Origin of the sequence: Desulfovibrio sp. JC010 (genome assembly GCF_010470675.1) — a bacterium.
Classification (GTDB): Bacteria; Desulfobacterota; Desulfovibrionia; order Desulfovibrionales; family Desulfovibrionaceae; genus Maridesulfovibrio.
The window spans coordinates 115,344-228,527 of record NZ_VOIQ01000008.1; the positions used below are offsets into that span (position 1 = coordinate 115,344).

The window sequence follows — 113,184 nt, forward strand, 5'->3', positions numbered from 1 at the left end:
GGTCACGTTTTTCTGAGCCAGCTTTTCATCAAGGGCGGCCAGCTTGCCCTCAGCACGGACCAGCTCGATTTCCTTGTTCTGCACAGTGGCCACGCCCGCAGAATCATAGCCGCGGTATTCAAGCCGTCTCAAACCTTCAACTATAAGAGGTACAGCAGGACGGTGCCCGGCGTATCCGATAATTCCACACATATATAAAACTCCAGATTAATTGGATGCGCTTCGCGCTATTTGATGAAAATATTTTGCCTCCGGCGGCTCTTCGAGGACCCTGCCGGGGGCCTTAAACCCTTTGAAAAGGGTTTAAGAATCCCAAACTTTTTTATTAGGCTTCGCCGCCTTGAATGGAATACCTATCTTTAATTTAACAAAATATTATTTGCTGATTTTATCCTGAAAATCGGCCCATTGTTCCATGAGCGCGCGCAGTGCTTTACCGCGATGAGAACGTGCGTTCTTGGTTTCGCGGGTCATTTCTGCGGCCACGCAGTCCAGTTCAGGATCAAAGAACAGGGGGTCGTAGCCGAAGCCCTGCTTTCCGGTGAGTTCAAAGGCAATGCGCCCTTCCCATTCACCACGGCTCTGGATGCGGATGTTGTCCGGGGTGGCAGCAACCATAACACAGACAAAACGGGCTGTGCGCTCTGCTTCGGGTACACCGTCCAGCTCTTTTAGCAGCAGGGCATTATTCTTTTCGGGAGTAGCGTCCTCACCGCTGTAGCGGGCGGAATATACACCGGGCCGTCCGCCCAGCGCATCTACTTCAAGACCGGAATCATCGGCCACAGCCACCAGTCCGGTCAGATTGGCCACGGTCTGGGCCTTGATGATGGCATTTTCAAGAAAGGTTTCACCCGGTTCGGGGATTTCACCGATTTCAGGAAACTGATCCAGACCTTTTACTTCCAGCCCCATATCTTTAAGAAGCTCATCAAACTCAGCAATTTTGCCTTTGTTGCTAGTGGCAAGAACAACAGTCTTCAAAACATTCTCCCGTGAAATATTCACTACGATTTTAAAAGCTTACCGACTTAAACTAATAGGGATTCCAAAGGGGCTTAGCTCCTTTGGCCGCCGGAGGCGAAGTCAAATTATCCAAACGCGCGAAGCGCATCAAAATTTTGCTTTGAATCTAATACGCTGTAGAGCCTGTTTAGGCAACCGGAGCTTTACGCAGCAGCAGGGCCACGCTGGTACCTTTACCGGGCCTGCTGGCAAGCTCAACTTCCCCGCCGAATTCTTCCATGATTTTCTTGACCATGGGCAGGCCTAGTCCGTTGCCGTTAACCTTGCCGGAAAAGAATGGATCAAAGGCATGGGTCCGTATTTCATCGGAAATTCCCGGTCCGCTGTCGCGAACCTCCAGCCAGACATGATTCTCGCTGATTCCGCTGGAAATCTTAAGCCTGCCGCCTTCGGGCATGGCTTCCATGGAATTCCTGACCAGATTAATCAAACATTGCCGGATCTGCTCCACCCCGCCGATACCGAGAGGATGGCTGGGATCAAGGTCCATTTCCACCTCAATTTCCTGCAGCTGACAACCAAGGGAAAGAAGCTGCATGGCATCGGCCGCCACACGGTTGACGTCGATATTGTTTTTCTGCACATCCCGTGAACGCACAAAACTGAGGATGCTCTTGAGCAACCTGTCCAGCCGCTGGGCTTCTTCAAGAATGATCTGAATCTTCTCCCGCCCTGAAGAATCAATGGACTCGTCCTTGATCAGCACCTTGGCAAAACCGCCCATGGCCATTAGCGGATTGCGGATTTCGTGAGCAATATAGGCGGAAAGCTCACCCACGGTGGCCATACGTTCGGATTGCTGGAGACGCTGCTCAATCATGGTCCGCTCGGTTATATTCCGGCAGATGACCACCAGTTGGATAACCTTGTCCTTTCCTTCTTCGGTGATGGGGTAGACGTAAAGGCGGTAAAAATGAATCTTGCCCAGATCATCTGTCTCGGAAAACATCAGTTCATTATTTTCACGGGACATGGACGGCACATCGATAAATCCGTCTTTCAACGGGCAAAGGGAGCGCAATGATTCGTAATAATCAAGGGCATTCTTCCCATGCAGTTCGCTGATGCTTTCCCCGGCACGAGCCGCGGAATGACTGTTGCAATCAAGGATCAAGCCGTCGGAACCGATAATCATTATATCCTCGGGAAACTGGTCGACTACGGATTTGAACAGGGCCTGCGTCTGCATGAGATTGGCCTTGCAGGCAATCCATAAACGGTCAGTGGCATGCAGCCTCAAGAAAAAACGTGCGGCGGGAAGCTCTACAAGGGTTACTTCCGGCGGCAATGCTGCACGCAGATGCGCGACCATATCCGCTTCGCCGGAAAGTTCAAAAAACATAGTTATGGAAGGATGGGCGGCGAGCATGGATTCCACATCCTCATAAAGAGGAAAATCATGGCCGTCCTGCAGGGCATTGCCGGACTCATCAATAAGAACCCCGGCCTCAAGGATTATGCCCGCAGCATCACGGCTGCTCTCGTGCAGCAGCAAAGAAAGCGCAGAGAGCGCAAAGGATCTCCCAACTATCCCGATGCAGTCTTTTTTTATATCGATAAAATCTTCAAGCATTTCTGCTCCGTCCCGCCCCTTGGTTCTGGAAGCGTTTTCAGGATAAACTATTTTCCTGTAAATGGGTAACAAAGAAACGGGTCATTTACTGCTTTGCTCTTCAGCTGGAATGGGTTAACCATTGCCGCACAAGGCAATCCTGACCTATAAAAACAAGTATCCGTAAACTTCATTGCCAACGGAATTATTAATATGAACAAAACCAGAATTTATACCATCAGCCTCGGCTGCCCGAAAAACAGGGTCGATACCGAAGTTATGCTCGGCGCATTCGGCGACAACATGGTTGCTGCGCCAACAGCCGAGGAATCCGACCTCATCCTGATCAACACCTGCGGCTTTATCGGGCCTGCGACCGAAGAATCAGTGGACACCATCCTTGAAGCGGCTGACGCTATCAAGGACTTAACCCCACGCCCGGTGCTGGCCGTGGCCGGATGTCTGGTCAGCCGCTACGGCAAACTCACCGAACAGATGCCGGAAGTAGACCTTTGGCTTTCCACCCGCGAACTGGACCAGTGGCCCGCGCTGGTCGCCAACGCTCTAGCAAGTGAGCTCCCGCTTGTACAGCAGCGAGCAATCAGCACAGGTCCAGCCTACGCATATTTAAAGATCAGTGAAGGATGCTCCCATTCCTGTAGATTCTGCACCATTCCCTCCATCCGCGGCCCCCATGTGAGCCGGGAACTGAATGGTCTGGTGGATGAAGCCCGCTACATCCTTGATCAGGGAGTGCCGGAACTGGTTGTTGTGGGACAGGATACCACGGCCTACGGCTCTGACCTTGACGATAAGGAAACAAACCTGCGTGCACTGATTGAAAAACTGCTTCCGCTCAAAGGGCTGGAATGGCTGCGGCTCATGTATCTTTACCCCGCAGGGCTGACCGATTCCATGCTTTCATTTATCGCGCAGGCCGGGAAACCGCTGCTGCCCTATTTTGATATCCCCGTCCAGCACGCGCACCCGGATGTTCTTTCATCCATGGGCCGTCCCTTTGCCCGCGACCCGCGCAAGGTGATTGACCGTGTACGCAAACATATTCCTGACGCGGTGCTGCGCACCAGCATCATCGTAGGCTATCCCGGTGAAACCGAAGAACATTTCAACACGCTGATGGATTTTGTTAAGGAAACCCGCTTCCAGAACCTCGGTGTTTTCGCCTACCAGCCCGAAGACGGCACCCCTGCCGGGGAAATGGAACAGCTGCCGGAAGAACTGCGCGAAGAACGCAGACAGCAACTCATGGAAGTCCAGTCTGAAATCAGCCGCGAAATCCTCGAAGAAAAGGTCGGGGAAACAATTCAGGTACTGGTGGAAGAACCCAACGATGAATGGCCGGGCCTGTTCAATGGCCGGGTCTGGTTTCAGGCTCCGGAAGTGGACGGCATCACTTATGTAAGCGCACCGGAAGACGGCAAGGAGCTGAAACCGGGCATGCTGGTGCAAGCCGAGATTGATAATGTCACGGATTATGATCTGGTGACGCTGGTTAAATAACAAAATCCCCCTGATGCAGCAGCTTCAGGGGGATTTTGTTTCTGACCAAAATTTTTTTTACATATCGACGATTTCAACTTCGCGGTTAACAAGCTCAGGCTGCCCCTCATAGGCGGCAAACACCTTGGCTCCTTCATTAACGTATCGTTTGATTTCACTGGCAAGCTTACCCCGCTTGCAAAAAATATTTTCCGGAGAGTAGGACATGCCGTTTTTGCTTTTAAGCTGCATGGAAAACTTAAGCCCCGCTTGCGGGGTCATCACTTTAGGGCCACGGTCAGACTCCTGCCCGACCACAGTAAGCACCGCTTTTTTCAGCACGTCCCTGTTTTCCCAAAAACTTCTGTTCAGCGTAATTATCTCGCCATTTGTTAATTCCAGCTTTGCCGGGGAGATTCCCTTGGAGAATTTGTATGAAGAAGACAGGACTGCACGTGTGGGCCTCGACTTGATCGAGTGTATTGCATAGGTCCCCAGCGCGGCAAAAACAGTAAGTCCGATGATCAAAAATACAATTTTTCTCAGCTTGCGATTCACGAATCAAAACCTGTCCAGATTAATGAAAATTAATACAAATCAACATTTCCAAAGACAGGCTTATATCCAAAACAACAACGCCGATCAAGATTGTTCGTATTATAAATTTCAACTACCCGTCATTACAACGAACAATCTTCGCATCAGCCTGTTCTTTACGCTCGTATTCTGCGGAAGCCTCCACAGCATCGGCCCATGAATCATAACGTCCAAAACGCACGCAATACCACTTGCGGTTATTAGCCGAGGGGACCTCGACCACATAAGCTTCATAACCCTGCCCGGTCAGACGTTTGCGAACCTTAACAGCTGAATTCTGCTTGCGATTGGAGCTGACCTGCACCGCATAATTAACCGGCTTCAGACCGGCACTGATTTTAGGGGAAGGTTTAGTCCGTTTCTTGGCAACTGCAAGAGAAGGCTTATGCATATTTCCTTTTTCGCGCACATCAAAAAACTGCCAGGCCAGCGGACCGTCAAGGGGGCGGGAATAAATCAGATACTGTCCTTCGCCGTCAGCCATGAAGTTAAAAATGTCGTCCTCTTCCACTTTCATGGAAGAAACGACATTCCCATTGCTGCGGTCGATAACCTGCAAACGCACAGCCGGATAAACCCCGCCTTCTTCCATGGCAAAAGAGATGGTGGAATTGACGGCGAAAACAGCCATTCCCTGCTGCTTCTTAGACTTAGTAACAACGTTCAAGCCTTTGTAGGAAGGTGATTCCGTGCGTACGGGCAGGGGCAGAGATATGACCGGGTCGCCGTAAAAGACCAGACCGTAAAGAGGAGCGAGTTTTTCACCCTCAAGCAGGTTCTGTGCAAACTGGGCGCGGGCTTCGATAAGCGCGTCGCCGATACGGTGCTTGCCGCTGAAATAAGCCTTGTGAAATTCCATAAGCAAACGGGGAGTGCCGCTGGAATCGACCCGGAAAACCCGTCCATCGTCCAGTTCAGCACTGATGTTACCGGAGTTGTTACACCCGGTCATCACCGCCAGACCGCCACCGGGAGAAAGCACCACTGCTTCAGCCGGGGTGGGCATGGTTGAGTCGGCCGCCGCCACTTCACAGGAAGGATTGAGCACCACGGGCAGGCCGGGTTTGTATTCAAGACCCATAATTTCCGAAACCGGGACAACACCGTTTCCGGCCCGGAATCCACCGGGTTCAGCTTCAAGAGCCAGCCATTGCACGGAAACATCATCCTCCGCCAGCGACTGCTGCAGACGTTGCGGAGTGGTCCCGCCGGCTGCGCCGAGGTAACGGATGGCTTCAGGTCCGGCTATGCCTTCCTGCTGTAGGTTGAAAAACAGCAATTCCGAATCAGCAAGAACCTGTCCGGAAAACCCCTCCCCGCCGATAAAAGATACCGGCCATGCCGGACGGAATTCCCGGTCCCCGTACCAGCGTTCATATTTGGCGGCCACATCTTCGGCCTCCGCACAGTCACGGGCCGGAATCCTGCCCACGGGCAGTACATTCTCAGGGGCGGAAGCAGAACCGCCGTAGCCGTAATCGGAAACATAGACTTCCGTACTGTTAACAGCACTGAACTGCGCTGCAGGCACAACATCCCGGTTACCGAGAATCAGCACGGACATGAGTCTGCCGTTTTTATTAAGTCGGTCCACCTGTTCGCGGACCCCGGAGACAACTTTATCCACGGATTCAGCAGTGCCGTTACAGGAAGGAACCTTGAGAATTACCGATTTCACGCCTTCAAATTCGCGGTGCAGATAAGAGAAGTAACGGGCGGCACGCATAAAATCAGCCGTGCAGACGATGATGCTCTTCTTCCCTTCAGTATACGGAGCGGAAGATACTTTGATTGGAGTAAGCACAGGTGCGGGAACAGGTTCTTTGCTATTTCCCAGCCCTTTAAGCTTGCACCCCGAAATCAGAACCATGCACGACAAGACCAGCAGAGGAATAAAAATTTTCTTCAGCTTAATCATTTCCGTTCTCCCCGCCTTTGCCGACTTTCTGCTCAATCTCATTCCAAGCCATTTCAACAGTAATATCCGTCATGCATTTATGATGTTTTTCCGGGCAAGTCTTCCCGCCATGCAGCCCGCAGGGCCTGCATTTCAATTTATCCGGACTTTCCAGCACCGTGGACTGCTGCCCGCGCGGAAAAAATCCGAACCTGCGCACCGTAGGACCGAACATGGCAACCACAGGAACCTTTTGAATCCATGCAATATGCATGGGCCCGGAATCATTGGTCAGGTACACATCCAGCTGCCGGATATATGCGGCCAGCTGTTGCAACCCCAGTTTCCCGGCCAGATTGACGACCGCGTCAGCCTGTTCAACTTGCGCCAGAACAGACTCACACAACCCGGTTTCGTCAGGGCCGCCGAAGAGAATTACTTTGAATCCTTCGGCCACACACTTATCGATCACCTCAGCAAAATTACGTTCCGGCCACTTCTTGGTTTCCCACGTGGAGCCGGGATGCACGCCCACCACAGGCCCCTCTCCAAGCTCCTTGAAAAATTCCCGTGCCTCGCCCAGTACTTCTGTGGGAAGTTCAAGCATTACATCCGGGGCCGGGCCGGAAATGCCAAGCGGCTCAGCAAGTGCGAGCAGCCTTTCCACTTCTTCCAGTTCATCAAACCTGCGCTGCACGGTCTGCGAATAGACAAAGCGGTTATACCACGGCGCGTCATAGCCGATGCGGTCTTTAATCCCGGAGGACGTGGCAACCACTGCCGAGCGCATGCTGGTATGCGCGGAAACAAAGAGATCAAACCCCTGTCGCCCGAGCTCCGCACCGAATGTACGGGCCGCGCCCATGCCCTTTTGCGCGCCGCGTTTATCAAAGCCGTGTACTCCGGCCAGTTCCGGCTGGCCCGCGAACAATGCTTCCACGCCCTTGCGCACAATAAGATGGATTTCAGCGTCCGGGAAACGCAAGGCCAAAGCTTTGATCAGGGGCAGGGTCAGTACCGCATCGCCTAGGAAAGCGGTCTGCCATAGGGCTATTTTTTTGTAATTATTTCGCATTAAGAGATATTTGATGCGCTGCGCGCTTTTTATTGAACGTTTGCCTCCGGCGGCCCTTCGGGGACCAAAGAACCCTTTTAAAAAAGGGTTCTCTGGACTCTCCTAAAATTTTTATTAGGGCTTCGCCGCTTTGGGTGGAAAATTGTGCGTGGTTAAAAAAACATCCTTCCGGCTACGGAACTGACAATCAGGATTACCCCCACTGCCACGGTGACCAGCATTTCCGGGTACGGAGTAGTCCAGCGAACCCTTGCTCCAACGCTCTTTTCAAAACGGTAGAACCGAAAAGCAGCACTGCTCAGGATAACCATCCCGGAAATAATAATGAATATGCCGAGAAAATTCATTTCACTCAGCATCCTCTCCGGAGTTCCAGGCAGCATTTTTTCCATATACAGTCTGGCCTTCTCAATCACAAAACCGAAGCCGAACAAGCCCAGCGCGGTCCGGCACCAGGCCAGAAAAGTCCGCTCATTGGCCAGCAATGTTCTCATTCTGGCAAGCTCATTATTGTCCAGCTTTTGATTGTCAGGTCCAGCCATTTGCCAACTCCGGATTTTCTGGTCTACACTTCTTGATCTTGAATATATATGCCTATAATCTGTAATGCGGATGCGGGCAACATTGTTCGCGAACAGGAATAACTTCCGGCCCCTTGCCGAGTTCGGCGGGCCGCATCATAAAGGACCGAAAATGAAATATATCATGTTTGAAGATTTCTCCGGCGACCCGCTGCCCATACTCATTCCCAACCGCATCGGCTATCTTGAATTCAGGGAACAAATCCCCTACACCAACGTACTCTCCGCCGGATACGTACAGCTGCGCCCCACCGGGATCACCTGCCACGGTGAGGCAAAGGAACTTGGTACCGCCGCCCGCCCCGAAGATGCACAGATTATTTCTGAGAAGCTGGAAGCACCGGAATATTAGGGCTGAATTCAATCAGCACAGATTAAAAATGGGCGGTTCCGACAATCAAGTCGGAACCGCCCATTTTTTTAATTCTTCAATAAATAGTACTTAATCGTACTTAACCGCACTGATCTTCATCAGCTTATCCCAGGTGTGGACAGCTTCAATGTGACGCACGGTTCCGGTCTTGCCGCGCATGACCAGAGAAGTGGTTTCCGCGCCGTAGCCGAGGTAACGGACTCCGCGCAGGAAGGTGCCGCCGGAAATACCGGTGGCGGAGAAGAAGATATCATCACTCTTGACCAGATCATTAACGGTCATGATGTTGCGCAGGTCGTAGCCCTGATCTTCAAGAGCACTCTTTTCGGACTCGGACTGGGGATCAAATTTGGCAAACATCTCACCGCCCATGATGCGGATTGCGCAGGCGGAAAGTACACCCTCGGGAGTACCGCCGGTGCCGATCATCACATCAACCGGGCTGCGGGGATCAACAACCATAAGCGCACCGGCAACGTCGCCGTCAGTGTGCAGCTGGATGCGTGCCCCGGCATCACGGATTTCCTGAATCAGGCCATGGTGTCTGGGTTTTTCCAGTACAAATACAACGAGATCATCCACGTCCTTGTTCAGGGCTTTGGCGATCTTGTTAAGGTTGTCCTTGACCGGAGCGTTGATGTCGACCATGTTTCTTGCGGCGGTGGGTACCACCAGCTTCTGCATGTAGTAGCTGGGACCCGGATCAAGCATCATTCCGGTAGGGGCAACACCCACTACAGAGATTGCGTTGGGGCGGCCGTAAGCCAGCAGGTTGGTACCTTCAACCGGGTCAACGGCAACGTCCATACCCGGACCTTCGCCAACGCCAAGCTTCTCGCCGTTGTAGAGCATGGGGGCGTGGTCTTTCTCGCCTTCACCGATAACAACAGTTCCGCTGATTTCAAGACTGTTGAAACTGAGGCGCATGGCATCGACAGCAGCCTGGTCACCGGCGTCTTTTTCACCCCGGCCCAGCCATCTGGCGGAAGCCAGTGCCGCAGCTTCGGTTACCCTAACAAGGTCAAGAGCTAAATTTCTCTGGGGAGCTTCCATTATCTATCTCCAATGAGTGAAGTAAATTTTGTTTAAGTTCCGCGTAACAATGAATATGCCAATTACATAAAAAGGGCAGTCAGTCCAGCTTTCATACACTGTTCCGGCGGTTCTGGGTACTAAAATCAGCCCCCGGCACCGTTCATATAAGATAGAAGTTGATTTTTTGATGATGCAAGCTTATTAAAGAAAACATCTAAACTTTTTTTAGAACAATTGCCTGTACTTTTATTGCTATCAAACTGGGCAGAGAACATTATTAAATATAGCCGACCGGAAAAAATGCGCAAATTTTTCATCCCAAACCTGATCATGGCCCTCTTCCTTGCCGGGCTGCTTGTTTCTGTCATTCCTGCCAGTGCCTTCGGGGCCAGTATCAAGGATGATTTCACCATTGCATGGAAGCAGTTTCACGCTCTTTCCAAAAATAAAAAGAAAGCCCAGTACCGTTCCGAATGGGAAAAGGTGGGCAAGAAATTTCGCAATGTGTTCAAAAGGTCCACCCGCGGCCATTACGCACCCAAATCACTCTACTACCTTGGCCGCACTTATGAAGAGCTGGGCAACCGCAGCGGCATAAAAAAAGATTTCCGCACCGCAGTGGACTACTACGGGCGCATGATCTCAAACTTTCCCTCCCACCAGTGGACTGACGACAGCATCTTTCGCCGGGCGGAAATCCGGCTGCGCAAACTGCATGAAAAAGACCTCGCCTATTCAGATTACCTGACCATTGTCCACCGCTACGCCAAGTCGGACATGTACTCCAAAGCCCGGGCACGGCTGGACTCCATGGACCGCAAGGGAGCCAAGGGCAAATCAAAGCATAAAAAACCTTCCGGCACCATCATCCCGGCCAAGAAGGCTTCCAGCAAAAGCAGCAAACGCTCATCCAGCAAGGCAAAGCTCCTCTCCGTCCGCTACACCAGCAGTGAGACATATACCCGCGTGGTCCTCGACCTCGACGAAGAGGTACGCTACCGCTACCAAATCCTGAATCCGAACCAGAGTGTGAACCGCCCGCACAGGCTGTACATCGACCTTGAAAACACCGTTCTCGGTAACGGAGTGCACAAGGCCACCCATGTTGCCGACGGCATTCTCAAGGATATCCGCTCCGCCCAGCGTGACCCCCGGACCACCCGTGTGGTGCTGGATTTCAACGCCATGCAGGATTACAAGATTTTTCCGCTGGAAAACCCCTTCAGGCTTGTCGTTGACGTTCAGGCCCCTGAAGAAGGAAAAGTGGTTGAGAATAAAAGTCCGGTCCGCCATTCCGCGCCAAAAAGATCAAAATCCAAACCGCAAAAATACACCCCGCCCGCCAACAGCAAAAAAATGGCCGGGGAACTGCTTGAACAGCTGGGCCTGACCTTCAAGACCATCATGCTTGATCCCGGTCACGGCGGTAAGGACCCCGGTGCGGCTGCCAACGGACTCAAGGAAAAAAACATCAACCTGCGTTTTGCCAAGATTCTGGCCGCCAAGCTCAAAAAAGCCGGGTTCACAGTCATGTACACCCGCACCAACGACAAATTTATACCGTTGGAAGAACGTACCGCCATGGCCAACATCAAAAAGGCGGACATGTTCATATCCATCCACTGCAACGCGCACCGCAGTTCCAAGATCAACGGTATTGAAACCTATACCTTGAACCTTGCCCGCAACCGTAACGCGGTCCGTGTAGCAGCCCGGGAAAACGCGGTCTCGGCCAAGAGAATCAGTGACCTGCAGGTTATCCTCACCGACCTGATGCTCAACTCCAAGATGAAGGAAAGCAAGGATCTGGCTAACAATATCCACACCCGCTCCCTGCAGAATATCCGCCGCAAATGGAAAGTTAAAGATCAGGGCGTGCGTGAGGCTCCTTTCTACGTACTCATGGGCGCAAAAATGCCTTCGGTGCTTATCGAACTGGGCTACCTGACCAACCGCACCGAAGCCAAGCGACTCAAGACCGACCGCTATCTTTCTTATATTGCCGACGGCATCGTGAAAGGTGTATTGGAATACAAGAAACAGATTGAAAGGTACGCCAGTTTATAAAGATGCCTTCGGCGACACCTCTGTTATCACGTGTCCGTAAGACTCGAAGCCAAGCTTCTCGCCTAACGGCTACGAGTCCTGCCGGGGGCCTTAAACCCTTTTTGTAAAAAGGGTTTAAGAATCCCAAAAACTTTTATTAGGCTTCGCTCTTAGTTTGCAGGAAAAGTTATGATTAACCTCGATATTCCCGGATTCGGTAAGCTTAAAATCGAACATCTTGTTCTGGATTACAACGGCACCCTTGCCCTTGACGGCAACCTGCTGCCCGGCGTGGGCAAGCTGCTCCTGGAACTTGCTGAAGACGTGAAGATTCACGTACTCACCGCCGACACTCTGGGCCAGTGCGAAAAAGAACTTTCCGGCCTGCCCGTAAAAATCCATATCATCGGCGGCAGCCCGGAAGACCAGTCCAAGCTTGAGTACGTGAACGTCTTGGGTCCTGAAAAATGCGCCTGCATCGGCAACGGCCGCAACGACATGCTCATGCTCAGGCAGGCCGCGCTCGGCATCATTATCTCCGGGGCCGAATGCATGTCCATGAAAGCCGCCCGCTCCGCCGATCTGGTGGCAACGGATATTTCCAGCGCGCTGGGACTGTTTACCCATCCTGTGCGGTTGCTGACGACTTTGCGGAACTAAAGAATGCCTCTGGCGGCTTAAACCCGTTTACTAACCTTCACCGCTTCACATCTAAAATTTGATCAAAAAGCCCGTAATCTTTTCCAAGATTACGGGCTTTTTGATTTTTAATATAAGTTGATTGACCAAACAATTTCTCACTGCTAAGAATTAGCGTCCCAATAAGGTCGGGGATATATACTATAGAAGAATGAGGTCTGTATGACAAAAAGAATATTGAAACTACTGATACTGCTGTTGACGTTTAGCATGCTGCCATCATGTGTTAAATACATCCCCTGCCCTGACCCGCTACCGCTGGATATTCAGAAGCACAGCCGTAAAGTAAATGGTGCAATACGGCATGTCATTGCCGCTTACGCCCCGGAAGAAGCTCAGGTAGGGAATAAGGTTGAGTTCAAATATGAAAACCCGAAAAACTATCGAGATAGGGTTTCTTACGGGATAGTATTCAAAAAGAAATGGGAAAATATTGCCATTAATTCTATTGTAAAGTCCGGAGCATTTGAAAAGTCCTCAGATAATGACCTCATGTTGGAAATTGATATTAAAGAACTATACGCCCCTGAAGTTAACGACTACATACTGTATAATACTGTAAATCATGATGCACATGTCACAGCGCGCTACACAGTTAAATCCGAAAGCAACGGTGAAATAGTTTTAAGTAAGGATTATTCAGCAACTGCAACATGCGATAAGTATGATTCCGGCGCTCTGTGGGAATGTGCTGCCAATCCCAATATTATGGTGGCTCTGGACAGAGCCATCGTAAAAGTGAATAACCAATTCATCAGTGACATGCTCAATGTCAAGGTTCCCGTAACACAGCAAGCTGCATCCACAGATAACAAAGCACGCTTTCTAGCCGGAACCAACGCTATCTCCGCCAAATATTCCAAGCACATAGCTGAAGCAAGGTATTCAAGGTATTACACAGATAATTTTGACCGCTCCCTTGCTCTGTCCGAATTCGATAAAATGCTGACACTTCGGGTGGTCGGCTCCGGACTATACATGGACAAGGCTCCACAAGGACACAAAATTTATGCGGTTATCATGGACAAAGGCTTCCAGGAAGAAACATTGTTCGGAGCCGATCCGTATACTGAGATAACAGTGAAATACACAGTACTTTCTTCAAAGGACAAAAAGGAAAAGGTTGTGTACCGGAAGACCATTACCAAAAGAATTGAAAAAACAATTGGCGACACCGACAATGAAATCCCAAGTTTGCGCCACTGTTTTGGGTTGACTCTGGATGAATTCATGAAAGATTTACACGCACTGGCAAAAGAACAACCGGGAATATAGCTTCCGGTCATTTTGACTGACGACCAGCAGTAAAGCCCGTAATCTCCTAAAAGATTACGGGCTTTTTGAATTCCATATACCGAGCGAACTCACTTATTCGTCTTCGTCCCCGAATAGGTGAACGCCTTCTTATCCATGGTCCAGTAGGTGCCGCGGTCAATGCCGAATGCTTTCCCGCAGGGGCAGTAAACCTTGCCGTCGCGCTCTTCGGCGTTCCAGATCTTTTTGATCCGGTCCTTATGGCAACGGTGCACCTCACCCTGACCAATTTTATAATATTTCCACAGCTTGCGCCTGCAGGACGCACATTTCATAACTAGCATAACTTAAGCAAAACTGAATCCATTCACACCTTTGCCCTGAATATCTTTCAATACCTGAGCAGCCTTGGTCAGGGTTACATCAAGATTGGCACCGGGCACCTTGCTGATGGTGAATGACGCGCTGACCATGAACCTGTCAGTACCGGAAACGATCTCCGTACTGGCTAAGGCGGCCTTGACCGCGCCGAGATCACGCTTCAGCACTTCGAGATCATTGGCAAGGATAAAGAATCCGCAATCGCTGCGTGCGGCAAGCTCCCATCCCAGCGAATGCTGATCCAGAAGCGAAGACGTTTTTTTCAGAGCTGCGAAGCCGCCGTTCCAACCGTACTGGCCGTTGATTTCCAGCATGTTGTCCACATTAAACGCAGCAACTACGGGAGTGCTGCCTTCCGCTTTTGCCTGATCGAAAAGATCGCGGCCTTTATCGAGGAAAAAGCTGAGGTTTGAAAAACCGGTCAGGGGATCACGGCTGTATGCATCTTTGATGGAACGGATACGCTCAAGCTCATTGAGGTTGTTGGTCACCCGCCATGAAAATTCTTCCACCTCAAAGGGCTTCTTAAGAAAGTCATTGGCTCCGCGCTTGAGAAATTTAGCTGTGATAGCCCCGGAATCATGGGCGGAGACACCGAGAATGGCCATCTGGTCCCGGCTGTGGGTCTTGCGCACCTCGCTGACCAGTTCGAATCCGTCCAGATTGGGCATCTCGTAGTCGGTCAGCAGCAATTTAACTTCCGGGTTGGCTTTGATCAGCTCAAGGGCTTCGACCCCGTCTTCTCCGGCCAGCACAGTAAAATTAAGCCGCTCCAAAAGTCTCTGCATAATTTTACGGGCAGTGGAGTTGTCCTCGGCAATAACAACCTTGATTTCGTGATTGGAATGGATTCTGCGGATCAGGTCGACCATTTCCTCAAGATCTTCACGACTGGACTTGTTAAAATAATCCAGCACGTTTTTCTCGATAAAACGGTTACGGATTTCCTCATCAAAGGTGGACGTAAGGACAATACAGGGAATTTTGCGGGAAAGGACGTAATCCACGGCTTCCCCGTCCGGTGCGCCTTTGATGTTCAGGTTCAGGACTGCGATAAAGACATCGTCACCGTTATCAGCGAGCCTGCTTTCAAGCTCATCCATGGAATTAACCACCATGGTATCAAAAGGTGTAATGGATTCTATATGTTCTGTAATAATTCTTGCCTGAGTGTTGCTGTTTTCCACCACAAGCACGGTATTCTTAACTGTCTGTCCGGACATGCCGCCCCCTTGAATTTCATATTAATTAAACTGGACAAGTAAGGGCAAGATACACTTTGAGAAAAGATTAAGGCAAGCCAAATAATTGCGGGTGCGTTATAAAATTTGAACTTACAGACAGAGAATCTCAGTTCTTAATGGGCCGAGTAGTGTACGTCTCTATCACTTCTTCAGCATCAATGGGGTCAGGGGGAAACTCACTGCTGCGGTCTACTGCCTCGTCTTCCTTACGCTTATCTTCCAGATGTTCATCAAGGGCCTGCGTGGCATTATGTGGTTTCTGGCTCTCCTGGTATTCATTCACATTGGCCCCCACAACTGCCACCCCGACAATGGCGGCAGTACCCCAGATACACCCGGAGCAGGGCAGGGTAAAAAGAAGAACAAACAGGATCGCGGGCCGGATTCTCATCAAAACTAGCAACAACTCCAACCGACGGATAAAAACGCCGGGCATAAATTACAGCCATGACGGCTGAACCGTAATTTTCCTTAAGCTGGATACAGGGAGTACACCTCAAACACTTATACCGCAAATCCATTGCGGCTCCATGTATGTGAGTACTGACGGCATAATTATACGCAATCCCCTATTCAACATTAAGACAACTATGTTATATGAAATAACATTTGGCATTATTTTCTTTTTTCGAAATTTATATGTTTTAAAAACATTTTTACACTGCAAAAGACAAGTTAGCACACAAAAAACATACTGACGACCATGCATAATTGGCCTTTTAATAAAAATTTCTGTAAATTCTTATCTAATGTATTTGACAGTTACTACAATCTACCTTATCCATATTTTTTCCAACTACCAATTAGTGAAAAAATAATCCCGAAAGGAGATTTCAAGTGGAAGATTATCTGAAAGAAGCTTTGGAAATAGTCAAAGCACAGGCAAGCGTAAGAACCATGAGCGAAGAAGAGATGACTTCCATGGTCCGCAAACTGTCCGCCGGCATTCAGGCCATTGCTGAAAATGCCCTCCCCGCACAGGAAGAAGCTCCCGCATGTGAGCCCAAGAAGTCCATCAAGGAAAAATCAATTGTCTGCTGCGAATGCGGTAAATCCTTCAAGATCATCACCAAGAAGCACCTTGCTTCCCACGGTCTGACCCCTGATGAATACCGTGAAAAGTACGGCCTCAAGAAAAAGACCCCGCTGGTCTGCAAATCCCTGCAGCGTGAACGCCGTAAAAAAATGAAGGAAATGAAACTCTGGACCAAACGCGGTAAATAGAGTTTTTCCAAAAGCATTTCCGTAAAAAAGCGCGGTAAACCATCCGGTTTACCGCGCTTCTCTTTTATTCTTCTTATGTCTACGACTGTTTCAGCTGATCAACAATCTTACTCAGTTCGCTGGTCATTTCAGCCAGCTCTTCAATGGCTATGGCGGACTGGGCCATGCTTTCCGAAGTTTCGCTTGAGATTCTTGAAACCTCATCCACAGCCTGATTGATCTCTTCCGATGCTGCGGACTGTTCTTCCGCCGCAGTAGCGATAGACTGGACCTGTTCTGCATTCTCCTGTGCATAATTCAGGATATTCTCCAGAACTTCACCGGAACTTGCAGCCAGCTCTGTGCTCTCGTCCACAGTACCGGTGGCAGAATCCATGGACTTAATGCTCTTGCGGGCTGCCGCCTGAATGGAAGAAATGCTTTCGCCTACTTCCTGCGTAGCTCCGATGGTCTTTTCCGCCAGCTTGCGGACCTCATCGGCTACAACAGCAAATCCGCGCCCGGCCTCGCCGGCCCGGGCCGCCTCAATGGCCGCGTTCAAGGCCAGCAGGTTGGTCTGGTCGGCAATGTCGTTGATCACATCCATAATTGCACCGATGCTGTCCGCCTGCTCGCCCAGAGAGGTCAGATCAACCTTCATGGCCTGAGTCTGCTGCTGAACTTTGCCGACGGATTCAATGACCTTGTTAACCAGGTCAGTACCCTTGTCCGCGGCTTCCTGCGTGCTCATGGCGTTTGATGCTGCATCACCGGAATTACGGGCAACCTCCAGAACCGATGCATTCATCTGCTCCATACTGGTTGCGGTCTCGGTCATACGTTCGCGCTGAACTTCGGTGGAATTGTTGATCTCGTCAGCCTGTGCGGCAAGCTCCTCAGTACCGGAAGCAATGCGGTCCACAACACCTTCAATCTGCGATGCAGCCTGCAGAATACCTTCTTTGGTGGCCCGGTCAGCCTGCTCACGGGCTTCCTCGGCCTCGGCCATGGCAGCGCGTGCGCGCTCAGCCTCCTGCTCGGCAAACTCACTTTTTTCCTCAGTATCACGAATCATCTCTTTGAGCTTACCGACCATGGTCCGCAAGGCTTCAGCCAAAACGCCGACCTCGTCATTCTGCTGCACATCAAGAGTCTTATCCAGATTCCCGTCAGCAACAGCTGCCGCGAATTCAACACCCTTGCCCAGAGGCTTAAAGATAAGTGCGGAAGCGAGGAAATTCAGCATCAGCGCAGCAAGGATAAGCGCGACAACAGCTACAACTGCGTTCTGCTGCAGGTTGGATGTGGAATCCGCATTGATCACATCCAGCTCTTCATAGGTCCAGACCTTCCAGTTCAGCCCGTCAATAATATAAAGGCTGCCTTCGTAAGTCTTTCCATTAAGAGAAAATTCCATTCTTCCGTTGGAAGTCTGGTCGCTGAATTTTTCCAGATCAGGGATACTCTCCCACAGGCTTTTACCGATAAGTTCCTTGTCCCGGTTAGCCATGATGTAGCCGTCGCTGCGGGTCAGAAAAATATTCTGGTGATCCAGCACATTGTTGGCAAATTTGGTGATATCAGTCAGGCCGAGATTAATGCACAGGGTTGCCAGTATCCTGCCGTCTTTCATGATAGGGACACCGGCCGCCATGACAATTGCGCCGATAGAAGAGGTATAAGGAGTGGTGATAATTCTTTTTTCACCGCCGAACAGACGTTTGTACCACTCTCTTTTTTTGGCTTTTTCTTTAAAATTAGGAATAATCCCTGCCCGCCCGGCAGTATAGGTGCTGCCGTCTGCAAAGCAGAAATAAGCCTCACCGGCTCCGGCCTGCTCTTTGAGTTGCTTTGCCAGATTAATCCGGTAAGCAAACAACTCTTCATCAGTCATCTCCGGAGCACCGTTGAACATTCGCGCGGCCAGCTCAAGAGCATTAAAATAAATATCTGTTTTTTCAGCTACAGCCTTACCCACTGCCCGGGAGACAGTATCAAGCTTATCAAGCTCGGCTTTATGAGACGAAGAACTGAAGCTCTGGTAGGAAATTCCGGTCATCACAATGACAACGACCGCAAAAAACGCGAAGACACTGAAAACAATCTTATTCTTGGCACTTATAGACACAATCTCTCCTTGTCTCCATCAGATTTAACGCACGGGAAAAGACCATTAGCATAGTCTTTTTTACGCTAAACCGTAACATATTCTGCACCATTCTCAAAACAATAACCTTAATCAGCCTTCACGCTGGGTATTTCCTATATAAAATCTCTTGAAAACAAAAGAAGAAATTTCAACCATTATCAAGCGTTACTCAAAAGACACCTAAAGCCATCCCATCGAAACAATAACCCAAGGAGTAATGCTGTCCCTTTTCACAAGAACAATTCTGTTTTATAGAAGTACTCGAAGCTGCTGTAATAAACCTGATCCGTGTAGATAGACTCCTATGAACAGAAGAATATTCCTGAAATCCATACTCGCCCTATCCGCCGGAACGGGGCTGTGCGCAATTCCGGACTTTACCCAAGCGCAGGAAATTGCCCGCACAGTGGAAGAAAGCGACCTCAAGGATTATCTGCACCGCATGGAAAATTTCGACACGCCCCAGCCCGGCGACATCATCCTGAATAAAAAAGAACGGACTCTGCTCAAATCATCCCTGAACAGGCTGCGCCGGGTGCAACGCACTGTGGGATTCGGTAATTTCTGCGTACTCAGCTTTGACCACGCCCTCAAATTCGGACGCAATTATTCTTCCATCGGCAGATTCACTAAGCAGGAAATTGAATTTCTCGACAAACTTTTTCATTTCGATGCCCATGAATACGGCTTTTACGGAGAAAAACCGGTAGAGAAACTCACCGCATCAATATCCCGAAAAGATTTGATAAAAATCCCGCGTACCGGAAATTTCCTTTACCGGGGTGAACCGCACAAAAAATATATTGAAATTCGCAAGGAGCTGGGCCGCAAAGTCTACCTCACTTCCGGGGTGCGCGGAGTCGCCAAGCAATTCATCCTCTTTCTCACCAAGGCCGAAGCCAATGCAGGCAACCTTTCGCTGGCCTCCCGTTCACTGGCTCCTCCGGGCTACTCCTACCACGGAGTCGGCGACTTTGACGTGGGCGAAAAAGGGCTTGGAGCCGCCAACTTCAGTGCCCTTTTTGCGGAAACCCGCACCTGCACCAAGCTGCGCGAGCACGGCTATCTGCAACTGCGCTACCCGGAAAACAACCTGCTCGGGGTACGCTTTGAGCCATGGCATATTAAGGTCTGATGGGAGAGTAATCGGCATCTAGCTAAAGAGATTTGCTTTTTTCGCCGATAGAATCAGTGCGGTATGGCTTACGCGTTTACTTTGTCCCCAAAAATGGATAATTGTATTTTAATTGATGGGTCACATGAACGATAACTGAGACGGGTTTAATCAGCATGAGTAAAATTCTGCAACAGGATGAGGTTGATGCTCTATTAAGGGGCCTTTCCGGTGGAGAGGTTGAAGCGGAGCAGGACATACCGGATGATGATTCCGGTGTTGTCTCTTTTGACCTTGCCAACCAGGACCGCATTATCCGCGGTCGTATGCCTGTTCTGGAAATCGTCAACGACCGTTTCGCGCGTCTGGCAACCAACAACCTCGCCAACACCATGCGCAAAAGGGTGGACATCAACCCCATCTCCATCGACATGTCCAAATTCGGGGATTTCATGCGCTCCCTGCCCGTGCCCACTTCTCTTTCAATTTTCAAGATGGACCCGTTGCGCGGTAACGCCATCCTCGTTGTTGACTCACGTCTGGTCTTCGCGCTGGTGGAAAGCTTTTTCGGCGGTTCCGGCTCCCAGCCCAAGGTTGAGGGTCGTGACTTCACCCCCATTGAGCAGGCCATTGTAGACCGGGTGGTAAAAATCGCCCTTTCCAACCTCGAAGATTCATGGCGCCCGGTACACGAGGTCCACCTCGAACTGGTCCGCTCCGAGGTCAACCCGCAGTTCGCGGCCATTGTACCGCCTTCTGACGTTGTCGTGGTCATTACCTTCGAAGTTGAACTGGAAAACGCCATCGGTTCGCTTATCGTCTGTCTGCCTTACTCCACTCTGGAACCGATCCGCTCCAAGCTGCACGCCTCCTTCCAGTCCGAACGTCTGGAAATCGACCACGTCTGGGTCAGCCGTTTTAAAGAAAGACTTCTGGAAACCCCGGTAGACCTGCTGGTCCGTCTCGGTAAAGCCAAAATTACCGGACGCCAGCTGCTTAACCTTGAAGAAGGCGATCTGCTCCTGCTCGATACAGACGAAGAAGACATGCTTGAATGCGAAGTGGGCGGAGTCCTCAAATATCTCGGCTCCCCCGGAAGGGTAAAAGCCAACCGCGCCTTCCAGATCGCCCACGCCATTGAACCGAAGATGACGTAAACTTGACTCGCGCCGTGCGCCTGCCTACAATCTGTTGGTTAACCTGACAATATTTTTTATCTGAAATTAAAGGCGCCAATGAATCAAATCACCGGACTGGTACTTACATACAACGGCGAAAGACTGCTTGACGAATGTCTGCAGAGCCTTTCCTTCTGCGATGAAATCCTGCTCATTGACTCCGGATCTACGGACTCTACCCGTGAAATAGGCAGTAAGCACAACGCACGCATCGTCCACAACGACTGGAACGGGGCCATTGAACAGCACAAATTCGCGCTGACCCAGATCACAACCCCGTGGGTGGTGACCATTGATCAGGACGAAATCATTTCCCCTGAACTACAGAAATCCATCATTGAAAAACTGCGCAATCCTGACGACGTGGACGGTTACTATTGTCCGCGCCGCTCATGGTATCTGGACCGCTTCATCATGCACAGCGGCTGGTATCCGGACAAACTCTTCCGCATCTACAAAAGGGACGGCATAACCATCGGCGGCATCAGGCCTCACGAAGAACTGCGTCCGAAAAACAAAGCCGGGGAAGTGCGCGGTGATATCATCCATTACCCTTACGAAAACTTTTTCCAGCATCTGGATAAGATCAACAGCTATACTCAGGATGCTGCGGAAGACCTTTATTCCCGGGGCAGGCGCAGCTCACTGGGATCGGCACTGGGTCACGGATTTGGCAAATTTTTCAAACAGTATATACTCAAGGCCGGGTTCCGTGACGGACGGGCCGGATTCATCGTCGCCCTGCACGGTTTTTTCTACACTTTCCAAAAATACATCCGGCTGGTCGAACTGGAAATGAAGGACAAAAAATGATCAAAGAAGACAAACCGCAAATTATCGACCTGCCCAAGGTCCACGACAACCGGGGCAACCTTACTTTTATAGAAAACAGCCGCCATATTCCTTTTGATATCAAAAGAGTGTATTATCTATACGACGTTCCCGGCGGAGAATCCCGTGGCGGGCATGCCCACAAGCAACTCAGGCAGTACATTATCGCTGCTTCCGGCAGCTTTGACGTAGTACTTGATGACGGTAAAAACAAAACCAGATTCACCCTGAACCGCTCCTACTACGGGCTTTACGTACCGACCATGACCTGGCGTGAGCTTGAAAACTTCTCCTCCGGATCCGTTTGTCTGGTGCTGGCTTCGGAATATTACGATCCGAGTGACTATTACTACACCTATGAAGATTTCATAAAGGCGGTGAAAGAAAATGAAGCAGATTAAATTTCTCGACGTAGGCTGGACTTACCAGGCACTGGCCCCGAAAATGGATGCCGCTGCAAAACGTGTTCTTGAATCAGGCTGGTTTATCCACGGTGATGAAGTAGAAGCTTTTGAAAAGGAATTCGCCCTCTACACCGGAGCAAAACACTGCATCGGCTGCGGAAACGGACTGGAAGCCATTGAGCTGGTCCTGCGCGCCGCCGGAGTCGGTCCCGGTGATGACGTGCTGGTACCTTCCAACACCTTTATCGCCACCTGGCTGGCAGTTACCCGCACCGGAGCCAACATCGTCCCGGTGGAGCCGGTGGAAGCAACCTACAATATGGACCCGTCCAAGCTTGAAGCAGCACTGACCCCGGCCGCCAAAGCCATCATTCCGGTACATCTCTACGGCCAGCCCGCGGACATGGACCCGATTATGGCTTTTGCTGAAAAGCACGACCTGTTTGTGGTAACAGACGCAGCACAGGCCCACGGAGCGGTCTACAAAGGGCGTATGTCCGGTACACTGGGCCATGCAGCGGCTTTCAGCTTCTACCCCGGCAAGAACCTCGGCGCGTTCGGCGACGGCGGAGCCGTGACCACCATGGACGATAAAATTGCCGACCGGGTGCGCAAGCTGGCCAACTACGGCTCAACTGAAAAGTACGTCCACAAGTGCAAGGGTTTCAACAGCAGGCTTGATGAAATGCAGGCCGCTTTCCTGCGCGTTAAGCTCGACAAACTGGACAACTGGAACTGGACCCGCAAGACCGTTGCCTCCATCTACCTTGAAGGACTCAAGGAGACCCCGCTGGTGCTTCCGGTCATCGGTGATGAAATCCAGTCCGTCTGGCATCTCTTTGTAGTGCGCTGCAAGGACCGCGACGGCTTGATCAAACATCTTGCAGAAAACAAAATTGAAGCTTCCATCCATTATCCCATCCCCCCGCACAAGCAGGGCGCGTACAAGGAAATGGAGAACCTCTCCCTGCCCATCAGTGAAGCCATCCACAGCGAAGTGCTCTCCCTGCCCATGGGACCGCACATGACCGAAGAAGATGCGCAGAGAGTTGTGGAAGTTGTGAAAGGATTTTTTAAATAAAGAATGCCTCCGGCGGCCCTTCGGGGACCAAAGAAACTTTTTGAAAAAAGTTTCTCTGGACTCTTCAAAAACTTTTATTAAGGCTTCGCCGACTAGCGTAAAAAAACTGTCTAAAATAAAAACGGACCTGAATTTTCAGGTCCGTTTTTTTGTTTAAAGCTTAGTCACGAACAACATTCGTATGGGATGTCCGGGTTTGTTGATCATCTCGCTCTGGATGACCCTGTAGGTGTGGTAGTCGAGGGAAGTGCAGAACTCGCGCACGGCAACGTCTTCTTCGTCCCCTCCGGGATGCCCGGCATAAATGGCGATACAGAGCATGCCGCCCTTGGCGAGGAGTTCGAGAGACGCCTTGATGGCGGTCAGCGTTGTTTCGGACTTGGTGATGACCGTCTTGTCGCTGCCCGGCAGGAAACCGAGATTAAACATGACCGCATTGACCCGGCCATGGAATTCCGCCGGGATAAGTTCGAGCATCTTTTCATGCCCGGCATGGAAGATGGTCCAGTTCTGCGGAAGACATTCTTCATTAAGGCGTTCTTCTGTCTGCTTAACAGCCTGTTCCTGAATATCGAATCCGAAGACTTGTCCAGCGGCCCCGGCCTTCTCAGAAAGAAAAACGGTATCGTAGCCGTTACCTACTGTAGCATCAATCCCGATACAGCCGGGCTCAAGCACTTCACAAAGCACCGATTTAGCAAAAGAAAGGATGTTATTGGAAATCATGCTACGCCAAATCCCTATTAAAAGTTTTTGGGATTCTTAAGACCTTTTTTCAAAAAGGTCTTAAGCCGCCGGAGGCGAAATCTTTTCATCAAAAGCGCAATAGCGCATCAGAACTTAAGATACTTATTAAGCTGCCCGGATTTGGAAAACTGACGCTCTGTTGTGCCGAAAGTGGTTGTCCCGCTGATGGTATAAGAGGAGTTTGGAAGTCTGTTCCAATCCAGAGTGGCACTGCCCTTGGCAGTTACCGGAATAGGCTGTCCGCAGCTGAATGAGTTAAGCTGGAACTGCTTTCCGGCCAGCACGGCGTTTACATTGACATCCTCAGCAATCATTCCACCGGGGATTTCAACGGCATCGGAACGGACCACGAGACTGCCTGTACGTGGCGGTTTGCCCCATTCAGGAAAGCCTACATCTGAAGTAATACGCACCTTGCCGCCCAGACCGTCCATCTGGACCAGCTTGGCCAGATCAACCCCGCCCCCAAGGGTCAGGGATTTGGTCTGGAACAGCCGCGCTGTCAGGGTAGGCCCGGTCTTGACCCGCACTTCAACCAGCGGAGACAGACCGAGCGATACACCAAGCTGGGGAACTGTTACGGTCAGTCCTTTATTTGTTGTCACCAGAACATTGGTCACTTCAAAAGACATCGGTCCGGCACTGATAAAATCGCCCCACTGGATGGTGGCTTTGGAAATCTTCGAATCAGCCAGCTTGAAAGCCTGTGACCAGGCCACTTCCCAGGGCATGAACAGAAAAGCACCGAGAATCAGCCCGGCCAGAAACAGAAAAAAACTGCCGAGTGCTTTTTTGAAAGAAAATTTAAAGGAAATATTTGGAATAAACTTCATCCGGCTGACCTACCTGACAAGAATGATCTGCACATCAGCCAACTCAGGGGAGTCCAGCCTGTGGTTGATATTGAAATTTGTAACTTTCAAAGCCCCGCGTACATTGAAATCACGCAGCAGAGCCACAAGTTCCGGCAGGTTAAGGGATTCGAGCAACACCTGCACCCCCTCTCCGGAGTTGGCCCCGGCCTGCAGAGGACGCAGAGAAGTCAGTCTTCCGTCCAGACCGAGATCACGAATGACCTGCTGGGCAGCAGTCATGGGTTCACGGTCCACCAGCGCACCACGCGAGGATTCACCGGCCTTGAGCTGCTCCACCAGCGGAACCACCTTGGCGTACTTCTGTTTGCTGGAAAACATGACCCGCTCGGCTTTGGACTGGGAGTCCGCAAGTCCGGACCAGATCATAAAAATGATCAACGCCCAGCCTGCAACCAATCCCGCAAAAAAAAGCTTCTGTCTATCTGCAGGCCAGTCCTGCCATATGTAAAATCTTTCCAGATCCATTAGCTTACCTGAGGTTAGCGGTTATACTCAGCGCGCAGACTGATGCTGATCCCGCCTTCAATATTGTTGGCCTGCTCCAGAACAAAATTGAACTGACTGTTCGCGGCCAGTTTTTCCATCATGGCGTCAAGTTCTTCATAACTGCTGACCTTGCCCCGGATATTTCCGGAATCAGTGCCAAGGGAAAAACCATCAATCTCAATACCCACCGGAGCACTTTCACTAAGTACGGCCAGAAGTCCAAGTACATCGATACCGCCACCGTCCCCACCGCTCTTGAGCTGGTCCAGCTTGTATAAAATTTTACCGTAAGGATCGGAACCGGGATTGGGACCGAGGGCACTTACATAAACCTGCTTAAGTTTATTCCGCCATTCTTTTGCCTGCAGGCTGCTCTGCTGGAAGCGGTGGTATTGTCCGGCAATAAATAGCATGCCTATCAGTGAAACCAGAACTGCGGCCACAGCGTACGGCTTGTAATCAATTGTCACAGACTTATCAGAACCGGAACCGGAACGGATGCCGTTGAGGAGATTGAGTCTGGACCAGCGGACCTTTTTCTTATGCAGTACAGCGCAGGCTTTTTTCAGCTCCAGCTCTTCAGGATCACCGTCAAGACCAAGCCGTTCAAACCTGCTTTTGAATTCATCTTCACTGCCGCGGAAGTAGGTCAATTCATCCCCGCAAGCCAAAATGCGCATGCCCTGTCCTTTCCAGCTCCAGACAGAAAGTCCTTCGGCAACCGCAGCTCTCCAGCATACAGCAAACTCCGAGGTCAACACCGTGGCTTTGGTCAGAACTTCGCGATGCCGGTCCAGAAAACGGTCCAGCAGATCATGAACGCTGTAGCCGAGCACGGCACCGCCGGAAGGACGCAGAACCTTGAATTCCTCATCCTGCATGGGAAAGGAATAGTTCATCTGCATCATGGTGGCGGATTTGGCGTGCCGGGACTTGATAGCCCCGCGCGGCTTGAAAAAAAAGAAAAGCGGATCAGGCAAAAGGGCAACCACCGGATATCTGTTTTTTTCGGCAGGGCCTTCCGATTCGGTAAAGCTCTTGCCGTCAAACATCATCCACCGGTGTTCATTTCCCTTGAATGAAAGAATATATACTAATTTTTTAAAGGCCATCTATGGCTTTGTCCTATACCTGTTAGCAGTGTGTTTGTCCATTTACTGATCTTCCGCAAAAGTTACTGAAACATCATTCTGGTAAACCAGATTGCAACTCCCGATCTCAAGAGCGTTCTGTCGGGAAATAATATATCTCTTGACTACCGTACAATCGCCCACAGTGGCAGCGACCCTTGCTTCAAAAAAACCGGATTTCACTTCCAGTTCCTCAATCATATTCTTATACAGACTGGAGTCGGAATCCAATCCCACAACGGAAAGCACCTGACTGATGTCAGTAAATCCCCTTGTTCTGCGCCAATGCATAATACTTTGCACTTTCTTGCCCAGATCCGGAAAATAAGCCAACAGAACTTCGCGGGACACAAAATTTATGTTCAGCTTGGGTGATCCCCAGACAGTGAAGTTTTCTTCTATCCAGTTCCGGCCAAGGTCCTCCCAACCGCGTACGAGAAGAATCTCTTCCGGAATTTGCAACTGACTCTTCCGTGGGGAATACGCTGGAGATTGCGAGGCATAGAAAAAATTATCCATTTTTTCCAGCTTGGGATCTACGCTTATGCCCGCCCAGAAAGCAAGGCTTCCGGCCATGGTCCTTACATCAGCCCCTTTACCGAGAATATTGCTTAAAATGTCCAGCGACCTTTTTCTGTTCCCCGATCTGATCATTTTATTAATATTGATTTTACCGTTGCAGGGAGAAATTTCTATGACAAGGCCGTCATCCTCCCACTTGCCGAACCATTTTTCACGTGGAGTGTCGGAGAAAGGAGTTTTATCATTTTCCAGTAAGTTGTAGATCATATACAAGGCTTCCTCAGCCTTGAATCCAGCCTCATATTCACTGCGCACGCGACTGGCTTCCACTGCCCCGCGGGAGCTGACCTCAATGGTCATCAGCGTCAGACTTGAAAGGGCCATGAACAGCACCAGCACAATGACCAGCACCACGCCTCTTGAACTGCATTCGTTATTCCTGGGCATACGGAATCCTCTCAAGCAGCATGACTTCCTTGCCGTCCTCAAAGTTCAGCCTAAGCCGGAAAGCCTTAACAGTCGATCTGTCGCTTACCCCCTTAGCTCTTTGCTGAGAAAGAGAAATCCAGACATTTTTATCAATATCCAGAAATTCCAGCCTCCAGGACTTTAACCCACGCATCAACAGCTGTGAATTCTCGAATTCAAGGTCTGGAGATTTTTCAATTCTGCGAACCATTTCCGATGAAAAATCCCAGGACACAACCACAGGTCCTGAATTTTCTATCGTAATGGAATGGCTAGATTCAAAGGTAAGGCCTGTCGCACCGGCACCGACCATCCTGCCGGGCACAATATTCTGCAAATCGCGATGCAGGATGCGGCGCAGAGTAAACAGACGCGAAGAGAGACCGGCACTGGAACGGACAACCTCATTGTTGGTGACCGACTGCCCCAACACCATGGCAACCATACTCATCAGCAGCCCGGAAAGGACCAGTCCGATGAGCACTTCAATAAGCGAAAATCCCGCCTGCCGGTCAGACGAAGAATGGTTGCGTGGATAAAAACTCATTAAAACAGCTTCTTTTTGTGTGAGACCCGATAAATTTTCCACCCAAGGGTATAGTCTTCACTGCGGGTTTCAAGAGTATAGAAGCCCTTGCCTGTGGAAGATACTGTTTCAAGACCGACCCTGAAACTGCCTTCAGGCGGTCCGGGCCATGACACCCAGCCCGAGGAAACTACATTCAATTTATCAGGATATTTATGAGCCAGAATATCCTGCGAAAGATTCAGGACGTTCCATGAATCCTTGGAAGACTGGGCCATGAGCGCGCTCTGCCGCTGCACACCGAGAAAACTCATGGACAGGGTGGCGGCAATGGTCAGAGCCACAATGATTTCTATCAGGGAAAAGCCATTCTTCTGCGCCACAGCTAAATCTCCCCGAACCGGACCGCAAGAGGATCAAGAACAACGGTCAGCCCGTCAGAAAGCACCAGCCTCACTTCATCACTGAATCCTGCGGGATAGATGGTGAATTCAACCCCGCCCTCATCAGCAGGATATTCATTGAAATGCCCGCTGGACACAGCTGAAGGCAGGGAAACTTCCTCCCCATTCCATTTGACCAGCCCGTTTTCAAAATCAATATACACATACTGGCGGATGTCGTTAGTCACCGCTTCGGTTCTGGCCTCGTAAATCAAAGCGTTTACCTGATTGAGACTGTCGTCCCCCCGGTCTCCGGCAAGATCAAGATTGGGCATGAGCGTAAACCAGCCCATGCCCACTATGAACAGAACAATTAACAGTTCTATGAAGGTCAGTCCGCCGGAAGATCGGCGGGCAGCATGCATATTCATAAGATTATTTTATTCCGGCTATTCCCAGCTCTTGATGTCAGCGTCGTAATCTTCACCGCCTTCCATGCCGTCGGCACCGAGGGAAATAAGCTCGTAAGGACGTCCGTCCTCACCGGGACTTCTGTAAATGTAATCATAACCCCAGGGATCAACCGGGGCAGTGGTGGAATCAAGATAACCGCCTTTGCGGTAGTTGCGGGGGACAGGACGACTTTCCGGCTTGGTGATCAAAGCCTGCAATCCCTGCTCGGTGGTGGGGTAGCGTCCGGTGTCCAGCTTGTAAAGCTTAAGGGCTGAATCAAGGGCCTTCATATCCATCTTGGCCTTGGTGACCCTTGCTTCGTTGGGACGGTCCATGATTTTGGGTACCAGCATGGAGGCCAGCAGGCCGAGAATAACAATAACAATCATCAACTCGATGAGACTGAAACCACGCTGACCCTTTTTAAGGTCGGCAATACAAATTCTTTTTTTCTGCATAATTTCCTCTACTTATTATTAAACCTGTCTGGGATCAGTCCCTGATGTCGGTTTTTCCTCTTTCCAGAGACTCCCACTCAAGAGGAGAGTCTGCCGCGATTCCCTTACGGCGGGGAAGCATGCCCCGAAACTTGAAATAATCATCCGGTCGGGCCACTTTTTGCCACCAGAGGTAATACCCTTTACTTGGTATATACCTGCAATACAACCTCTGAAATTCGCGCTGGGCAATGGGAACGGCCAAGACGAAATCCCGTCCGCGCTCGGAAAAACCGTAATTCCGATCCAGCTTCACTTTTTTCCAGTCGGCAAAATCATACTCTTCCTTTAGAGGAACACCACTAAGTGATGAATAATACCGAAACTCTCCGTCAATATCTCTGACCCGATAGACCTTGCCCAAAGGGGATCGCTCAACAGCAAAAGAAGCGGGTTTAAAAGAAACTTTTTTGGAAAAACTTTTTCGCGGAGAGCGGTAAAACAAGACCCCGTTTTTCAGAAAAAAACCGTCTTTCTGTTCATAATACGGACTTTTGATCCGTTGACTTACATCCCACTGAAAGCGTTCATCCTTTTCAGTTACAATATTAAGTCGGGCTCCTTCCGCTTTCACAGATTTAAACGGTCCGCCCTTGATTTTCTGGTCAAAAATACGGGTCAGTTTCAGAGGGCTCCACATAACCATTTTCCCGGTAGCATCCACCCCCATGAGAATTCCTTCTTCATTGGAAAAAGTCAGGGAAAGCGGTTTGTAAGTGAAACGGTCAATCCTGCGGAGCTTCCCGGCAGCAGGGCCGACCCAGAGCCTGCGGGCCTTATCAACCAAAGCGAGCCAGCTTCCGCGCGGAGAAAGGGCAAAGATATCCACGGTACTGTTCACATTGTGCACCCGCACCCGAGCGCATTGCTTAACATTAAAAATCTCAACAGCCCTTCCTTCTCCGGACGATACGGCAACAAAATCTGATTCAGGAAACCATGACACGGAATTTACGGGTTCCGACACGGCCTGCACCGCCGCACAGCCCCGGCTGCCGTACATGCGGACCACCCCGTTTTTGAATCCTGCGGCAAGAATATTTCCTTCATGCACAAAGGTGGTTACATCTTCAGCCAGATTAACCACCTCGTTGCTTTTGCTCAGCTGAACGTAATAATTTCCGGACATATCGTCCGGTGGTCGATTGTAAATGCTGTCCAGCGAAGAATACTGCTGCGAGGCTGCATATTCCACAAATCCGGCAAGGCTGAGCGGTTCCTGCCCGACAAGCATGGAAACATCGAGGCTTTCATCAGTAACAAGCGAAGGCTCGTCCGATACCGGGGAAGGCTGCTTTGTACAGCCGGACGCAATAAGGATAGAGGCTGACAGAACCAGAATGATTGACTTTATATTCATAACGTTATCTTTTTCAGAAAAGAAGTTTTGAAAACACCTTAAAACACCGCCGCTGGCAATGCAATCGCACTTTCCAACCGGATGTGTTAAAGCAGAGCACACAAAAGTCAAGCATGAACGCAAAACACCGCTTGCCCATAACCCGGTATTACGGCAAAAGAAGCCAAAAGCATAACAACCCTTTCCACGAAAGAGCCAGATGAGCAAGATATACAAAAAGATACTGGATTACCTCTCCGGACATACGGGCCGGCAGACAGACGTACACTCCCAAAACACCGGCTGGAGACTTCCTGTCCTTGCGACATTCTACATTCTGGCCTACGTGCTTTTCGACCTTGTTGCGGACAGCATTTCCCGACATTATATTTTCTGCATCTTTCTGGTGGTTTCCAGTCTTTATTTTTCATGGAGGCTGGGTGGCCGGGAAACCATGGCCTATGTAGGGTTTTTCAATATCTTTTTTGCCTTCATCTTTTCCCGGCTGCTGTACATGACCGGAAACTTTTCTTCAAAACTTTTCCTGAGCCGTTCTTTCATGACACTTTACGTAGTGGCCATTATATTCATGTTCATAATGACCAAACGTAAGTCTCCTGCCGACCGGGAAAAAGTGGACCGGGAAAGATCCATCCGCGATGAACGCCAGAAACGCAGACAGCTGGAACTTATGGTTGCCACGGAAAAACTGACCGACGACATGATCACGCAGGCCAATATGGTTAAAGATGAATTGATGGTCCTGCAGAATTCATGGAAATCGCAGATTCATACCATCGTCAACGACCTGCCCAGAGTAAAGGAACGGGAGCTGTACAATCAGATTGTCACCCCTTTTGAAGAGAGCATTGTTGAACATCTGCGCGATCTGGAGAAAAGACTTTCCTTTAAACCGCAGCTCATAGGTCTTGACGAACTGGCCCTAAACCTTACAGATAGACTTGAAAACGACCAAAAACATTCCCGTAAACGGCTGGACTTGAATTATGATTTTGAAAAATGGTTAAGCAGGGACGAAGAAATCCTTGTAGACCGTTATAAGACATGGGAAATACTGATCAACCTGATCAGGAACAGCCAGACCGCCATGGAACTGCACCAGATTGAGTTGCTTCGTAACGGCAGCGAAGACTTCAAAACCTTCAAACCCCGCTTATCGATCATCGCTGACGTACAGGGTACCCACGCCCGCTTACGGGTAACGGATACCGGAGGCGGCGTCTCCGATGACAGTCTGCAGGACCTTTTCAAAAAGGCCGTGCCTTCGGCAAAACGAAAAGGCAAAGCAATGGGTCAGGGAACCGTTTTCGTTAAATTTTTCGGCGACAACATGGGCTTTGACATCTCAGCCAGAAACACAGAAACCCTGGGCAACAAGGGGCTTGAAGTAACCGTACTCATTCCCCTTGGAACCTTCGGCCCCGCAGGGGCCATTCCAGCAGGAGATAAGTAATGACCCCGGAACAGGATCCGTACTTTTTTGTTTTGGCAGACGATGACCCGCGTCTGCACGAATACACTGTTTCAATTCTTCGTGATGCGGGAATCCTTGAAAAACACGAATCTTTCTACGATCCGGTTTCATTTCTGGCCTTCTTAAAAGAATCAGAAGAAGAACCGGATGTAATCCTGCTGGATGTACATTTTGAAGGCTCAGGCTTAAGCGGGGTCGATATTCTGCCTTACATCCGTGAGGAATACCCGTATATCCCGGTCATCCTGCTGACCGGAATGGATGCCGAAGCCACAGATGAAGCCCAGTCCGATGTTTTCACCTATTTCATTCCCAAGCCGGTCACCGAAGACCACCTGCTGCGCATGCTCCATTTCTATCTCGGGAAAAGCAAAAAAACTGCTGAGCAGGTCAACGTCCTCATGGCCGAAATGGAAGAGGTCAAAGGCTACCATCAGCTGCTGGAAGAAGAGGTGGAGCAGCTTCAGGACGAGCAACGCCGCCTGGAAGAACAGAGTAAAACCGAAAAGACTGCCGGATCCGGGAAAGGATTTGAAAGAGTCACCGAAATACTTGAATCCCTGCTGACCAAAAGTGAGGCCATGCCCAGCTTTATCGCCGATCTGGAAAAGGTCTATTCCACCCAGTTCAAGCTGTTCAAAAAGGTCATTGAAACCCTGATCCGCTTTGACGTTCAGGACGCAGGCACACCGGGAATGAACATCCACAAGGTCAAAGGCACCCAGAACGTTTTCAGTGCCCGGCTCTCCAGAAAAGTAAGGCTTTTTTATTACAGCTCGGCTAAGACGACACGAAAAAGGCTTTTAAGATTAGACATTTACCACGACACCAAGGGTATGGACAAGTGGATTAAAAACAACTACCATTCTTACGCTGAAATTGAAGAAAAATAATTAGGATATATTTTTAATGGACCTTAAAGTCACCAAATTTCCGGCATGGCTGTGGCCGCTCGCTTTCGGGCTGGCTGCCGCCTATCTTGTGTCGTCCTTTATACCGCTGCCCAAGCCCACTGCGCCCATTCTCGGCCAGTCTTTTTCCTCTGATGCGGCAACCAAAATTGAAAAGGACTCAAAGCTGATTCTTGAAAAGAACGTTCTTGGATTGGACAACCCAGCTGAATTACAAAAGAAAGCCAAAGTTACCCCCTCCACATGGACTCTGATCGGAATCCTGACCGGGGAAACCGATATGGCTGTTTTCCGTATCAAAAAGGAAACCGTGATCCTGCGCGAAGGCGAAGACTACGAAGGCTGGACCCTTGATGAAATCAAGCCGCAATACGTCATCTGGAAATACGGGCGCGAACAGAAAAAAGTCGCCATGTGGGATCAAGTCCAGAATATGAAGCTTGTACGCGGCAAGACCAATAAAATTTCGGTCAATAAGGCAGAAGCCAAAGAAATTCTGGATGACCCCAACCAGTTTCTCAAGCAGGCTCTATTCAAGCCCCGCAGCAAGGGCGGCAAAACCCAAGGCTTCCGGGTCACCAATATCAGGACGAATTCCATGCTCAAAAAGCTTGGCCTGGAAAACGGCGATGTGCTCATGCGCATTAACGGTGAAATGATTACCGGACCGACCAAGCTGCTGCAGATTTACGGTTCCCTCGGCGGGGCCTCCGCCATCTCCATGGATGTGGAACGCAAAGGCCAGATGCTCTCACTCATAGTCGAACTCAAGTAGGACCCAATGCCCACTTATCAATATAGAGCAGTTACAGGCGAAGGGAAAAAGAAAAAGGGTTTTGTTGAAGCCTCTTCCCAGTCCCGGGCCTTTGCCACTTTGCAAAGCAAAGGGCTGATGCCCCTGCGTCTGGAACAGGTCAAATCCGGGCAAAAAGAAAAAAGCTCTACCCAGTCGCTGGCTGCGTCCATGTCCATGGGCGGCAAAATCAGGCTGGGTGAATCTTTCTACTATCTCGGCATCCTGCTCCAGAGCGGTACCGCGCTGGCTCAATCCCTAGACATGATGGCCCGCATGACCGGCGGTAAGGCCAGCCATACATGGATGGAAATCCGTGATGCGGTCCAGTCCGGGGAGAGCTTCTCTTCCTGTCTCGGCAAATACCCCAAAATTTTTCCCACAGTATACGTAGGCATGGTTCAGGTTGCCGAATCTGTAGGTAAACTCGGTGACGTGCTTGAAAACATCGCCAAATACGAAGAAGAACGCGCTGAAGTAAGCGGACGGCTCATGACCGCCATGGTTTATCCGGTGGTTATCCTGCTCATCGGTATGGGCGCGGTATACTTCCTTCTTTCCGAAGTTCTGCCCAAGATCACCGGCATATTCAAAGCCGCCAAAGGCGAACTGCCCACCTCCACCAAAATAGTGGTCGCGCTGGGCAATACCCTTGAAGGGCTGGGCCCCATGGCTCTGCTCATCCCCTTATGCATCATTTTCGGCCTCTACAGCGCGTACAAATCCGTGCCCAAGTTCCGGGAAAAAGTGGATGGCCTGCTCTGGAAAATGCCGCTGGTCCAGAAGAGTACACTGGCCCGTTTTTCCGGCATTCTCGGTTTCCAGATCGATGCCGGGATTCCCCTTGTGCAGGGCATGGAAAGTTCTGCCAACGCTGTAAATTCCACATTTTTCAAAAAGAAAATGGCCGAAGCCCGTGAAGAAGTCGCTACAGGTCGATCTTTGAGTGCCGTGCTTGCGGAACAGAAAATTTATCCCGATATCTACATCCTGACCCTCACCGCCGGACAGAAATCCGGTGAACTGGGCAAATTCCTGCAACGCATGGGCACCATCTTCGAAAGAGACGTGGACAACTTCATGAAACGTGTGGTTGCACTGGCTGAACCAATGCTGCTGCTGTTCATCGGCATGCTCATCGCGTTCATTGTTGTCGCCATCATGGGCCCCATTTTCGACCTCACCTCACTCGTAAAGTAGGTAAAAATGACCGAAAAACAACTTTCCGACTTCATAAAACGAGGCAGGGAAGTCCTTGAAATTGAAGAAAAAGGACTGGCCTCCATCCGCGAATCACTGGACCTTGATTTTGCAAAAGCCGTTGAAATGCTGGCCGGCTGCAAAGGCAGGGTAATCATCACCGGACTGGGCAAATCAGGACTGGTAGGTCGCAAGATAGCCGCGACCATGTCCTCCACCGGAACCCCCTCCTTTTTTCTGCACCCTGTTGAAGGTGCCCACGGGGACCTCGGCATGGTCCGCAGAGAAGACGTGGTAATCTCCATTTCCAACAGCGGGGAGACCGACGAACTCAACGCCCTGCTTCCGGCTATCCGGTCCTTCGGTACCAAGATAATTTCCATCACCTCTGAAACAGAGTCCACCATGGGCCGTCTCTCGGATATCGTCATCAGGACCAAAGTCCCCTGCGAGGCCTGCTCCCACGGGCTGGCCCCCACATCATCCACCACCGCAGCCCTTGCCATGGGCGACGCGCTGGCGGTCTGCCTCATGGACCACAAAGCTTTTGACAGTCAGGATTTTAAAAAATTTCATCCCGGCGGATCACTGGGCCGCAGGCTGACCCTGTGCATCAGCGAACTCATGCACACGGACAACATACCCGCCGCCGCGCAGAACGCACCGCTCTCCGAAGCCCTGACCGTTCTCGACAAAGGCGGCCTCGGCCTCGTTGCCCTCACCGACGGCAGCAAACTTTCCGGGGTCATCACCGACGGAGATGTACGCCGCATGGTCTGTTCCGGCAATTTTGACGCACAAATTTCCGCCCGCGAAGTCATGATCGAAAATCCCCTGCGCATAACCCCGGACATGTCCGCAGCGCAGGCCCTCGACATCATGGAATCCAAAGAGATCACCGTGCTGCCTGTTGTAAACGAAGAAGGCACGCTCACAGGCATGATTCATCTGCACGATCTTCTGGGTAAAGGCAGATTAAAATTCGCGGATAATACGCGCAATTAAGCCTCCGGCGGCCCTGCCGGGGGCCTTAAACCCTTTTTGTAAAAAGGGTTTAAGAATCCCAAAAACTTTTATTAAGCTTCGCTGGGCTAATAATTAAAATATTTCAAATACCCCCAACTAACACGTTTTGGGAAAGGGGTGAGGAGTCCAGAGGAGAGGGGAAAACACTTTTTGGCGTTAGCAAAAGGGTTTTCCCCTCTCCTCTGGTTCCCGAAGGGCCGCCGGAGGCAACTATGTGTGGAATCGCTGGTTTTATTGATCTTACCAAATCTTCAGATGCGAAACGTCTGGAACGTATTGCCCATAAAATGGGTGACGCCCTGAACATGCGCGGCCCGGACGGCTGCGGCCAATGGTCCGATCCTGAGTGGGGCGTAGGGCTGGACCACCGCCGACTGGCCATCATCGACCTGACCGAAGAGGGCGTGCAGCCCATGCATTCCAGGTCAGGCCGCTATGTCACTGTCTTTAACGGCGAAATCTACAATTACCGCGACCTGCGTACAGAACTTGAACAGACCGAAGGCTTTCCGGGCTGGCGCGGCCATTCCGATACCGAAGTCATGCTGGAGGCCGTTGAACAATGGGGATTTGAAGAAGCCCTGAAACGGTTTAGCGGCATGTTCGCCATTGCCATCTGGGACCGCAAAGAGCACTGTCTGCTCCTTGCCCGCGACCGCATGGGCGAAAAGCCGCTCTATTATTCCCGGCAGGGTGATAATTTTCTCTTCGGCTCGGAGCTTAAAGCTCTCATGGGCTACAAAAAATATTTCAAACGCACAGTGGACCGCGACTCGCTGGCCGCTTATCTACGCTATTGCTACGTTCCCGCCCCGCACACAATTTTCAAAGATACATTCTGTCTGATGCCCGGCACATGGACCTGTTTACGCGCTAATGGCGAGCTCATGGAGCCCCGGCCATACTGGTCCCTGCTGGACTGTGCCCGTGAAGCTGAAAACAAAATTTTCACTGCCCCGGATGATGCGATTGTTGAAACGCTGGAAGACCTGCTGCTCAAAGTCATTGAGCGGGAAATGATCTCCGATGTACCGCTGGGCGCGTTCCTTTCCGGCGGGGTGGATTCCTCGCTTATCGTCTCCCTGATGCAGCAATGCGCACTGGCACCGGTTAAGACCTTCACCATCGGCTTTGATGATGAAGCATACAATGAAGCGGATGACGCCAAGGCCGTGGCCAAGCATATAGGAACCGAGCACACCGAACTGTACGTCACCCCCAAGGACGCGCTGGACGTAATTCCGCAGATTGCACAGATCTGGGACCAGCCCTTTTCCGATTCCTCGCAGATTCCCACCCACCTAGTCTCGCGCATGACCCGTGAACATGTGACCGTGGCCCTTTCCGGTGACGGCGGAGATGAACTTTTCGCGGGCTACAACCGTCATTTCAAAGGCTGCTCCCTGTGGAATAATCTTAAAAACATTCCCGCCCCGCTGCGCAGAATGCTTGCCGGCTGGATTTCATCGGTACCGCCGCAAAGCTGGAACAAAGTGTTCAAGATGTACGGCCCGTTCCTGCCGTCCAGCCTGCAGATACGTTTACCCGGTCAGAAAATACATAAGCTGGCCAATGTGATGGGCGCATCGTCTGCTGCAGACTATTATCGCGATCTGACTTCAATCTGGCTGAATCCCGAAACCGTGGTGCCGGGTGCCCGTGAGTTCAAGGGGCCGTTCCAGAATCCTAACCGCCAGCCGGAACAGGACAACCTGACCGCGTGGATGCAGTTCATGGACGCGGCCAACTACATGACCGACGACATCCTGACCAAAGTGGACCGGGCAGCCATGGCTGTCAGCCTTGAGACCCGCGCACCGTTTCTGGATCATGAGATAGTGGAATTTTCCCAACGTCTGCCCATGCATCTGCGCATAGCCAACGGTCAGGGCAAACATATTTTGCGTCAGATTCTGTACAAATACGTGCCGCAGGAAATGATCGAACGCCCGAAAATGGGCTTCGGCGTACCCATCGACTGCTGGCTGCGCGGCCCGCTGCGTGAGTGGGCCGAAGAACTGCTGGCCCCGGACCGTCTGGATAACGAAGGGTATTTCAACGTGGGAGAGGTGCGCCTTGCATGGAACGAACACCTGACCGGGATCAAGGATAACCAGTATAAAATCTGGAGTGTATTGATGTTCCAGAGCTGGTGCGAGCACTGGGAGATCGGGTCATGAAAATTGCAATTATCGGCGGGTACGGCCCGTCACTCATAAATTTCCGTGGCCCTATGCTGCGTGCCATGAAAAATGCCGGACATGAAGTCTACGGCATTGCCCCGCTGGATTCCCCGGACGTGCCTGAAAAGCTGGCCGCCATGGGTATTAAATTCATTGAGGCACCCATCCAACGAAAAGGCATGAATCCGCTTAAAGATTTGGTGGCTCTTTTCGCTCTGATAAAAATACTCAGACAAACTAAACCGGACGCTGTACTTTCGTATACCATCAAGCCTGTTATCTACGGCTCCATCGCTGCTAAGCTGGCCGGGGTTAAAAATATTTATTCCATGATCACCGGGCTGGGCTATGCCTTCGGTCAGACCTCCGGCAAACGGGGACTGCTCTTCAAGCTGGTCAAAAATATGTACCGCGCCGGACTGGCCTGTAACAACACAGTCATGTTTCAGAACCCGGATGACCGGGATTTGTTTAAAAATACTAGTATCATCCCGCAGGATAAAGTTACTGTGATTACCAATGGATCCGGGGTTGATCTAGGGCACTACGCAAGCTCCCCTGTTCCGCAGGGCGATCCTGTGTTCCTGTGTATTTCACGGCTGCTCAAAGAAAAAGGCGTGCGTGAATTTGCCGAAGCAGCTGTCCGCTTGAAGAAAAAATATCCGCAGGCCCGGTTCAGGCTGGTCGGCCCCCATGACCACGGACCGGATTCAATAAGTGACGATTTAATCGCAACATGGCAGAATGGCGGAGTTGAATGTGTCGGCCCGGTTGATGATGTGCGCGAAGAACTAAAGAATTGTTCGATCTACGTACTGCCGTCATACCGTGAAGGAACACCGCGCTCGGTGCTGGAAGCCATGGCTTCCGGACGGCCTATTGTCACCACTGATACCACCGGATGCCGGGAGACTGTGCGTGAAGGGCAGAACGGATTCATGGTTCCGGTAAAGGACATTGCTGCATTGGAGCAGGCTATGGAAAAATTCATTCTTCAGCCAGAATCCCTGCAGTACATGGGTGATGCTTCGCTGGAATATGCGGCTGAAAAATTTGATGTTAACAAGGTCAATGCGACCATTATGCAAGCCATGGGGCTGTAAAATATGACTGTTAAAAGATGCTTTGACCTTGTTGTTTCCATCACTGCGCTGATCATTTTCTTTCCCGTACTGCTGGGCGTAGCCATCGCCATCCACAAAAAAATGGGCGGCGGTATCTTTTTCATCCAACGCAGGCCCGGTCTGCACGGCAAGCCCTTCAACATCATCAAGTTCAAAACCATGTCCGACGCCAAAGATGAGCACGGCAAGCTGCTCCCGGATTCGCAGCGGTTGAGCAGGTTCGGTAAAATACTGCGCTCCACTTCACTTGATGAGCTGCCGGAACTGGTCAATGTTATCTTCGGAGACATGTCTCTGGTCGGCCCGCGCCCCCTGCTCATGCAATACCTTGAACGCTACAGCCCGGAACAGTCCAGACGCCATGACGTCCTGCCCGGCATCACCGGATGGGCACAAATCAACGGACGCAATGCAATTTCATGGGAAGACAAATTCAAGCTTGATGTCTGGTATGTGGATAACCACAACCTGTGGCTGGATATAAAAATCCTCTACCTGACCGTGGCCCGAGTTTTCAAACGTGAAGGCATCTCCCAGCCCGGGCAAGCCACCGCTCAGGAATTCATGGGTAACGGGGATAAATAAGATGAAAAAAATCATCATCATGGGTGCCGGAGGACACGGACAGGTCGTAGCTGATGCCCTGCTACAAATGGAAAAGGCTACCCCTGTTGCCTTTGTGGATGAAAGCAGAGAACTGCACGGTAAGGAATTAATGGGCATTCCTGTTCCCGGCGGCAATGCGGAGATCAATAAAATTGAACATGACGGCATTGTCATCGCCCTTGGCAACAATGAATTACGCAGACGGATTTTCAGTGAACTGAAACAGGCCGGGGAAAATTTGTTCACAGTCATCCACCCAAGGGCAATCATTGCGCCGGATGTTACAATCGGCGACGGCTGTATGATTCTGGCCGGAGCGGTCATCAATACTCAGGCCGAGATCAAAGACAATACCATCATCAACACCAACTCCACCATTGAACATCACAATGTTATCGGACCGCACGCACACATTGCCCCGGGAGCGACTCTGGGTGGCGAGGTCACAGTGGAAGAAGAGGCCATGGTCGGCATCGGAGCTACAGTTCTGCCACGGACGGTTATAGGCTCACAAGCTGTGCTTGGAGGCGGCTCTACGGCGATCAAAGACCTGCCTGACGGCTCAACAGCAGCAGGAGTGCCTGCCCGCATCAAATAGCACTTCCTTTGCAGGACAATATAAAGACAATCATTACAACTACTTTAGTAGGGATTGCGTCGTAACTGTACTAAAGGTTGAAAATATAATATCAGACCCGTTGTTGCTTATAATTATCAGCCGTAAAGGATTTTTTTCAAGTGTCCGCAAATAAGAATAAACGCATATACCTTTCCCCTCCGCACATGGGAGGCAAAGAGCAGGAATATGTCCGCCAGGCTTTTGAAAGCAATTTCATTGCCCCGCTTGGTCCCATGGTCAACGGTTTTGAACAGGATTTTTCAGAGTTGACCGGGTTCGGACATTGTGCGGCACTTTCCAGCGGGACCGCTGCCTTGCATCTTGCCCTGCGCATTGTGGGAGTTGAGCCGGGGGATGTGGTTATCGCCTCTTCCCTGACCTTTATCGGCAGCGTGAGCGCGGTAACCTTTATGGGTGCTGAGCCTGTATTCATTGATGCGGATTACAAATCATGGAACATGGACCCGGAGCTGCTGACTGAAGCTGTGGACCATTATATTTCAAAAGGACGCAAGCCAAAAGCGGTCATTCCCACCGACCTTTACGGGCAGTGCGCGGATTATGACCGCCTCCTTGAAATTCTTGAGCCGCACGGTATCCCGCTGATTGTGGATGCCGCCGAATCCGTAGGTGCCACCTACAAGGGCAGACATGCGGGCAAAGGCGCGCTCATGGCCGCTTACTCCTTTAACGGCAACAAGATCATCACCACTTCCGGAGGCGGCCTTCTGGCTTCGGATGATGAGGAAATGATCAGCCGGGCGCGCTGGCTTTCCCAGCAGGCCAAAGAACCGGAACCCTATTACGAACACAAGGAAATCGGCTACAACTACCGCATGTCCAATCTGGTAGCAGCTGTGGGGCGCGGACAGGTGGAAGTAATTCCTGACCGGGTGAAGCGTAAAAGGGAAATTTTTGATTACTATGAGCAGGAGCTTGGCGGCTGTCCCGGCATATCCTTCATGCCTGAAGCGGATTACGGTCAGTGCAACCGCTGGCTTTCTGTAATGCTGATTGATAAAAAAGAGTTCGGTGCCGGACCGGAAGAAATCCGCCTTGCATTGGAAGCTGAAAACATCGAGTCCCGCCCGGTCTGGAAACCCATGCATAAACAGCCGGTATTTAATGACAGCACAGTTTTCGGTGGCAAAGTCAGCGAAGACTTGTTTAAACGCGGCCTCTGCCTGCCTTCCGGCACAGCCATGACAGCAGAAGATATGAAAAGACTTGTAGACTTGATAAAAGGGTGCGGAAAATAAGATATGATCCACAACCTGCGTAATGCGAATTTTTATCTCATGGTCCTTTTGGACCTGCTTATATTTGTAGGTGCTTTTTACGGGGCCTACCTCTTCCGCTTTGATTTCAACGTGCCCGAATTTGCGCAACTTCAATGCCTTGAGTTGCTCAAATACACTGTGGTCATAAAATTTTCAGTGTTTCTGGGACTCGGACTTTACCGGGGCATGTGGCGTTACACCAGCCTGCGGGACCTCTGGCACATTCTGGAAGCAACTTTTCTGCAAACCCTGATTCTGGTCACTGTGGTGCTCTATAAATTCGGTTTCGACGGATTTTCTCGTGGCGTATTTATCATCGACTGGATGCTGACTGTCTTCATGTGCGGCGGCATGCGAGTCATGATCCGCTCTTTTTTCGCCTTCAAAGACGGTAACGCGATCCAGTTCTCCCCTGACACCTGCCCCATTGACGGTGAAAACGTCCTGATCATCGGAGCTGGGCGAGCCGGGGAAAAGGTTGTCCGCGAAATCAGATCCAGCGGACAGCTCAAATATTTACCCATCGGTTTTCTGGACAACGATAAGTCCAAAAGAGGCCGGACCATCCATGGAGTACCTGTTCTCGGTCCTTTGAGCGACCTGCAGGAGCTGGTGAAAAACAAATGCGTCAATGAAATCCTCATTGCTGTGGCCGAGGCTTCCGGCGAACAGATGCGCGAAATAATCGACGCCTGCAAAGAAACCGGACTGCCTTATAAAATCCTGCCCGGCATGGATGAAATCATCAACGGCAAGGTCGGCATCAAGGCCCTGCGTGATGTCAGTTATCAGGATTTGCTGGGCCGCGCTCCGGTGCAGCTGGATACCACCGCCATCAGCGAGTATCTTTCCGGCAAAACCGTACTGGTCACCGGATGCGGCGGGTCCATCGGTTCCGAGCTGGTCCGTCAGGTGGTGCGCTTCAATCCTGCGAAACTTATCCTCGTGGATTCCAGTGAAGCCAACCTCTACGGCATCCAGATGGAACTGCACCACGAACTTAAATTTCATGATTATGTGACCGTGCTCGGCTCCGTTCAGGATGAACAACTCATGGACGAGACTTTCGGCACATACAAGCCTCATACCGTATTTCATGCTGCCGCCTACAAGCATGTTCCCATGATGGAGCGCAACCCGTGGCAGGCAGTGCACAACAACATCTGCGGCACCAAAAACGTCATGACCGCAGCAGACAAACACGGCGTGGCCCGATTCGTCACTGTCTCCACTGACAAGGCTGTGCGCCCCACCAACATCATGGGCGCGTCAAAACGCGTAACCGAACTGCTCATGCGGCTGTTCCATGATTCCAAGACCACTTTCATGGCCGTGCGTTTTGGTAACGTAGTGGGTTCTTCCGGATCGGTAGTGCCGCTGTTCCGCAGGCAAATTGAAAAAGGCGGCCCGGTTACCGTCACCCATAAAGACGTAACCCGCTACTTCATGTCCATATCCGAAGCGGCCCAGCTCATTCTGCAGGCCGGGGTAATGGCTGACGGCGGTGAAATTTTCATTCTCGAAATGGGTGAACCCGTCAAAATCGCCGACATGGCCCGTGACCTGATCCGCCTTTCCGGCAAGGAACCGGACAAAGACATTGAAATCATCTTCACAGGTCTGCGCGAGGGTGAAAAACTCTATGAAGAGCTGATCACCGAAGGCGAAGGCATTGTCCGCACCGAACATGACAAGATTATGGTTCTCAAAAGTATTGAAAATGATCTTGAAGCCTACTGCGCCAAATTTAAAAGCCAGCTGGTCGAAATGAAGAAAGAAGCTGACGCATTCCACGCAGATGGAGTACGCGTAGTTCTGCATGACGTGGTGCCTGAGTTTGATGAGGAAGGGTAGCACCAGCTCTCATTTGAGTTAGTTGTTTGCCCGTTAAACGTTGACAGTTCGTTCAGAACAACTTAACAAACTCACATCATGCTGAAAGAACTATTTACATCCAAAACTAGAATCAAGCTGCTGTTAAAACTTTTTCTGAACCCTGACGTATCTTCATATCTCAGGGAATTAGCTGCTGAATTTGATGTTTCACCCAATGCCATGAAGGAAGAACTGGATGGCTTGAGTGAAGCCGGCTATCTCAATAAGAAAAAAGAAGGCCGCTACATATACTATAACGCGAACTCCACCCATCCCTTTTTTCCTGAAATCAGCTCAATTGTGCGCAAATATATCGGCATAGACCGTGTTTTGGAATATATCCTGTCAACCATCGGTGATGTGGATTCAGTCTACGTGCTTGATGACTATGCCAAGGGCATTGATTCCGGCATTATCGATGTACTCATCATAGGCGATGAGACCGATTCCGAACGAATTGTGGAACTTTGCAACAAAGCCGAAGAAGCCATCCAGCGCAAAATCAGAATCATGGTCCTGAACAGGACCGAATTCGAGAAAACCAGTGACATTTATTTAAGACGACCCAATTGGAAGGTCATCTAAAAACATATAACTATGCATTTAGTGGAGAATTAATCCATGAATATTCCTTTTATTGACTTGAAAAAACAGTTTTCGCGGGTTGAAAAACAGGTCCGTGAAAATATGGACACAGTACTGGATCACGGTGCCTACATCATGGGTCCGGAAATACCGGCCATTGAAGAACAACTGGCCGAATACTGCGGCACCAAACATGCACTGGGTTGTGCCTCCGGAACTGACGCCCTGACCCTCGCACTCATGTCTCTGGACGTAAAACCCGGCGATGCGGTTTTCACCACCCCGTTCACCTTTTTTGCCACTGCCGAAACTATTGCTTTGGCTGGCGCAACTCCCGTATTTGTTGATATTGATCCGGTGACTTTCAATATTGACCCTGAAAAACTGGACAAGACCATCGAAGCCCTCAAAGGCACAGACAACGGTTGCGTGCTCCCCAAAGTGGACGGACTGACCGCAAAGGGAATCATTTCGGTTGATATTTTCGGCCTGCCCGCTGACTACGAAGCAATCAAAGCCGTGGCAGATAAGCATGGCCTCTTCCTCATTGAAGATGCTGCCCAAAGCTTCGGCGGAGAATACAAAGGCAAACGCGCCTGCTCTCTGGGCGACATCACCTGCACCTCCTTTTTCCCAGCCAAGCCGCTGGGCTGCTACGGCGACGGCGGTATGTGCTTCACCGACGACGACCATCTCATCGAACGTCTGCGCTCCCACCGCGTCCACGGCATGGGACCGGACAGATATGACAACGTCCGCCTCGGTATCACCGGCCGTCTGGATTCCCTGCAGGCAGCAGTCCTGCTGGCTAAATTTGAAATCTTCCCCGAGGAAGTGGACCTTCGCGACAAGGTTGCAGCAACCTACGCCGAGCTTCTCGCGGATATCGAAGGTGTCACCGCTCCCTCTGTTCCCGAAGGATACCGTTCTGTATGGGCACAGTACTGCCCGCTGGCAACCGATACCGCACATCGTGAGCGCATCCAGAAGGCACTGGGAGAAAAGAACATTCCCTCTCCCATCTACTACCCTATTCCCATGCATCTGCAGACTGCATTTAAGGACCTCGGCTACCAGATGGGCGACTGCCCGGTAAGTGAAGATGCTGCCAGCCGCATTTTTGCTATTCCCATGCATCCCTACCTTGAAAGGGAGCAGCAGGAATTTATTGCTGATATTATCAGGAATGCATAACTAAATGGACAAAACCCTACTTGTCATCATAACAGATCGCCTTTCCCATATCATTGGGAAAGGCGAACTGATTGACCGCTACTACAATCCCGGCGGGGTCTTCAGTGATGTCCATATTCTGATGACTAATGATGACAGGCCGGACAAAGCCGCACTGCAGAGAACTGTCGGCGATGCAAAACTGACCCTGCATAATCTTCCGTCCGGAAAAGGGTTGCTCATGAAAACCCTCTGGCGTCCTTTTTTGCTGCGCAGCTGGGCAGAGCAGGCAATCGGGCTTGCCCGGAAAATCAAGCCGGACCTGATCCGCTGCTATGGGAATTTCCTGAACGGATATGCCGGGGCGAGAATAAAGGAAGAATTTGGAACTCCCCTTTTTATTTCTCTGCACACCCAGCCCGATCAGACCAGAGCCAATCCTGACGTGGATTTCAAAACCAAAGTCTTTTACGCCCTTTCAAAAGCTGTTGAGAAATACAGTCTGCAGAGAGCGGACAAAGTCAGCGGTGTTTACGGTTCAATCATGGATTACGCCCGCAACAAAGGAGCTGCAGCTCCTTTTGTAGCCTACAATGTGATTAACCCGGACAACATTATGCCCAAAAAAGATTACGGGTGTTCCGGACCTCTCAAAATTTTATACGTAGGCAGGGTTATTCCGGCCAAGAATCCGGAGAATATCATCCGCGGACTGCAGGGAATTAATGCCGAGCTCACTGTTGTGGGCAGCGGTTCAAAAGAACAGGAACTGGCGGAACTTGTCAGCGAACTGAAACTCGACTCCAAGGTCCGTTTCGTCCCGGCCATGGCTAACGATGAACTTTGCCGGACCATGCACCAGTACGATATTTTTGCCGGACATTCACAGTACAGCGAGTTTCCCAAGACAGTGCTGGAGGCTTCTTTATGCGGATTGCCCATTCTGTTCAATTCGCGTAGGGGAACGCCTGTCCCTGAATTTGAAAATAATATTGCAAAGATGGTTGAGGATTCCCCGGCCGGATACCGTTCAGGGATTGAATTCTTTTTAAGCGAGGCGAGACGCGAAGAATTCGGCACAAATGCTGCGCGCTATGCGAACGCGCACTGGGACCCCGCACAGGCGGAAAAAATCTTTGCAGATATTCACAGGGAATTGACTGGCAAATGAAAAAATCAATCCTCTTCATAACATACGATTTTCCACCGATTCTTTCACCGGAATCCATTCAGGTCCAGCGACGCGCATGTGCACTAGCCCGTAATGGGCACCGGGTACATGTCCTGACCTGCTGCGATAACCCTGATTTTGAATTTCTTGACCGGAAACTCAGCCGCGACCATGAGAATCTGACCATCCACCGGGTAAACAAATTGCCCGGTGAAAAATGGCTGCACTACCTTTGCGGCGGTATGGAAATCACCGACCGCAAATTCTGGTGGAAATTTCCCGCAGCGGGTGCAGCCGTCAAACTGATCAAAGAATTTCAGATCGACGCCCTTTACACCCACTCCACCCCGCTGGTGAACCACCTGGCCGGACTGGCGGTGAAGGAAACCGATCGCAATCTGCACTGGACCGCGCATTTTTCCGACCCGTGGACCCTGAACCCGTATCTCTCATACCGCACCGGAATTCAGCGCAAGATAAATAGACTTTACGAAAAAGCGGTGATCTCACGGGCTGACACCCTCACCGTCACCTCTGAAAAAACCAAAGAGCTTTTCGTGAAAGGACTTGAAGCTGACGGCAATAAGATAAAAGTCCTGCCCCATGTCTTTGATCCCGACCTGTACACCCGCAGGCAGACTGATCCGCAGAAAAAAATCGTCGCCCATACCGGAAATATTTACGGACTGCGTTCAGCTGCGCCGCTTATTGAGGCTGTCCACAAGGTTAAGCCGCAGAATCTCGAATTTCATTTTTACGGACGCATGAAAGAAGATGAACGGCAACTGGCGGAACAGAAGTGCCCGGAGCTGATAAAATTCTTTGATCCTGTGCCCTATCTGGATTCCATTAAAGTGCTTTCCGAAGCGGACATCCTGCTGGTTCTGGATGCCCCGCTCAAAGATTCTCCGTTCTTTCCTTCCAAGCTCGCCGATTACATAGGTGCGGGCAAACCCGTGGTGGCCCTGAGTCCTCTTTCATCCACCACCACCCAGATCGTGCGTGACATCCAGAAAGAACTGCTGGTGGCAGACAGCGCCGATGTACCGTCCATTGCCGCCCTTGTTCGCCGGTTGGACTCCACAGAGCCGGCTGCACTGCGTGACGAAGGAAAAGAATTTTACAACATGAACAACAGCTACGAAAATATTCGCGAGGCTCTTTTCAATGAATAATGCCAAAGTGCTTGTAACCGGCGGTGCCGGTGCCATCGGACTCAATCTGATTGAAAGACTGCTTGGAGCCGGAGCATCTTCCGTAATGGTTCTTGATGACCTTTCTTCCGGATACAAAAACTACCTGCCCGACGACGGACGGATCACCTTTGTCAAAGCCGACATCGGTCAGATTGAGACTTATCGCGAAGAAATGGACGCGTTTAAGCCGGACTATGTTTTCCATCTAGCCGCGCACTTTGCCAACCAGAACTCAGTGGACCATCCTTTCAGGGATGTACAGGCCAATATCATCGGCACCATGAATCTGCTGGAAATCTGCAAGGAGAACAAAGGGCTGAAAAAATTCGTCTACACTTCCTCTTCCTGCGTGTACGGCAACGCTGAAGTCATGAACGAAAGGGATTACATCTACCCCCATGAAACCCCCTACGCCATCAACAAATATACTGCGGAATTGTACGTGAAGTACTATGCTTCCATGTTCAATATTCCGTCTGTTTCCATCCGCGTTTTCAACACCTACGGACCGTATGAACCGCACGGGGCCTACCGCAACGTAATCCCCAACTTCATTGTCCGGGCCATGAAGGGCGAACCTCTTTTCATTACCGGAGACGGCACCGAGACCCGCGATTTCACCTTCGTGGGCAACACCGCCCAACTGCTGACTCTGGCCGCACTCTCAGAAGTAGCCGACGGTGACATTTTCAACGGCGGCACAGGCAAGCCGACCAAGATCATCGACCTTGCCAGACTGATCATCGAATTTACCGGATCTTCCTCTGAAATAGTCTTCAAAGAACGACGCAACTGGGATGCGGTAAAAGACCGCCTCTCCGACATTTCCAAATCATGGAAAGTTCTGGGTTATGACCCGGAAGTGCCTCTTGAGGAAGGACTCAAAAGGACTGTGGACTGGTACATGAATGATTACGAAATTGAAGACTAAAAGGACAGCACTGCCGATATGATCAAAAAGATCAAAGCACTTTTAACACCGGCCCAGAAACGAAGCATGATCGGGCTGGTCTTTATGTCCATCCTTATCTCCGGCATTGAGACAGTGGGCATCTCGGCCATACTGCCTTTCATTTCCGTTGCCGGTGATTTTTCATTGTTGCAGAACAATGAATACTATCACTTTGTCTACACCTTTCTGGGCTTCAGCACTGCCACATCATTCGTGATCACATTTGGGGCCGTGCTGATCGGCTTTTATATTTTCAGGGGCATATTCAACCTCAGTTATATGTACCTGATCCATAAGTATTCTCAGGGCATATGCCTCTCGCTGGCAACCCGGCTGTTCTCCAATTACGTTCATATCAAATATCAGGATATGACCACCCGCAACAGCTCCGACCTGTCCAAAAAACTTATCACCGAAACCAGCTTTGCAGCCACTTATTTTTATTCCCTGCTGCTGCTCATTTCAGAGCTTTTTGTCTCATCTTTTCTGTATATCGCTTTGCTGGTGGTCAACTGGAAAATAACACTGGTCATTACCGTATTTCTGGGCGTAATGGTCCTTTTCTTGGTCAAAGTGGTAACGTCCCTGATCAAAAAAGAGGGTCTGAAACGCAACGCTCATCAGGAAGTTTACTACCGCACAATCAGCGAAACACTGGGCAACCTGAAATTCATCAAGCTGCTCTCCGGCGAGAAGACCGCTGTGGATGCCCTGCATAAATCAGGACAGGGTTACGTAAGCGCGCTGGTCCTGAACAGCACTTACAACAACGTACCCCGGCTCTCACTGGAAAGCATCGGCTTTTCCATGCTCATCGCCGCCATGATCTTCGCGCTGATGCACGGCTATAACATTACCGAAGTCATCCCCGTTGTTTCACTCTTCGCGCTGGCCATGTACCGTCTACTGCCTTCGGTGAACCGCATTCTGAGCAGCTACAACAACATGGTCTACTACACCAAGACCATCGACCTGCTCTACGAAGATTACAACATCGAGACCCATGATCTTGGTGACGAACCTCTTGAGTTCAACAAAGAAATCAGCATCAAAGACCTGACCTTCGGCTACACGGAAGAACCGGTCCTGAAAAATATTTCCATGAACATCAAAAAGGGTGAGAAAATCGCCCTCATCGGTGAAAGCGGTGCCGGGAAGTCCACCCTCGCCGACATCATCATCGGCATGTACACCTCCTATGCGGGAGAAATTAATATCGACGGCCAGCGCATGTCCGAAGAAAACCTGCTCTCATGGCGCAGCAGGATCGGTTACATCCCGCAGTCCATTTATCTTGTTGATTCCAATGCCGCCAACAACGTTGTTTTCGGCCGCGAATACGATGAAGACAAAGTCCGCCGTTCATTTGAAAAAGCAGAGATCATGGACTTCCTGAACACCCAGCAGGGACTGCAGACCATGGTCGGCGAAAACGGCATGCAGCTTTCCGGGGGCCAGAAACAACGCATCGGCATTGCCCGCGCAATTTACGGCGATCCGGATGTTTACATTCTTGATGAAGCCACTTCGGCTTTGGACAAAGAGACCGAAGCAAGAATCATGGACCAGATTTTCGAAGTCAGCGCAGGTAAAACCCTGATCATCATTGCCCACCGCCTTTCCACCATTGAGCGTTGCGACAAGGTCTACCGCATCGAGGACAAGGGAATTTCCCGGATCGACAAAAGCTCTATCTCCGAACTGACCCTGCCCGAAAACACGGAAGAGGAAGAATCATGCGCATCGGAATAATCGTTCAGGCCCGCATGAGTTCATCCCGTTTGCCGGGCAAAATGATGATGGAAGCGGACGGCAAACCCATGATCTGGTATGTCATGAGCAGCCTTGCCAAATGCAGTGGTGTGGACGAACTCATCCTTTCCACTTCCGACCTTGAATCCGACGATCCACTTGCGGAATATAGCGCAGCGCAGGGCTATCCGGTTTTCCGGGGACCGCTGGAAGATGTTGCAGGCCGTTTCATGCGTACCATCGAAGAATTCAAGCTGGACGCATTCGTACGCATCTGCGGGGACAGCCCGCTGGTGGACAATCGCCTAGTGGACGAAGCGGTCTCACTCTTCAAATCAGGTGAATACGACATCGTCTCGAACATAATCAAGCGGACCTACCCTAAAGGACAATCCGTTGAAGTCATTTCCTCCCCAACGTTCAAAAGGCTTTTCGACGCAGGCATGGACGAACATGACCGTGAACACGTGACTCCGAAAATTTACCGTAATCTGGAATCGCTGAAATCTTTCAGTATGGAATCAGAAAATAATTGCGGAACTGTGCAGCTTTCGGTTGATACTCCCGAAGATTTTGCTTCTTTTGAAACCATGCTGGCAAAGATGGATAAAGAACATTTCGAATATACATGGCAGGAAAAACTGACCCTGCTGGATAAGGATAAAAAATGCTTAAAGTAGGCGTAATCGGTCTTGGGGTCGGCGAGGCCCACGCATATAACTTCGCAGCGGATGAACGTTGTGAAGTGATCGCCCTTTGCGACTTCGATTCAGAAAAAATGGACAAGGTCGCCGGAAAAATTCCAGATGCCGCCCTGTTCACTGATGCCGACAAGCTCCTTGACCTGGATCTCGACATTGCCGTGGTTGCCGGATTCGATGATTCCCATCATGCGCAGATCATGAAAGCTCTTGGACGCGGAATGCATATTTTTGCGGAAAAACCCATGTGTCTCTTTGAAAAAGAGGCAATCGAGATCAGGAAAAAGGTCGCTGAGACAGGTAAATTCATCAGCTCCAACCTCTGTTTGCGCACCGCTCCTTTGTTTACAAGCGCGCGCGAAGCTGTGCAAAGCGGAAAAATGGGCGATATTTTCCATATGGAAGGGGACTATCTCTGGGGCAGGCTACATAAACTGGACGGCGGCTGGCGCAGTAAAATGGATTTTTATTCCATCACCTACGGCGCGGCTGTCCACATGATCGATCTGCTCATGTGGATTTACGGCAAAAAGCCGGTTGAAGTATTTGCCTACGGCAACAACATCGGCGGGCGGGCTGTAAAATTTCCCTTTGATGATTTTTCCGTGGCCCTGCTCAAATTCGAAGACGGAGTCACCGCCAAGGTCACTGCCAACGGCGGCTGCGCCCATCCCCATTTCCACAAGGTGGAGATAATGGGTACAGATGCCACCTTCAGCCACACCCCGCTGGGCAGCAAGTGGACCCAGTCCCGTGACTACAACGACACCCCGCGCGATGCCGGGGACGGCTACCCCGCCCGCGAGGAACGCTGGAAGGTGATTTCCACCTTTGTTGATTCCATAACAAACAATAAGGAAATGTCGCTTATCAGCGGCAACGATGTATTTGATACCATGTCTGTCTGCTTTGCGGTGGAACGCTCTCTGCAATCAGGCAAGGCTGAAACCGTTAAATATTTATAGAAGGAATCCGTTATGAGAAAAGTAACTTTCGGAAAACCTATCATCGGCGATGAAGAAAGAAACGCCGTACAGAAAGTCCTTGAAGGCACCCTGCTGGTTCACGGTCCCATTGCCAAACAGTTCGAAGCGGACTTCGCATCCTACACCGGATCCGAAGCCTGTGTTTCCGTTTCCTCCTGCACCGCAGGTCTGCACCTCTGCTATTTCGATATGGGCCTCGGCGCAGGCGACGAAGTTATCGTTCCCGCCCAGACCCACGTTGCCACCGCCCACGCGGTCGAACTCTGCGGTGCCAAGCCCGTGTTCGTAGACGCTGAGATCAAATCCGGTAACATCGATATCTCCAAAATCGAAGAGCGCATCACCCCGCGCACCAAGGCCATCAGCGTTGTCCACTTCCTCGGCCTGCCCGTTGCCATGGACAAAGTCTGCGCCATTGCTGAAAAGCACGGCCTCAAAGTAATCGAAGACTGCGCGCTGGCCATCGGCGGACGCTACAAAGGCAAGCATGTCGGACTCTGGGGCGATGCCGGTGCCTACTCCTTCTATCCGGTCAAGCACATCACCACCGCAGAAGGCGGCGTGGTCATCACCAAACACGAAGACCTGGCTGCGCGTCTGGTGCACAAAAAAGCTTTCGGCGTTGACCGCAACGTTACCGAGCGCAAAGAGCCCGGCATCTACGATGTAACCGACCTCGGCTTCAACTACCGCATGAACGAAATGCAGGCCGCCATCGGCATCGAGCAGATGAAACGCATTGACGGCTTTCTCGAAAAAAGAAAAGCCAACTACGACACCCTCTACGCCGGACTGGAAAACATCGACGGCGTCACCCTCTTTGAAAAACCCGGTGCAGATTTCGAAAACAGTCACTACTGCCTTAGCATCATCCTTGATGAAAAGATGCGCGCCGACCGCTCCAAGCTGGTCAAAGCCATCAACGACAAGGGCGTAGGCACCAGCGTATACTACCCCAGCCCGGTTCCCTACTTCACCTACTACAAGGAAAAGTACCCCGTAACCGGCGACGAGTACCCGGTAGCAAGTGCCATCAGCTACGGTTCCATCGCCCTGCCCGTAGGTCCCCACCTCGGCGCGGAAGATATGGAATATGTTGCTGAAATGGTTAAAAAGAGCGTTGGCGAAGTATTCTAAGATTAAATTGAAAACAGCCGTTCCCCTCATAAAAGGGGGAACGGCTGGCTCAAAACCACTGCCTGAGACAGCCCCGGAGAGACAAGAGTGAAGATCGCCCTTTTGACGACTGAAACCAAACACCACTGCCTGTTTGTGGAAAAGTTTTTAAAATATTTTCCCATCGACCTGATCATTGTCGAGACCGAATCTGTTTCTGCTCCCTTTGATACAGCGCATTCCTTTGAGGCTGAACGGGAAGACTTTGAACTGGAACAGTTTTTCAAGGGCGACACCCCCTCATTGGAAAATTACTGCCCGGTCCATGAATCCCGGAATATCAATGAACCGGGAGTACTTGAAGCCATGGGCAGACATAACATTGATACCGTCATCGTCTTCGGAACTTCCTTTATCAAAGGAGAGCTGCTCAGCAGATACAAGGGCTCGATGATCAATCTCCATGGCGGGGATACCGAGCTTTACAGGGGACTGGATACCCACCTCTGGGCCATCTACCACAACGATTTTGATTCCGTAGTGACCACCCTGCACCTTGTGGATGAAAATCTGGACACCGGCCATATTATCGCCAAAGGTCAAATCAATCTTTCCAATGTAAACACTTTGGCGGAGTTACGGGCGGAAAACACCCTGCTCTGCGTGGAACTTACCGTCAGTGCCATTGCACACTTTGAAAAGCTGGGCCGCTTTGTAACCTCAAAACAAAGAAGCCTTGGCCGCTACTACTCTTTCATGCCCAAAGACCTTAAAGATGTCTGCGTTAGAAAATACAATAGATACAGGGACAAATTATAATGATAAAAAAATACGTAGACAGCCTTGCCGACGATAAGCTGGTCATTTTCCTGTTCCACGGTGTAATCACTGACGACACCACCTATCAGGTGCGTAACTACATCCGCAAACACCTGAACGAATCTTTTTTTGACCAGCTCATTGCCGAACTTGCAAAAACAGGCACCCCTGTTTCAATGGATGAGGTGGTTAATATTTCCAGTGGTAAAATGGAAGCTCCTGTAAAACCCTATGCCATCACCTTTGATGACGGCTTTGAAAATAATTTTTCCATCGCGGCGCCTATTCTTGAAAAGCACAACACCCCGGCAACATTCTACATTTCCACCCAGCTCATTGATGAAAATGAGATGTCATGGATCGATAAAATTGAATGGTGCTTTGAAGAACTGGACAGCTTTTCAATTCAGCTGCCGGGAACATCTGAAAAATCCCTGCTAAGCGATGCCGAGTCCAAAATGGACGGACTGCGCCAGATCAGAAAATACGTGAAAAGCAATTCCGATGTGAACCCGGATGAGGTTGTCGGTGATATTTTTCAGCAGCTTGGCCTTGAGGTCATTACTGACAGCAGTGATCCCATCGATCAGAAGATGTCATGGGAGCAGGTCGGCAAGTTGGCGGAAAACCCGCTGTTCATTGTCGGCGGACACACCCATACCCACACCATCATGTCCTACCTTTCAGCTGAAGGACTGGCCGAAGAGGTGGACACCTGTCTTGGACTGATCAACCAAAACTGTGCGTTCAGCCCGACCCATTTTTCATATCCTGAAGGTCAGGAAAACCATTACTCACCGAAAGTAATCAGCTACCTGAAAAACAAAGGGATTATTTGCAGCCCGACGGCAATAGACGGAGTTAACAATCTCAACACGGATCCGTTTGAGTTGAGACGAATTTCAGTTGTTGACCAGTAGACTAAAATCGGTTGTCTACTCTGTATCACTCTTGCATAACCAAGGAGAATATCGATGAGAATTTCATTTCTTGTACATCCCTTAAGCTGGCTGAGCCCGGAAGAAGCTGAAAAAAGATTCAAGCCTATGCTCAGCAAATACACCGCTGAGGACAATATTTCATTTCTGGATAAGCCGGAAGGAGAAGGCGATATAATGATTGCCCTTCACTATCCCAGACTTATTCCTGAACAAGCTCTTACATTACATAAGCACAACATCAATATTCATGCGGCAGACCTTCCCACAGGAAGAGGCAGATCCCCCATCCACTGGCAGGTGGAAGAAGGAAAGAATGAAATTGTCATTTCCCTTTTCGAAATAGCCGCCGGAGCAGATGACGGGGATATTTACCACAAATCCATATTCAGACTTGAAGGCCATGAACTTCTGGAAGAAATAAGAGACAAAGTCATTGCTAAAGAGATTGAAATGATTGAATACTTTCTCGCAAACTACCCTCTAGAAGCGAACAAACAGGTTGGCGAACCATCCTACTACGAAAAACGGGGGCCTGAATGCCAGAAAATTGACCCAGATCTTTCAATACGTGAACAGTTCAACCAGTTCCGGGTAGCTGACAACAGCAAATATCCAATCTGGTTTGAGCTTGACGGTCATAAATATGTTTTAAAAATTGAAGAAAAAAATAAAAATTGACATTATAAGTAGCAATAAAGGAGGCAATATGAAAATAAAAAATAAGGATATATCTAATAAAATTTTCATTATCGCAGAAATCGGTAATAACCATGAAGGAGACACCGATATAGCGCGCCGATTGATTGACGAAGCAGTCGATGCCGGCGTGGACGCGGTAAAATTTCAAACTTTTGTGCCGGATGAATATGTATCTGCCGACCAGGTTGACCGTAAAGCCATGCTTAAAAAATTCCAGCTTTCATACGCTGAGTTTTCTGAACTGGCTGATTACGCTACCCAAAAAGGTGTGATATTTATGTCCACACCTTTTGACGAAGGTAGCGCTAACGCTCTGAATAAATTCGTACCGGCCTTCAAAATCGCCTCCTGCGATGTCACCTTTTACTCCCTGCTGGAGACTGTAGCCAAAACAGGCAAGCCCATAGTCATGTCTACAGGTGCGGCAAGCGAAGCTGAAGTTCTCGCCTCCTGCAAATATATTGAATCCTGCTGGGAAAAAGAAGGGATCAAGAACCCCGGTCTGGCCCTGCTGCATTGCGTGTCCAGCTATCCGACCCCGGAAGACGAAGCTAATCTCAAGGCAATTCAGACCCTTGCTGAAACAGGCTACATCAGCGGATACTCCGATCATACTCTGGGTATTGATGCCGCAGTGCTTAGCGTGGGACTGGGAGCAAGAATAATTGAAAAACATTTCACTGTAGATAAAAACTATTCCGATTTCCGTGACCACCAGCTCTCCGCCGACCCGGAAGAATTGAAACTGATGGTCCGGAAAATACGTTCCGCCGAAGCCCTGCTTGGCAGCGGGGAAATTGATGTTGCCGACTGCGAATTCGCCAACCGCGACCTGATCCGCAGATCCGCCGCCGCCCGCGGAGATATTGCCGCAGGCGAGGAAATCACTGCGGATATTCTGCGCTGGGTACGTCCCGGCACAGGCATAACCCCGGCTCAGGTGGAAAATATTCTCGGCAAAAAAGCTGCCAAAGATCTCAAAGACGGAGAACTGATCACGGCGGAGGACCTTATCTAATGTGCGGAATAGCAGGCTATATCGGCAAAGAGCGGATCAGCGAGACCAGCATAAATAAATGTCTGGAACTCATGGACCGCCGCGGCCCGGACGGAACCGGGATCTACACCCATTCCTATGCGCAAGACCGCAATGTCTGCCTGCTGCATTCGCGCCTGTCCATCATCGACCTTGATGAACGGGCAGCCCAGCCTTTCAAGATCGGAAACGAAGTCATCACCTACAATGGCGAGCTGTATAATTATAAAGAGCTTGCCGCAGAGCTTGAAAAAGACGGTGTCGCTTTCCGCACGGAAAGCGACACCGAAGTAATGCTGGCCCGCCTTTCACGCCACGGCCTTGAAGCCATCGACAGTTGCGAAGGCATGTGGGCTTTTGCCAAATACAGCGAACAGAGCGGTGAACTGGTTCTCTGCCGGGACCGTTTTGGAGAAAAACCCCTGTACATCTACGAGGATGCCCGGGGTCTTTACTTTGCTTCCGAAGTAAAATTCCTCTCCGCCCTATCCGGCGTAAAATTCACAGCAAATGCTGAACATATTCAACGTTTTCTGGTCAACGGTTACAAGTCCATCTACAAAGGCAATCACGGTTTCTATGAAGGTGTTGAAGAACTGAAACCGGCCCAGTTGCTCAAAATCGATTCTAAGGGGACTAAAGAGACCAGACCATACTGGACCCCCGAATTTTGCCCAGACGAGTCCATGAGCTATGAAGAGGCCGTAGCAACCACCCGCGAAAAACTCATCGAATCAGTTAAACTGCGTTTGCGGGCCGATGTACCGCTTGCTTTCTGCATGTCCGGGGGGGTGGATTCCAACTCGCTCATTTCCATTGCTAAAAAAGAGCTGGATTATGACGTACACGGGTTCACCATTGTCAGCAGTGATGAACGCTACGCCGAAGCGGAGCTGGTCAAGGAAGTGATCAAGGAACTGGGCGTCAAACACACTGCCATCCCATTGAACACTTCCGGATTTCTGGAAAGGATGCGTAAGCTGGTCAGCTACCACGACGCCCCCATCTACACCATTTCCTACTACGTGCATGAACTGCTAATGGATGCCATTGCAGATAACGGCTACAAGGTCTCCATCAGCGGAACCGCCGCCGATGAAATTTTCTCCGGCTACTACGACCACTACAGCCTGCATATGGCCGAGATGCACAAACAGGACGGTGGGCTTTACGAAACATCTTTGAGCGACTGGAATGAGCACATCAAACCCATTGTGCGCAACCCCTTTCTTCAGGACCCGCAGGTTTTCGTAAAAAATCCCGGCGAACGGGGACATATTTACCTGAACTATGAAATTTTCGAAGAATTTCTACAGCAGCATTTCCATGAAGAGTTCAGCGAACAACGCTACTGCGGTGACACCATGCGCAGCCGTATGCTCAATGAACTCTGTCAGGAAATCGTTCCGGTTATCCTGCATGAGGATGACATGAACGCCATGTATCACTCAATCGAGAACCGCTCGCCGTTTCTGGACCGCAATCTGGTGGATTTCTGCAACACCATTCCCACCCGGCACCTCATCCGCGACGGCTACAACAAAAAAGTACTCCGCGATGCCATGAAAGGAATCGTCCCCGATTCCATCATCGAATGCCGGCGCAAAGTGGGATTTAATGCTTCCATCCTTGAACTGCTGGATGTAAAAGATAAGGCCGTACGCGAGCAGTTGCTTGATGACAGCCCCATATTTGAAATCGTAAAACGGGATAAGATTGAAGCTTTGTTGGGCGAAACTTCCATGTCCAACAGCTTCAGCAAATTTCTGTTTTCTTTTTTGAGTTGTAAGATGTTTTTGGAAGAGTGCTGTTAATTTCTAAAACGTAAACATAATAATACTATGAGCAAGAAAAAAGTAGCGATACTCCAGTCCAATTATATCCCCTGGAAGGGATATTTCGATATGATTGCCGCTGTGGATGAATTCATTTTATATGATGACATGCAGTATACCCGCAGGGACTGGCGTAACCGCAATAAGATAAAAACTCCGCAAGGGACAACCTGGCTTTCGGTGCCGGTAAAGGTCAAAGGAAAATACCACCAGACTATTGCCCAAACCGAAATTGACGGTACTAACTGGGCGGACCAGCACTGGAAATCCTTAAGCATGCACTACCGCCGAGCCCCTTACTTTGATGAAATCATTGAAATGCTTGAGCCGCTATACAAAAAGGATTACAAATACCTCTCCGAGCTGAACAGGTCTTTAATTGAATGTGTGTGCAACTATTTGAATATTGATACAAAAATAAGCAGTTCACAGGACTACACCCTCATTGAAGGAAAAACTGAGCGCTTAGTTGACCTTTGCATTCAAGCTGGCGGCACTGAATACATTTCCGGACCTGCAGCCAAGGACTATGTCGATGAAACAGTTTTTGAAAAAAACAATATTAAACTGACATGGTTTGAATACGGCAAGTATCCGGAGTACCCTCAGCTTTGGGGAGACTTTGTGCATCAGGTAAGTATTGTTGATATGCTTTTTAATTGTGGCCAGAATGCAGGTAAATATATGAATGTTGCTGCGAGAAATTTATAATTTACAAAACTCGCGACACACAATTCTGCATATAACACAATCTACTGAACTGGATTCAGCATTGAATATATAATTTATAGAGAATAGTTACAATGAAACTGTCTATTGTTGCAACACTATACCAATCTGCCCCATATATTGACGAATTTTGCAACCGTTCAGGTGCAATTGCACAATCTTTGTTCGGAAAAGATTACGAAATAATTTTAGTCAACGATGGCTCTCCAGATGAAAGCTTAGAAGTGGCCTTGCAAATATCAAAAAACAATTCGCATATAACAGTAGTAGATCTTTCGCGTAATTTTGGTCACCACAAGGCTATGATGACCGGATTAAGCCATTGCTCAGGAGAATTGGTTTACCTAATTGATAGCGACCTCGAAGAGGACCCCGAATGGCTTACTTTATTTTATAACGAAATGACTACTAACGACTGGGATGTTGTATACGGTGTCCAGAACTGTCGCAAGGGGGGGATTTTCGAGAGAATCAGCGGAGAAATTTTTCATAAATCATTTAAAGCCCTTACAGGCCTAAAAATGACTGAAAACTTCGTTACTGCACGACTGATGACTAAACGTTACGTTGAATCTTTAGTGCAGCATAAAGAACGCGAACTTATGATAGGCGGCCTTTGGGAAATTACCGGCTATTCACAATGTCCTATAGTGGTGAAAAAACATTGCAGCAGCCAAACCACGTACTCACTGAGCAAAAAAATACAATTATTTGTTAATTCAATTACAGCATTCAGCAGCTTTCCTTTGGTAGCTATTTTTTATTTTGGATTCTTAATTTCTTTTCTTTCGTTTACCTACGCTGGTTTTTTGATTCTTAATTGGATTCTATTTTCTACGCCTTTAACTGGCTGGACTTCGGTAATCACATCAATTTGGCTACTAGGTGGATTAATAATTTTATTTATTGGCGTTATCGGAGTTTACTTGGCAAAAGTTTTTTCAGAAACCAAACAAAGACCGTATGTAATTATTAGGAAAATTTATGGCAAAAACAAATAACCTACTTTCGGATGTATCCGACTACTATACAGATAAAGTGGAGCAATTCGGAGCTTCTCCACAGGGTGTAGACTGGAACGGAGAAGAAAGCCAAAATTTAAGATTTGACCAATTAAGTAAAATTTTAGAGGAACCTCAATCCTGCTCACTTAATGATTTGGGATGCGGGTATGGAGCATTTGTCGACTATATTTCAACTAAAGATTGGAGTATAGACTATGCTGGGTATGATGTTTCAGAAAAGATGATCCATATAGCCCAAAACAAATTTTCTGAGGTATCTAACGCGAATTTTTTTGTCGGCAGCAGCCCTTCGAGAGTAGCTGATTTCAATATTGCAAGTGGTATTTTCAACGTAAAAATGAAACGAAAAAAGGATGAATGGGAAAATTACATCCTAACAACTTTAGACATACTGCATGAGACATGCTCAACGGGCTTCGCATTCAACTGCCTTACAAGCTACTCCGATAGTCATAAAATGAGAACAGATCTGTACTATTCCGATCCATGCTGGCTTTTCGATGTATGCAAAAAACGTTACTCTAGAAACGTTGCATTGCTGCACGACTATGATCTTTATGAGTTCACAATTTTAGTAAGAAGACATCATGCTTAGGATAATTTGCTTTGTCGACCATGAGATTGGATATAGGATTTTAAAATCCTTACTACAAACTCAAAGTGACATTAAAATTGTTGCAGTGGTTACTACTACAGATAACGCTACTATGTGGTGGCCATCAGTAGAAAAACTTTGTACTCATTTTTCAACACCGTGTTTTATATATCCTGATTCTAAAAAAACAATCATCAATTTTGGCAACATAGACTACATCTTTTTGTTAAGCTGGAAACATATAATTCCAAAAGAAATCTTCAACATGCCAGCTAAAGCTACAATTAATCTACATTATAGTTTGTTGCCGAAACTAAAAGGAGTATACCCTGTAAATTGGGCTATAATAAAAGGAGAGACATACACCGGAATTACTTTTCATGTAGTTGATGAGACAATTGATGGCGGACCTCTTCTTCTTCAAAAGAAAATTTTGATACATAGTTCTGACACTGCAAGAACATTACAATTAAGACTGGACGACCTCGCCGTAAAAGGCTTTGCAGAACTTCTCGAGAAGGCCAAAAAAGGAAGTCTTTGCCCTATTCCACAAAAAGAACAGCAAAATCAATCTTATTACACAAAAAAAGATTACGAAAAGAGTAACGAGCTAGACCTAAACGAAATAACTTCTGTCAGTAAAATTATCAACTTAATTAGAGGCAAGACATTTCTTCCTGAAAACAAATCTCTATATTTTAGATGCCCTCAAACAGGAAGCAAATGCTATATACGACTTGAATTGGATTGCAGCTCCGATGAGAAATAGACACTTTGCTAACACTTAAAAACGATTCAACCCTAGCAGCATTAAAACGATTCCTATAAATAAGCAACAAATGATCCAATTACAATAAACCCCATACCTAATATTTTTTTATTAGAAAACTGTTCCTTTAAAAAAAGATATGAAAACAATGGCACGAGGACATAGCTAGCCGGAACAATTAAAGTCATATCTTTTAAAGGGACTACTCCCATAGCTTTTATGCTTAATAGCAGAGCAGCGAACAACCCCCCAAGTCCAAAAAGAACATACAAATTGAATTCTATCCCCAAAAATCTATATGTTTTTTTTTGGACACCAACCTTAAGTAAAACCTGCGCAGTGGACGATATGAGTACTGCAAAATATGCTACTAAATAATACACATAAGAATCACTCATGAACTTCACCTGTCTCACTTCTAAAAACAAAAACAATCCCCAAAATGATCAATGCGCCACCAATGAGATTCCCAATAGTGAGAGTTTCATTAAAAACAATCTTGGCAAGCACAAATCCGGATAAAACATTAATACTGGTAAATGGATAGGCATTCGATAACGGCGTATTCTTCAACACATTAATCCAAACTCGTGTTTGGATGTAGTACAAAAAACACCCTAGATAAAACATCCAGCTGGTAAATACAGCAAGATAACTGCCGCCTTCAATATTTAGCGCAAGAAATTTAAAAACAACCTGTACGACAGCAGAGACAGATAGAAAGATAAAGATATTAAAAAAGACAATTTTACACATATAAGACTTATTTCCCTGTGAGAAGCTCAATCAGGCCCAGTACCTATAAATTTAATAATCACAAAAATCGTAACCCTACTTTCTCTCATACGGTCCTTCCAGAAAGTACGTAAAAATCTTTCCTTCTCGTTGATTATTAAACACACCAACATTCAATGTCTCAAAGCCAGAGAGCTTGCGCACACCTTCATCAAAACAGGCCCTTGTCTCGTCGGGGATTTGTTTACCTTTCAAGATATACACCTTGCCTCCCGCGACAGGCTTCTCGGCACTAAACAAAACGCAGTCCTGCTTTGATGAGATGTCAGTCGACCATACCGGACCGTAAGCCTTAGCGCCTGCTGCTGCAAGAAAACCTGGCGATGCAGGAAAAACATAGACTTTATCCTTCGTGCGATCAAAATTCACACTTTCAAGAATTGCAAGCAAACTATCGATAAATTTGGCCTGACCTATCTCAATCCGAACTCCTGAAAGAAATTTTGAGCTAGAGTAAGCTGTCTGTTCGGCGAGAGGTGCGGAACGATAATAATGGTACGTGATATTGTTATAAAGATTAAGGGTTGATGTAATTGAAAAGAGTAGCAAGACGACACTGAGAAGCCTAGAGACAGCTGTCTTGGAAGGCAGGTACAACAACGCAAAAACAACACATGGAGCTGCGACCAACCCACTAGCAAAACGTAGAGCACGGGTTAGCTGTCCTGTTGTGCCTGCGGTCATAGCATACCCCCCCAAAAGACACACGAGGATGAGCACAAAACCTTTTACAAGAGATGGGTTTACCTTTTTCTTTTGACTGCCGGAACTTAGCAAAATGCAGATCCCTAATGATAGAACAAAACAGACCCACTTAGCCCAAACAGTATCAGCTGACACAGAAAAAATCTTAGCTATTGGGATTCCGAATAAGGATTGGCTATATATAGCATTGGGAAAAAGCCGAGAGTCAGAAAATGTAAAGTAGAAGATTCCAGTTAAGACTAAAACTGCGCATGCCTTTAATGACAGTCCCCTGAGAAAAGAAATATTTTTTTTGCTTTTTTTGACAAACCATAGCACTGCGTACCAAGCAAAACAGTACAATGCTAGATAAACAAAAACAAAAACAACAATATCACGGACATGCCGCATCAAAACCAAGGTTAAACTGTGCGGACTGCCTGCACCAACCGCACTCTTATACACGGAAAAAACCTCAATAACATTTTCTCCAAGAAAAAGCATATAGCCGGCTAAAACCGCCACTGTTGATACTAGCAAGCATAAAATATATCGCGCAGGTATATTCTTTTCATATAACAAACGAAAAAAAAGAGGCATTAAAAACAAAGCACCTAGAACAAATGCACATCCAGTCGAAGCCTTTGCCATCAGACCAATCAATACGGCAGAACAATAAAGAAAAATGGCAAACCCAAAAAGGAACCGTGTTGGCCGGGAGAGGACAAGCAGCAAAGCAGAACACCACAAATAAGCAGCAAATGAACCCATACTGTTATATGTAGTCATCGCGATCGACACCAAACACAGCTGCGCGGAAAAAACAGAAAACAGAATGATTGCAATCTTAGTCAACTTAGATTCTGTAAAAAATTCTCGATAATAATAATAGATTGCGAGTGTTAACGCTATCACTCCCAAAAATGATAAAAAGTAGAAGCAATAACGATAATCAAGCAGCGTCCCCCCTAGCAAAGACCCCATCCAGTTAACTAAGTAATGATACTGCTGGAAAGAAAAAACGTCTGAACCCCAGTATGCCAGATATGCCCCAAGACCTTCATCTGAAACATCAAAGAACGCTCCGATCCCAGTAAAACATATAGCGAGACATACCATTGACCATATGAAAGAAGCCAACAGCCAATATGTATATCTTTGCTGACCATCAGTATTCATTGAAATTTTCCCTTCTGATATTACAAAGTCTTATTAAAGTATCATAACTATAAAATTTAAGACAAAACTACTTGATATTGTCGTCCAACACTCTGTCTTTAATAATTCTAGCTGGAATTCCTGCTACAATTTTATATGGGGGAACATCTTTCGTCACAACCGATCCGGCTCCAACAATACCCCCTTCTCCTATTGTAACTCCCTGAAGAATTGTGGAGTTTCCCCCAATCCAGCAATAATCACCAATTGTTATTTTCGCACCTGTATCCGGCAATTTTAAGCTAGTATGATCATGTCCGGCTGCTAACAGACAGACATAAGGTCCGAGTGCGACATTATTTCCAATTTCTATTTCTGCATTTTTTGCCATTAACCCCGGAATTAGCTTACACCCTCTGTTTATAACAGAACTATTGCCGATTGAAACTTTGTGCGGATACCTAATGTATGTAGTGTAATCAATCATGCTTCCTTGCCCCAGATGCTTGAGCAAAACTTTAAAGACACAATAGCGTACAAACTGAGGCATTACTTCCAACACACAGAATATAATATTAAAAACCCATGAGTACGTTTGAAATAAAAACCATTTTATATTATGCATAACTTACCTAAACACACCATAAATACCACAATAAGCTATTTAAAAATTATTTATTTTTATAAAAGTCCAAAATAGAATCGATAACCGTATCCTGATCCCTTTCACTCAATTCATAGTAACATGGCAACCTCAGCAACCTTGCACTGATGTCGTCAGTATAGGGCAAATGTTCCTCGCTGGTACTGATTTTCCTGCCCATTGGCGAGCTATGCAAAGGCAGGTAGTGAAAAACAGCATTGATGGATTTATTTCTAAGATGCTCAATTAAACTGTCCCGCTCCTCAGCTGTCCGCGTAATAACATAAAACATGTGCCCATTATGGTTGCAGCATTCAGGTGTATGAGGCAACCGCAATTTGCATTCATTTGCAAGCGGCGCAAGCGCAAATGAGTAACGGCTGAAAATCTCAGTACGCTTTTTAGTGATCTTGCTCGACTCTTCCAGCTGGGCATACAAAAAGGCTGCGATGATTTCTGAGGGCAGATAAGAAGATCCCAAATCTACCCATGTATACTTATCAACCTCACCACGGAAGAACTTGCTTCTATCAGTCCCTTTTTCACGTATAATTTCAGCCCGCTCAACAAAACGCTCATCATTTACAGCCAAGGCTCCGCCTTCACCGGAAATAAAATTCTTGGTTTCATGAAAACTGTAACATCCCATATGCCCTATGGAGCCTAAAAACTTACCATTGTATGTAGCGTTAACAGCCTGTGCGGCATCTTCGATGACCAGCAGGTCCTTATCCGCAGCAAGATCCATGATATAATCCATTTCACACCCAACCCCGGCATAGTGAACAGGTACTATGGCTTTGGTTTTAGATGTGATCGCAGCCTCAATCAACTGCTCATTGATATTCAAGGTGTCAGGACGGATATCCACAAACTTAACTGTAGCCCCGCGCAAGACAAACGCATTCGCCGTGGAGACAAAGGTGAACGAAGGCATGATCACTTCATCTCCGGGACCCACGTCAGCAAGCAAAGCTCCCATTTCAAGGGCTGCCGTACAGGAATGAGTCAATAAAGCTCGCTTAATATCAAACCTTTCCTCCATCCACTTGTGACATTTATCTGTAAAAGCCCCGTCACCGGAAATATTCCCCTGCAAAACAGCTTTCGAGATATAGTATAACTCTTTGCCAACAATATACGGACGATTGAACGGAATCAGACTGCTATTCATACACACCTCTTGAATGACAACTTAATACGTACTCCCGCATTAAGCTCACTAATCAATCACAACAGCAAAACACCGGGCAGGAGCACCGTCCCCGCCGCGGATTTTCAATGGAGCAACCACAAGATCAAAATGTCTCGCTCCAATTTTTTTCAAATCAACCAGATACTCAAGTATTACAACTTGGTTGGTCAGAAAAATCTTGTGCACGGGAGAATCTGTCGGTCCTTGACGACCATTCACCGGATTGTCGGGCATGGCCACGTCAAGCCCTATAAGCTTGCACCCTTTATCCACCAACCACTGAGCGGCCTCATCTGTAAGCCAGGGCTGATCCTCATAGTAAGCCATGGTCCCGAGTCTTTTTTCACCATCAAACCGGATAAGCACCCTTTCTACAGAATCTGTGCCGACAGCGTCCTCAAGCATGCTTCTGGTCACGCAGGAACAATCATCCAAATCCGAAAAGTCCAAAAGAATAGCCGGACCGTTCATATTCTCCAAGGGAATTTCATCAACGGTCATTCCATCGGGAACAAAATGACGCGGTGCATCCACATGGGTCCCAGTATGAGTTCCCAAAATAAGTTTCCGTGTCTCTCTGTTCTCAATTCCATGCCTGCCAAGCTGGGTAACTTCAACAAAAGGATGCCAATAAGTCTGAAAAGTCTGCATTCCTTCATGGACATCCATAGTCAAATCGATGATTCTTCTCTGCTTAGACATCCCTTACACCTATTCTTTATGCATACGGATTGCAGCCACAACACTATCCACCGATGTGCTCAGGACCAACTGCTCAGGGGTCATTTTAATCTCAAACTTTTTCTCAACATCCAAAATAAACTGGACATGTTTGAGAGAGTCCCATCCGGCCAATTCAGTAAATAAAAGCGCATTATCAAACGAATTGCCCAGCTCTGCGTAGTTAGCTAAAATTTCTGAAACAATCTTCTCCATAACAATAATCAACCCCATAGCTATATTCAATATGTCTAATCAGAGACCGTTCCACGAGGAAGCAATTGCCCTGAAGATTCCACAAAAAAAGACTTTAAGACTAATGGACGAATCAGAGTATTCAACATAAATGTCTTAAGATACATACGCTTGAACGGCGCATCCTCAGAAGTATAGATTGCCGGGAGCTCTTCATAGAATTTTTTGCAATCATGTACATAAATTGTAACACCATTCAGAACTGATTGTTTAAGTATCCCCCTCTCCATCAGCAAAGAACGGAAAGCATCGGTTCTAAAATAGCAATCAAACTTCACAAAAGGGTTATCCGCATAGAACGGAAACTGCCTTACTTCATCGCCGACCTTCAAACGATTCAGAATCGGCTTGTCGATCTTGCCGGTTATAGTAAACTGGTCTTCAATAAAATGCTGCCCGGTACTCGCATGATTCAATCCAACAATAACTTCTTTCCCGCTGCTATGCTTATACAGGTGGGCAAATGGCGACTCTTCGGAATAAGTATGAGGATTCATATGATGTCTGGACGTTATGTCCTTACTATGGCGACCGTAGACAGAAACGGAGTGGGTAGGGTGCAAACTCCGTGAAACAGAATCCATCCTCCGAAAAATTTCGTTGCACAAACCTATTGTAGTCGGGGTATTTTCAGGATCAAAAACATTGTCCAGAGACAAATACATCAAAGGACTGCGATCAAAGGAGTAAGACAAGCTCATTATATGCCCGCCTCCACCATCAGCATAATCAAACAGCCCGCCATAAAACCCCATCAAACCATCACTCAGGTAGGGAGAAACCTGGTTGGACATCCGCAACAGGATATTATCAGATCCTGAAACTCCCATCTGCTCCAAGTGGCCGGCAAAATCCTTGAAGGAAAAGGGCGCGGTCGGCATAAACAGATGTGAAAATTGATCCGCCTTATCCTTCAGCCGAATCTTCTCCCGCCCAAGACGATAGTCGCGATATTTACTGTATACTCTAGAAATCATTATAAATAACCATATAGGATGAAACAGAAAAGCTGACTATGACTTGATAAATGTATCACCTACACTTTCATGCAACTTTACTGCTACAACATCCTTCAGAACATTTTTTTTAATCTTCCCGCTGCTGCCCATGGGAAAATTGTCAATCTGGAAAAACACAGACGGCACCTTGGTAGACGTAAGTTCAGCATTGCATATATCCAAAATTTCGCTCTTGATTTCTTTAAGCTGAATTCCTTCCTTCAAGGACACCACTGCGACAACATCCTCGCCATTTATTCGATGGGGAACTCCGACCACTGCACATCCAGTCACAGATTCATGCTTCTGGATAACATTCTCCACGGCCAACGGGCTGATGTTTAATCCTGATCGGATAATCAGGTCCTTCTTACGACCGGTGATGAACAATTGTCCATCCTGAAAATAACCCAGATCACCGGTCCTGAAAAAACCATCATCAGTCAACACACTGTCAGTATTGACATAATCTGCCATTAAATATGGAGACTTGACCAGTATTTCCCCCTCTGCGCTCCGGGAAATATCAGCGGAGTCCTCTCCATCAACCTGAACCTCAATGTCACCCAGAATCCGCCCGACCCCTTTGTTGTCCGGAGCACCAAATTTGTTAGCCGTTATCCACAGGGTTTCTGAAAGGCCATAGTTCTGCAGGAGTTCAACGCCGTACTTTTCTTCAAAGCCATCTTTAACAGTCTCCATGAGCGGAGCTGTGCCGATGAAGGCGCATTTAACATTTTCCTTGCAATAGCTACTTCCCGCCTCACTACGGTCAAACTCCAGTACAATCGAAACAATGGTGGGAACAAGCCACAATGTGTTTACCTTTCTTTCGATAATGGGAGACCAAAAATCCATTGCGGAATGGGGACTGAAGGCTTCCCCGATAACAACGGAAGCACCGGAGACAAAGGGCAGCAGGAGCAGGTTGTAATACCCCCCCAGATAGGACATGGACAATACGTTGTAGAACCTGTTTTCAGACCCCACACTATTGGACTCGGCAAAAAGCAGGGCGTTATTGACCAGACTACCGATACGATGTGCGACTCCCTTGGGAGTGCCTGTTGTGCCGGAGGTAAATACGATGGTCATAATGTCGTCTTCATGTACGCCGTCAAACCATTTAATTGCGGCACCTTCTTTCGGCGAAAAGTCCTCTACTAAAAAATCTTCAAAAACTATTTTCACGTCCACATCAGCGGACAGCTCGGCAACCTTATCTGCTGATTGCGTGTCAAAAATAAACTTGCTGATTTTTCCCTCATCCAGAATCGTGTCTATTTCCTTGCCGGTCAGAACTCTGTTTACCGGTACAGTTATAATCCCAAGGGACAGACATGCGATTAAAAGCACAGCATGATCAACAGAGTTAGGCAACATTATTGCGAGCTTGTCACCTTTTGACAGACCACGCCCCGACAACTTAGCCGCAAGCTGCAACGCTTTCTTATGAATATCCGAATAAGTGAACTCATCTCCGCTGGCGGCATCGATCAAAAAAACTTCACTGGAATATAAGTCAACGATATCTTTAAGTTTGGAAATAGCGCTCATTTCGTCCCCATAAAAATTGAAAGTTTATTGCAACTAAAACATCAAGATCAAACATCGAACTTTAAATAGTGTCTGCAATCATTTTTATCTGATGAGCCACCCCTTCATATGCTGAATTTAAATCAACGTGAATCATACGGCTATCAGGTTTAAATTCATACAAATTATGGGGATTGATAATCCTGCCGTTTTCCCCGGTAGCCTTGAGCAATTTATCAAGTGTCTGTCTGTTGGGAGGCTCGGCGATATATATCAAATCTGCAGTCATATTCAATTGGACCCAGTCATTAACGGCAGTCACCGGAACCACGCCTTGCCGGTGGTAGGGTTCAGGGTCAACCACGTAAATCTGATCGAAAAAGGAGGTGTTCAAAAGATGGTCAACAAGAAACTTGTTGTTTCCATATATAACCAGAGAACGACATTTCAGCCGCGACGCCATCTGGCAGAGCACATTGGAAGAAAAGAGGACTTTCATCCAGCCCAGATCTATAGTGTAGGTTCTGTCAGCACCGAGATCGTCAATCAATCTTTGCAGCACGGACTCACTGAAGCGGCTTTTCCCCGGATCGACAACACAGCTGTAATCCATTCCGGTAAACCTTCTGGCTGCCTCAATAAGAGCGTCGTACCCCCCCGATGTGATCCGACCCAATACAATGTTGTCACTATCCCAGACACATTCGGCCGCGACATAGTCATCATTTTCATCACCGGTGTAGACAACCTCCAGCACAGGAAGCGCATTTTTACGCTTGGCAGCGGTCACCGAGATTCCCTTGACAAATTCGTCCAGTTCCACCCGGTCAAAAAATATCTGATCCTGATATCCGTCCAATCCCGGATATGACACCAAGTCAAGAGATTGGTGCACATTCTTAGTATCCTTGAGCCGGGCGGCTTCCTCATCAAGCCTGGTCGCGTCAATATCAACAGGATCTATTTTTCCCATCTTGATAATCAGCTGCTTTTCATCAGCATTGTACTTGCGGCTGGCCCCCATGATCATAGGCATATGACTGGAATGCATCTTACCATATCCCATGGCAACTTCCTTGGTATTGTACATGGGCAAATTCTTAAGCAGCGGAGCCACGTATGTATCGGCTACATTCAGAAGCTCAACAACATCAATACCGGTATCAACACCATCTTCCTCAAGCAGGCAGGCCAGGGCTTCCGATGCCGCATTACCGGCCCCGCGACCGATACCCATAATTGTTGCATCCAAAAACCGTGCACCGCACTCATAAGCCTTGAGTGTATTGGCAACGGCCATTTTGAGGTTATCATGACCGTGAAAACCAAGCTCACAATTACACCGGCGTTTGGTTTCATTGTAATACAATTCAACCTCAGCAGGAGTCATTCCTCCCACTGAATCAACCAGATAGATAATATCCGCCCCGGCATCCACAGCATTTTTTGCCATAACTCCATACTCGGCAGCAGTAACGGAGTAACTTTTCATAAAATTCATACCTACGGTGAGCCCGAGTTTCTTTGCATACGCAATATCAGGCAGAACCTCATCAGCTTCAGTGGCATTGGCTCCTATGCGTACAAAATCCAGTCCAAGATCAACCGCCTCTTTCAAGCTTTCATGCGAGGAAAGAGCAGGGATATAAAACATGCCTATATTAGCTTCAGTTGAACTCTTTGCAGCCTTAAGCAAAGAAAAATCATCATGCGGCATGATCCCTTTTCCTGACTGGGAAGCCCCAAGGCCAAGGCCATGGCCGATCTCAATCCAGTTAAAACCTAAGTTGGAAATTTTCTTTGTAAGAAGGGAAGTATCAAAAGAGGTAAAATTGAAATCAATAGCATAACTTCCATCCCTCAAAGTACACTCTAAAATTTCAACATCTCTAAGATTAAGCATATCACCCTCCGCTACGGCATGGCTTCTCATAATTTACGCAATAAAAAATAGTACCTACTGAAAAAGACTGGCCTCAATCCACCATGTTGTCAAGAAAAACTGAACGAAAAGATTACACCATGTCCCGATACAACACGGTTTCAAGTTTACCCAACTGCTCAAGAACCCTTTCAATTTTTCTATTTTTTACAATATCATAGGGGTCGAAATAATGAGTGAGAAAAAGATTGTTTTGAACGATGAAATCAATAGTCTGCGCAAACTCCTTAACAAAGAGGTCGTCATCACCCAGAAAAGGGTTCTGCTTACGGAGCATGTTCCACGAATCAAAAATAGCGAATGGAAAATTAAGGCTGCACCCGGTAGGAATTTCCATGACACCGTGTGAATGCATGGCAGGAGCACCATAGCCCTTGTATGCGCATGCAGCTGTCGAACTGCTGTATTTGTAACCCAGCTCAGACAAAATAGGATAAACACTCTCAGTATGCAGGTTGCCGTAATGCGGAGTCCTGAATCCGACACATTCAACGCTCAAAACATCGTGGATGACTTCATGTGCGCGTGCGATTTCGTCCTTTTGTTCAGCATATGACAGTTTATTAAAAAACCTGTCCGGAGCCCAATGGGGGTTATCCGGATGGGTGTACGTATGGTTGATGATCTCGTGACCCTCATCAACTGCGCGTTTGTGGATATCAGGATATTTCTCCACAAACTTCCCGATCACCGCCATGCCGGCTTTAATATCATGGGCATTGAGAAGATCCAGCAACCGGGGAAAAGCTTCGATATCTTTTTCAAAATCAAAGTCAAAAGTTAATGCGTAAGCAGGCCTTCCCAGCGGGTTGACCTGCTTACGCATAAAATTTTTGAAATAAAACTGGGGACAACACCTGTGGACCAGCCGCCTGACCGCATAGGCAAGATATTTATTTCGGTAGGGACGGATCAACGGTCTATAGAGCATGGAAGAACCATATCCTCATATAAAGCAATCTCCTTCCTAAGAGCATCAACCAGCACAGGAGCAGCCTCGACCCCCTTTTCGTACTCCTCATCCGACAGGAAAGACGGATAGTCATATGAAGCATCGTAAAGAGCTGCAAAAAAATGACGCTGCTCTTCCTTATTGAACTCAAGATCAGGAAGAACATCCCAGACATTTTGCGGCCTTTCTATTTTACAAACATTCTTGCTGCAGCTGATATACGGATCACCATAAGTAATTATAGGAATCCCTAAGGCCATTGCTTCAAGGGAAACAGTTGTTCCGGTTGCAACAACAACAGCCTTGCTTCGCAATAAAATATCTCTGGTAGGGTATGTGGGCGGCAAGAGAACAACATTGCTGAGCAGGCTCAATTCCTTGTAAAAACGTTTTGTGTGGTTACCAAAACATGCAGGATGCTCTTTCACCAAAATCTTATAACCGCACTTGCCATACAGAGCCATGAGTTCAATGACAAATTCCTGATTTGCATATTCCGGCTGTTCAGCCATGAGTCCGGCCTCAGGTACCAGTTGAAGAAAAAAGGAAATATTTTTATCACCCTCTATGGAATCAGAAAAATACTGTCGAGCACGAAATCTATTTATCTGCCTAATCATAAACGGACGCAGACTTTCTCCATGTAAAACGTCTCTCATTTTTTTAAATATTTGAGAATATGAATATTTTTTAAAAAGACTGACCTTGTCTCGGTTGATTTTATCATATTCTGAGAGTTTCGCCTCTTTACTCATATTGGCTAAAATTTTATCAGACCAAGCGTATGCCTCAGAACTTAGATGCCCACGTGCATGTACATAGTCAAATTTAGGACTTTTACTTGTTAGCCCGGAAGCCAGTCTTACCCGTAAATCTCCTCCCACAGAAATCAAAATTTGACAAAAAGCCTGTTTAATCATTCCTGTATCGATCATTGCATTAAGAATGAAGGACTCAATAGTATCTATAAACTCATAAAAACAATAATCCACTTGATACTTTTCAACTACTTCTTTCAAAAAAGAAGTAAGAAACGGAAAAATTTTCTCAATATTGGCATTCCGTGAGCGATGTCCACTTGTTCTGCTGTATCTCAATACATATTTTTCATATAAAATATAATTTATATTCAATGAGTAGCAATTCTTGTTCAAAAATTCCTCAGCCAATGCTCCTTGCTGAATATATTCGTCACTATCGGCGCTGATAACGTCGTCCAGTTGGCTTGAGGTCGGCATTCTTTCTACCTCAATGCCATCTATTTTAAAAAAATCAGACGTACTATCTTCATGGAGAAGCACAAGAATCGAAAATTCATTACGCAGCAGCTTTGCTAGCCGCATATAAAATGAATCAAGCCTTGGACGACTTAAAAACATTAAAACAGGACGTTTTTTCATTAATACCTCAATTATTTAAACGGCCCATTCATCAAGCCAGCTTATGACACGCGAATCATTTTGTTCAAGATAAGCTAAAAATTCATCGACCTTGTCTTCCTCTACCAGATTAACCACAATCTTAGGTACACCTGTCAACATACTCATTACAATCGCGGTCTTATAGCCCTGCTTTTTAAGGCTCGCATTTACTGAATTGGACAGGTACCAGCCCCATTCCTTGCGTGTGAGGTCGTGTCTTTTTCCAGTTTCAGTCTCAAAGGTAAATTGCTCATCAGCATCCAAAAAAATAGTCCCACAATCCTTGAGTGTTACTTTAGGGGTAGCTTTGAATTCACGCGGTGTCTCTTTGATATCCATCTTCATAATGTTCTCCCAAAAAATCACGTTAATAACTATACAGAGCCCCAAAATTGCTCATGCCACACACACAGGTTAATATACTGCCAGAAAAACATGTAATGATCCTCGCCGGCGAGATGCCTGGCGTAGAGATCTTTCAGTTTTCCATGATCGTAAATTTCCTCGTTCACATAGGAACGGGCATTTATCAACTCTTCCATCTGGGCCCGGTTCTCATTACGAATCCATTCATCAAAGGGAGCAACGAAGCCGGCCTTATCTGTTCTGGTCCGAACTTTTTCAGGCAGAATTCCTTTCATGGATTCACGCAGCAGCCATTTCCCGAGTCCGTTGCGGATCTTATACTCATTACCAATATTGAAACAGAAGTCTGCAAGACGGTAATCTAAGAAGGGCACCCGGTTTTCAATGGAAAAGGCCATCATATTTCTGTCTTCAGAACGCAGGGACGCTGGAATGGTTTCGTTGAACATTTCCAAGTAGAGACGTTTGGCAAGTTCGCCATCCATGTCCGGTCGATCAATTTCCTTGCGGATTCCCTCGGTCAATCTTCCGGACAGATGTCCAACATACTGGGAAAACTTGTTCAACGCGGCCCGGCGGTCCGTCATAAGTGACTCAATATAGTTCCTTTCGCGCACACACTCCTGCGGATCGCGGCCATGATTGGCCAACCAGGCATCCATTTCATATTTATCGCTACCACCGGCAGCCCGAATATCGTGAAAATTATAGTGATAGTGATCCCAATAACCACCGAGCAGCTCATCCCCACCGTGTCCGGTAAGAATTACAGGAATATCCTCTTTGGCTATTTCGCGGATGATCACATAAATACAGTACCAGGTAACAGTACAAATCGGCTCGTCGTGATAAGCCATCATCTCACGCAGCACATCGAACATTTCGTTGGGCTTAGGATAGATATACTTATGAGTCGTTCCGGCCTTTGCAACCACAGAATCAATATACTCTGATTCATCGTAACGTCCTGTGCCAGTCACTCCGGAAAACGTATGCATGTCTGCAGAATGGTTGGATGCCATGCAGGTAATTGAGGTGGAGTCCATCCCCCCGCTGAGCATACATCCTACGGGCACATCACTACGCAATCTGACACGTACCGCATCTTCAAGCAATTCCCGGAACATGACTACAAGGTCCTTTTCCGAAGCTGTTGCGAGTTCAGGACGACTTGCCACATCCCAATATTTTTCCACTCTACTTGAACCAGCCCCGGTAATGCTCAGGACATGTCCTTTAGGAACCTGATTGATGTCCTTGAAAAAGGATTCATCGTCATCATCAACATAACGGTAGTTACGTCCGGCGTAATCCACGATTTTGCTTTCGTTGACTTCTTTAGGCGTATCCTGCCGGGCAAACAACGACTTTATTTCTGAGGAAAAAAGAACGTGACGCCCGGATTCGTAGTAATAGAGAGGCTTTTTGCCGAAACGGTCGCGCGAAAGGTGCAGTACGTCACTGCGGGGGTCATAAATAGCCAGCCCCCACATACCGTTGAAACGGCTGAAACAACCGATTCCCCATTCCACATAGGCTTTGAGCACCACCTCGGTATCGGTGGTGGTCTCAAAGCTGTGGCCCAGTTTCTTCAATTCTTCAGCAAGCTCCACGTAGTTATAGACCTCGCCGTTAAAAACGATCCAGACCCCGGTCGCGCTATGGCCCATGGGTTGCTGGCCGCGTTCGGAAAGGTCAAGAATGGAGAGCCGCCGGTGCCCGAGACCTATCTGGCCATATTTGAGAGACGGAGAGTTCTCATCATCCCTGAACATGGCATGCTCGCCAGAACTTTTATCAATGAGCAGACATCCGGAATCATTGGGACCACGATGTTTGATGGCCCGGGTCATGTCTTTGATCTCGGCCTGACTGATGCGACTGTCGCCATTAATAGCGAAGAAGCCTACAATTCCACACATATTACTATTCCAGTATGTTGCTAATCTTCAAGGTGACCGGGAATGTACCAGTTGCCGGATTCGTCTTTTTTCCAAATATTTGTGTCGCGGTAACTTTCAACCACTTCAAAAAAACGCTCGCGGCTGATACCGATGAACTCGCAGAAATCGTTCACATATTCATCGGAGAGCGGCTCAAGGTCATATTTGCGAACCAATTCCTTGGCTTCATCGCGACTCAGAGTTCCAAGGCGGATGTCTTCACAGGCATGGTCGGTTCCGCGACCGTATCCGAATTTAAGGACTTTGAAGTACTGGTGGATACGGTTGATTTTTTCATCAATGCCCACATAGGTACGGTAGGTGCCTTCACGTGGCTCGGAAAGTTCTTTAAACCCGTATTCCTTGGCTATTTCGCGATGCGCTTCAGAATCCCAATAGAAATAGTAGCTTGAAAATGCAGTTACTATATCAGACTCCTCAATCTCATCAGGGAAGTCATAGTTAACCAGCTTTTCCATGGGGATATTGTATTCTTTTGAAATAAAAGCCGCATCATGTCCGCTGTTTGCAGCATATTTGGAAAACCACTTTCTGGTCATCTGAGCAAGCCCGGAGATATCATCATCGCCGCCGTATTCGAAAGCAGAATTTTCTCCTAGAAAAACAAGAGGAATTTTAAAAGCAAGAGCAACTCGCAGCGGGTAACCGTGAAGCATGGTGTGGCTGAGCAGATCAGGATCACCGAAATCTTCATAGCCGATGCGGATCAATTCCTTTTGAAGCTTCAACTCAGGCCGGAATATCTGCAGGGAAGCACCCATATTTTCGGGAATGCATTTCAGGTTTTCAATACCGATTTCAGTTTTAATGCCGTAATCAACATTTACAGCGAGAATGCGCAGATCATATTCCAGCATCCTGTGGACCTGAGTCATGCTGTCTTTGCCGCCGCTGACCGGAACCAACACATCAAAAAAAGGTGCTTTCTTAGCCTTGATCTTTGCAACCAGCTCATCAAGCTCAGCTTTGCGGGCATCCCAGTCAATGCCGTCTACAGACTGTTTTTCTTCAGCAGCCACCTTACAGGCACTGCAAACACCCTCATCATCAAATACAATGTAGGGCTTCGTGGACGGCATCAAGCACTTGGAACAATATTTCATTTATTTTCTCTCCGAAACTTTTTTGGCTGGGATGCCTACATTGACAGAATAAGGTTCAGTATCCTTTGTGACAACAGCCCCGGCCCCTACAATACTACCTTTAGCAAGGGTAACGCCTTTCATTACCGTAACATTGGCAGCAAGCCAGCAATCATCTTCGATGTATATCGGTTCATGGACAAATCCAGCCTCACGCACCGGTGTATCGCGCTTAAACACATGTTCATTGGCGTTCAGGCTCGTTCTAGGGCCAATAATGCATTGTCTACCGATAATCAAGTCCGCCCCACCATTGATAATAGCAAAAGACGTGACAATGGAGCCTTCACCCACTGCAATTGTTCCCTCACGGGCAGAGACGAATCTGCAATTACCTTCAATGGTAACATTGTCCTTGAAAACTATTTTACCGTTTTCACGGTTACGCAGATCTATCCCGCCGAGAATGGAAACATTGTTACCGATAACAATATTGGACCCCTTTCCCCTGATCTTAAGAAGAGGAATTCCTTCCATATAAAAATCTGATCCAACCTGTATCCCGTAAAGCCGCAGGATAAATTTCATGATCAGGCTGTGCAGAAGCCAATATTTTTTATTCGTAATTAAGGCCAAAAAATCAAACATTGCTAACCTTTCAATTTCAGGCTGTAAAATTTATTTCGTCGCTCCAAAAAGCCCTCCCCCTGCAAGGCAGGGAGAGGGACTCAATCTTCGTATAAAACCAATTATTAACCGTAAGTAACAGGCATTTTGCCGTCTTTGGTCAGATCTGCAGGCAGGCTTTTGTACCATTTAATGTATTCAACAAACCCCTTTTCAAGAGGCCATTGCGGATCATAACCGATAAGTTCTTTGGCCTTATCTACGGAAAGAGTTCCGCGATCGGGCATGAGACGGTCTTTGGGAATATACTTGATATTCACTTCAGGAAACTCGGCTTTGATGAGCTCGGCCATCTGGGCAAGACTTCTTGAATCACCATAAGTCAGGTTAAAGGTCTGGTTAAATGAATTTTCATTTTCAATAACCTTGACCATACCGTTAACCATGTCCTGAATATAGGTAAAGTCGAGCTTATCGGAACCGTCGCCGGCGATGGTGATGTCCACGCCCTTAAGAGCATTTTCAACAAAAATCTGGCCGACCCTGCGGCTAACGCAGCGCTCACCGTAAAGAGCGGAAGGACGGATAATTGTATAAGGAAGATCAAAAACCTGATTGTATGCAACAACAAGCTTCTCACCACCGAACTTAAGCGCACCGTACACACCAATCGGATCACAGGGTGTTTCCTCGGTAACAAAGCCGCCGTCAAAGTTGCCGTAAATCATGCTTGAAGAAAAATATACAAAGTGCTCGACACCGGAATCTTTTGCACGAGAGATGTCGAGCATATTTTCCAGTGTGCGGAAACTGTGATCAAAAGTGCTGTGCGGAGTCTTGTTTGACTTATTAGCATGGGAAACAGCTGCAAGATGAACAACCGTTTGAGGCTTGATTTGACCCATAAGATGAGAGGTGGCGTGGTAGTCGCGCACATCCTGAATATACACAGGAACACCGGCTTCTCGGAGCAACCGCTGCCTTTCATTCAGAATAGCAAGATAAAGATCGCGGTTGGCGATATCCTCTTCAGTGGAAGAAAAGGCCAACAGGTTGTTAACCTGTAAACCATCGACGACACATACTTCAGCACCGAGCTTTTTCAACTGCAAGGCAAGATTGTGCCCGATAAATCCTGAACCGCCCACAAGGGCAATACGTCTACCTTTAATCTCCATCATAACTATCTACCTCTTAGGCTTCTTAGTTCTTTACAAATATAGCAAGACACTTGTCTTAAACTTTAACTTTACTTAAACACGTTGAGCTAGTTTGTAAGGTTATTCTGTACAAACTGTCAACTCAAATTCTTAATCTCTAACTGAAGCCTCTTTACTCATAACCCCGCAAACAGAAAGAAATAGGGCCACCCCCTAAGGAGTGGCCCATGTTTTCGGTAAGTATTTTATCGGATCAGTATGCTACTTCTTGAAGCGGCTGCGAACAACAGCTACGAGAGGAGCAACCATCAGGAGCAGCCATTCCAGACCGAAGCCAGCTGCGGGGTTGAATACACAACCGGAGGAGCTGGAGGAGGAACCGGCAATGGAACCGAGAACAACCGGGTCAATGAACTGACCAACGGAACCGTCGTTCTTAGCATCCAGAGTACCCTGACTTTCAATTACGTAGTTAACGTAATAAGTGGTACCGGCATCAAGCTCGGAGTTAGAACCTTTGTAACCGGTGGTCGGGGCATCGGAAATCCACCATGCACCATTTGTGCCCTTCGCTGCATCAGCGGAAGAAGCGTAGGTAAGAGCATGAGAGTTGGCACTGTCAACCATGAGCTTGTAAAGAGCCAGAGTAGAGATCTTACCGGATACACCCTGAATGGTGAACTGGAAGGTCATGTACAGCTTGTTAGTGTTGGTAGCCAGCATATTAGCGGTCATATCTCCGAGAGTGGAGTTAAAACCGATAGCAGGAGTTACAGGAATAAAGCTGGAAGGTACGCTGGTCCATCTTTCACGGATTTCACTCAGAGTGTAATCGGTGGAGTTGGGGGTAATAACGTTACCAGCTGCAACGAGCAAGTTGTTGAATGCTGCGGTACCGTTGGTCTGGTAGGTAGAACCAGCAGTTGCAGCTTCGGAAACGAGAGCGGTATCAGGAATCAGAACTGCGAGACCGAAAGCAGAACGCTCACCATCGGTACCAGCAGGCTCGTAGATACCAACTGCGTAGTCTTTATCAGTAGCGAAGCGACCATAGAAGTTACCAGCAAGAGAAGAACCGTCGCTGGAGGTAATGGTCATGTTGGACTGAGTCAGGGACTTGAACTGGCCGGTGCTTGCAACAGCAGCGGAGTAACCGTTCAGGTGAACCTGTCTCTGCTGCATTTCATCACCGGAAGTGGCAGTGTCAGCTTCGTTGTATACGAGACCACCATCGATAATGCTCAGGTTGCTGTCAAAGTTCATAGCCATGATACCCTGAGTAGCGTTCTTGGAACCATGATCTTCACCCCAACCGGCGTAAACCATTTTGTAACCACGGTTCTGCAGGTCGCTGGTAGCGATGCTCTTGGAATCTTTAATCATGATAGCGTATGCACGAACAGGTCTGGCGTTGAGAGCGTTACCATCTACCAGATTGTAAACAATACCGGAGATCATGTTGCGGTCTTTGTTGAGAACACCGTACTGCATAAGGTTAAAGGAACCACCTGCACCGTCACCATCGATTTCGATGAGACCGGCAGCTGCATCAGGAGAAGTTGCGTTATAGTGGTACCATTTATCGGTACGGTCAGCTTCTTCAGAGCGGTCATCGTTGTAGTAAACGACTTTTGCCTGAGCGTTGTAAGTGGTGGGAGCTGTGTCCAGAGCAGTAGGAGCGGAGTTGAATTTAACCTGACCAACACCGTAGAAGGTTTCCTGCTCGGTTCCGTAGTCGTAACCAACTACATAGTAAGACCAGGTGGTGTTATCAAATACGCAGTTTGTAACAGTACCGTTCTGGTAGCTGAGCATGAAGGTGGAACCTTCAACATCAGCACTCTGATCGTATGTAGCACCGCCACCGGCCAGAGTCGCGTTACCGAGACCTGCCATCAGCTTAGCACCGGCGGTGGAGATGAAATTAACAGGAAAGTAGAAGGGAGTTTCACCAACTTTGGCAGCAGCGTCCAAGGTGGCGTTGACGTTGGACATCATGGTCAGACCACTGATTTTGTAACCAGGCTCAGTGGTAACTGCGCTCATGCGTCTGTTGTTAAGGTTGAAGCTGGTTGCGTTTTCAGACTGGAAATCTGCACTACCGTTGTTCTGGTGGATTACACCAATAACGTTGGCAATAGCTGCTTCGTCAGTGGAGTTGAAGAAACCAAAGTCAGCACTCACAGAGGAGTTACCACCAGGTCCGTTACCGTCAATAACTTCAGAAGTGACACTGAAAATCTTAACGTGAGATGCGTTGAAAGGAATAAAAGTGGAGTTAAAAGAACCGTCATCAGCATCACCAAGAGAGGCGTTAGCTGTAAAACCTGTAAATACACGCAGGTTAGCGGTCCAATCATCAGTGTTGACGGTCTTCTGCGCAGCGTCAATTGAGTAGGTTCCGTTCAAGGATTTGGGGAACACTACATCTGCCCAGGCACTGGTGGCAGCCAGCAGCATGAGCACTGTAAAGAGAACTGTAATCTTTTTCATTGAAAAGATCTCCCTAGTTAAAAATTAAAAAAACAACAATTCAAAACACTTACCAAAAAACACAGAAACATATTACACTTAAGCCCTTCCCCAATCAAGCTATTTTTCAGGATTTTGGTTAAGAACTTTATAAATTCTCACAGAGGGACATCCTTCATAAATCAGTTCAAACCTACCTTTTAATTCAGGAGAATCAGCTGCCCCCCAGAGCAAGCGAGCCATGGTACTGTCATGAACAGCGTCATCTATCAGATATGCTTGAGAGTTCTGATCATTGAAAATTAGATGTAATCCACTGTGATTCTTAAATGTCCCGGACTTATTTCCAGAAGAGTTCAAGATATTATATGAACTCAGCGGCAGAGGTTTATTATTGCCTTCAAATAAGTTGCCACTATTGAAATCCACCTGGAATTGATTCCTGACGGTACCCACAAAGGGATGCTGGCTGCTTCCTGTAGAAATATTCCACATACCGTAATACAAAATCCACCGTGAAAGGGCGATATCTTTCCAGGTAACCACCAGATACTGATCCTCGTCCCCCTTAAAAAGGTAATCATTTGCTCCCAGAGCACCGATAATACTTTGAACTTCGCCCACCGGCATTTTGCTCCATGTACTAGCCGGGTTGTTGCCCTGAGTAGCCGAGTATTTAATCAACTGACTCGATTGAAGCAATGAGGGTGTGGACATGGCTAGAGCAAGAGGATAAAGCACCGGACCGGCATGATTACCCCCGTTAGCAAACGAATTCTGCCCGGTGTAATACATAGTTGCATACCCCCAGTCCCACCAGGTCCAGACAGTGCTGCTTGCAGACATTGAATCAGCAGACTCGATAAGCCCTACAGCGTGTTCTTTTGAAATAATCGGGGTGACAGGTGTCTTTGTATAAAAATCAAAATTCGCACCAACCAAGTATACCACCAGACAACAACTGGTCAGACCTGCAACTAAGGTTTCCTTTTTATCCTTAAAAAATCTATTCACCAAAAATATAGCCCAGTAACCGAGCCCTATCCCGACCGGTATTCCAGCGAACATGGCGAACCGCCCCCCCATAAAAGGGGAAACCATAGCGGCAGCCGCAAACGGAAGCAGCAGAATTGAGAGAGGAGAATAATAGATGCATGCTGCGAAGCACACAAAAGCCGCTGCACCTACGTAGACATTGCCGCCGCTGGTAGAAAAAAAATCGGCCCATTTAACATTCTGGGCTTCAATAATACTCTGGGCGATCCCCGGATAAACAGGCCCTGCTGCTTTTACTGCATCAGCTGTCGGCTTTGTGTAGGATGTAATCCTATTCAACACTACAAAAAAAAGCTTTGTACCGAGACCGCTGAACAGACTTAAAGCAATAAAAAGCACCAGATAAACATATAGATTTTCATAGTTGGAAATTTTTTCAAACTGCGGACTGAGATAAAAACAAATCAAAGCCAAAGCTACAACAACCCCTGCAAACCCGAACATGCCGGACGCTGCAAAAACGAGCAGTCCACGCATGGCAATAAGTCTTTGATTTGACTTACTGCAAAAAAGGGCCAAAAAAAGGCCGATAAGAAAGGTCCCAAATCCGAAAACCTGAACAACCCCATGCCATGAATCACCATAACAGGTTAATATTCCGGCAAAAAAAGGAAGCAGGTAATCCGTCAACACAGGCTGATAATCATCGCTCTCTTCTTTTTTAAACCAGCTGGACTTGGTTGTCATAACCAGCCAACGGGCCATCAAGACAGTAATGAGCAGCGGGAAAAGCAGAGAAATCAAGTCGGTATCGTAGTACGAAAGACGTGTGCGAAAATAAAAATGCGGAACTGAAGTAGCAAAAACAGAAGCCACAATCCCGGTCCACGGACCGCCCAGCAGCATACCCCATGCAAAGGCGGCTACTGCTGTGAATCCGCAAAAGACAGCCGGGAGCCAGAAAGCGATATTTCCGTAAGGGGCGCCGGTGATACTGCCTAGGACACGCAACAGCCCGGCCATGGGATTGTCTACGGCACTGCCCACACCCTTGGCTCCGGCCAGCCAGAAATAGGCATCATGGGTACCCATGATATATTCGCCGTTAACCATGAAGGCGGGATTGTCCCATTTGGGAAAATCAATACAGCGCAGTCCGAAGGCAAACGCAAAACTGATCAAGGAAAAAAGGAGAAAAATCTTCCAATCCGCCATCCAATCGGGACGGCGCAGATGTTCGCGGATATTCATAAATAAACCCTGTTCTTAAAATTTGGAAAACCGGAAATTTACAGCTTGGTAACCCTGACCACTTCTTCAAGGGTGGTCACGCCTTCTTTGACCAGTCTTACACCATGGTCAACCATGGTCTCACGGCCCATTTCTTTGGCGTAAGCTTTAATCTGATCGGAAGAAGACATTTCCATGATAAGACCGCGCATGTCTTCGGTGACCGGAATAAGTTCATAAACCCCGCGACGTCCGCTGAAGCCAGTAAAGTTGCAGTGCTCGCATCCGGCTCCGGCAGTCTGGGTTGCGGGCAACCCTTCTGCTTCCTCAAAAAGCTTGTAGGTGTTCTCGGAAACATCCACAATCCGTGAGCAGTGCTTGCAGTTGACACGCACCAGACGCTGCCCGAGAACAAGGGAAAGGGAGGACGCCAAAAGGAACGGCTCAATGCCCATATCGAGCATTCTGGTCACAGCGGTTGCGGCATCGTTGGTATGCAGGGTTGAAAGCACAAGGTGACCGGTAAGCGATGCCTGTACGGCGGTGCTGGCAGTTTCCTGATCTCGAATCTCACCCACAAGGATGATATCCGGGTCCTGACGCAGAAAGGATCGGATGGTGGTGGCAAAAGTCATGCCTGCGGCCTTGTTGACCTGCACCTGGTTGATCCCTGAAAGCTGGTATTCCACCGGGTCTTCTACGGTGACGATATTTTTATCGTCACGCGGCAATTCACTGAGTCCGGCATAGAGGCTGGTTGTTTTACCGGAACCGGTAGGACCGGTAACCAGCACAATGCCGTGGGGCTGAGCCAAAACTTTACGGAAAAGCTCAAGGTCCGCCCCTTTCAGGCCGAGATCTTCGAGATTAAGAATATTCTTGGAGCGGTCCAGAATACGCAGAACAGCCTTCTCGCCGCTCATGGTCGGAATGGTGGAAACACGGACATCAACCTCTTTCTGCCCGAGCTTAAGAAAAATACGTCCATCCTGCGGTTTGCGGCTTTCAGCTACGTCCATCTCGCCCATAACCTTAAGACGGGCAATGACTGTAGGCTGCAGCCCTTTATCCAGACGCTTGACAGTTTTTAGAACCCCATCCTGTCGGTAACGAACCACGAATCCATTGCCCTGACCTTCAAAATGGATATCACTGGCCCCGGTGGAAATAGACTGATGCAGGGTCTTGTTCACCAGCCGGACAATGGGTGCATCGTCATGGGACCAGCCGAGAAGATCCTGCCCGTCTTCACCTTCCTCCCCATCAGAATCGGATTCAATAGCACTTTCTTCTTCCCAGACAGTAAGAGCCTGCTCAAGCAAAGGAAAAAACTCTTCTTCGGCTACAATCTCAGAAACAACATTTTTACCCATTTTCCAGGCCAGAAAGTCAGCCATAGGCAAAGAAGTTTCATTCTGTAGCAGAAACTTGATTTCCTTATCCCGCACTTCCACAGGAATGAATTCATTGCGCTGCGGGAAGGTCAGAAACAGGTCCACAACCTCACGGGGGACAAGGTTCAAATCATAAGAGTTGCTCAATTTATTGCCCTGCTACCCGTCAGACGAGGAAGAAGTAACATTATTTATATCCGATTCATCAGAGTCATTTTTGTAGGTGTTGAATTCCTTATCAATAAAGGTTTCAAAACGCTTACGCTGGCTGCGGTACTTGTCCATTTTGGCCTTGCTGATGGCCTCAAGCTGCTCCGTTGTCTGGATGATACGGGCTGAGAGAAAAACCATCAGGGTACTTTTGTTGCCGCTATTGCTGGTTGTTTTGAAAAGCCAGCCCAGCAAAGGCAGATCAGAAAGATATGGAACCCCTGCCTCAGTACGAGTCTGCTCAGCCCTAATCAAACCGCCTATAACCATGGTTGATCCATCCGCAAGCAGAACTGTGGTATCAGTGGTTCGATCATTTGTAATCGGCAATTCAGATGTACTGGCCTCAGAAACAGTATTGTAGGTCTGATAAACCTTAAGCTTAATCAACCCGTCTTCGCGATTGATGCGAGGAGTAATCTTCAGCTTTATACCGACATCTTTATAGGAATAGGTGGAAACAACGGAATCACCGCTGGTAGAACTTTCCCCGGATTTGTACGGCCTGTTCTGACCTACAAAAATCTCTGCCTCAGCATTGTCAAGCGTCATAATCTGGGGAGCGGAGATGAGATTAAAATCTGTAGCTGATTTAGTAAAATTAACCAAAGCCCCGATAGTGGGAAAAGTTTGGCCGGCATAGGAAATCGTGTCACCGAGCACGCCCATGGAGTATCCACCGGGGACATTGGAAGGATTTGATGCATAGGACGAAAGCTTGCTGCTCTCCGTTTTAGTGTAGCCCAAGGTGGCCACACTGCCGCCCATATCAATACCGCCCTGCCATTCCACGCCGAATTCTTTGGAGTTATCCAGAGTGGTCTCAAGAACAAGAGCTTCAATATAAACCTGATCCTGTGCCTGATCGAGTTGATCCACAAACTTGTCAATCTGGGGAAGCTGGTCAGGACTGGCCATAACAATCAGGGTATTTGTTGTTTCATCTGCGGAAACTTGAACATCGCTGGAATCATCGGAGGAACTGGAATATCCGCCGGAGCCGGATGCAGTTGTTCTGGAGGCCGAAGAGGCTCCGGAACTGGAAGAAGCCCCGCCATCTTTAGATTTTCCGGAAGAAGGAATCCCTCCACCACTGACAAGGCTCTTCAGCACATCACCTGCCACAACGGCTTCAATATTGTGCAGTCTGTAAATTTTCATCTTGGAGTAAGCTTCACTGGCCCGGTCAAGCTTTGAAATCAACCTTTTAATAGTATCAATCTGGTCAGCACTACCGGAAACCAGCAGGCTGTTTGCCCAGTCAAGGGATTCAATTACCGGAGGAGTGCCGGACTTTCCGGATGTAGACAATTTTTTATAAAAAGAAGACAATTTGCTTGCCACAGTCTTGGCATTTGTTTTTTCCAATTCAATCAGAGTCGATTCCTGCCGGGCTCCGGCTCTCTTCAGGATGCCCAACAGGGTCTTCATCTTATTTACATTACTTTGTAAATCACGGATCATCACCGCATCAGCCATGGGCACAGGGGTAACCCTGCCGATTCTGGAGGCGACCTCTTTCAATACACCCTGAACTTTATCAGGCGCTATCTTGCCCTCAAGCTGAAAAATTGAAGTAATGATTTCCTCACCGTCTCCAGAGGAAGGAGCAGCTTTAACATCAGGGGAAATAGTTTGCGCATCCCGCAAAGGCAGCACGTAAGTTACATTATCCCTGCTGACTGCCTGAAAACCAGACCCGCTCAATACCTGCTGGAAAACAGCCATCAATTCCGGTTCGGACAAGGACTGCCCTGCATAGACACTGATATTTGTTCCCGGTAATTGCCCGGCATTAAAAACGATATTTCTGCCAGTATAGCGACCTACGAATTTAATAAACTCAACAAGGGAAATGCTTTCCAGATTGGCATGAACACCGTCGCCGCCTTCAGGCTGGGCCACGGCCACAGAAACCATGAGGACCACGGACAAAACCAGACTCACGACTAATCTACAAAAATTCTTCAGCATATTCAGCGCCATAAGCTCCACCGGAACCCCGGTAAGAATCATTTTTATCTATATGAAATTCTCAGCCATCCAGCTGAAAATTCTTAAATTCTACATCCAAAGAGTTGCATCCCTGCAAACATCCTATACTTATAAAAACCCGTCAAGCTTAACCCGATACGGACAAATCACATAAACTGATAAAACAAAAATGCGTTATAGGCAAAGTGGATAAGGGTCACCGAAACCAGACTGCGGTATCTCTGCCAGATATATCCGAAAGCCAACGAGGGGAAAAAGGTAAGCAAGGCCCAATGAGCGGGCTGGTGAACCAAATGCACGCAGGCAAAAGTCATAGAAGCCAAAAGGTTTGCCAGACTGAGCGGCCCCAGCTTCCATCCGTATCTGAAAAGACGATCAATCCCCTCCTGCAGCAGGAATCTGAAAAAAAACTCCTCAAAAAGAGCCTTGAGAAAAAGAATCCCCAAAGACAGCTTAATGTCAGGTTCAGGCACATACAGGCCTACAAATCCCAAGGAAAAAAATAAATAGAAAATGGGGTCAGTAAGGCTTATCGCCCCCCATTTGAACTGACACCAAATCCCTTTCAAGATTCGGTTTACGATAAAATCATAAACCATACGCTTCTATATCTACCCAATTATTATATTATTCAGACACTTGAAAAGGACAAAACCATCATCCCGGTCAAGAGATTTCCTCTTGTAGCAGGTTTACACCCTCTCTAAAACCCTTAAAAGCACATCTTCCGGCATAACTTTTGTCAGACAGGCCAGATCGCCCCGATCACAACTTTCTTTACCGCAGGGCTCACACTCAAGGCCGGCAACAACTTCCTCGTGTTCAGGGGACGGAAAGACCCAACTCCCGGAAGACCCTGGCATAACGATGCTCTGCGTGCCCACGGCCACGGCAAAATGCCTTGGAGCGGAACAATTGCCTATATGCAGCTCCGCTCTTTCTATCAGGGCAGCCATGATTCTCAACGAACCGGGCTTATCCACCATCACACACTTATCGGCAACTCCGGATTCTTCCATTACCTTAAGCGCGACGTCCTTTTCCCCGGGACCGTAGAGCAGGAAAAATTTAAACTGCGGACGCTTTTCCGCAATCAAACGGATCAACCTCCCGTAATATTCCTCCGGCCACTTACGAGTATGCCTGCGGTGGGACGCATCTATGGTAATCAGCGGTTCATCTGCACCGACCCCCAAAGAGTCCAGACAGGACTCAGCTTCGGCCCGTTCCTGATCGGAAACGAATATTTTCGGGAGTTCCTGATTCCAGTCAATGCCCAAAGGCTTAAGTACTCCGGCCTTGTACATTGCTGCGTAACCATCGGGAATTGATTCCGGCCAGTTGGTATACAGCCAGCGGTTGTACCACGGCGGCATTTCAGCCAGCTTCACCGGGGCATCGCTAAAAAGCACCACCCAGCGACAACGGGGCAACTGCTGAAAATCCACAATCAAGTCATAGCCGGCACGCCCCACCTTCCAATAGAAAGCCAACGCCTTGACCGGATTGCGCAATTTTTCCTTTTTAATTGCCCAGATATGACTGACAGCCGGATTGTTATCAAACACCTGTGTGCATTTATCTTCAGTGAGAACATGAATCTCTGCGTCGGGGAATTTTTTATGTAGAAGGGAAACAGAAGGAGTGGCCAGCACCACGTCCCCGATCTGGCGCAGCTGGCAGACAAGAATCTTCTTTGGATTAATGGATGAAATATCTTTCACGTAAAAAAGCTCACAAATCTTGTTTTGAACAGCAATGATGTCAGGACGGACGGAATAAAACACAACCTCTCGGCAAAGTCCAGACGAAGTAAAAGGAAAATAACTGCCCCAGAAAGGTCCCTACTCGCCAGCCTGCAAATAATCCAGCGCAGTCTCAGGGTCAAGTTTCAGTAAAAAGAGCACCGTTTTTAAAATCAACTTTGACAAAAAGAGGCCAGATCAATTAGATTACAACTAAGTATGTTCCCACAATCATTTCATCAAGTAAAATGGGAGAAACCATGAAAAAAATGACCATGAGCTTAATTGCTCTGCTTTTAATGGCTGTAATTTATCCTCAAACGGCTTTTTCCGCAGACAAAATGAAAGACACCACCTTAAACCTGAGCTACACCCCCATCAGCATCGCCCTTCCCCCGTGTCCGGTCAAAATTGCGGTGGTCAAATTCACGGAAAGCAAACCCATTAAACAAATCGGGAAGAGCAACCTGTTTAATTATCTTCCTTCTGTGGATATCGGCACATGGATGGGACGGGCCGTCTACGCCCAGTTAAAAGCAGAAGGATTGGATGTCGAATATTTCGAAACCATGGATGATGCCGGAGAGATGTTCATAGTCACCGGAATTGCCAACAAAGTATACATCAACCGTCCCGGTCAGCTGGAGGTGCAGTACAAAGTCCGTCTTGACGGCATGGTCACCAGAAACAACAAACTGCTTTTCGCCCAGAACTACATCTCAAAGCAAAAGAAAAACATGAGCAACACCGGGGATAACGCTGGTAAACTTATGGCCGGCCTGCATGATATTTTCAGCATGTTTCTGCCTCAGGCCATAAAAACAATTAATGAAAACAAATAACTGTTTATCACATAATGTAAAATATAATGCCCGGCATACACCCTGTATGCCGGGCATTATATATACATTAGAGAAGGTATGCTATTTTAACAGCTTATGCTTGCATAGTGCATAAATAACCGCTATTAGAACCCTCCCCGAACAAAACATTTCCGACACACTATCCCATTAACATCCTTCCCATGAAGGAATGAGCAGCAATACACTGCAAGAACAATGAATAATTTTATCAACAATATAGAATATCATCTCCCGGAACAGACAATAGACTGCCATGAACTGGATAAAACCAAGCCCCACTGGCATGTCCGCAACTCACTGCCCAAAACCGGGGTCCGCTATCTCCATCACAGCGCAAAAGATGAAACAACCCTGCAACTGGCCCATAAAGCCGCTTCCAAAGCTCTTGCAGGACTTTCAGAAAATGAATTGCCGGACACCCTGATTGTCTGCACCCAGACCCCGGACAGCCTGCTGCCCCATGTTTCAGCCTGCCTGCAGCACGAACTGGGCCTGCCGACTTCCACCAAATGTTTTGACATCAGCCTCGGCTGCAGCGGATACTGCTACGGGCTTTCCGTTGCTTACGGCTACATGGCTGCCGGTATTTCCGAGCGTGTTCTGCTGGTGACCGTAGACAACTACTCCAAAGCTATTGATCCGGAAAACAAGACCTCATTCCTTATTTTCTCTGACGGATCCGCAGCCACAATTATCGATAAACCTGAAGCCGGGCCGTCATTTCTTTTCGGAACTGATGGTAGCCGCAGTGACTCCATACGCTGCCTGAATTCAGGAATCAGCGTTGCAACCGGTAATACAGACGACACTCCCATCGCCAAACCTGATCTGCAGATGGACGGGTTCAAGGTTTTCCAGTTCACAGTAAAAACCATTCCCGGAGAAATAGAGAAACTGGCAGAGCAGGCCGGAACGGGCATGGAGGGCATAGACCTGTTCGTATTTCATCAGGCCAGCAACAAGGTACTTGAATCTCTTGCCGGCAAACTGGATATCCCGGATGAAAAAATGATCATGGATCTGTATGAAGTGGGCAACACAACCTCTTCCACCATACCCATCGCCCTCAAAAGGGCGGAAGAAAGCGGTAAGCTGCGCCGGGGCGACACAATTATGCTTTTCGGTTTCGGAATAGGGCTGAGCTGGTCCGGGGCAGTGCTGAAATATTAAAAAAGCCTCCACCGTGAATCACGGAGGAGGCTGATAAAATCATATCCAATCAGATTTAATCACTTATTTTCTTACATCCGCAGTTGTAGTTGTTATCTACAATTTTGAGCGCGAGACTGAGTGCTTCCAGACCGTCTTCCCCGGTTACCAGAGGAGTAGAATTCTCTTCACAGCACTTAAGGAAGGATTCAATCTCCACACGCAGGGGTTCCCGTTTTTCAACTCTGAAACGGGTGAAATCACCTTCTGCAACACCGAACTTAGCTTTAAACCAGTCGCTCTGGTTTTCATTCTGCTCGGCTGCGTAGTTGGAGTTGAAAGTCAAGTTCTGGTTCAGATAATCGACAGTAAACATGCCGTTTTCACCGGTTACAGAAATTTCCCTGATCTTGGTAGGGGTAACCCAGTTTACATCAAGAATACCGAGAATGCTGTTCTGAAATCTGAGCAAACCAAAGACAATATCTTCGTTGTCAGTATTCATTACTTTTGAAATTTCAGCAGTCATGGAATCGACTTCTGACTGCGCAACGTAACGCATCATGTCGAGTTCGTGGGTTGCAAGATCGCTTGCCACGCCAACATCGGTGATACGTCCCGGATAAGGAGACTGACGTCTGGAGTGGATGGTAAAAATTCTCCCCAACTGACCGTCGGCGAGTCTTTCCTTAAGCTGGGTTACAGCCGGGTTGAAACGTTCAATGTGCCCCACTTTCAGGACTCGGCCCACTTCTTTGGCCTTGGCGATCATTTCACGGGCCTGCTCCACTGTCTTAGCAATGGGTTTTTCAACCATGACGTGGACTCCGGCATCAAGGCAGTCCATGGTTGCCTGATGGTGGAAGGAGGTAGGCAGGGCAATGGTTACGGCATCTGGTTTTTCCTTGTCCAGCATTTCCCGGTAGTCTGTGTAGGGGCGTCCACCGTAAAGAGCGCAGAGCCGATCGGTCTGGGCTGTGTTATGATCAACGACACCAACGAGTTCGGAATCTTTAATATCGGAATAAAGTCGAACATGGTGCTGTCCCATTGCACCTGTTCCGATAACAGCTGTTTTCATTGTTATTTCCTTATGTTCTGATTTGGATAATATTACAGGCAAAAACGTTCAGTAATTCCAAATATAGTCATGCTTACCGATACTGGTAAGAACAAAATTGAGATTTTAAATTATCAAGATTGATTCACGTGAGCAGTAGATAAATCAGAAACAAACGCAGGGCAATAATTAAATCCAAGCTGAATATTTTTAAACTATATGCCTAAAAACCAGTTCGTTTTTAAATTTTCACTTTCTGCAAAATAAACTCTTTTACCCGTGTCACTGATTCTTCAAGGGTTTCCTTATCTGTTTCCACAATCAGATCCGGATTTTCAGGAGCTTCATACGGGGCGGAAATACCGGTGTAATTCTTAATTTTTCCTTCACGGGCCATTTTGTAAAACCCTTTCACGTCCCGCTCTTCGCATACTTCGAGCGGGCAGGTGACAAATATTTCATAGAAATCATTATCCCCGATAATTTCCCGGGCCATCTGGCGGTCACTGAGTAATGGAGAAATAAAAGCACAGAGACAGACGGTGCTGTTTTCAACAAACAGCTTCGCCACCTCGGAAATCCGGCGGATATTTTCAGTACGGGCGGTAGGGGCAAAACTCAAATCAGCACACAAGCCATGACGCACATTGTCTCCGTCAAAAACATAGACTCTCATCAAATCATCAAAAAGCTCCTTCTCCACAGCATGGGCAATGGTTGATTTACCGGAACCCGAAAGGCCGGTAAACCAGAACACAGCTGCCCGGTGTCCGTGGATATTCTCCCTGTCCTCACGAGAAACTTCGCCGCGAAACTTCTGAATATTTTTGTTTCCTGACATTAAGCTCAATCCTCCACCTTATGTAAATACACATCCTGCTGCGGGAAGGGCATGACGATTCCTTCAGCGTTGAACCGCTTGTATATGTCGCGGCTGAGAGTATGGATCAGCTTGCCCCGGTCATGGGGCCGGGCAGCCCAGCAGAGCAGTTCAAACTCAAGGGCTGAATCACCGAACCTGCGAAACCGGACCCGTGGTTCCGGTTTTGAAATGGCATAAGAATTACCATGCGCCAGTTCCATAAGAATTTCTTCGACCCGGTCAACATCAGAACCATAAGCCACCCCAAGCTTGATGCGTACCCTGAAATGAGGATGAGGTCTGCTCTGGTTGACCACTTTACCATTGGTGATAACCGAGTTGGGAATGGTAATCATGATGTCATCACGGGTCTGAATTTTGGTACTGCGCATGCCCACAGCTTTGACTTCACCGCGATCCCCGTTATCAAGTACAATATAATCCCCGGCCCTGAACGGACGGTCCATAAAGATTGAAACCCCTCCGAAAAAGTTGGCCAATGTTTCACGGGCGGCCAGGGCAATGGCCATACCTGCGATACCTGCAGAAGCGAAAATCGCGGTTACCGGAATACCGAAATAGCTGCCGACATTATAAAAAAGCACAAATACCAGACCGAATGAGACCAGCCTGCACCCTAGCTTGATCACATCGGCATCAAGAGCTTCTTCCTTGATTTTAGAAGTATGGAGAATACCGCGCATGACCACATCACCGCCAATGAGAATTGCTGTTCCGGCATAAATCGCGAAAACCAGCTCCATCATCATGGTGACAAAAGAAAGAACATCGCCGGTAATATTGATCTGATCATCGGCTATGTACTCAATGACAATACAGACCATCATGGCATAGAGGGGGAAAAGCAACCGCTCCAGACGCCAACTCCACTTGCAGGACCTGCCTTTCAATGTCCGGTGCCACAGCCAGAAACCCCACATATTCAATCCACCCAGCACCATCAGCACGACCAGCGCAATCCACTGCCAAAGGGCCTGTCCTTCATACCCTTCCAGCATCCAGTCAGGAAGGTTCTTTAAAAATCCGTCAGGAATCATCCACCCGGAGGAATAAATATACTGCTCATAAAAACCGGTATAATTCTCGCCCTTGTCAGCGCGATATGGAAGATGGTCCACTTCACCGTAATACTCCTCAAGTCTACGTACAGTCTCGGGAGTAAACAGATAAGAGCCCATGCGCGGACCGTCAGGGCAACGGCCGATGGTGATTTCAGTATGCGGAATGCGCCAGAGCAGAATCTTTTGCTTCTTAACTTCATGCTTGTCAGGCACGTCCGCCATATCCGGCAACTCAATGCGGTCGAGAACCTCGCGCAGACGAAGTACGGACTCAATGCTTACATCGTTGACTATTGTGGGCGGAACCTTGCTGAAATCAAAACAACGCTCCGCACGCTGCAAAAATTCACGTTGAAGAAACAGATCACCTTCAGCTGCTGTGGCCGCCTCGTAAAGCTTGTCAGTATAATGGATGAAGCTGGAAAAAGTTGCTCTCGGACTGGAGGTATCCGGAGGCTCCAACGGGAAAATATTTGAAGCACATACCTGCTGTGTCAACAGAATCAAAAACATCAGTGTAGAAAAAATATAACGAACGCTGAATGACATGAATATCCCCTTATTCAATTTATGCCGCACGTTAACATAATCCGTATAAGGATTACCATTGTAAAATCATTAAAAAAAGCCTGTTTCTGCTAAACAGAAACAGGCTTTCGCATTAAAGATCATTCCAAGCTGAAATCAGACAAATCACCCCAGAAAGTCCATCAGAACTTTCCAGATACGCTCTGAGGCGTGGCCGTCCCAGCCGTCTATTTTCGGGACCGGATTTCCGGTCTTCTTCAGCGCATTCCCCGTCTCGCGCAGAATATTTTCACCGGAAATCCCGGCCAGAACATTGGTACCCTGCTCGATGGTCACCGGGCGTTCAGTATTTTTACGAACAGTCACACAGGGCACGCCCAGCGCGGTTGTTTCTTCCTGCAATCCGCCGCTGTCGGTGATGACCACCTGCGCGTCCTTCCAGAGATACAAAGATTCTCTGAACGAAAGGGGCGGCAGGGTGTGCACGTTTTCGGAAAAGGAAATCCCGAACTGCGTCATCATCTTCTCAGTACGTGGATGGATGGGAAAAATCAGAGGCATGTCTTCAGCAATCTTGTTCAGTGCCTCAACAATCCCTTCCAGAACCTCACGCTTATCAACATTTGAAGGACGATGCATGGTCATGAATCCATAACGCCCGATCTTCTCCTTCAATTCACGGCTCTGATAATTATCCACAACCTCAGGTCCCAAACGGTCCACATTATGAAAGAGGTTGTCGATCATCACGTTGCCCACATGGAAAATAGTGTCCGCATCCTTGCCCTCGCGGAGCAGGTTTTCGCGGCCATGCTCTTCAGTGGTAAAAAAAAGATTGCTGATGGAATCCGTAACCATGCGGTTGATTTCTTCAGGCATGTCCATATCGCCGCTGCGCAGTCCGGCTTCCACATGGGCTACCGGAATATGCAGCTTGCGCGCAGTAATTGAACAAGCCAGCGTGGAATTAACATCGCCCACCACCACAACAAGGTCCGGTTTTTCATCTATGCACATTTTCTCGAAAGCGACCATGATCGCCCCGGTCTGTTCGGCATGGGTTCCGGTGGATTTGCCCATATTGAACTTGGGCTTAGGGATATCCAGATCTTCAAAGAACACCTGCGACATCTGGCGGTCGTAATGCTGCCCGGTATAGACCATCTGACACTCAACGCCCGCAACATCACGCGATGCACGAAAAATAGGCGCGACTTTCATCAAATTAGGCCGCGCACCCGCAACAAGAAATACTTTTTTCATCAGGAATGCCTCCGGCGGCTTAAACCCTTTTGCAAAAGGGTTTAAGAATCCCAAAACCTTTTATTAAGCTTCGCTCTGTTATGCACAGAGCGTCATATTTATATTACTCAGGACCAAACAATTTAGCCTGCAATTCATCCAAAGTGCGGCAGGTCTCGGACTGGAAAATTGGTCCATACCCTAGTCGCTGGGCCTGCTTGAGACGGGTCTCGCCACCTGATGCAGGCCGGATGCGTCCATTCAAATCCACTTCGCCCCAGAAAACAGCTCCAGGCTGCAAGGGACGATCATAGAACGAGGACAGCACTGCTGCCACCACACCCAGATCAAGGCCGGGATCACGCATGGCCAAACCGCCGCCGATCTTGGCATAAATATCCAGCTGACCCAAGTTCAAATTTAGCCGTTTTTCCAGCACTGCCAGAATCAGGTTCAAACGGTTGGTATCAAAGCCCAAGGCGGTCCGGCGGGGAATGGAAAGAACCGTTCGGCTGGCCAGAGCCTGCACTTCCACGGCAAAAGGCTTATGCCCGTCCATGGCCATAACCACCGCCGCCCCGGAACATGAATCGTCCCGGTCGCCGAGAAATAAAGTCGAAGGATCTTCCACAATCTCCATGCCCGCTTCACGCATGGAAAAGACCACCAGTTCATCACTGGGACCGAACCTGTTCTTGAGCACACGCATGATACGCATCATGTGCTTGCGGTCGCCCTCAAGGTACAGAACCGTATCAACCATGTGTTCCAACAGCTTCGGCCCGGCTATCTGACCGTCTTTGGTCACGTGACCCACGATAACCAGTGTGGTGCTGGTTTTCTTAGCCGCTTCCACCAGTTCCGATGAAACCGCACGCACCTGACTGACGCTGCCCGGAATGCCGTCCGCACGGGGCGAGGTCAAAGTCTGCACCGAATCAATGATCATCAAATCCGGCTTTTCCAGTCCTTCCAGAATGGAGAGAGCTTCTTCCGCATTGGTGGATGCCACTGCCAGCAGGCCCGATTGCAGCACGCCCAGACGGTCCGCACGGCCACGAATCTGAGCCAGCGATTCCTCACCTGAAAAATAAACAGCCTTATTGCCCATACGGCATTGCTCGGCTGCCAGCTGCAACAGCAAAGTGGATTTCCCGATGCCCGGTTCACCACCCACAAGCACGGCACCGCCCGGAACAAAACCCTTGCCCAGCACGGTATCAAGCGGCTTAAACCCCGTAGAACGGGCCTCAGTATGCTCAACAGGGATATCCGCCAACGCAACGGCCAGTCCCTCCGCAGGGGCATGGCTCACACCGCCCTTGCGACGCACAACAACCTTCTCCTGCAAGGTATTCCACTCGCTGCAACGAGGACACTGGCCCTGCCACTTCAAAGCCTGCGCCCCGCAATTAGAACAAACAAAAACGTCTTTAGTTTTCATAGGTTGATGCCCTAAAATTAAATTCACATATAAAAAGGCGGGAGATTCAGCCCAAAAGCAAATCTCCCGCCGGTAAATTACATTTCTAACAGCACAATCTCACAAGCTATGCCCAATTAAAAACTATTAAAAGTTTTTGAAGAGTCCAGAGAAACTTTTTCCAAAAAGTTTCTTTGGCCCCCGGAGGGCCGTCGGAGACATCTTACTTCTTAGGCGGATTCTTGGCGTCTACTACGTTGATGACATACTCTTTAACTGCGGGCGAGGGCTTGAAGAAGACGACCATGAACGGCGTATCCATACCCGGCTTAAGCAGCGTGTTGTTGGAGAGTATGCCGACCTTGGAGCCAAGTCCGGCCTCAATTTCTTCCTTGGACTGCACTTCCAGCTGGAACAGGGAAAGGGTGTTTCCGCAAAGCAGTCGCTTGGAATCGAGCACCTGTCCCTTGTCGTCGAAAAGCTGTGCTTCGACTTCAATCAGTTCCTTGGGCTGGTTGAAATTATTTACAACCTTACCTTCGATGATGAACAGCTGTCCGGCCTTGTCGTTGTTGACATAGAACTGGCGCAGATCCTTGAAAGAGAACCTGCTGAACCGCTTGGAAGGCGGCTCGTTGGAATCAGCGGTTCCGGCATCATCGGAAGAAACAAAGGGGATGCTGAATGGCAGGGATTCCCAGACCTTGAAGTACCATGCCGCTCCGGCACCGCCACCGAAAAGGAGCAGCAGCACGAGGGTGATGATCAGCCCTTTCTTGCCTTTCTTTTTCTTCTTGAACGGAGCTTCGTCAAGGTCGTCATCAAGATCAAATCCGGCTATTTCACCGTCATCAAGGGAAAGACCGTCGTCGTCATCCAAATCATCTTCGGAGAAATCCTCTTCTTCGAAGTCCTCGTCTTCCGCTTCAAAAGTTCCGTCATCTTCCTCAATCTCTTCGTCATCATCAAAAAGATTATCTTCGGAAAGATCTCCGCCGTCTTCGTCATCACCGAACAGGTCGTCATCGTCAAAGAGATCAGAACCGTCATCTTCGTCTGCTTCATCAGCAGCGGGTGCGGCGGCTTCTTCGGCGGCAGGCTCATCGTCGTCATCGCCGAAAAGCTCGTCATCTATATCAAAATCTTCTTCAGCCTCAGCTGCGGGAGCAGCAGAAGCTTCTTCTGCGGCAGGTTCCGCAAAAGGATCATCATCGTCATCATCAAAAAGGTCGGCACCTATTTCGGCATCAGCGGAATTATCATCAGAACCGAAAAGATCATCTTCCAGATCATCGGAATCTTCAGCAGGGGCCGCTGCAGGCTCATCGGCACCGAGATCACCGAAAGCGTCGCCGTCCAGCTCATCGCCGAGTTCATCGGCTGCCTCGTCAAAGAGGTCGTCGTCAAAATCTTCTTCAGGCTCCGGTTCTGGTTCCGGCTCGGGTTCCGGCTCCGGTTTTGGCTTGGGCGCAGGCTTGGGTTCCGGCTCAGGTTCCGACTTGGGTGCAGCTTTAGGCTGCTCCTCTTCAAGCATGGACTCAACTTCATCCTCCGGCTCAGGAGCTGGAGGTGTTACCATAAAAATATTCCCGCATTTGGAGCACTTAACCTTTGCTCCGCCCGCCGGAATCTTACTTTCCGGTAAATTGAACTTGGTTCCGCAGTTTGAACACGTAATTATCATGGACCGATCTACCTGCCATTCAATAGGTTTAACCGACTCGTATTTATAACAATTTTAAGAACTGAAAACAGCCGAACTAGGCATTCTCAAGTTCATACACTGCACTTAAATACCTGTATTTTTCAGCATAGTCCATTCCGTATCCCACCAAGAAGCCGTGATCGAGAATAAAACCGGGAAATTCTACTTCCAGATCAATCTCGCGACGTTCCCTTTTATCAATCAGGGCGCAGGTTTTCACGCTCAAAGGGTTACGTTTTTCAAACACATGCTTAAGAAACTCTACAGAATGTCCGGTATCGACAATATCTTCGATGATCAGCACATGCTTGTCAGCGATAGAGACTTCAAGGTCCTTGGAAAAATTCATGTTTCCGGTCCGGCTGGTTCCGGTTCCGTAACTGGAAAGACGCACGAAATCGATTTCAGGATCAGAGGAAAGGGCGCGGGTGATATCTGCGAAAAATAGGTAGGCCCCCTTAAGAACGCAGACGCAGACCAGCGGTTCCTGACCGTAGGTTTCGGAAATCTCCTTACCCAACACTTTGATTCTTTCAGCAATTATTTCTTTGGAATAAACTTCTTTAAGGCTATGGCCCATGACAGTTTTCCTTATCTATTTCAGTTTCATAGTCATTGGAATTTCATCACAATCCGGGAACTGGGGACAATTGATGCAGTCGGCCCAGATCTTCTGGGGCAGCACATGCTTGTCGGTTTCCACAAAACCCAGCTTTGCAAAGAACTTCTCAATATTAGTCAAAACAAACACGTCGCAAACACCTAAGTCGCGCGCTTCCTGAATACAGGCTTCCACCATCCGCGCTCCCAGATTGGAACCGCGTGCTTCAGGTACAACAACCAGAGACCGGACTTCTGCCAGACAATCCCAGCTTATGGCAAGTGCACAACAGCCGATAATTTTCCCGTCCGCGTCCTCGGCAACAAAAAAATCCCGCAGATGTCCGTAAATGGAATTCAAAGGCCGGGGCAGAACCATGGCGTCTTTGGTCCGATCCTTGATTATGGTATGGATATGCTTGGCATCTTCCATCAACGCCTTTCTGATTTTAACCATCCGCGCTTACCGATCCTTTAACATCTTCTTGATATATCTTTCAAACATGGCTCCGGGGTAGCTTCCTTCTTTATCAAAAACCCGCTGCCCCGCAGGGTCAAACATCATGGTTCTGGGGATGGACTGAATCCGGAAAGCGGCCCCCACGTCCTCGGCAGCAAAATAAACCGGATAGTTGAATTCCGCCTCTTTAAGCATGAATTCATCCACCGCATCGCTGTCCTGATCAACGGAAACACCGATTATCACCAGCTCATCATCAGAAAAATTCTTGCGCAGGCCGATCAATTCAGGAATTTCGGCCCGGCAGGGCGGACACCATGTGGCCCAGAAATTGACCAGCACCACTTTGCCTTTATTCTTGCTGATAACATCCTGAACACCCTGGGCGTTAATCATCTCAACGCCTTTGGCCTTTGCAGATGTCTCTGCGGTCTCCGCCTGATTGCAACCGGCAACAAGCGCCAGCAGCAAAACAGTCAATATGCTTATTTTATTAAATATTTTCATACACCCTCCAAAGGGCTGCTTATCTTCGATACGCTATAAACATTGCACTAGCAGATTCCATGGAATAATTCAAAAATCCGCATGCACCCTTACTGCAAAAGGTTCTTGGCAACCTTGACCGCAGCAACGGCATCGGTGGACCAGCCGTCCGCGCCGATGGAATCACAGAATCCCCCGGTAATAACCGCACCGCCGATCATAACCTTGATATCAAGATCACGTTCCTTGATAAGGTTGATGGTATCTTCCATCTTGACCATGGTGGTGGTCATCAGCGCGGAAAGACCGACAATCTTGGCATCGTGCTCTTCTGCAGCATTGACGATGGTCTCGGCAGGCACATCCTTGCCGAGGTCGATTACATTGTAACCGTGGTTCTTGAGCATCAGGCAGACAATATTCTTGCCGATGTCATGGATGTCGCCCTCAACGGTGGCCATGATGATGGTTGCCTTTTCCTCTACATCGCCGGAAGCTTCAAGCAGGGGTTTCAGCTTTTCAAAACCCTTCTGCAGGGTTTCAGCGGACTGCAGCAGCTGGGGCAGGAAATATTCCTTGCGCTCGTACTTCTCACCCACATCCATGATGGCCGGAATGAGGTCTTCGTTGACCAGCTCAAAAGGCTTGCGGCCACCTTCAAGATCACGCTCCACAAGAGAAACGATTGAACCGCGGTCACCTTTGACCACAGCGTCAAAAAGGTTGTCCGCGCCTGTTTTTTCCTCTTTCTTACCACCCGCACCGCCGGACTGGCCGCCGTCGCCGGAGGGAGTCCACTCGGCGTAACGTTCGATATACTGCTCGGCCTGCGGATCGCGGCAGAGCATAACTTCATTGGCGTAAAGGGCTTCGCGCAGCCGCACGGAGTTGGGGTTGGAAATGAATGCGGCCATACCCTGCCCCTGACAGAGAGTCAGGAAACTGGAGTTGAGCAGCTCGCGGGCCGGGAGGCCGAAAGAAATATTGGAAAGCCCCAGTACTGTGGGCAGATTCCACTCCTCACGACAATGCTTGATGAAATCAAGGCAGTGACGGGCAGCCATGGGCTTGGAAGATACGGTCAAGGCCAGCGCGTCCACCATGATCAGCCTGCGCGGGATTCCGATTTCATCAGCCTGCTTGAGCAGTTCGGAAACAACCTCCACCTTTTCTTCGCAGGTGATAGGCAGCTTGCTGCCGACAATGGGCAGCAGGATGAACGGAGCACCGAACTTTTTGCACAGGGGACCGAGACGTTCCATGCGTCCGGGTTCGCCGCTGATGGAGTTGACCAGCGGGGAGCCGGGATATTCCCAGAGAGCCGCTTCAACAGCATCCGGGTTGGTGGAGTCGATTGAAAGAGGTGCGGAGTACTGAGCGAAAATTTCCTTGACCAGCGCGGGCAGGATTTCCACTTCATCAACCATGGGAGCACCCACGTTAACGTCCAGAACAGGAGCACCTACTGCGATCTGCTCTTCGGCAAACTTCATGGCCTCGGTGAACTCGCCCTTCTGGAGCTCCGCAATAAGCTGCTTCTTCCCGGTGGGGTTGATGCGCTCACCGATGATCACGCCGCGCTGCTCAAAACCGATCTTCACGGTCTGGGCACGGGAGGTCAGCACCATCTGGCAGTCTTCCTGCGGGACGGGGCGTTTCCAGCGTCCGTCGCCCACTTTATTGCGCAGGGCACGGATATGATCCGGTCCGGTTCCGCAGCAACCGCCGATAAATTTGGCACCCACATCTACAAATTTTGCGGACTGTTCGGCAAAGGGCTCGGGCTGCAGGCGGAAAACGGTGTTGCGGTTTTCGTCCAGTTCGGGCAGTCCGGCATTGGCCTCCACCAGCAGGGGGGAGGAAAGACGCGGCTGCATATTTTCCAGCACTTCCAGAATCTGCTCCGGTCCGGCGGAACAGTTGGTGCCCATGAGCTCCACGCCCATGTTCTGCATGGTATCGATGAAAGTAGCCGGAGGAGTTCCGGTCAGACAGGCGGCCGGGGATTCAAAGGTCATGGACAGGGCCACGGGCAGGTCGCAGACCTCACGGGCGGCAATAACCACGGCGCGGGCTTCAGCGAGGTCGAAATGGGTTTCACCGAGAATCAGGTCCACGCCGCCTTCCACAAGGCCGGTGATCTGTTCTTTATAAATTTCGACCATTTCCTTGAAGGTCATCTCACCGAGAGGCTGCACAAAATGTCCGGTGGGTCCGACACTGCCGCCCACAAACACTTTATCCCCGGCAACGGAGCGGGCAATGAGGGCCATTTCACGGTTCAACCCGATAACGTCCACATCCGCGCCCAGCTTGGGTCTGCTGCCGCCGAAGGTGTTGGTGGTCAGCACGTTGGCTCCGGCATCCACGTAATCTTTATGAACAGACTTGATTACATCCGGGCGTTCAAGCCCCCACATCTCCGGAGACATGCCTGCGGGCAGGCCGCGGCTCTGCAGAAAGGTTCCGTAACCGCCGTCAAAGAAATATATTTTATCATCACTGAGGGCCTTGCGAAAATCAGGCATGTCTAACGCTCCACAAATTTTATTGATTTAAATACCAACCAAAAGTTTGATCAGCATATTAATTTTTTGTTGAATATTGTTCAGAAGGAAGGTGAAATTGCTAATACTTAAAAAGATTGAAAAGGACAAATAAAAACTATACCCTTGTAAGTTACAGATAAGAACTTTTGTTTACAATAAAATATTCAAATAAATTAAGTTGAACAGGGAAATATACACTGCCCAATGTCATCAAAAGAAGAACCGTTAGAGCTTGAACCTGTTGAAAATGAAGAGGTAAAGATTCCTCCCAAGGCTGACTTCCTGCCCACGCCTAGAGCAAAGGGCGAGGTTGCCACCAAGGACCCGCTTCATTTATATCTGCAGGAAATCAGCCGTTTCCCCCTGCTGGAACCAGACGAAGAGTTCCAGCTGGCCAAACAGGTGCAGGAAAACGGGGACCAGCAGGCCGCTTTCAGGCTGGTGTCCTCGCATCTGAGGCTGGTGGTCAAGATTGCCATGGATTTCCAGCGCCGCTGGATGCAGAATGTGCTCGACCTTATTCAGGAAGGCAACGTGGGGTTGATGAAGGCCGTAAATAAATTTGACCCCGACAAGGGTATCAAATTTTCATACTACGCTGCTTTCTGGATCAAGGCATATATCCTGAAATATATCATGGATAACTGGCGCATGGTCAAAATCGGCACCACCCAGACCCAACGCAAACTTTTTTACAACCTAAACAAAGAACGCCAGAGATTACAAGCCCTTGGGTTCGATCCGACAACCTCTGAACTTTCAAAAAATCTGAATGTAAGTGAAGAGGAAATTACGGAAATGGACCAGCGGCTGGCCAAGAACGACCTTTCCCTGAACCTGAAGTTCGGGGAGGATTCCGAAGCCACACGCATGGATTTCCTGCCCGATCTCGGTCCCGGAGTGGAAGAAACCCTTGCCAACAAGGAGATTTCCACATTACTGCTTGACCAGCTCAGGGCAATTGTTCCAAATCTCAATGAAAAGGAACAAGTGATCCTGAATGACCGCCTTTTGTCCGATTCCCCCAGAACACTTAGGGAAATCGGCGAAGAGTTCGGGGTTACAAGGGAAAGAGTCCGCCAGATAGAAGCAAGACTGCTTAAAAAATTGAGGGAACATCTGGCAGAATCAGTAAAAGACTTTTCACAGGACTGGATACCTGAAAATGAATAAGCTGCTTACCGACCTTAAGAAAGAAGCAAAGGCAATGGCTTCGGCCCTGCCTGTTCCGGTTTTTTACCGCGACCTTGAATCACAGATCGAATTCGCAAGGGACATGTTTTTTGATCATCCGCTCATCATCCGGCTGCAGGAAGATGTGCTGCCTTTCCTTTATGATGAATACGCCCACGGCATCTACCACTCCAAAAAGGTGGCTATCGAAGCCGGGGCAATCATTCTCAAGGAAGGGGAAAACATGGACGGTGACCGGGTGCGGGAGCTGGTCCTGCTGGCCCAGTTCTGCGGGTTGCTGCACGACTCCTGCCGTCTGGACGAAAACCACGCCCTGCGCGGCTCGGAAACTTCCAAGGTAATCCTCAACAATTACCCCCTTTCCGAACGCAGCAAGGAGCTCGTTGCCGAAGCAATCGCGAGACACGAAGCTTTCAAGCCGGAAAAACCCATCGAGAACGACCCGGAACTGGAACTGCTCAGCGGTGCGCTCTACGATGCGGACAAATTCCGCTGGGGACCGGACAACTTCTCCACCACCCTCTGGGAAATCTGCGACTACGAAGACTGGACCGTGGATGAAATCATTGAAAAATTCCCCAAGGGACTGGAAATCATCAAGTCCATTGAATCCACCTTCCGGACTGAGACAGGACGGGAATACGGACCGGAAATGATCGCACAGGGCATCAATATCGGCTCCACAATCTACGAAAAGCTGGTGGAATTCTCCAAAGACCCCAAATACCTCCCGCAGGAAGAACCTGAAAGGCTCTTATGATACAGCACACTGGCTCATCACGCTGCCCACTCAGAATCATTGCCGTAAGCGCACTGCTCGCCCTGCTCATGCTGCAGGGCTGTGCAGGTAAAAAAGCTGCGCAACCTGAATTCAAGCTTCCCCTAAGCCCGGAAGCACAGCTGACCTACGATTATCTGGTCTACATGGATTACCGCACAAGGCTGGGACAAGCCCTGAGCGGAATTAAGACCCCCCAGAAAATCAACGAAGTAGCCCGACTGCAGAGGGATGCGCTGACAGTGCTGAACCGCATTATCGCAGCCGAACCGCAGGAAAAACTCTATCTCGACAAATTTGCCCTCTACTGGACCTCCCAGCAGGTTGATGAAGCCCGGGCCACACTGAAAGAAGCCCTAGAAAAATACCCGGACAGCCGGGACCTGAACATCAGCCTTGCCAACACCTATCTGGTGGATAACCGCAACGCCGATGCCGAGGGTGTACTCAAGGAATACCTGCACAAGAAGCCTGACGATCTGCAGGTCACTGCACATCTGGCCCGCATCTACCTTGAACAGAAAAAATTCGCGCAGGCACTGGATATCCTCAAAGTTATCCCCAAGGACAAACGGACCGCCCAGATACACTACCTGCACGCCAAAGCCAGCGCAGGACTGGGACTGACCCGTCAGGCCATCCGCAGCCTTAACAAAGCAGTTGAAGACAAGCCTGATTTCCTCGAAGCATGGGGCGAACTGGCTTACATGTATGAACTGGAAAAAGATTACGACTCCGCAGAGCAAATTTACACCAAAATGCTCGAGTTCCCGGATGTCTCCAACCATATCCGGTTGCGACTCATGGAGCTCTGCCTCAAGCTCAACAACCCGGAACGGGCTCTGAAGCTGGCCATTGAAGGACCGCGCTCCAAAGCCTTCCTGCTGGAAGCGGCGCAGTTGTTCATCAGCGGCAGATTTTACGGACAGGCTTCCATCCTGCTGGACCTTTTTGCCCAGCAGAAGAGCATTCCTGATTCCTACTATTTCTTTAAAGCCTCCATTGCCTATGAAGGGGAAGAGAACCCCGAAAAGGCACTGGGCTACCTGAAAAAAATTTCCCCGCAAAGCGAACATTATGACCGCAGCCTGCAATTCCGGGCCCATCTGCTCATGGATCTTAAGCGTAACAAGGAAGCCCTTGAGGTGATCCGCACCGGACAGGAGAAATTCCCGGAAGCTGTAAATTTCTACCTGCTTGAATCCGGCCTGCATGCAGAAGCCGGAGACATTAAATCCGCTAAAGACGCCCTGCTGCGCGGCAATAAGAACGTTCCCGGCCATCCGAAAATTCTTTTCCAGCTCGGAGTACTGGAAGAACAGGAAGGTAATCTGGACCGGACCCTGCAATATATGGAACAGATCATCTCCAGCTACCCGGACCATGCCGATGCCCTCAATTTCGTGGGCTACATTCTGGCCGAGCGGGGCGAGCAGCTGGACCGGGCCATGGTCCTCATCAGCAGGGCCAACAGACTGGAACCGGACAACGGCTACATCCTCGATTCTCTGGCCTGGGTCAATTACCGTCTGGGAAATTTTGAAGAGGCATGGAAAATTATCAAGCGGGCCGTTTCCCTGAGGGATAAGCAGCCCGAACTCTGGGATCATTACGGTGACATCGCCGCTGCACTGGGCAAAAAGAAATCCGCAGCCAAAGGTTACCGCAAGGCACTGAAGCTTGAACCCCAAAACGCTGAGCAGATCCGCAGGAAACTGGAAGAATTATGATTTTCAGTTTCCACCGCATAGCATTACTGCTGGTGCTGCTTTTAGCTCTGGGCGGCTGCGCCGCCCGTAAAGGCCCAGCTCCGGTCCCTGAAAAATCTTACGCAAAATTCCGCTCCATATACGGAAACTGCAATGCAACCGGGCTCCGGGCCAAGGCCAGCCTTTATTATACTTCAAAAGGTTCCGGCCACCGCACCACCATGACCCTCTGGGGCGACTACGCATCCCCACTGCGCCTTGACGTGCGCGCCGGAATCGGAGCCTATATCGCCCATATCCGCGAGGACGAAGCCGGACTGACCGCATTTTACCCGGACCAGAAGACCGCCTACAGCCACTCTTCTCCCATCCGGGCGGTATATCTGCTGGGCCTGCCCTTTCCTTTCTCCCTGAAAGACCTTGCAGGACTCATCTCCGGCTGTTATCCCAACCTGATACCAAAATCATACGACAGCGTGGTTCCTGATAACGGAAACCTGCGTTTTATCTTTGATAACGGTCCGGTCAGCTCCATTGTGCTGGCCGAGCATTGCGTCCCGGTGGAAATATCGGGACGGGGCGAAATTTCATGGCGCATGGAGTTGTCTTCCTACGAAAAAGACGATTCCGGCAAACTGCTGCCAAATAAAATCGGAGTATACACTGAGGCGGGTGACAAAGCCCTGCTGCGTATAAAATCCCGAAACTTCACAGCAAAACCGTGGCAACCGGAAGCGCTTGAACTCAAGCTGCCTGAGGGTTCCGAGGAGATCAGCCTCGAACGCATCAGGTACGTAAAATTTGAATAAAATATTTTAGCTTTTCATACGGAGGGAAGTATGAGCGGGCAGGATTTTAATTCTAATGAAAAAAGTAGTGGACTTCTTGAAAACTTTAAACTAGGTCTCGATGTCTGGCTGGCGGAGATGAAAGGAATCGTTTCCAGACTGCTTGGAAATTTCGAAGTCTGCCAGCTTGAAAAGCGTCTTGAGAAAGAATACGCGCTTCTGGGAAAACTCACTACAGGTGATGTTGACGGAAACGCGGAACTGTGTAAAAAGCAGATCGAATTTTTCAAAGATGAAATCAGCAGGCTCCGCAAAGAGCAGGCTGCCAAGCGCGACGTAAAATATCGCGACAATGAACGAAAAATGGATATCTAACCGGTAACGGTTTCATATATAGAGTGGTGGGGTTCCCGAGTGGCCAAAGGGAACAGACTGTAAATCTGTCGGCAACGCCTTCGGAGGTTCGAATCCTCCCCCCACCACCACTTTGAATCCCCGGATGATTCCATAAAAACCAAAAGTACAGGGTGTTACAAACACAGTTGAGCACGGCCTGATTAACATAGTTCTGCGGGAAGGTTCTCGACAGAACTGTTTTTTTGTTGTGCCCATGACGTTTTAATCATCCTGAGCGGGAGATCTGGATATGGCCGGTAAAGTTGTAATCGGTTCGGACCACGGGGGCTTCGTCCTCAAGACATTTGCCATCAAACTGCTCAGCGACATGGGCTATGATGTAATTGATGCCGGACCTGAAGAAGCTGTCAGCTGCGACTATCCTGTTTACGCCGAAAAAGTAGCCGAAACGGTTACCGGGGAAGATATTCCCGGCATCCTCATCTGCGGAACCGGACTGGGTATGTCCATGGCTGCTAACAAAATCAAGGGCATCCGTGCCGCCATGTGTACCAACGAGTACATGGCCAAGATGGCCCGTGCGCACAACAACGCGAATATCCTCTGCCTCGGAGAAAGGGTCATCGGCCCCGGTCTGGCGGAAGAAATAATCCGCGCCTTCATGACATCCGAATTTGAAGGTGACCGGCACCTGCGCAGAATCAATCTTTTCGATAAATAGTTGAAATCCCGTCAGCATAATTGCAGGCGGGATTCTTTAATTTATAACATCAGTCGGTATTGCTCAGGGAAGTGGGCAGGGAAGTGGGGCGGTTATCCGTCAAACATGAATACCGCACAAAATATCATTCTTTAATAGGGGAACTCAAAATGAGTAACAACCAGTTGGACCAGAAAGCGGTCAACGTTGTCAAAGGCTTGATCATGGACTCCATCCGCAAGGCTAATTCCGGCCATCCCGGCGGTTCCATGTCTTCCGCGGACTTTGCCTACGTCCTGTACAAGGACTTCCTTAAATTCGATCCCAGCAATCCCGAGTGGGCAGACCGCGACCGTTTCGTAATGGCCGCAGGTCACGAATCCCCGCTGCTCTACTCCATCCTGCACCTCTGCGGCCTGTTGACCATCGAAGACCTCAAGCAGTTCCGCCAGCTGGACTCCATCACCCCCGGCCACCCCGAACACGACATGACCCCCGGCGTTGAAGCCACTTCCGGCCCGCTGGGTCAGGGTTTCTGTGTCGGTGTGGGTATGGCAACCGCTGAGGCTTTCCTCAACGCCAACACCAACGACGATGTTGTAGACCACTACACCTACGTTCTCTCCTCCGACGGCGACTTTCAGGAGCCTGTAGCACTGGGCGCAGCAACTCTCGCCGGACTCTGGGGACTGGGCAAACTGGTAGTTTACTACGATTCCAACGACATTCAGCTCGCAGGTCCCACCAGCAAGTGCGACTGCACCGACTTCAAAAAAGTTTTCGAAGCCATGTGCTGGCACGTTGTGGAAATCGATGGCCACGACCACGATGCCATCCGCGCAGCAGTAAAAGCAGGTCAGGCTGAAACTTCCAAGCCGACCCTGATCGTCGGTAAGACCGTAATGGCGAAAGGTGCCGCTACCTGCGAAGGCAGCCACTCCACCCACGGTTCCCCGCTCTCCCACGAAGAAATCGAAGCCACCAAAAAATGCTTCGGTCTTCCTGAAAAAGAAACTTTCTACGTCCCCGAAGATGTTGTTGAACATTTTCAGGCCCGTTTCCCCGATCTCAAGGCACTGGCCGCCCAGTGGAAAGAAAAATCCAACGCAGCCCTTGCCGCCGACGAAAAAATCGCCGCTTTCTGGGCCGATGCCAACAAAGACCGCAAGGACATCAAACTGGAACTGCCTGAGTTCGAAGCAGGTCAGTCCATTGCCACCCGTAAGGCCTGGGGCGCATGCCTCGACGCCATCACCGATGCTCTGCCCACTCTCGTGGGCGGTTCCGCAGACCTTGATCCCTCGAACCAGACTGCGAACTTCCGCAAAAAGGTCGGCGACTTCGCCATTGACGGCAAGACCGCGCGCAACCTCGCTTTCGGTGTCCGTGAATTCCCCATGTCCGTTATCCTCAACGGTATGGCCCTGCACGGCGGCGTTATCCCCTTCGGTGCAACCTTCCTGACCTTCTCCGACTACTGCCGTAACGGCATGCGCATGTCTGCGCTGCAGCATCTCCCGGTCATCTACATCTACACCCACGATTCTTTTTACGTAGGTGAAGACGGCCCCACCCACCAGCCCATCGAGCACGTAGCATCCCTGCGTCTCATCCCGAACATGCTGGTGCTGAGACCCGCAGATGCCCGCGAAACCGCAGCCTGCCTCGAAATCGCCATGGCACAGGACAAACGTCCTTCCTCCCTCATGCTCACCCGTCAGGGACTGCCCGTCCTCGGCAAAGATGAGTACCCGCAGGTGGAAGAAGGCGTTAAGCGCGGCGGTTACATTGTAAAAGATTGCGAAGGCACCCCGGACATGATCGCCATTGCCGCAGGCTCCGAAGTATCCATGGCTATCGAAGCCGCTTCCATGATCGAAGGCAAAAAGATCCGCGTGGTCTCCATGCCTTCCGTGGAAATCTTCGAAGAGCAGGATCAGGCATACAAAGATTCCGTACTTGACCCCAATGTCCGCACCCGCGTGGCAGCAGAAGCAGGCCGCCCCGAAGGCTGGTACAAATACGTCGGCATTGACGGCGCAGTACTCGGCATCGACCACTTCGGCGCATCCGCACCCGCAGCACAGCTGGCAGAGAAATACGGCTTCACCGCCGCCAACCTCGCCGAGCTGATGAAGAAACAGTTCTAAGCTGGTTCGAGATACATAAAATCAAAAAATCCCCCCGGAACGGTTGTTCCGGGGGGATTTTTTGTTTGCTCTAAAATTTATAAGAATTTTTATTCCCAAAAAATCTTGCGAACTTGTTTGTTACCCACAAGCTGATGAAGAATGCGGTAATTATTTCTTTCCTTACGAATTCTCCCGGCTACAATAGCCTCATGTATTTCAAGTTTACGGGCAAGGGCAATTGCTCCAGCCTTACTCCCACACCGCTTAGCATCGCTTGTTGACCATTCAACCTCAGGTATCAAAACTCTGGATGCGATCATATCAGCCTCAGCTTCTATAGTAGAAAGAGAAGTTGAGGAACTGTCTTTGAAATCAATAATACAAGGTTGATTAACATCTAAATGTTTAACAATATGGGCAAGCTCATGCAGCAAAGTAAACCAAAAATAATCAATTCTATCCTGTCGCAAAGTCATACCCACAACTGGTGTGCCATCATCAAGCAGCATGGCAACACCATCAAGATACGTTCCCTTAATTGCTGGTTCAACAATAAGAATAATCCCATAACGTTCTAAGTATTCTTTCGCTAAAACAGGACCGTCAGCATAACAGCTCAGGTGTGCAAGACGAGACATATTCTCTTCAGTAAAAGACCCCGGAAGATATTTCACATCAAGATCTTTTTTACGTGCCTGATTCCTAACAATTAACTCCCAAGCAAAAGTTGCATACCAGTCCCCGTCTTTTCCATTCCACGAACTCTGACGACGGCAGGAATGTACCAACGGAGGGGAGCCAGCTGCTGCAATGAATTCGCGCATATTCTCTTCAGCTTTTTCCGCTAGCTGCTTCAAGGAAAAATAGCCCCGTTTAGCCAATTCTCTTAAAGGAAAGAGCGCCCAATCCAAAGAAGAGTAGCTTTTAGGAAACTCAGCACGGGGTTCTTGAAGTAAAACTTCAGGAGAAATTCCTAAACCTTTATTAAGTTTTCTCATCATATCCAAGGTTAAGGATCTCTTTTCATTTAATACTTCTGAAACTTTACTTTTGCTTCCTAAGTATTGAATAAGGTCTTTTTGCTTAAAGCCCAACTGCTCCATGCGAAACTTAATCGCAGCAACAGGAGTCGGAAAATCGATTGGAAACTGTTCTTCTTCATACTTTTCAACAAGGTGTGCAAGAAGCTCAAGCTGATCCAAAACTTCAGGAGAATCACCAGCTACCATGAGCCTTTCGATCTGCTCAAGGGCCTCCCTGTGATCTTGTTCTGTCTTAATTAACTTCATCATATTACACCTTCTCTGCATCCACTTTGTCATACTCAGCGTGAGTGCCTACAAAACGGATAAAAACAATTTTACTTGCGAAATGAACAGCCGTTATTATCCTATACTTGTTACCTTTTATGTTGAAGACATAGCGATCTTTACCGAGGGGAGAAACATCTGGATACCTTGCCTTAATGTCAGTCCAGCTATCCCAAGATGCAACGTTGACTTCATGAAACCAGCAGTCAAGCGACTCCTTTGCATCAGAATGCTTCTTTCCATAATCACGTAAAGTAGCTCGACTAATTATTCGCATAGGTTCCCTGAACTCTCCTAAGCATAGAATAAACAGTTCCCAAAAACTGTCAACACAAAAGGTTCCCAAAATATGAACTAAAGTACCCCTACCCCACGATAGCATCCGCCACAGCAACACAAACAGCAAGTGCCGCATGATCACTCTGCCCGGCAAACTCTTTACCATCTTTGGTCAAAACAGCACGCCAATCGGTTTCAGTCATGCTGCCGCGGCTTAAATCTTCCAGCTGGAACTTCCAGCCTTCTTCTTCCATTTTCTCCGTGATCTTAAGAGCCTCATGGATATCTTCCATGGCCCGTTCAGGCATGCTGTCGCCGAGATTTTCCTTGAGCAATGCTTCCAGACTTTCGTATGTATATTCAGCCATTTTATTTCCTCCAAATTGTTCGGTTAATTCTTATATGCCTAGTACGTCTTGATTGACGTTGTTTAACCAATTAAACAGTTGTAATTTTGCATGGCAGACCGATTTTGCCTTGGTTTTTTAAGACCGTGCCGGAGCTTGGGTCGTCATGCTTTGTTCTTCTAACCCGAACCGTTGCTTGGGAT

Annotated in this window: 108 protein-coding genes and 1 tRNA gene (1 of these 109 cut by a window edge); 51 read left to right on the forward strand and 58 right to left on the reverse strand. The window is 48.7% G+C overall.

Annotated elements, in window-relative coordinates:
• From glmS to FMR86_RS10670, 3 genes are all read right to left on the reverse strand, one after another.
• On the reverse strand, window positions 1–192 hold the 5' end (the start) of the coding sequence (gene glmS, locus FMR86_RS10660; protein WP_163351238.1) for a glutamine--fructose-6-phosphate transaminase (isomerizing). It extends 1,632 nt beyond the left edge of the window; the window shows 192 of its 1,824 coding nt (coding positions 1–192); it begins with the start codon at window positions 190–192; its stop codon lies off the left edge, out of view.
• A gap of 183 nt (window positions 193–375) precedes the next feature.
• Window positions 376–984, reverse strand: a complete 609-nt coding sequence (locus FMR86_RS10665) for an XTP/dITP diphosphatase (RefSeq protein WP_163351240.1) — start codon at window positions 982–984, stop codon at window positions 376–378.
• A gap of 169 nt (window positions 985–1,153) precedes the next feature.
• The gene (locus tag FMR86_RS10670; protein WP_163351242.1) at window positions 1,154–2,599 is read right to left on the reverse strand and encodes a nitrogen regulation protein NR(II); all 1,446 of its coding nucleotides are present in this window, start codon (window positions 2,597–2,599) and stop codon (window positions 1,154–1,156) included.
• A gap of 192 nt (window positions 2,600–2,791) precedes the next feature.
• Between FMR86_RS10670 and rimO the strand changes: the two genes are divergently transcribed.
• Entirely contained in the window at window positions 2,792–4,099 is a 1,308-nt protein-coding gene (gene rimO / locus FMR86_RS10675) for a 30S ribosomal protein S12 methylthiotransferase RimO (protein ID WP_163351244.1), read from the forward strand.
• 57 nt (window positions 4,100–4,156) lie between these two features.
• Here rimO and FMR86_RS10680 read toward each other — a convergent pair whose 3' ends face one another.
• The 4 genes from FMR86_RS10680 to FMR86_RS10695 all read right to left on the reverse strand — a co-directional run bounded on the left by FMR86_RS10680 (window position 4,157) and on the right by FMR86_RS10695 (window position 8,189).
• Entirely contained in the window at window positions 4,157–4,636 is a 480-nt protein-coding gene (locus FMR86_RS10680; protein WP_163351246.1) for a hypothetical protein, read from the reverse strand.
• Between the two features lie 112 nt (window positions 4,637–4,748).
• Complete coding sequence (locus FMR86_RS10685; protein ID WP_163351248.1) at window positions 4,749–6,593, reverse strand: C25 family cysteine peptidase; 1,845 nt, start codon at window positions 6,591–6,593, stop codon at window positions 4,749–4,751.
• Window positions 6,586–7,647: a glycosyltransferase family 9 protein gene (locus FMR86_RS10690; protein WP_163351250.1), complete on the reverse strand. Its 1,062-nt coding sequence runs from the start codon at window positions 7,645–7,647 to the stop codon at window positions 6,586–6,588. The genes FMR86_RS10685 and FMR86_RS10690 overlap by 8 nt, the downstream gene beginning before the upstream one ends.
• Window positions 7,648–7,799: 152 nt before the next feature.
• A complete protein-coding gene (locus tag FMR86_RS10695; protein WP_163351251.1) occupies window positions 7,800–8,189 on the reverse strand; it encodes a YidH family protein in 390 nt (129 codons plus the stop codon).
• A 151-nt stretch (window positions 8,190–8,340) separates the two neighbouring features.
• Between FMR86_RS10695 and FMR86_RS10700 the strand changes: the two genes are divergently transcribed.
• Complete coding sequence (locus tag FMR86_RS10700; RefSeq protein WP_163351253.1) at window positions 8,341–8,580, forward strand: hypothetical protein; 240 nt, start codon at window positions 8,341–8,343, stop codon at window positions 8,578–8,580.
• A 90-nt stretch (window positions 8,581–8,670) separates the two neighbouring features.
• On the opposite strand, the gene glpX is transcribed toward FMR86_RS10700, so the two are convergent.
• A complete protein-coding gene (gene glpX / locus FMR86_RS10705; protein ID WP_163351255.1) occupies window positions 8,671–9,654 on the reverse strand; it encodes a class II fructose-bisphosphatase in 984 nt (327 codons plus the stop codon).
• A gap of 282 nt (window positions 9,655–9,936) precedes the next feature.
• Here glpX and FMR86_RS10710 point away from each other — a divergent pair, with 282 nt between their 5' ends.
• The 3 genes from FMR86_RS10710 to FMR86_RS10720 all read left to right on the forward strand — a co-directional run bounded on the left by FMR86_RS10710 (window position 9,937) and on the right by FMR86_RS10720 (window position 13,656).
• Window positions 9,937–11,703 carry an N-acetylmuramoyl-L-alanine amidase gene (locus FMR86_RS10710; RefSeq protein WP_163351257.1) on the forward strand — a complete coding sequence of 589 codons (1,767 nt, stop codon included), beginning with the start codon at window positions 9,937–9,939 and terminating at the stop codon, window positions 11,701–11,703.
• Between the two features lie 168 nt (window positions 11,704–11,871).
• Window positions 11,872–12,342, forward strand: coding sequence for an HAD family hydrolase (locus FMR86_RS10715; protein WP_163351260.1), 471 nt, complete (start codon window positions 11,872–11,874; stop codon window positions 12,340–12,342).
• A 201-nt stretch (window positions 12,343–12,543) separates the two neighbouring features.
• Complete coding sequence (locus tag FMR86_RS10720) at window positions 12,544–13,656, forward strand: hypothetical protein (RefSeq protein ID WP_163351261.1); 1,113 nt, start codon at window positions 12,544–12,546, stop codon at window positions 13,654–13,656.
• Window positions 13,657–13,745: 89 nt separating this feature from the next.
• On the opposite strand, the gene FMR86_RS10725 is transcribed toward FMR86_RS10720, so the two are convergent.
• The 3 genes from FMR86_RS10725 to FMR86_RS10735 all read right to left on the reverse strand — a co-directional run bounded on the left by FMR86_RS10725 (window position 13,746) and on the right by FMR86_RS10735 (window position 15,651).
• On the reverse strand, window positions 13,746–13,979 hold the full coding sequence (locus tag FMR86_RS10725; protein WP_163351263.1) for a hypothetical protein: 234 nt from the start codon (window positions 13,977–13,979) through the stop codon (window positions 13,746–13,748).
• A 3-nt stretch (window positions 13,980–13,982) separates the two neighbouring features.
• Window positions 13,983–15,239: a response regulator gene (locus FMR86_RS10730; protein ID WP_163351265.1), complete on the reverse strand. Its 1,257-nt coding sequence runs from the start codon at window positions 15,237–15,239 to the stop codon at window positions 13,983–13,985.
• A gap of 127 nt (window positions 15,240–15,366) precedes the next feature.
• The gene (locus FMR86_RS10735) at window positions 15,367–15,651 is read right to left on the reverse strand and encodes a hypothetical protein (RefSeq protein ID WP_163351267.1); all 285 of its coding nucleotides are present in this window, start codon (window positions 15,649–15,651) and stop codon (window positions 15,367–15,369) included.
• Window positions 15,652–16,097: 446 nt separating this feature from the next.
• On the opposite strand from FMR86_RS10735, the gene FMR86_RS10740 reads away from it, so the two are divergent.
• Complete coding sequence (locus tag FMR86_RS10740; protein WP_015853443.1) at window positions 16,098–16,484, forward strand: MucR family transcriptional regulator; 387 nt, start codon at window positions 16,098–16,100, stop codon at window positions 16,482–16,484.
• 79 nt (window positions 16,485–16,563) lie between these two features.
• Here FMR86_RS10740 and FMR86_RS10745 read toward each other — a convergent pair whose 3' ends face one another.
• Window positions 16,564–18,591, reverse strand: a complete 2,028-nt coding sequence (locus FMR86_RS10745) for a methyl-accepting chemotaxis protein (RefSeq protein WP_163351269.1) — start codon at window positions 18,589–18,591, stop codon at window positions 16,564–16,566.
• A 325-nt stretch (window positions 18,592–18,916) separates the two neighbouring features.
• Here FMR86_RS10745 and FMR86_RS10750 point away from each other — a divergent pair, with 325 nt between their 5' ends.
• From FMR86_RS10750 to FMR86_RS10770, 5 genes are all read left to right on the forward strand, one after another.
• On the forward strand, window positions 18,917–19,747 hold the full coding sequence (locus tag FMR86_RS10750) for a M15 family metallopeptidase (RefSeq protein ID WP_163351271.1): 831 nt from the start codon (window positions 18,917–18,919) through the stop codon (window positions 19,745–19,747).
• A gap of 155 nt (window positions 19,748–19,902) precedes the next feature.
• Window positions 19,903–20,883: a flagellar motor switch protein FliM gene (fliM, locus tag FMR86_RS10755; RefSeq protein WP_163351273.1), complete on the forward strand. Its 981-nt coding sequence runs from the start codon at window positions 19,903–19,905 to the stop codon at window positions 20,881–20,883.
• A gap of 78 nt (window positions 20,884–20,961) precedes the next feature.
• A complete protein-coding gene (locus FMR86_RS10760; protein WP_163351275.1) occupies window positions 20,962–21,717 on the forward strand; it encodes a glycosyltransferase family 2 protein in 756 nt (251 codons plus the stop codon).
• A complete protein-coding gene (locus FMR86_RS10765; RefSeq protein WP_163351277.1) occupies window positions 21,714–22,136 on the forward strand; it encodes an FdtA/QdtA family cupin domain-containing protein in 423 nt (140 codons plus the stop codon). The genes FMR86_RS10760 and FMR86_RS10765 overlap by 4 nt, the downstream gene beginning before the upstream one ends.
• Window positions 22,123–23,220, forward strand: a complete 1,098-nt coding sequence (locus tag FMR86_RS10770) for a DegT/DnrJ/EryC1/StrS aminotransferase family protein (RefSeq protein ID WP_163351279.1) — start codon at window positions 22,123–22,125, stop codon at window positions 23,218–23,220. Before FMR86_RS10765 ends, FMR86_RS10770 begins: the two co-directional genes overlap by 14 nt.
• Before the next feature lie 153 nt (window positions 23,221–23,373).
• Here FMR86_RS10770 and FMR86_RS10775 read toward each other — a convergent pair whose 3' ends face one another.
• From FMR86_RS10775 to FMR86_RS10820, 10 genes are all read right to left on the reverse strand, one after another.
• Entirely contained in the window at window positions 23,374–23,946 is a 573-nt protein-coding gene (locus tag FMR86_RS10775) for a class I SAM-dependent methyltransferase (protein ID WP_163351281.1), read from the reverse strand.
• 107 nt (window positions 23,947–24,053) lie between these two features.
• Window positions 24,054–24,800 carry a hypothetical protein gene (locus tag FMR86_RS10780; RefSeq protein WP_163351282.1) on the reverse strand — a complete coding sequence of 249 codons (747 nt, stop codon included), beginning with the start codon at window positions 24,798–24,800 and terminating at the stop codon, window positions 24,054–24,056.
• A 9-nt stretch (window positions 24,801–24,809) separates the two neighbouring features.
• Window positions 24,810–25,307 (reverse strand): type II secretion system protein GspM, encoded by a 498-nt coding sequence (gspM, locus tag FMR86_RS10785; protein WP_163351284.1) that lies wholly within the window; start codon window positions 25,305–25,307, stop codon window positions 24,810–24,812.
• 14 nt (window positions 25,308–25,321) lie between these two features.
• Window positions 25,322–26,440 (reverse strand): hypothetical protein, encoded by a 1,119-nt coding sequence (locus FMR86_RS10790; RefSeq protein WP_163351286.1) that lies wholly within the window; start codon window positions 26,438–26,440, stop codon window positions 25,322–25,324.
• Between the two features lie 42 nt (window positions 26,441–26,482).
• On the reverse strand, window positions 26,483–27,427 hold the full coding sequence (locus FMR86_RS10795; protein ID WP_163351288.1) for a general secretion pathway protein GspK: 945 nt from the start codon (window positions 27,425–27,427) through the stop codon (window positions 26,483–26,485).
• Complete coding sequence (locus FMR86_RS10800) at window positions 27,414–27,995, reverse strand: prepilin-type N-terminal cleavage/methylation domain-containing protein (RefSeq protein ID WP_163351290.1); 582 nt, start codon at window positions 27,993–27,995, stop codon at window positions 27,414–27,416. Before FMR86_RS10800 ends, FMR86_RS10795 begins: the two co-directional genes overlap by 14 nt.
• Entirely contained in the window at window positions 27,995–28,357 is a 363-nt protein-coding gene (locus FMR86_RS10805) for a type II secretion system protein (protein ID WP_163351292.1), read from the reverse strand. Before FMR86_RS10805 ends, FMR86_RS10800 begins: the two co-directional genes overlap by 1 nt.
• 2 nt (window positions 28,358–28,359) lie before the next feature.
• The gene (locus FMR86_RS10810) at window positions 28,360–28,788 is read right to left on the reverse strand and encodes a Tfp pilus assembly protein FimT/FimU (protein ID WP_163351294.1); all 429 of its coding nucleotides are present in this window, start codon (window positions 28,786–28,788) and stop codon (window positions 28,360–28,362) included.
• An 18-nt stretch (window positions 28,789–28,806) separates the two neighbouring features.
• Window positions 28,807–29,268, reverse strand: coding sequence for a type II secretion system major pseudopilin GspG (gene gspG / locus FMR86_RS10815; protein ID WP_163351296.1), 462 nt, complete (start codon window positions 29,266–29,268; stop codon window positions 28,807–28,809).
• A 34-nt stretch (window positions 29,269–29,302) separates the two neighbouring features.
• Entirely contained in the window at window positions 29,303–30,667 is a 1,365-nt protein-coding gene (locus FMR86_RS10820) for a WD40 repeat domain-containing protein (protein WP_163351298.1), read from the reverse strand.
• A gap of 199 nt (window positions 30,668–30,866) precedes the next feature.
• On the opposite strand from FMR86_RS10820, the gene FMR86_RS10825 reads away from it, so the two are divergent.
• From FMR86_RS10825 to FMR86_RS10965, 29 genes are all read left to right on the forward strand, one after another.
• Complete coding sequence (locus FMR86_RS10825) at window positions 30,867–32,120, forward strand: ATP-binding protein (RefSeq protein ID WP_163351300.1); 1,254 nt, start codon at window positions 30,867–30,869, stop codon at window positions 32,118–32,120.
• Window positions 32,120–33,034 carry a response regulator gene (locus FMR86_RS10830; RefSeq protein WP_163351302.1) on the forward strand — a complete coding sequence of 305 codons (915 nt, stop codon included), beginning with the start codon at window positions 32,120–32,122 and terminating at the stop codon, window positions 33,032–33,034. Before FMR86_RS10825 ends, FMR86_RS10830 begins: the two co-directional genes overlap by 1 nt.
• A gap of 16 nt (window positions 33,035–33,050) precedes the next feature.
• A complete protein-coding gene (locus tag FMR86_RS10835; protein ID WP_163351304.1) occupies window positions 33,051–33,827 on the forward strand; it encodes a type II secretory pathway component PulC-like protein in 777 nt (258 codons plus the stop codon).
• Between the two features lie 6 nt (window positions 33,828–33,833).
• On the forward strand, window positions 33,834–35,045 hold the full coding sequence (locus FMR86_RS10840; protein WP_163351306.1) for a type II secretion system F family protein: 1,212 nt from the start codon (window positions 33,834–33,836) through the stop codon (window positions 35,043–35,045).
• 6 nt (window positions 35,046–35,051) lie between these two features.
• Window positions 35,052–36,050, forward strand: a complete 999-nt coding sequence (locus FMR86_RS10845) for an SIS domain-containing protein (RefSeq protein WP_163351308.1) — start codon at window positions 35,052–35,054, stop codon at window positions 36,048–36,050.
• A 233-nt stretch (window positions 36,051–36,283) separates the two neighbouring features.
• On the forward strand, window positions 36,284–38,251 hold the full coding sequence (gene asnB, locus FMR86_RS10850; RefSeq protein WP_163351310.1) for an asparagine synthase (glutamine-hydrolyzing): 1,968 nt from the start codon (window positions 36,284–36,286) through the stop codon (window positions 38,249–38,251).
• Window positions 38,248–39,357, forward strand: coding sequence for a glycosyltransferase family 4 protein (locus FMR86_RS10855; RefSeq protein WP_163351312.1), 1,110 nt, complete (start codon window positions 38,248–38,250; stop codon window positions 39,355–39,357). Before asnB (FMR86_RS10850) ends, FMR86_RS10855 begins: the two co-directional genes overlap by 4 nt.
• Before the next feature lie 3 nt (window positions 39,358–39,360).
• Window positions 39,361–39,963: a sugar transferase gene (locus FMR86_RS10860; RefSeq protein WP_163351314.1), complete on the forward strand. Its 603-nt coding sequence runs from the start codon at window positions 39,361–39,363 to the stop codon at window positions 39,961–39,963.
• Between the two features lies 1 nt (window position 39,964).
• Window positions 39,965–40,582: an acetyltransferase gene (locus FMR86_RS10865; RefSeq protein WP_163351315.1), complete on the forward strand. Its 618-nt coding sequence runs from the start codon at window positions 39,965–39,967 to the stop codon at window positions 40,580–40,582.
• 140 nt (window positions 40,583–40,722) lie between these two features.
• Window positions 40,723–41,862, forward strand: coding sequence for an aminotransferase class I/II-fold pyridoxal phosphate-dependent enzyme (locus FMR86_RS10870; protein ID WP_373682472.1), 1,140 nt, complete (start codon window positions 40,723–40,725; stop codon window positions 41,860–41,862).
• Window positions 41,863–41,865: 3 nt separating this feature from the next.
• Window positions 41,866–43,737: a nucleoside-diphosphate sugar epimerase/dehydratase gene (locus FMR86_RS10875; protein WP_163351317.1), complete on the forward strand. Its 1,872-nt coding sequence runs from the start codon at window positions 41,866–41,868 to the stop codon at window positions 43,735–43,737.
• 78 nt (window positions 43,738–43,815) lie between these two features.
• Window positions 43,816–44,343, forward strand: a complete 528-nt coding sequence (locus FMR86_RS10880; protein ID WP_163351319.1) for a winged helix-turn-helix domain-containing protein — start codon at window positions 43,816–43,818, stop codon at window positions 44,341–44,343.
• A 36-nt stretch (window positions 44,344–44,379) separates the two neighbouring features.
• A complete protein-coding gene (locus FMR86_RS10885) occupies window positions 44,380–45,537 on the forward strand; it encodes a DegT/DnrJ/EryC1/StrS aminotransferase family protein (RefSeq protein ID WP_163351321.1) in 1,158 nt (385 codons plus the stop codon).
• A gap of 4 nt (window positions 45,538–45,541) precedes the next feature.
• Window positions 45,542–46,687, forward strand: coding sequence for a glycosyltransferase (locus tag FMR86_RS10890; RefSeq protein ID WP_163351323.1), 1,146 nt, complete (start codon window positions 45,542–45,544; stop codon window positions 46,685–46,687).
• Window positions 46,684–47,862: a glycosyltransferase family 4 protein gene (locus FMR86_RS10895; RefSeq protein WP_163351325.1), complete on the forward strand. Its 1,179-nt coding sequence runs from the start codon at window positions 46,684–46,686 to the stop codon at window positions 47,860–47,862. The genes FMR86_RS10890 and FMR86_RS10895 overlap by 4 nt, the downstream gene beginning before the upstream one ends.
• Window positions 47,855–48,814, forward strand: coding sequence for an NAD-dependent epimerase/dehydratase family protein (locus tag FMR86_RS10900; RefSeq protein ID WP_163351327.1), 960 nt, complete (start codon window positions 47,855–47,857; stop codon window positions 48,812–48,814). Before FMR86_RS10895 ends, FMR86_RS10900 begins: the two co-directional genes overlap by 8 nt.
• Before the next feature lie 18 nt (window positions 48,815–48,832).
• Window positions 48,833–50,587 (forward strand): ABC transporter ATP-binding protein, encoded by a 1,755-nt coding sequence (locus tag FMR86_RS10905; protein WP_163351329.1) that lies wholly within the window; start codon window positions 48,833–48,835, stop codon window positions 50,585–50,587.
• Entirely contained in the window at window positions 50,572–51,267 is a 696-nt protein-coding gene (locus FMR86_RS10910; RefSeq protein ID WP_163351330.1) for a cytidylyltransferase domain-containing protein, read from the forward strand. The genes FMR86_RS10905 and FMR86_RS10910 overlap by 16 nt, the downstream gene beginning before the upstream one ends.
• Complete coding sequence (locus FMR86_RS10915; protein WP_163351333.1) at window positions 51,255–52,253, forward strand: Gfo/Idh/MocA family protein; 999 nt, start codon at window positions 51,255–51,257, stop codon at window positions 52,251–52,253. Before FMR86_RS10910 ends, FMR86_RS10915 begins: the two co-directional genes overlap by 13 nt.
• A 12-nt stretch (window positions 52,254–52,265) precedes the next feature.
• Entirely contained in the window at window positions 52,266–53,411 is a 1,146-nt protein-coding gene (locus tag FMR86_RS10920) for a DegT/DnrJ/EryC1/StrS aminotransferase family protein (protein ID WP_163351335.1), read from the forward strand.
• 87 nt (window positions 53,412–53,498) lie between these two features.
• A complete protein-coding gene (locus tag FMR86_RS20570) occupies window positions 53,499–54,209 on the forward strand; it encodes a formyltransferase family protein (protein WP_163351337.1) in 711 nt (236 codons plus the stop codon).
• Window positions 54,209–55,129: a polysaccharide deacetylase family protein gene (locus tag FMR86_RS10930; RefSeq protein ID WP_163351339.1), complete on the forward strand. Its 921-nt coding sequence runs from the start codon at window positions 54,209–54,211 to the stop codon at window positions 55,127–55,129. Before FMR86_RS20570 ends, FMR86_RS10930 begins: the two co-directional genes overlap by 1 nt.
• A gap of 54 nt (window positions 55,130–55,183) precedes the next feature.
• The gene (locus FMR86_RS10935; protein ID WP_163351341.1) at window positions 55,184–55,828 is read left to right on the forward strand and encodes a formyltransferase family protein; all 645 of its coding nucleotides are present in this window, start codon (window positions 55,184–55,186) and stop codon (window positions 55,826–55,828) included.
• A 28-nt stretch (window positions 55,829–55,856) separates the two neighbouring features.
• Window positions 55,857–56,867, forward strand: a complete 1,011-nt coding sequence (locus FMR86_RS10940) for an N-acetylneuraminate synthase family protein (RefSeq protein WP_163351343.1) — start codon at window positions 55,857–55,859, stop codon at window positions 56,865–56,867.
• Entirely contained in the window at window positions 56,867–58,699 is a 1,833-nt protein-coding gene (gene asnB / locus FMR86_RS10945) for an asparagine synthase (glutamine-hydrolyzing) (RefSeq protein ID WP_163351345.1), read from the forward strand. Before FMR86_RS10940 ends, asnB (FMR86_RS10945) begins: the two co-directional genes overlap by 1 nt.
• A 27-nt stretch (window positions 58,700–58,726) precedes the next feature.
• A complete protein-coding gene (locus tag FMR86_RS10950; protein ID WP_163351347.1) occupies window positions 58,727–59,431 on the forward strand; it encodes a WbqC family protein in 705 nt (234 codons plus the stop codon).
• A gap of 92 nt (window positions 59,432–59,523) precedes the next feature.
• On the forward strand, window positions 59,524–60,450 hold the full coding sequence (locus FMR86_RS10955; RefSeq protein ID WP_163351349.1) for a glycosyltransferase family 2 protein: 927 nt from the start codon (window positions 59,524–59,526) through the stop codon (window positions 60,448–60,450).
• On the forward strand, window positions 60,434–61,069 hold the full coding sequence (locus FMR86_RS10960) for a methyltransferase domain-containing protein (protein ID WP_163351350.1): 636 nt from the start codon (window positions 60,434–60,436) through the stop codon (window positions 61,067–61,069). The genes FMR86_RS10955 and FMR86_RS10960 overlap by 17 nt, the downstream gene beginning before the upstream one ends.
• On the forward strand, window positions 61,062–61,838 hold the full coding sequence (locus tag FMR86_RS10965; RefSeq protein WP_163351351.1) for a formyltransferase family protein: 777 nt from the start codon (window positions 61,062–61,064) through the stop codon (window positions 61,836–61,838). Before FMR86_RS10960 ends, FMR86_RS10965 begins: the two co-directional genes overlap by 8 nt.
• Window positions 61,839–61,891: 53 nt before the next feature.
• Here the strand turns inward: FMR86_RS10965 and FMR86_RS10970 are convergent, their stop codons facing one another.
• The 19 genes from FMR86_RS10970 to FMR86_RS11060 form a co-directional block, all read right to left on the reverse strand.
• A complete protein-coding gene (locus FMR86_RS10970) occupies window positions 61,892–62,236 on the reverse strand; it encodes an EamA family transporter (RefSeq protein WP_239057213.1) in 345 nt (114 codons plus the stop codon).
• Window positions 62,229–62,594 (reverse strand): EamA family transporter, encoded by a 366-nt coding sequence (locus tag FMR86_RS10975; RefSeq protein WP_163351353.1) that lies wholly within the window; start codon window positions 62,592–62,594, stop codon window positions 62,229–62,231. Before FMR86_RS10975 ends, FMR86_RS10970 begins: the two co-directional genes overlap by 8 nt.
• Before the next feature lie 75 nt (window positions 62,595–62,669).
• Window positions 62,670–64,496: a hypothetical protein gene (locus tag FMR86_RS10980; RefSeq protein ID WP_163351354.1), complete on the reverse strand. Its 1,827-nt coding sequence runs from the start codon at window positions 64,494–64,496 to the stop codon at window positions 62,670–62,672.
• Window positions 64,497–64,563: 67 nt separating this feature from the next.
• Window positions 64,564–64,962: a DapH/DapD/GlmU-related protein gene (locus tag FMR86_RS10985; protein WP_163351355.1), complete on the reverse strand. Its 399-nt coding sequence runs from the start codon at window positions 64,960–64,962 to the stop codon at window positions 64,564–64,566.
• Between the two features lie 184 nt (window positions 64,963–65,146).
• Window positions 65,147–66,292 (reverse strand): dTDP-4-amino-4,6-dideoxygalactose transaminase, encoded by a 1,146-nt coding sequence (gene rffA / locus FMR86_RS10990; protein WP_163351357.1) that lies wholly within the window; start codon window positions 66,290–66,292, stop codon window positions 65,147–65,149.
• A 48-nt stretch (window positions 66,293–66,340) separates the two neighbouring features.
• Window positions 66,341–67,015, reverse strand: a complete 675-nt coding sequence (locus FMR86_RS10995; RefSeq protein ID WP_163351359.1) for a cyclase family protein — start codon at window positions 67,013–67,015, stop codon at window positions 66,341–66,343.
• 9 nt (window positions 67,016–67,024) lie between these two features.
• Window positions 67,025–67,279 carry an acyl carrier protein gene (locus FMR86_RS11000; RefSeq protein WP_163351361.1) on the reverse strand — a complete coding sequence of 85 codons (255 nt, stop codon included), beginning with the start codon at window positions 67,277–67,279 and terminating at the stop codon, window positions 67,025–67,027.
• Window positions 67,280–67,284: 5 nt separating this feature from the next.
• Window positions 67,285–68,265: an AAC(3) family N-acetyltransferase gene (locus FMR86_RS11005; protein ID WP_163351363.1), complete on the reverse strand. Its 981-nt coding sequence runs from the start codon at window positions 68,263–68,265 to the stop codon at window positions 67,285–67,287.
• Window positions 68,266–68,301: 36 nt separating this feature from the next.
• Window positions 68,302–69,843: a class I adenylate-forming enzyme family protein gene (locus FMR86_RS11010; RefSeq protein WP_163351365.1), complete on the reverse strand. Its 1,542-nt coding sequence runs from the start codon at window positions 69,841–69,843 to the stop codon at window positions 68,302–68,304.
• A gap of 61 nt (window positions 69,844–69,904) precedes the next feature.
• On the reverse strand, window positions 69,905–71,725 hold the full coding sequence (locus tag FMR86_RS11015; protein ID WP_163351367.1) for a hypothetical protein: 1,821 nt from the start codon (window positions 71,723–71,725) through the stop codon (window positions 69,905–69,907).
• A gap of 112 nt (window positions 71,726–71,837) precedes the next feature.
• The gene (locus tag FMR86_RS11020) at window positions 71,838–72,695 is read right to left on the reverse strand and encodes a polysaccharide deacetylase family protein (protein WP_163351369.1); all 858 of its coding nucleotides are present in this window, start codon (window positions 72,693–72,695) and stop codon (window positions 71,838–71,840) included.
• Window positions 72,677–74,116 (reverse strand): hypothetical protein, encoded by a 1,440-nt coding sequence (locus FMR86_RS11025; protein ID WP_163351371.1) that lies wholly within the window; start codon window positions 74,114–74,116, stop codon window positions 72,677–72,679. Before FMR86_RS11025 ends, FMR86_RS11020 begins: the two co-directional genes overlap by 19 nt.
• A 15-nt stretch (window positions 74,117–74,131) precedes the next feature.
• The gene (locus FMR86_RS11030; protein ID WP_163351373.1) at window positions 74,132–74,482 is read right to left on the reverse strand and encodes a hypothetical protein; all 351 of its coding nucleotides are present in this window, start codon (window positions 74,480–74,482) and stop codon (window positions 74,132–74,134) included.
• Between the two features lie 29 nt (window positions 74,483–74,511).
• Window positions 74,512–76,425 (reverse strand): asparagine synthase (glutamine-hydrolyzing), encoded by a 1,914-nt coding sequence (asnB, locus tag FMR86_RS11035; protein ID WP_163351374.1) that lies wholly within the window; start codon window positions 76,423–76,425, stop codon window positions 74,512–74,514.
• Window positions 76,426–76,445: 20 nt separating this feature from the next.
• On the reverse strand, window positions 76,446–77,570 hold the full coding sequence (locus tag FMR86_RS11040) for an N-acetyl sugar amidotransferase (RefSeq protein ID WP_163351376.1): 1,125 nt from the start codon (window positions 77,568–77,570) through the stop codon (window positions 76,446–76,448).
• Window positions 77,571–78,197 (reverse strand): DapH/DapD/GlmU-related protein, encoded by a 627-nt coding sequence (locus FMR86_RS11045; RefSeq protein WP_163351378.1) that lies wholly within the window; start codon window positions 78,195–78,197, stop codon window positions 77,571–77,573.
• A gap of 104 nt (window positions 78,198–78,301) precedes the next feature.
• The gene (locus tag FMR86_RS11050) at window positions 78,302–79,357 is read right to left on the reverse strand and encodes an NAD(P)-dependent oxidoreductase (protein ID WP_203544849.1); all 1,056 of its coding nucleotides are present in this window, start codon (window positions 79,355–79,357) and stop codon (window positions 78,302–78,304) included.
• A 240-nt stretch (window positions 79,358–79,597) separates the two neighbouring features.
• Window positions 79,598–81,829, reverse strand: coding sequence for a hypothetical protein (locus FMR86_RS11055; RefSeq protein ID WP_163351380.1), 2,232 nt, complete (start codon window positions 81,827–81,829; stop codon window positions 79,598–79,600).
• Window positions 81,830–81,928: 99 nt separating this feature from the next.
• Entirely contained in the window at window positions 81,929–83,896 is a 1,968-nt protein-coding gene (locus tag FMR86_RS11060) for an STT3 domain-containing protein (protein WP_163351382.1), read from the reverse strand.
• On the opposite strand from FMR86_RS11060, the gene FMR86_RS11065 reads away from it, so the two are divergent.
• Complete coding sequence (locus FMR86_RS11065; RefSeq protein WP_163351384.1) at window positions 83,885–84,061, forward strand: hypothetical protein; 177 nt, start codon at window positions 83,885–83,887, stop codon at window positions 84,059–84,061. The genes FMR86_RS11060 and FMR86_RS11065 overlap by 12 nt on opposite strands.
• Before the next feature lie 32 nt (window positions 84,062–84,093).
• Here FMR86_RS11065 and FMR86_RS11070 read toward each other — a convergent pair whose 3' ends face one another.
• From FMR86_RS11070 to FMR86_RS11085, 4 genes are all read right to left on the reverse strand, one after another.
• Window positions 84,094–85,575 (reverse strand): GspE/PulE family protein, encoded by a 1,482-nt coding sequence (locus tag FMR86_RS11070; protein ID WP_203544850.1) that lies wholly within the window; start codon window positions 85,573–85,575, stop codon window positions 84,094–84,096.
• Between the two features lie 12 nt (window positions 85,576–85,587).
• Complete coding sequence (gspD, locus tag FMR86_RS11075; RefSeq protein WP_163351386.1) at window positions 85,588–87,624, reverse strand: type II secretion system secretin GspD; 2,037 nt, start codon at window positions 87,622–87,624, stop codon at window positions 85,588–85,590.
• A gap of 155 nt (window positions 87,625–87,779) precedes the next feature.
• Window positions 87,780–88,232 (reverse strand): JDVT-CTERM system glutamic-type intramembrane protease, encoded by a 453-nt coding sequence (gene mrtJ, locus FMR86_RS11080; protein ID WP_163351388.1) that lies wholly within the window; start codon window positions 88,230–88,232, stop codon window positions 87,780–87,782.
• 93 nt (window positions 88,233–88,325) lie between these two features.
• Window positions 88,326–89,357, reverse strand: a complete 1,032-nt coding sequence (locus FMR86_RS11085) for a glycosyltransferase family 9 protein (RefSeq protein ID WP_163351390.1) — start codon at window positions 89,355–89,357, stop codon at window positions 88,326–88,328.
• A gap of 281 nt (window positions 89,358–89,638) precedes the next feature.
• Between FMR86_RS11085 and FMR86_RS11090 the strand changes: the two genes are divergently transcribed.
• Entirely contained in the window at window positions 89,639–90,220 is a 582-nt protein-coding gene (locus FMR86_RS11090; RefSeq protein ID WP_163351392.1) for a hypothetical protein, read from the forward strand.
• 216 nt (window positions 90,221–90,436) lie between these two features.
• Window positions 90,437–91,411: a 3-oxoacyl-ACP synthase III family protein gene (locus FMR86_RS11095; protein ID WP_163351394.1), complete on the forward strand. Its 975-nt coding sequence runs from the start codon at window positions 90,437–90,439 to the stop codon at window positions 91,409–91,411.
• Between the two features lie 55 nt (window positions 91,412–91,466).
• Here FMR86_RS11095 and FMR86_RS11100 read toward each other — a convergent pair whose 3' ends face one another.
• The 10 genes from FMR86_RS11100 to FMR86_RS11145 all read right to left on the reverse strand — a co-directional run bounded on the left by FMR86_RS11100 (window position 91,467) and on the right by FMR86_RS11145 (window position 103,366).
• Window positions 91,467–92,471 carry a Gfo/Idh/MocA family protein gene (locus tag FMR86_RS11100; RefSeq protein ID WP_163351396.1) on the reverse strand — a complete coding sequence of 335 codons (1,005 nt, stop codon included), beginning with the start codon at window positions 92,469–92,471 and terminating at the stop codon, window positions 91,467–91,469.
• A 220-nt stretch (window positions 92,472–92,691) separates the two neighbouring features.
• Entirely contained in the window at window positions 92,692–93,291 is a 600-nt protein-coding gene (cysC, locus tag FMR86_RS11105; protein WP_163351398.1) for an adenylyl-sulfate kinase, read from the reverse strand.
• A 5-nt stretch (window positions 93,292–93,296) separates the two neighbouring features.
• Window positions 93,297–94,943 (reverse strand): mechanosensitive ion channel family protein, encoded by a 1,647-nt coding sequence (locus FMR86_RS11110; RefSeq protein WP_163351400.1) that lies wholly within the window; start codon window positions 94,941–94,943, stop codon window positions 93,297–93,299.
• A gap of 144 nt (window positions 94,944–95,087) precedes the next feature.
• Window positions 95,088–96,185 carry a non-hydrolyzing UDP-N-acetylglucosamine 2-epimerase gene (gene wecB, locus FMR86_RS11115; RefSeq protein ID WP_163351402.1) on the reverse strand — a complete coding sequence of 366 codons (1,098 nt, stop codon included), beginning with the start codon at window positions 96,183–96,185 and terminating at the stop codon, window positions 95,088–95,090.
• Window positions 96,186–96,288: 103 nt separating this feature from the next.
• A complete protein-coding gene (gene radA, locus FMR86_RS11120) occupies window positions 96,289–97,608 on the reverse strand; it encodes a DNA repair protein RadA (protein WP_163351404.1) in 1,320 nt (439 codons plus the stop codon).
• A gap of 202 nt (window positions 97,609–97,810) precedes the next feature.
• Window positions 97,811–99,271, reverse strand: coding sequence for a DUF3426 domain-containing protein (locus tag FMR86_RS11125; RefSeq protein ID WP_163351406.1), 1,461 nt, complete (start codon window positions 99,269–99,271; stop codon window positions 97,811–97,813).
• Window positions 99,272–99,347: 76 nt separating this feature from the next.
• Complete coding sequence (gene hpt / locus FMR86_RS11130) at window positions 99,348–99,872, reverse strand: hypoxanthine phosphoribosyltransferase (RefSeq protein WP_163351408.1); 525 nt, start codon at window positions 99,870–99,872, stop codon at window positions 99,348–99,350.
• Window positions 99,873–99,887: 15 nt separating this feature from the next.
• Complete coding sequence (locus tag FMR86_RS11135) at window positions 99,888–100,349, reverse strand: N-acetyltransferase (RefSeq protein ID WP_163351410.1); 462 nt, start codon at window positions 100,347–100,349, stop codon at window positions 99,888–99,890.
• 6 nt (window positions 100,350–100,355) lie between these two features.
• Complete coding sequence (locus FMR86_RS11140) at window positions 100,356–100,859, reverse strand: TlpA disulfide reductase family protein (protein ID WP_163351412.1); 504 nt, start codon at window positions 100,857–100,859, stop codon at window positions 100,356–100,358.
• Window positions 100,860–100,948: 89 nt separating this feature from the next.
• Window positions 100,949–103,366 (reverse strand): homocysteine S-methyltransferase family protein, encoded by a 2,418-nt coding sequence (locus FMR86_RS11145; RefSeq protein WP_163351414.1) that lies wholly within the window; start codon window positions 103,364–103,366, stop codon window positions 100,949–100,951.
• A gap of 225 nt (window positions 103,367–103,591) precedes the next feature.
• Between FMR86_RS11145 and FMR86_RS11150 the strand changes: the two genes are divergently transcribed.
• The 8 genes from FMR86_RS11150 (at window position 103,592) to tkt (ending at window position 111,063) form a co-directional block, all read left to right on the forward strand.
• Complete coding sequence (locus FMR86_RS11150; protein ID WP_163351416.1) at window positions 103,592–104,560, forward strand: RNA polymerase sigma factor RpoD/SigA; 969 nt, start codon at window positions 103,592–103,594, stop codon at window positions 104,558–104,560.
• The gene (locus tag FMR86_RS11155; protein ID WP_163351418.1) at window positions 104,553–105,341 is read left to right on the forward strand and encodes a hypothetical protein; all 789 of its coding nucleotides are present in this window, start codon (window positions 104,553–104,555) and stop codon (window positions 105,339–105,341) included. Before FMR86_RS11150 ends, FMR86_RS11155 begins: the two co-directional genes overlap by 8 nt.
• A complete protein-coding gene (locus tag FMR86_RS11160; protein ID WP_163351420.1) occupies window positions 105,338–107,089 on the forward strand; it encodes a tetratricopeptide repeat protein in 1,752 nt (583 codons plus the stop codon). The genes FMR86_RS11155 and FMR86_RS11160 overlap by 4 nt, the downstream gene beginning before the upstream one ends.
• Window positions 107,086–107,877 carry a hypothetical protein gene (locus FMR86_RS11165; protein WP_163351422.1) on the forward strand — a complete coding sequence of 264 codons (792 nt, stop codon included), beginning with the start codon at window positions 107,086–107,088 and terminating at the stop codon, window positions 107,875–107,877. The genes FMR86_RS11160 and FMR86_RS11165 overlap by 4 nt, the downstream gene beginning before the upstream one ends.
• Window positions 107,878–107,907: 30 nt before the next feature.
• Entirely contained in the window at window positions 107,908–108,231 is a 324-nt protein-coding gene (locus FMR86_RS11170; protein ID WP_163351424.1) for a hypothetical protein, read from the forward strand.
• Window positions 108,232–108,256: 25 nt separating this feature from the next.
• Window positions 108,257–108,341: transfer RNA gene (locus FMR86_RS11175), tRNA-Tyr, on the forward strand.
• A gap of 161 nt (window positions 108,342–108,502) precedes the next feature.
• Complete coding sequence (rpiB, locus tag FMR86_RS11180; RefSeq protein ID WP_163351426.1) at window positions 108,503–108,934, forward strand: ribose 5-phosphate isomerase B; 432 nt, start codon at window positions 108,503–108,505, stop codon at window positions 108,932–108,934.
• Between the two features lie 149 nt (window positions 108,935–109,083).
• Complete coding sequence (gene tkt, locus FMR86_RS11185; protein WP_163351428.1) at window positions 109,084–111,063, forward strand: transketolase; 1,980 nt, start codon at window positions 109,084–109,086, stop codon at window positions 111,061–111,063.
• 89 nt (window positions 111,064–111,152) lie between these two features.
• On the opposite strand, the gene FMR86_RS11190 is transcribed toward tkt, so the two are convergent.
• The 3 genes from FMR86_RS11190 to FMR86_RS11200 form a co-directional block, all read right to left on the reverse strand.
• Window positions 111,153–112,337: an ImmA/IrrE family metallo-endopeptidase gene (locus FMR86_RS11190; protein WP_163351430.1), complete on the reverse strand. Its 1,185-nt coding sequence runs from the start codon at window positions 112,335–112,337 to the stop codon at window positions 111,153–111,155.
• Window position 112,338: 1 nt separating this feature from the next.
• Window positions 112,339–112,632: a type II toxin-antitoxin system HigB family toxin gene (locus FMR86_RS11195; RefSeq protein ID WP_163351432.1), complete on the reverse strand. Its 294-nt coding sequence runs from the start codon at window positions 112,630–112,632 to the stop codon at window positions 112,339–112,341.
• An 88-nt stretch (window positions 112,633–112,720) separates the two neighbouring features.
• Window positions 112,721–113,002 carry a hypothetical protein gene (locus FMR86_RS11200; RefSeq protein WP_163351434.1) on the reverse strand — a complete coding sequence of 94 codons (282 nt, stop codon included), beginning with the start codon at window positions 113,000–113,002 and terminating at the stop codon, window positions 112,721–112,723.
• Window positions 113,003–113,184 lie beyond the last annotated feature (182 nt).

Coding starts and splice junctions, on each gene's coding strand:
- FMR86_RS10670 (WP_163351242.1), bottom strand. CDS start 2,599: ATGCTTGAAGATTTTATCGATATAAAAAAAGACTGCATCGGGATAGTT.
- rimO (WP_163351244.1), top strand. CDS start 2,792: ATGAACAAAACCAGAATTTATACCATCAGCCTCGGCTGCCCGAAAAAC.
- FMR86_RS10685 (WP_163351248.1), bottom strand. CDS start 6,593: ATGATTAAGCTGAAGAAAATTTTTATTCCTCTGCTGGTCTTGTCGTGC.
- FMR86_RS10690 (WP_163351250.1), bottom strand. CDS start 7,647: ATGCGAAATAATTACAAAAAAATAGCCCTATGGCAGACCGCTTTCCTA.
- FMR86_RS10695 (WP_163351251.1), bottom strand. CDS start 8,189: ATGGCTGGACCTGACAATCAAAAGCTGGACAATAATGAGCTTGCCAGA.
- FMR86_RS10700 (WP_163351253.1), top strand. CDS start 8,341: ATGAAATATATCATGTTTGAAGATTTCTCCGGCGACCCGCTGCCCATA.
- glpX (WP_163351255.1), bottom strand. CDS start 9,654: ATGGAAGCTCCCCAGAGAAATTTAGCTCTTGACCTTGTTAGGGTAACC.
- FMR86_RS10710 (WP_163351257.1), top strand. CDS start 9,937: ATGCGCAAATTTTTCATCCCAAACCTGATCATGGCCCTCTTCCTTGCC.
- FMR86_RS10715 (WP_163351260.1), top strand. CDS start 11,872: ATGATTAACCTCGATATTCCCGGATTCGGTAAGCTTAAAATCGAACAT.
- FMR86_RS10720 (WP_163351261.1), top strand. CDS start 12,544: ATGACAAAAAGAATATTGAAACTACTGATACTGCTGTTGACGTTTAGC.
- FMR86_RS10725 (WP_163351263.1), bottom strand. CDS start 13,979: ATGCTAGTTATGAAATGTGCGTCCTGCAGGCGCAAGCTGTGGAAATAT.
- FMR86_RS10730 (WP_163351265.1), bottom strand. CDS start 15,239: ATGTCCGGACAGACAGTTAAGAATACCGTGCTTGTGGTGGAAAACAGC.
- FMR86_RS10735 (WP_163351267.1), bottom strand. CDS start 15,651: ATGAGAATCCGGCCCGCGATCCTGTTTGTTCTTCTTTTTACCCTGCCC.
- FMR86_RS10750 (WP_163351271.1), top strand. CDS start 18,917: ATGAACAGAAGAATATTCCTGAAATCCATACTCGCCCTATCCGCCGGA.
- fliM (WP_163351273.1), top strand. CDS start 19,903: ATGAGTAAAATTCTGCAACAGGATGAGGTTGATGCTCTATTAAGGGGC.
- FMR86_RS10760 (WP_163351275.1), top strand. CDS start 20,962: ATGAATCAAATCACCGGACTGGTACTTACATACAACGGCGAAAGACTG.
- FMR86_RS10765 (WP_163351277.1), top strand. CDS start 21,714: ATGATCAAAGAAGACAAACCGCAAATTATCGACCTGCCCAAGGTCCAC.
- FMR86_RS10770 (WP_163351279.1), top strand. CDS start 22,123: ATGAAGCAGATTAAATTTCTCGACGTAGGCTGGACTTACCAGGCACTG.
- FMR86_RS10775 (WP_163351281.1), bottom strand. CDS start 23,946: ATGATTTCCAATAACATCCTTTCTTTTGCTAAATCGGTGCTTTGTGAA.
- FMR86_RS10780 (WP_163351282.1), bottom strand. CDS start 24,800: ATGAAGTTTATTCCAAATATTTCCTTTAAATTTTCTTTCAAAAAAGCA.
- gspM (WP_163351284.1), bottom strand. CDS start 25,307: ATGGATCTGGAAAGATTTTACATATGGCAGGACTGGCCTGCAGATAGA.
- FMR86_RS10790 (WP_163351286.1), bottom strand. CDS start 26,440: ATGGCCTTTAAAAAATTAGTATATATTCTTTCATTCAAGGGAAATGAA.
- FMR86_RS10795 (WP_163351288.1), bottom strand. CDS start 27,427: ATGCCCAGGAATAACGAATGCAGTTCAAGAGGCGTGGTGCTGGTCATT.
- FMR86_RS10800 (WP_163351290.1), bottom strand. CDS start 27,995: ATGAGTTTTTATCCACGCAACCATTCTTCGTCTGACCGGCAGGCGGGA.
- FMR86_RS10810 (WP_163351294.1), bottom strand. CDS start 28,788: ATGAATATGCATGCTGCCCGCCGATCTTCCGGCGGACTGACCTTCATA.
- gspG (WP_163351296.1), bottom strand. CDS start 29,268: ATGCAGAAAAAAAGAATTTGTATTGCCGACCTTAAAAAGGGTCAGCGT.
- FMR86_RS10820 (WP_163351298.1), bottom strand. CDS start 30,667: ATGAATATAAAGTCAATCATTCTGGTTCTGTCAGCCTCTATCCTTATT.
- FMR86_RS10825 (WP_163351300.1), top strand. CDS start 30,867: ATGAGCAAGATATACAAAAAGATACTGGATTACCTCTCCGGACATACG.
- FMR86_RS10830 (WP_163351302.1), top strand. CDS start 32,120: ATGACCCCGGAACAGGATCCGTACTTTTTTGTTTTGGCAGACGATGAC.
- FMR86_RS10835 (WP_163351304.1), top strand. CDS start 33,051: ATGGACCTTAAAGTCACCAAATTTCCGGCATGGCTGTGGCCGCTCGCT.
- FMR86_RS10840 (WP_163351306.1), top strand. CDS start 33,834: ATGCCCACTTATCAATATAGAGCAGTTACAGGCGAAGGGAAAAAGAAA.
- FMR86_RS10845 (WP_163351308.1), top strand. CDS start 35,052: ATGACCGAAAAACAACTTTCCGACTTCATAAAACGAGGCAGGGAAGTC.
- asnB (WP_163351310.1), top strand. CDS start 36,284: ATGTGTGGAATCGCTGGTTTTATTGATCTTACCAAATCTTCAGATGCG.
- FMR86_RS10855 (WP_163351312.1), top strand. CDS start 38,248: ATGAAAATTGCAATTATCGGCGGGTACGGCCCGTCACTCATAAATTTC.
- FMR86_RS10860 (WP_163351314.1), top strand. CDS start 39,361: ATGACTGTTAAAAGATGCTTTGACCTTGTTGTTTCCATCACTGCGCTG.
- FMR86_RS10865 (WP_163351315.1), top strand. CDS start 39,965: ATGAAAAAAATCATCATCATGGGTGCCGGAGGACACGGACAGGTCGTA.
- FMR86_RS10875 (WP_163351317.1), top strand. CDS start 41,866: ATGATCCACAACCTGCGTAATGCGAATTTTTATCTCATGGTCCTTTTG.
- FMR86_RS10880 (WP_163351319.1), top strand. CDS start 43,816: ATGCTGAAAGAACTATTTACATCCAAAACTAGAATCAAGCTGCTGTTA.
- FMR86_RS10885 (WP_163351321.1), top strand. CDS start 44,380: ATGAATATTCCTTTTATTGACTTGAAAAAACAGTTTTCGCGGGTTGAA.
- FMR86_RS10890 (WP_163351323.1), top strand. CDS start 45,542: ATGGACAAAACCCTACTTGTCATCATAACAGATCGCCTTTCCCATATC.
- FMR86_RS10895 (WP_163351325.1), top strand. CDS start 46,684: ATGAAAAAATCAATCCTCTTCATAACATACGATTTTCCACCGATTCTT.
- FMR86_RS10900 (WP_163351327.1), top strand. CDS start 47,855: ATGAATAATGCCAAAGTGCTTGTAACCGGCGGTGCCGGTGCCATCGGA.
- FMR86_RS10905 (WP_163351329.1), top strand. CDS start 48,833: ATGATCAAAAAGATCAAAGCACTTTTAACACCGGCCCAGAAACGAAGC.
- FMR86_RS10910 (WP_163351330.1), top strand. CDS start 50,572: ATGCGCATCGGAATAATCGTTCAGGCCCGCATGAGTTCATCCCGTTTG.
- FMR86_RS10915 (WP_163351333.1), top strand. CDS start 51,255: ATGCTTAAAGTAGGCGTAATCGGTCTTGGGGTCGGCGAGGCCCACGCA.
- FMR86_RS10920 (WP_163351335.1), top strand. CDS start 52,266: ATGAGAAAAGTAACTTTCGGAAAACCTATCATCGGCGATGAAGAAAGA.
- FMR86_RS10930 (WP_163351339.1), top strand. CDS start 54,209: ATGATAAAAAAATACGTAGACAGCCTTGCCGACGATAAGCTGGTCATT.
- FMR86_RS10935 (WP_163351341.1), top strand. CDS start 55,184: ATGAGAATTTCATTTCTTGTACATCCCTTAAGCTGGCTGAGCCCGGAA.
- FMR86_RS10940 (WP_163351343.1), top strand. CDS start 55,857: ATGAAAATAAAAAATAAGGATATATCTAATAAAATTTTCATTATCGCA.
- asnB (WP_163351345.1), top strand. CDS start 56,867: ATGTGCGGAATAGCAGGCTATATCGGCAAAGAGCGGATCAGCGAGACC.
- FMR86_RS10950 (WP_163351347.1), top strand. CDS start 58,727: ATGAGCAAGAAAAAAGTAGCGATACTCCAGTCCAATTATATCCCCTGG.
- FMR86_RS10955 (WP_163351349.1), top strand. CDS start 59,524: ATGAAACTGTCTATTGTTGCAACACTATACCAATCTGCCCCATATATT.
- FMR86_RS10960 (WP_163351350.1), top strand. CDS start 60,434: ATGGCAAAAACAAATAACCTACTTTCGGATGTATCCGACTACTATACA.
- FMR86_RS10965 (WP_163351351.1), top strand. CDS start 61,062: ATGCTTAGGATAATTTGCTTTGTCGACCATGAGATTGGATATAGGATT.
- FMR86_RS10970 (WP_239057213.1), bottom strand. CDS start 62,236: ATGAGTGATTCTTATGTGTATTATTTAGTAGCATATTTTGCAGTACTC.
- FMR86_RS10975 (WP_163351353.1), bottom strand. CDS start 62,594: ATGTGTAAAATTGTCTTTTTTAATATCTTTATCTTTCTATCTGTCTCT.
- FMR86_RS10980 (WP_163351354.1), bottom strand. CDS start 64,496: ATGAATACTGATGGTCAGCAAAGATATACATATTGGCTGTTGGCTTCT.
- FMR86_RS10985 (WP_163351355.1), bottom strand. CDS start 64,962: ATGATTGATTACACTACATACATTAGGTATCCGCACAAAGTTTCAATC.
- rffA (WP_163351357.1), bottom strand. CDS start 66,292: ATGAATAGCAGTCTGATTCCGTTCAATCGTCCGTATATTGTTGGCAAA.
- FMR86_RS10995 (WP_163351359.1), bottom strand. CDS start 67,015: ATGTCTAAGCAGAGAAGAATCATCGATTTGACTATGGATGTCCATGAA.
- FMR86_RS11005 (WP_163351363.1), bottom strand. CDS start 68,265: ATGATTTCTAGAGTATACAGTAAATATCGCGACTATCGTCTTGGGCGG.
- FMR86_RS11010 (WP_163351365.1), bottom strand. CDS start 69,843: ATGAGCGCTATTTCCAAACTTAAAGATATCGTTGACTTATATTCCAGT.
- FMR86_RS11015 (WP_163351367.1), bottom strand. CDS start 71,725: ATGCTTAATCTTAGAGATGTTGAAATTTTAGAGTGTACTTTGAGGGAT.
- FMR86_RS11020 (WP_163351369.1), bottom strand. CDS start 72,695: ATGCTCTATAGACCGTTGATCCGTCCCTACCGAAATAAATATCTTGCC.
- FMR86_RS11025 (WP_163351371.1), bottom strand. CDS start 74,116: ATGAAAAAACGTCCTGTTTTAATGTTTTTAAGTCGTCCAAGGCTTGAT.
- FMR86_RS11030 (WP_163351373.1), bottom strand. CDS start 74,482: ATGAAGATGGATATCAAAGAGACACCGCGTGAATTCAAAGCTACCCCT.
- asnB (WP_163351374.1), bottom strand. CDS start 76,425: ATGTGTGGAATTGTAGGCTTCTTCGCTATTAATGGCGACAGTCGCATC.
- FMR86_RS11040 (WP_163351376.1), bottom strand. CDS start 77,570: ATGAAATATTGTTCCAAGTGCTTGATGCCGTCCACGAAGCCCTACATT.
- FMR86_RS11045 (WP_163351378.1), bottom strand. CDS start 78,197: ATGTTTGATTTTTTGGCCTTAATTACGAATAAAAAATATTGGCTTCTG.
- FMR86_RS11050 (WP_203544849.1), bottom strand. CDS start 79,357: ATGATGGAGATTAAAGGTAGACGTATTGCCCTTGTGGGCGGTTCAGGA.
- FMR86_RS11055 (WP_163351380.1), bottom strand. CDS start 81,829: ATGAAAAAGATTACAGTTCTCTTTACAGTGCTCATGCTGCTGGCTGCC.
- FMR86_RS11065 (WP_163351384.1), top strand. CDS start 83,885: ATGGGTACCCATGATATATTCGCCGTTAACCATGAAGGCGGGATTGTC.
- FMR86_RS11060 (WP_163351382.1), bottom strand. CDS start 83,896: ATGGGTACCCATGATGCCTATTTCTGGCTGGCCGGAGCCAAGGGTGTG.
- gspD (WP_163351386.1), bottom strand. CDS start 87,624: ATGGCGCTGAATATGCTGAAGAATTTTTGTAGATTAGTCGTGAGTCTG.
- mrtJ (WP_163351388.1), bottom strand. CDS start 88,232: ATGGTTTATGATTTTATCGTAAACCGAATCTTGAAAGGGATTTGGTGT.
- FMR86_RS11090 (WP_163351392.1), top strand. CDS start 89,639: ATGAAAAAAATGACCATGAGCTTAATTGCTCTGCTTTTAATGGCTGTA.
- FMR86_RS11095 (WP_163351394.1), top strand. CDS start 90,437: ATGAATAATTTTATCAACAATATAGAATATCATCTCCCGGAACAGACA.
- FMR86_RS11100 (WP_163351396.1), bottom strand. CDS start 92,471: ATGAAAACAGCTGTTATCGGAACAGGTGCAATGGGACAGCACCATGTT.
- cysC (WP_163351398.1), bottom strand. CDS start 93,291: ATGTCAGGAAACAAAAATATTCAGAAGTTTCGCGGCGAAGTTTCTCGT.
- FMR86_RS11110 (WP_163351400.1), bottom strand. CDS start 94,943: ATGTCATTCAGCGTTCGTTATATTTTTTCTACACTGATGTTTTTGATT.
- wecB (WP_163351402.1), bottom strand. CDS start 96,185: ATGAAAAAAGTATTTCTTGTTGCGGGTGCGCGGCCTAATTTGATGAAA.
- radA (WP_163351404.1), bottom strand. CDS start 97,608: ATGAAAACTAAAGACGTTTTTGTTTGTTCTAATTGCGGGGCGCAGGCT.
- FMR86_RS11125 (WP_163351406.1), bottom strand. CDS start 99,271: ATGATAATTACGTGTTCAAACTGCGGAACCAAGTTCAATTTACCGGAA.
- hpt (WP_163351408.1), bottom strand. CDS start 99,872: ATGGGCCATAGCCTTAAAGAAGTTTATTCCAAAGAAATAATTGCTGAA.
- FMR86_RS11135 (WP_163351410.1), bottom strand. CDS start 100,349: ATGGTTAAAATCAGAAAGGCGTTGATGGAAGATGCCAAGCATATCCAT.
- FMR86_RS11140 (WP_163351412.1), bottom strand. CDS start 100,859: ATGAAAATATTTAATAAAATAAGCATATTGACTGTTTTGCTGCTGGCG.
- FMR86_RS11145 (WP_163351414.1), bottom strand. CDS start 103,366: ATGCCTGATTTTCGCAAGGCCCTCAGTGATGATAAAATATATTTCTTT.
- FMR86_RS11150 (WP_163351416.1), top strand. CDS start 103,592: ATGTCATCAAAAGAAGAACCGTTAGAGCTTGAACCTGTTGAAAATGAA.
- FMR86_RS11155 (WP_163351418.1), top strand. CDS start 104,553: ATGAATAAGCTGCTTACCGACCTTAAGAAAGAAGCAAAGGCAATGGCT.
- FMR86_RS11160 (WP_163351420.1), top strand. CDS start 105,338: ATGATACAGCACACTGGCTCATCACGCTGCCCACTCAGAATCATTGCC.
- FMR86_RS11165 (WP_163351422.1), top strand. CDS start 107,086: ATGATTTTCAGTTTCCACCGCATAGCATTACTGCTGGTGCTGCTTTTA.
- FMR86_RS11170 (WP_163351424.1), top strand. CDS start 107,908: ATGAGCGGGCAGGATTTTAATTCTAATGAAAAAAGTAGTGGACTTCTT.
- rpiB (WP_163351426.1), top strand. CDS start 108,503: ATGGCCGGTAAAGTTGTAATCGGTTCGGACCACGGGGGCTTCGTCCTC.
- tkt (WP_163351428.1), top strand. CDS start 109,084: ATGAGTAACAACCAGTTGGACCAGAAAGCGGTCAACGTTGTCAAAGGC.
- FMR86_RS11190 (WP_163351430.1), bottom strand. CDS start 112,337: ATGATGAAGTTAATTAAGACAGAACAAGATCACAGGGAGGCCCTTGAG.
- FMR86_RS11195 (WP_163351432.1), bottom strand. CDS start 112,632: ATGCGAATAATTAGTCGAGCTACTTTACGTGATTATGGAAAGAAGCAT.
- FMR86_RS11200 (WP_163351434.1), bottom strand. CDS start 113,002: ATGGCTGAATATACATACGAAAGTCTGGAAGCATTGCTCAAGGAAAAT.